The sequence below is a fragment of the Ruicaihuangia caeni genome, assembly GCF_029952955.1.
Lineage (GTDB): Bacteria > Actinomycetota > Actinomycetes > Actinomycetales > Microbacteriaceae > Ruicaihuangia > Ruicaihuangia caeni.
Genome location: NZ_JASATX010000004.1, coordinates 113,553 through 228,895, shown reverse-complemented (window position 1 = coordinate 228,895; position 115,343 = coordinate 113,553). Strand labels below are relative to the sequence as shown.

General features: G+C 67.4%; 103 protein-coding genes and 1 pseudogene (2 of these 104 cut by a window edge). 41 read left to right on the top strand and 63 right to left on the bottom strand.

The features are described 5' to 3' along the window. Positions 1-265, top strand: the 3' portion of a protein-coding gene (gene bcp / locus QF206_RS10850) for a thioredoxin-dependent thiol peroxidase (RefSeq protein ID WP_281489246.1). The gene continues 215 nt to the left of window position 1, outside the view; 265 of the gene's 480 nt are visible here — the last part of the coding sequence; its start codon lies off the left edge, out of view; the stop codon is at positions 263-265. A gap of 19 nt (positions 266-284) precedes the next feature. Here the strand turns inward: bcp and QF206_RS10845 are convergent, their stop codons facing one another. Then, positions 285-752 carry a hypothetical protein gene (locus QF206_RS10845; RefSeq protein WP_281489245.1) on the bottom strand — a complete coding sequence of 156 codons (468 nt, stop codon included), beginning with the start codon at positions 750-752 and terminating at the stop codon, positions 285-287. Positions 753-923: 171 nt separating this feature from the next. Between QF206_RS10845 and QF206_RS10840 the strand changes: the two genes are divergently transcribed. Beyond that, the gene (locus tag QF206_RS10840) at positions 924-1,172 is read left to right on the top strand and encodes a WhiB family transcriptional regulator (protein ID WP_281489244.1); all 249 of its coding nucleotides are present in this window, start codon (positions 924-926) and stop codon (positions 1,170-1,172) included. Between the two features lie 136 nt (positions 1,173-1,308). Here the strand turns inward: QF206_RS10840 and QF206_RS10835 are convergent, their stop codons facing one another. From QF206_RS10835 to QF206_RS10825, 3 genes are read right to left on the bottom strand one after another with little or no spacing between them, the layout of a single operon-like run. Continuing rightward, entirely contained in the window at positions 1,309-2,799 is a 1,491-nt protein-coding gene (locus QF206_RS10835) for a sensor histidine kinase (protein ID WP_281489243.1), read from the bottom strand. Between the two features lie 51 nt (positions 2,800-2,850). Beyond that, a complete protein-coding gene (locus QF206_RS10830) occupies positions 2,851-3,831 on the bottom strand; it encodes a CpaE/TadZ family protein (RefSeq protein WP_281489242.1) in 981 nt (326 codons plus the stop codon). A 17-nt stretch (positions 3,832-3,848) separates the two neighbouring features. After that, the gene (locus tag QF206_RS10825) at positions 3,849-4,484 is read right to left on the bottom strand and encodes a hypothetical protein (RefSeq protein ID WP_281489241.1); all 636 of its coding nucleotides are present in this window, start codon (positions 4,482-4,484) and stop codon (positions 3,849-3,851) included. A 113-nt stretch (positions 4,485-4,597) separates the two neighbouring features. On the opposite strand from QF206_RS10825, the gene QF206_RS10820 reads away from it, so the two are divergent. Continuing rightward, complete coding sequence (locus tag QF206_RS10820; RefSeq protein ID WP_281489240.1) at positions 4,598-4,879, top strand: helix-turn-helix domain-containing protein; 282 nt, start codon at positions 4,598-4,600, stop codon at positions 4,877-4,879. Here the strand turns inward: QF206_RS10820 and QF206_RS10815 are convergent. Next, positions 4,855-5,448 (bottom strand): hypothetical protein, encoded by a 594-nt coding sequence (locus QF206_RS10815; protein ID WP_281489239.1) that lies wholly within the window; start codon positions 5,446-5,448, stop codon positions 4,855-4,857. The genes QF206_RS10820 and QF206_RS10815 overlap by 25 nt on opposite strands. Before the next feature lie 143 nt (positions 5,449-5,591). Here QF206_RS10815 and QF206_RS10810 point away from each other — a divergent pair, with 143 nt between their 5' ends. Continuing rightward, positions 5,592-6,047: an Rv3235 family protein gene (locus tag QF206_RS10810; RefSeq protein ID WP_281489238.1), complete on the top strand. Its 456-nt coding sequence runs from the start codon at positions 5,592-5,594 to the stop codon at positions 6,045-6,047. Positions 6,048-6,103: 56 nt separating this feature from the next. On the opposite strand, the gene secA is transcribed toward QF206_RS10810, so the two are convergent. The 6 genes from secA to mtrA form a co-directional block, all read right to left on the bottom strand. Then, positions 6,104-8,923, bottom strand: coding sequence for a preprotein translocase subunit SecA (gene secA / locus QF206_RS10805; RefSeq protein ID WP_281489237.1), 2,820 nt, complete (start codon positions 8,921-8,923; stop codon positions 6,104-6,106). 170 nt (positions 8,924-9,093) lie between these two features. After that, complete coding sequence (hpf, locus tag QF206_RS10800) at positions 9,094-9,762, bottom strand: ribosome hibernation-promoting factor, HPF/YfiA family (RefSeq protein WP_281489236.1); 669 nt, start codon at positions 9,760-9,762, stop codon at positions 9,094-9,096. Between the two features lie 49 nt (positions 9,763-9,811). After that, the gene (locus QF206_RS10795) at positions 9,812-10,600 is read right to left on the bottom strand and encodes a ComF family protein (RefSeq protein WP_281489235.1); all 789 of its coding nucleotides are present in this window, start codon (positions 10,598-10,600) and stop codon (positions 9,812-9,814) included. Between the two features lie 126 nt (positions 10,601-10,726). Further along, positions 10,727-12,415: an LpqB family beta-propeller domain-containing protein gene (locus QF206_RS10790; protein WP_281489234.1), complete on the bottom strand. Its 1,689-nt coding sequence runs from the start codon at positions 12,413-12,415 to the stop codon at positions 10,727-10,729. Then, positions 12,412-14,145, bottom strand: coding sequence for an MtrAB system histidine kinase MtrB (gene mtrB / locus QF206_RS10785; RefSeq protein WP_281489233.1), 1,734 nt, complete (start codon positions 14,143-14,145; stop codon positions 12,412-12,414). The genes QF206_RS10790 and mtrB overlap by 4 nt, the downstream gene beginning before the upstream one ends. Positions 14,146-14,149: 4 nt before the next feature. After that, entirely contained in the window at positions 14,150-14,830 is a 681-nt protein-coding gene (mtrA, locus tag QF206_RS10780) for an MtrAB system response regulator MtrA (RefSeq protein ID WP_281489232.1), read from the bottom strand. 419 nt (positions 14,831-15,249) lie between these two features. On the opposite strand from mtrA, the gene QF206_RS10775 reads away from it, so the two are divergent. Genes QF206_RS10775 through QF206_RS10755 form a run of 5 tightly spaced genes read left to right on the top strand, consistent with a single transcriptional unit; the run spans position 15,250 to position 20,691 of the window. Continuing rightward, positions 15,250-16,398 (top strand): hypothetical protein, encoded by a 1,149-nt coding sequence (locus tag QF206_RS10775; RefSeq protein ID WP_281489231.1) that lies wholly within the window; start codon positions 15,250-15,252, stop codon positions 16,396-16,398. Next, entirely contained in the window at positions 16,398-17,033 is a 636-nt protein-coding gene (locus tag QF206_RS10770) for a DUF4129 domain-containing protein (protein ID WP_281489230.1), read from the top strand. The genes QF206_RS10775 and QF206_RS10770 overlap by 1 nt, the downstream gene beginning before the upstream one ends. Next, entirely contained in the window at positions 17,030-18,361 is a 1,332-nt protein-coding gene (locus QF206_RS10765) for a DUF4350 domain-containing protein (protein ID WP_281489229.1), read from the top strand. The genes QF206_RS10770 and QF206_RS10765 overlap by 4 nt, the downstream gene beginning before the upstream one ends. Continuing rightward, the gene (locus tag QF206_RS10760) at positions 18,354-19,325 is read left to right on the top strand and encodes an AAA family ATPase (protein ID WP_281489228.1); all 972 of its coding nucleotides are present in this window, start codon (positions 18,354-18,356) and stop codon (positions 19,323-19,325) included. Before QF206_RS10765 ends, QF206_RS10760 begins: the two co-directional genes overlap by 8 nt. 55 nt (positions 19,326-19,380) lie before the next feature. After that, entirely contained in the window at positions 19,381-20,691 is a 1,311-nt protein-coding gene (locus QF206_RS10755; RefSeq protein ID WP_281489227.1) for a DUF58 domain-containing protein, read from the top strand. Between the two features lie 27 nt (positions 20,692-20,718). Here QF206_RS10755 and QF206_RS10750 read toward each other — a convergent pair whose 3' ends face one another. Further along, the gene (locus QF206_RS10750; RefSeq protein WP_281489226.1) at positions 20,719-21,714 is read right to left on the bottom strand and encodes a stage II sporulation protein M; all 996 of its coding nucleotides are present in this window, start codon (positions 21,712-21,714) and stop codon (positions 20,719-20,721) included. A gap of 16 nt (positions 21,715-21,730) precedes the next feature. On the opposite strand from QF206_RS10750, the gene QF206_RS10745 reads away from it, so the two are divergent. Further along, a complete protein-coding gene (locus QF206_RS10745) occupies positions 21,731-22,588 on the top strand; it encodes an RDD family protein (RefSeq protein ID WP_281489225.1) in 858 nt (285 codons plus the stop codon). Positions 22,589-22,672: 84 nt separating this feature from the next. On the opposite strand, the gene QF206_RS10740 is transcribed toward QF206_RS10745, so the two are convergent. After that, a complete protein-coding gene (locus tag QF206_RS10740) occupies positions 22,673-25,258 on the bottom strand; it encodes an ATP-dependent DNA ligase (RefSeq protein WP_281489224.1) in 2,586 nt (861 codons plus the stop codon). A gap of 76 nt (positions 25,259-25,334) precedes the next feature. On the opposite strand from QF206_RS10740, the gene ku reads away from it, so the two are divergent. Continuing rightward, positions 25,335-26,597: a non-homologous end joining protein Ku gene (ku, locus tag QF206_RS10735; protein ID WP_281489223.1), complete on the top strand. Its 1,263-nt coding sequence runs from the start codon at positions 25,335-25,337 to the stop codon at positions 26,595-26,597. Positions 26,598-26,699: 102 nt separating this feature from the next. Here the strand turns inward: ku and QF206_RS10730 are convergent, their stop codons facing one another. The 3 genes from QF206_RS10730 to QF206_RS10720 form a co-directional block, all read right to left on the bottom strand. Then, the gene (locus tag QF206_RS10730; protein ID WP_281489222.1) at positions 26,700-27,230 is read right to left on the bottom strand and encodes a septum formation family protein; all 531 of its coding nucleotides are present in this window, start codon (positions 27,228-27,230) and stop codon (positions 26,700-26,702) included. Positions 27,231-27,435: 205 nt separating this feature from the next. Further along, a complete protein-coding gene (gene ahcY, locus QF206_RS10725) occupies positions 27,436-28,902 on the bottom strand; it encodes an adenosylhomocysteinase (protein WP_281489221.1) in 1,467 nt (488 codons plus the stop codon). Between the two features lie 113 nt (positions 28,903-29,015). Further along, positions 29,016-29,246 carry a DUF3499 family protein gene (locus QF206_RS10720; RefSeq protein WP_281489220.1) on the bottom strand — a complete coding sequence of 77 codons (231 nt, stop codon included), beginning with the start codon at positions 29,244-29,246 and terminating at the stop codon, positions 29,016-29,018. Between the two features lie 44 nt (positions 29,247-29,290). On the opposite strand from QF206_RS10720, the gene QF206_RS10715 reads away from it, so the two are divergent. Further along, complete coding sequence (locus QF206_RS10715; protein WP_281489219.1) at positions 29,291-29,719, top strand: metallopeptidase family protein; 429 nt, start codon at positions 29,291-29,293, stop codon at positions 29,717-29,719. A gap of 51 nt (positions 29,720-29,770) precedes the next feature. On the opposite strand, the gene QF206_RS10710 is transcribed toward QF206_RS10715, so the two are convergent. The 3 genes from QF206_RS10710 to QF206_RS10700 form a co-directional block, all read right to left on the bottom strand. Beyond that, the gene (locus tag QF206_RS10710) at positions 29,771-31,264 is read right to left on the bottom strand and encodes a DUF5719 family protein (RefSeq protein WP_281489218.1); all 1,494 of its coding nucleotides are present in this window, start codon (positions 31,262-31,264) and stop codon (positions 29,771-29,773) included. Continuing rightward, entirely contained in the window at positions 31,251-34,382 is a 3,132-nt protein-coding gene (locus QF206_RS10705) for a glycosyltransferase (RefSeq protein ID WP_281489217.1), read from the bottom strand. The genes QF206_RS10710 and QF206_RS10705 overlap by 14 nt, the downstream gene beginning before the upstream one ends. Positions 34,383-34,497: 115 nt before the next feature. Further along, complete coding sequence (locus QF206_RS10700) at positions 34,498-34,818, bottom strand: WhiB family transcriptional regulator (protein ID WP_281489216.1); 321 nt, start codon at positions 34,816-34,818, stop codon at positions 34,498-34,500. Positions 34,819-35,251: 433 nt separating this feature from the next. Here QF206_RS10700 and QF206_RS10695 point away from each other — a divergent pair, with 433 nt between their 5' ends. Continuing rightward, a complete protein-coding gene (locus QF206_RS10695; protein WP_422785385.1) occupies positions 35,252-36,460 on the top strand; it encodes an acyl-CoA dehydrogenase family protein in 1,209 nt (402 codons plus the stop codon). Between the two features lie 75 nt (positions 36,461-36,535). On the opposite strand, the gene QF206_RS10690 is transcribed toward QF206_RS10695, so the two are convergent. The 7 genes from QF206_RS10690 to QF206_RS10660 form a co-directional block, all read right to left on the bottom strand. Further along, positions 36,536-37,222: a class II aldolase/adducin family protein gene (locus QF206_RS10690; RefSeq protein ID WP_281489215.1), complete on the bottom strand. Its 687-nt coding sequence runs from the start codon at positions 37,220-37,222 to the stop codon at positions 36,536-36,538. Continuing rightward, the gene (gene otnK, locus QF206_RS10685) at positions 37,219-38,541 is read right to left on the bottom strand and encodes a 3-oxo-tetronate kinase (RefSeq protein WP_281489214.1); all 1,323 of its coding nucleotides are present in this window, start codon (positions 38,539-38,541) and stop codon (positions 37,219-37,221) included. The genes QF206_RS10690 and otnK overlap by 4 nt, the downstream gene beginning before the upstream one ends. Beyond that, on the bottom strand, positions 38,538-39,887 hold the full coding sequence (locus QF206_RS10680) for an aminotransferase family protein (protein ID WP_281489213.1): 1,350 nt from the start codon (positions 39,885-39,887) through the stop codon (positions 38,538-38,540). The genes otnK and QF206_RS10680 overlap by 4 nt, the downstream gene beginning before the upstream one ends. Positions 39,888-39,983: 96 nt before the next feature. Beyond that, positions 39,984-40,787: an amino acid ABC transporter ATP-binding protein gene (locus tag QF206_RS10675; RefSeq protein WP_281489212.1), complete on the bottom strand. Its 804-nt coding sequence runs from the start codon at positions 40,785-40,787 to the stop codon at positions 39,984-39,986. After that, positions 40,784-41,458 carry an amino acid ABC transporter permease gene (locus QF206_RS10670; protein WP_281489211.1) on the bottom strand — a complete coding sequence of 225 codons (675 nt, stop codon included), beginning with the start codon at positions 41,456-41,458 and terminating at the stop codon, positions 40,784-40,786. Before QF206_RS10670 ends, QF206_RS10675 begins: the two co-directional genes overlap by 4 nt. Then, entirely contained in the window at positions 41,455-42,114 is a 660-nt protein-coding gene (locus QF206_RS10665; protein ID WP_281489210.1) for an amino acid ABC transporter permease, read from the bottom strand. The genes QF206_RS10670 and QF206_RS10665 overlap by 4 nt, the downstream gene beginning before the upstream one ends. Before the next feature lie 34 nt (positions 42,115-42,148). Beyond that, positions 42,149-43,030, bottom strand: coding sequence for a substrate-binding periplasmic protein (locus tag QF206_RS10660; RefSeq protein WP_281489209.1), 882 nt, complete (start codon positions 43,028-43,030; stop codon positions 42,149-42,151). Between the two features lie 215 nt (positions 43,031-43,245). Between QF206_RS10660 and QF206_RS10655 the strand changes: the two genes are divergently transcribed. The 3 genes from QF206_RS10655 to QF206_RS10645 all read left to right on the top strand — a co-directional run bounded on the left by QF206_RS10655 (position 43,246) and on the right by QF206_RS10645 (position 47,245). Continuing rightward, positions 43,246-44,430 carry an ROK family protein gene (locus tag QF206_RS10655; RefSeq protein ID WP_281489208.1) on the top strand — a complete coding sequence of 395 codons (1,185 nt, stop codon included), beginning with the start codon at positions 43,246-43,248 and terminating at the stop codon, positions 44,428-44,430. A 37-nt stretch (positions 44,431-44,467) separates the two neighbouring features. After that, positions 44,468-45,850, top strand: a complete 1,383-nt coding sequence (locus tag QF206_RS10650; protein WP_281489207.1) for an O-antigen ligase family protein — start codon at positions 44,468-44,470, stop codon at positions 45,848-45,850. A 99-nt stretch (positions 45,851-45,949) separates the two neighbouring features. Continuing rightward, positions 45,950-47,245, top strand: coding sequence for an O-antigen ligase family protein (locus tag QF206_RS10645; protein ID WP_281489206.1), 1,296 nt, complete (start codon positions 45,950-45,952; stop codon positions 47,243-47,245). A gap of 8 nt (positions 47,246-47,253) precedes the next feature. Here the strand turns inward: QF206_RS10645 and QF206_RS10640 are convergent, their stop codons facing one another. From QF206_RS10640 to QF206_RS10620, 5 genes are all read right to left on the bottom strand, one after another. After that, positions 47,254-47,517, bottom strand: a complete 264-nt coding sequence (locus QF206_RS10640) for a hypothetical protein (RefSeq protein ID WP_281489205.1) — start codon at positions 47,515-47,517, stop codon at positions 47,254-47,256. A gap of 138 nt (positions 47,518-47,655) precedes the next feature. Further along, a complete protein-coding gene (locus QF206_RS10635) occupies positions 47,656-48,669 on the bottom strand; it encodes a glycosyltransferase family 2 protein (RefSeq protein WP_281489204.1) in 1,014 nt (337 codons plus the stop codon). A gap of 4 nt (positions 48,670-48,673) precedes the next feature. Continuing rightward, on the bottom strand, positions 48,674-49,639 hold the full coding sequence (gene galE / locus QF206_RS10630; RefSeq protein ID WP_281489203.1) for a UDP-glucose 4-epimerase GalE: 966 nt from the start codon (positions 49,637-49,639) through the stop codon (positions 48,674-48,676). Positions 49,640-49,643: 4 nt separating this feature from the next. After that, positions 49,644-51,710, bottom strand: coding sequence for an acyltransferase family protein (locus QF206_RS10625; protein ID WP_281489202.1), 2,067 nt, complete (start codon positions 51,708-51,710; stop codon positions 49,644-49,646). After that, positions 51,707-54,253, bottom strand: a complete 2,547-nt coding sequence (locus tag QF206_RS10620; RefSeq protein ID WP_281489201.1) for a hypothetical protein — start codon at positions 54,251-54,253, stop codon at positions 51,707-51,709. Before QF206_RS10620 ends, QF206_RS10625 begins: the two co-directional genes overlap by 4 nt. 179 nt (positions 54,254-54,432) lie before the next feature. On the opposite strand from QF206_RS10620, the gene QF206_RS10615 reads away from it, so the two are divergent. Genes QF206_RS10615 through QF206_RS10605 form a run of 3 tightly spaced genes read left to right on the top strand, consistent with a single transcriptional unit; the run spans position 54,433 to position 57,091 of the window. Continuing rightward, positions 54,433-55,035 carry an acyltransferase gene (locus tag QF206_RS10615; protein ID WP_281489200.1) on the top strand — a complete coding sequence of 201 codons (603 nt, stop codon included), beginning with the start codon at positions 54,433-54,435 and terminating at the stop codon, positions 55,033-55,035. After that, on the top strand, positions 55,035-56,111 hold the full coding sequence (locus QF206_RS10610) for a DegT/DnrJ/EryC1/StrS family aminotransferase (protein ID WP_281489199.1): 1,077 nt from the start codon (positions 55,035-55,037) through the stop codon (positions 56,109-56,111). Before QF206_RS10615 ends, QF206_RS10610 begins: the two co-directional genes overlap by 1 nt. After that, positions 56,108-57,091 (top strand): Gfo/Idh/MocA family oxidoreductase, encoded by a 984-nt coding sequence (locus tag QF206_RS10605; protein ID WP_281489198.1) that lies wholly within the window; start codon positions 56,108-56,110, stop codon positions 57,089-57,091. Before QF206_RS10610 ends, QF206_RS10605 begins: the two co-directional genes overlap by 4 nt. A gap of 71 nt (positions 57,092-57,162) precedes the next feature. Here the strand turns inward: QF206_RS10605 and QF206_RS10600 are convergent, their stop codons facing one another. The 9 genes from QF206_RS10600 to QF206_RS10560 form a co-directional block, all read right to left on the bottom strand. After that, complete coding sequence (locus QF206_RS10600; RefSeq protein ID WP_281489197.1) at positions 57,163-58,311, bottom strand: glycosyltransferase; 1,149 nt, start codon at positions 58,309-58,311, stop codon at positions 57,163-57,165. A gap of 27 nt (positions 58,312-58,338) precedes the next feature. Continuing rightward, positions 58,339-59,103 (bottom strand): AglZ/HisF2 family acetamidino modification protein, encoded by a 765-nt coding sequence (locus tag QF206_RS10595; protein WP_281489196.1) that lies wholly within the window; start codon positions 59,101-59,103, stop codon positions 58,339-58,341. Next, positions 59,100-59,705 (bottom strand): imidazole glycerol phosphate synthase subunit HisH, encoded by a 606-nt coding sequence (gene hisH / locus QF206_RS10590; protein ID WP_281489195.1) that lies wholly within the window; start codon positions 59,703-59,705, stop codon positions 59,100-59,102. Before hisH ends, QF206_RS10595 begins: the two co-directional genes overlap by 4 nt. After that, on the bottom strand, positions 59,702-60,847 hold the full coding sequence (locus QF206_RS10585) for an N-acetyl sugar amidotransferase (protein WP_281489194.1): 1,146 nt from the start codon (positions 60,845-60,847) through the stop codon (positions 59,702-59,704). The genes hisH and QF206_RS10585 overlap by 4 nt, the downstream gene beginning before the upstream one ends. Before the next feature lie 115 nt (positions 60,848-60,962). Continuing rightward, positions 60,963-62,741, bottom strand: a complete 1,779-nt coding sequence (locus tag QF206_RS10580) for an ABC transporter ATP-binding protein (RefSeq protein ID WP_281489193.1) — start codon at positions 62,739-62,741, stop codon at positions 60,963-60,965. Beyond that, positions 62,741-63,112, bottom strand: a complete 372-nt coding sequence (locus tag QF206_RS10575) for a DUF2304 domain-containing protein (protein ID WP_281489192.1) — start codon at positions 63,110-63,112, stop codon at positions 62,741-62,743. Before QF206_RS10575 ends, QF206_RS10580 begins: the two co-directional genes overlap by 1 nt. Before the next feature lie 5 nt (positions 63,113-63,117). After that, positions 63,118-63,801, bottom strand: a complete 684-nt coding sequence (locus QF206_RS10570; protein ID WP_281489191.1) for a glycosyltransferase family 2 protein — start codon at positions 63,799-63,801, stop codon at positions 63,118-63,120. Continuing rightward, the gene (locus QF206_RS10565; protein WP_281489190.1) at positions 63,791-64,909 is read right to left on the bottom strand and encodes a glycosyltransferase; all 1,119 of its coding nucleotides are present in this window, start codon (positions 64,907-64,909) and stop codon (positions 63,791-63,793) included. Before QF206_RS10565 ends, QF206_RS10570 begins: the two co-directional genes overlap by 11 nt. Positions 64,910-64,973: 64 nt before the next feature. Continuing rightward, positions 64,974-66,173 (bottom strand): glycosyltransferase family 4 protein, encoded by a 1,200-nt coding sequence (locus tag QF206_RS10560; protein WP_281489189.1) that lies wholly within the window; start codon positions 66,171-66,173, stop codon positions 64,974-64,976. A 199-nt stretch (positions 66,174-66,372) separates the two neighbouring features. Here QF206_RS10560 and QF206_RS10555 point away from each other — a divergent pair, with 199 nt between their 5' ends. Further along, positions 66,373-67,662, top strand: a complete 1,290-nt coding sequence (locus tag QF206_RS10555) for a nucleotide sugar dehydrogenase (RefSeq protein WP_281489188.1) — start codon at positions 66,373-66,375, stop codon at positions 67,660-67,662. Here QF206_RS10555 and QF206_RS10550 read toward each other — a convergent pair. The 8 genes from QF206_RS10550 to QF206_RS10515 form a co-directional block, all read right to left on the bottom strand. Next, positions 67,646-69,220: a DUF2142 domain-containing protein gene (locus QF206_RS10550; protein ID WP_281489187.1), complete on the bottom strand. Its 1,575-nt coding sequence runs from the start codon at positions 69,218-69,220 to the stop codon at positions 67,646-67,648. The genes QF206_RS10555 and QF206_RS10550 overlap by 17 nt on opposite strands. An 87-nt stretch (positions 69,221-69,307) precedes the next feature. Continuing rightward, positions 69,308-71,800: a glycosyltransferase gene (locus QF206_RS10545; RefSeq protein ID WP_281489186.1), complete on the bottom strand. Its 2,493-nt coding sequence runs from the start codon at positions 71,798-71,800 to the stop codon at positions 69,308-69,310. Next, a complete protein-coding gene (locus QF206_RS10540) occupies positions 71,793-72,908 on the bottom strand; it encodes a glycosyltransferase family 2 protein (protein ID WP_281489185.1) in 1,116 nt (371 codons plus the stop codon). Before QF206_RS10540 ends, QF206_RS10545 begins: the two co-directional genes overlap by 8 nt. 23 nt (positions 72,909-72,931) lie before the next feature. Beyond that, positions 72,932-73,855 carry a glycosyltransferase family protein gene (locus tag QF206_RS10535; RefSeq protein WP_281489184.1) on the bottom strand — a complete coding sequence of 308 codons (924 nt, stop codon included), beginning with the start codon at positions 73,853-73,855 and terminating at the stop codon, positions 72,932-72,934. A gap of 44 nt (positions 73,856-73,899) precedes the next feature. Continuing rightward, positions 73,900-75,417 carry an acyltransferase family protein gene (locus QF206_RS10530; protein WP_281489183.1) on the bottom strand — a complete coding sequence of 506 codons (1,518 nt, stop codon included), beginning with the start codon at positions 75,415-75,417 and terminating at the stop codon, positions 73,900-73,902. Next, entirely contained in the window at positions 75,414-76,283 is an 870-nt protein-coding gene (gene rfbA, locus QF206_RS10525) for a glucose-1-phosphate thymidylyltransferase RfbA (protein ID WP_281489182.1), read from the bottom strand. The genes QF206_RS10530 and rfbA overlap by 4 nt, the downstream gene beginning before the upstream one ends. A 109-nt stretch (positions 76,284-76,392) precedes the next feature. After that, on the bottom strand, positions 76,393-77,133 hold the full coding sequence (locus tag QF206_RS10520) for an ABC transporter ATP-binding protein (RefSeq protein WP_281489181.1): 741 nt from the start codon (positions 77,131-77,133) through the stop codon (positions 76,393-76,395). After that, a complete protein-coding gene (locus QF206_RS10515) occupies positions 77,130-77,966 on the bottom strand; it encodes an ABC transporter permease (RefSeq protein WP_281489180.1) in 837 nt (278 codons plus the stop codon). Before QF206_RS10515 ends, QF206_RS10520 begins: the two co-directional genes overlap by 4 nt. A 154-nt stretch (positions 77,967-78,120) precedes the next feature. Between QF206_RS10515 and QF206_RS10510 the strand changes: the two genes are divergently transcribed. Continuing rightward, positions 78,121-79,062, top strand: coding sequence for a glycosyltransferase family 2 protein (locus tag QF206_RS10510; protein ID WP_281489179.1), 942 nt, complete (start codon positions 78,121-78,123; stop codon positions 79,060-79,062). A 200-nt stretch (positions 79,063-79,262) separates the two neighbouring features. Here QF206_RS10510 and QF206_RS10505 read toward each other — a convergent pair whose 3' ends face one another. Further along, a complete protein-coding gene (locus QF206_RS10505; RefSeq protein WP_281489178.1) occupies positions 79,263-79,868 on the bottom strand; it encodes a dTDP-4-dehydrorhamnose 3,5-epimerase family protein in 606 nt (201 codons plus the stop codon). A 184-nt stretch (positions 79,869-80,052) separates the two neighbouring features. On the opposite strand from QF206_RS10505, the gene rfbB reads away from it, so the two are divergent. From rfbB to QF206_RS10485, 4 genes are all read left to right on the top strand, one after another. After that, positions 80,053-81,048 carry a dTDP-glucose 4,6-dehydratase gene (gene rfbB / locus QF206_RS10500; protein WP_281489177.1) on the top strand — a complete coding sequence of 332 codons (996 nt, stop codon included), beginning with the start codon at positions 80,053-80,055 and terminating at the stop codon, positions 81,046-81,048. 2 nt (positions 81,049-81,050) lie between these two features. Beyond that, positions 81,051-81,935, top strand: coding sequence for a dTDP-4-dehydrorhamnose reductase (gene rfbD, locus QF206_RS10495; protein ID WP_281489176.1), 885 nt, complete (start codon positions 81,051-81,053; stop codon positions 81,933-81,935). Positions 81,936-81,945: 10 nt separating this feature from the next. Next, positions 81,946-83,124 (top strand): glycosyltransferase family 4 protein, encoded by a 1,179-nt coding sequence (locus QF206_RS10490; protein WP_281489175.1) that lies wholly within the window; start codon positions 81,946-81,948, stop codon positions 83,122-83,124. Between the two features lie 124 nt (positions 83,125-83,248). Beyond that, entirely contained in the window at positions 83,249-84,010 is a 762-nt protein-coding gene (locus tag QF206_RS10485) for an HAD-IIB family hydrolase (RefSeq protein WP_281489174.1), read from the top strand. Positions 84,011-84,087: 77 nt separating this feature from the next. Here QF206_RS10485 and QF206_RS10480 read toward each other — a convergent pair whose 3' ends face one another. The 6 genes and pseudogenes from QF206_RS10480 to QF206_RS10455 form a co-directional block, all read right to left on the bottom strand. Continuing rightward, positions 84,088-85,467, bottom strand: a complete 1,380-nt coding sequence (locus QF206_RS10480; protein ID WP_281489173.1) for an LCP family protein — start codon at positions 85,465-85,467, stop codon at positions 84,088-84,090. A 109-nt stretch (positions 85,468-85,576) separates the two neighbouring features. Continuing rightward, positions 85,577-86,041 (bottom strand): annotated as a pseudogene (gene purE / locus QF206_RS10475) (5-(carboxyamino)imidazole ribonucleotide mutase); the annotation flags it as partial. Positions 86,042-86,201: 160 nt separating this feature from the next. Continuing rightward, entirely contained in the window at positions 86,202-87,434 is a 1,233-nt protein-coding gene (locus QF206_RS10470; RefSeq protein ID WP_281489172.1) for a 5-(carboxyamino)imidazole ribonucleotide synthase, read from the bottom strand. A gap of 222 nt (positions 87,435-87,656) precedes the next feature. Beyond that, the gene (locus QF206_RS10465; RefSeq protein ID WP_281489171.1) at positions 87,657-88,952 is read right to left on the bottom strand and encodes a UDP-glucose dehydrogenase family protein; all 1,296 of its coding nucleotides are present in this window, start codon (positions 88,950-88,952) and stop codon (positions 87,657-87,659) included. A 124-nt stretch (positions 88,953-89,076) separates the two neighbouring features. Continuing rightward, entirely contained in the window at positions 89,077-89,619 is a 543-nt protein-coding gene (locus tag QF206_RS10460; RefSeq protein ID WP_281489170.1) for a PH domain-containing protein, read from the bottom strand. A gap of 4 nt (positions 89,620-89,623) precedes the next feature. After that, positions 89,624-90,487 (bottom strand): biotin--[acetyl-CoA-carboxylase] ligase, encoded by an 864-nt coding sequence (locus QF206_RS10455; protein ID WP_281489169.1) that lies wholly within the window; start codon positions 90,485-90,487, stop codon positions 89,624-89,626. Positions 90,488-90,583: 96 nt separating this feature from the next. On the opposite strand from QF206_RS10455, the gene QF206_RS10450 reads away from it, so the two are divergent. From QF206_RS10450 to QF206_RS10415, 8 genes are all read left to right on the top strand, one after another. Beyond that, entirely contained in the window at positions 90,584-91,435 is an 852-nt protein-coding gene (locus tag QF206_RS10450; protein ID WP_281489168.1) for a polyprenol monophosphomannose synthase, read from the top strand. Positions 91,436-91,699: 264 nt separating this feature from the next. Then, on the top strand, positions 91,700-92,548 hold the full coding sequence (locus QF206_RS10445; RefSeq protein ID WP_281489167.1) for an ABC transporter ATP-binding protein: 849 nt from the start codon (positions 91,700-91,702) through the stop codon (positions 92,546-92,548). Then, positions 92,545-93,378, top strand: a complete 834-nt coding sequence (locus QF206_RS10440; protein WP_281489166.1) for an ABC transporter permease — start codon at positions 92,545-92,547, stop codon at positions 93,376-93,378. The genes QF206_RS10445 and QF206_RS10440 overlap by 4 nt, the downstream gene beginning before the upstream one ends. Next, the gene (locus tag QF206_RS10435) at positions 93,375-94,751 is read left to right on the top strand and encodes an amidohydrolase family protein (protein WP_281489165.1); all 1,377 of its coding nucleotides are present in this window, start codon (positions 93,375-93,377) and stop codon (positions 94,749-94,751) included. Before QF206_RS10440 ends, QF206_RS10435 begins: the two co-directional genes overlap by 4 nt. Before the next feature lie 139 nt (positions 94,752-94,890). After that, entirely contained in the window at positions 94,891-96,060 is a 1,170-nt protein-coding gene (locus tag QF206_RS10430) for a hypothetical protein (RefSeq protein WP_281489164.1), read from the top strand. Beyond that, positions 96,057-96,716: a carboxymuconolactone decarboxylase family protein gene (locus tag QF206_RS10425; protein ID WP_281489163.1), complete on the top strand. Its 660-nt coding sequence runs from the start codon at positions 96,057-96,059 to the stop codon at positions 96,714-96,716. Before QF206_RS10430 ends, QF206_RS10425 begins: the two co-directional genes overlap by 4 nt. Before the next feature lie 4 nt (positions 96,717-96,720). Next, on the top strand, positions 96,721-97,713 hold the full coding sequence (locus QF206_RS10420) for an LLM class flavin-dependent oxidoreductase (protein WP_281489162.1): 993 nt from the start codon (positions 96,721-96,723) through the stop codon (positions 97,711-97,713). A gap of 25 nt (positions 97,714-97,738) precedes the next feature. Beyond that, on the top strand, positions 97,739-98,695 hold the full coding sequence (locus QF206_RS10415) for an LLM class flavin-dependent oxidoreductase (protein ID WP_281489161.1): 957 nt from the start codon (positions 97,739-97,741) through the stop codon (positions 98,693-98,695). Between the two features lie 145 nt (positions 98,696-98,840). Here the strand turns inward: QF206_RS10415 and QF206_RS10410 are convergent, their stop codons facing one another. After that, positions 98,841-99,710, bottom strand: a complete 870-nt coding sequence (locus QF206_RS10410) for an LLM class flavin-dependent oxidoreductase (RefSeq protein ID WP_281489160.1) — start codon at positions 99,708-99,710, stop codon at positions 98,841-98,843. A 358-nt stretch (positions 99,711-100,068) separates the two neighbouring features. On the opposite strand from QF206_RS10410, the gene QF206_RS10405 reads away from it, so the two are divergent. Next, positions 100,069-101,640, top strand: coding sequence for an acyl-CoA carboxylase subunit beta (locus QF206_RS10405; protein WP_281489273.1), 1,572 nt, complete (start codon positions 100,069-100,071; stop codon positions 101,638-101,640). Further along, positions 101,637-101,921 (top strand): acyl-CoA carboxylase subunit epsilon, encoded by a 285-nt coding sequence (locus tag QF206_RS10400; RefSeq protein ID WP_281489159.1) that lies wholly within the window; start codon positions 101,637-101,639, stop codon positions 101,919-101,921. Before QF206_RS10405 ends, QF206_RS10400 begins: the two co-directional genes overlap by 4 nt. A gap of 110 nt (positions 101,922-102,031) precedes the next feature. On the opposite strand, the gene QF206_RS10395 is transcribed toward QF206_RS10400, so the two are convergent. The 4 genes from QF206_RS10395 to QF206_RS10380 form a co-directional block, all read right to left on the bottom strand. Further along, positions 102,032-103,093: an oxidoreductase gene (locus QF206_RS10395; RefSeq protein WP_340309599.1), complete on the bottom strand. Its 1,062-nt coding sequence runs from the start codon at positions 103,091-103,093 to the stop codon at positions 102,032-102,034. A gap of 107 nt (positions 103,094-103,200) precedes the next feature. Continuing rightward, on the bottom strand, positions 103,201-104,133 hold the full coding sequence (locus QF206_RS10390) for a cyclase family protein (RefSeq protein ID WP_281489158.1): 933 nt from the start codon (positions 104,131-104,133) through the stop codon (positions 103,201-103,203). Beyond that, positions 104,133-104,447 (bottom strand): Dabb family protein, encoded by a 315-nt coding sequence (locus QF206_RS10385; protein WP_281489157.1) that lies wholly within the window; start codon positions 104,445-104,447, stop codon positions 104,133-104,135. Before QF206_RS10385 ends, QF206_RS10390 begins: the two co-directional genes overlap by 1 nt. A gap of 24 nt (positions 104,448-104,471) precedes the next feature. Further along, entirely contained in the window at positions 104,472-104,960 is a 489-nt protein-coding gene (locus QF206_RS10380; protein WP_281489156.1) for a flavin reductase family protein, read from the bottom strand. A gap of 253 nt (positions 104,961-105,213) precedes the next feature. Here QF206_RS10380 and QF206_RS10375 point away from each other — a divergent pair, with 253 nt between their 5' ends. The 6 genes from QF206_RS10375 to QF206_RS10350 all read left to right on the top strand — a co-directional run bounded on the left by QF206_RS10375 (position 105,214) and on the right by QF206_RS10350 (position 111,988). After that, positions 105,214-105,738 carry a MarR family winged helix-turn-helix transcriptional regulator gene (locus QF206_RS10375; RefSeq protein WP_281489155.1) on the top strand — a complete coding sequence of 175 codons (525 nt, stop codon included), beginning with the start codon at positions 105,214-105,216 and terminating at the stop codon, positions 105,736-105,738. 50 nt (positions 105,739-105,788) lie between these two features. Further along, positions 105,789-107,243 carry a 4-hydroxyphenylacetate 3-hydroxylase family protein gene (locus QF206_RS10370; RefSeq protein WP_281489154.1) on the top strand — a complete coding sequence of 485 codons (1,455 nt, stop codon included), beginning with the start codon at positions 105,789-105,791 and terminating at the stop codon, positions 107,241-107,243. Between the two features lie 85 nt (positions 107,244-107,328). Next, positions 107,329-108,471 (top strand): TMAO reductase system periplasmic protein TorT, encoded by a 1,143-nt coding sequence (torT, locus tag QF206_RS10365; protein WP_281489153.1) that lies wholly within the window; start codon positions 107,329-107,331, stop codon positions 108,469-108,471. 24 nt (positions 108,472-108,495) lie between these two features. After that, the gene (locus QF206_RS10360) at positions 108,496-110,010 is read left to right on the top strand and encodes a sugar ABC transporter ATP-binding protein (protein WP_281489152.1); all 1,515 of its coding nucleotides are present in this window, start codon (positions 108,496-108,498) and stop codon (positions 110,008-110,010) included. Next, positions 110,007-111,092 carry an ABC transporter permease gene (locus QF206_RS10355; RefSeq protein WP_281489151.1) on the top strand — a complete coding sequence of 362 codons (1,086 nt, stop codon included), beginning with the start codon at positions 110,007-110,009 and terminating at the stop codon, positions 111,090-111,092. The genes QF206_RS10360 and QF206_RS10355 overlap by 4 nt, the downstream gene beginning before the upstream one ends. Next, positions 111,089-111,988, top strand: coding sequence for a carbon-nitrogen hydrolase family protein (locus tag QF206_RS10350; RefSeq protein ID WP_281489150.1), 900 nt, complete (start codon positions 111,089-111,091; stop codon positions 111,986-111,988). The genes QF206_RS10355 and QF206_RS10350 overlap by 4 nt, the downstream gene beginning before the upstream one ends. A 587-nt stretch (positions 111,989-112,575) precedes the next feature. Here the strand turns inward: QF206_RS10350 and QF206_RS10345 are convergent. The 3 genes from QF206_RS10345 to QF206_RS10335 form a co-directional block, all read right to left on the bottom strand. Continuing rightward, positions 112,576-113,616 carry a hypothetical protein gene (locus QF206_RS10345; protein ID WP_281489149.1) on the bottom strand — a complete coding sequence of 347 codons (1,041 nt, stop codon included), beginning with the start codon at positions 113,614-113,616 and terminating at the stop codon, positions 112,576-112,578. After that, on the bottom strand, positions 113,613-114,932 hold the full coding sequence (locus QF206_RS10340; RefSeq protein ID WP_281489148.1) for an ATP-binding protein: 1,320 nt from the start codon (positions 114,930-114,932) through the stop codon (positions 113,613-113,615). The genes QF206_RS10345 and QF206_RS10340 overlap by 4 nt, the downstream gene beginning before the upstream one ends. A gap of 216 nt (positions 114,933-115,148) precedes the next feature. Next, a protein-coding gene (locus QF206_RS10335) for a response regulator transcription factor (RefSeq protein ID WP_281489147.1) crosses the window boundary here: on the bottom strand, positions 115,149-115,343 show its 3' portion. Its footprint extends 498 nt past the window's final position; only the last 195 of its 693 coding nucleotides appear in the window; its start codon lies beyond the right edge, outside the window; the stop codon is at positions 115,149-115,151.

The following is a 115,343-nucleotide window of genomic DNA, read 5'->3' as shown; positions in this document are numbered from 1 at the left end:
ATCGAAGGATGCTGTCGACAAGCAGCGCCGATTCGCGGACCGCGATGCGCTGCAATACCCGCTCCTGAGCGATGAAGACCTCAGCGTGCATCGCGCCTACCACGTGTGGGGCCCGAAGAACCTCTACGGGAAGCTGTTCGACGGCGTGCACCGCTCGACATTCGTGATCGACGAGCACGGCCGCATCGAGCACGCCCTGTACAACGTGCGCGCGACGGGTCACGTCGCGCGTCTGCGCAAGATGCTGGGCGTCCACGAGGGCTGATCGCCCGGTAGGCCAAGACTCAGCGCAGCGGCGTTGGCCCGTCCGCATCCGAGTCGCGCTCCGGCTCCGCGCCCTCACCCAGCGCACCCGGCTCGAGCGAGGCACGCGCGGTCGCCGCGATCACGGGCTTGGTGAAGAGCAGCCCTGCCCCGAGCAGGGCTGGCACCAGCAACGCCCAGCCGATGTCGAACCGCGCGTCGGCTCCCTGAAAGCTCCCGATCGCGACAGCGAGCTGCAGCACCTGCCACACCAGAGCCGGCCCTCGCACCCACGACCGTCGCCGAAGCGCACCGAGCGCGAGGCTCGTGACCCAGGCGGCCGCAGCACCCGTGAGCACCATCAATGCGATCGCGCTCGCGTACGACTCGGGGCGATCGATCAGCAGTTCGACGACCAGGAAGACAGTCGCCCCCGCCAGCAGAGCAGCTTCCGCGAACAGAACGGTGACGAGAAGGTAGAGCAGCGGTGACGCCGGGGCAGATTTCACAGGTTAATCCCGAAGAAGACTATTGATTTTGGCGATTCTGCTATGAGAACCTATCTGAGGTTGTTCTGAGCCCACACTGTGGTGGGTGCATACCGAAGTCTCATCACTGCATCGCAGACCCATTGTTCTTGCGTGCGCTTCGAAATGCCCACTGAAGGAGTGTGTGTATTCATGGATTGGCGTGACAAAGCCGCCTGTCTGACAGTCGACCCGGAGTTGTTCTTCCCGGTCGGCAACACCGGCCCAGCTGTCGACCAGATCGAGAAGGCCAAGTCGGTCTGCGCTCGATGCACGGTCACCGAGATGTGCCTGCAGTACGCCCTGGAGACCAACCAGGATTCCGGCGTCTGGGGTGGACTGAGCGAAGACGAGCGCCGCGCGCTCAAGCGTCGCGCCGCCCGCGCGCGCCGCGCTTCCTGACTCGACACGGTGAGGCCCGGAGCTGAACGCTCCGGGCCTTTTCCGTGCGCGGATGCCGTTGCGCTCAGCGCGTCGCGGGAACACGGCGTCGCGGCATCCACCGCTCCTGCCGCCGTGCTGCACACGTTCACTCGCTTCACTTCTGCAGGTAGAGCAGCGGCACTTCGATGGTCACCTCTGTGCCCTCACCCTCGAGCGTGTGCCAGTCGATGGTGCCGCTGAGCTCGCCCTGGATGAGCGTGCGCACGATCTGAGTGCCGAGTCCGCTGCCGACCTTCCCCTCGGGAAGGCCAGCGCCGTTGTCTCGCACCTTGACCTCCAGCATGTCGTGCGTGCGAACGGCGATCGTCTCGACCTCGCCATCGCGGCCGGCGAGTCCGTGCTCGACCGCGTTCGTCACCAACTCCGTGAGCGCGAGCGCGAGCGGTGTCGCGTACTCGCTCGGCAGCGTGCCGAAGGTGCCCGTCTTCTTCGGCCGGACCGTGGTATTGTGGCTCGCCGCCACCTCGGCCACGAGCATCAGCATCCGCTCGAACACGACGTCGAAATCGACTGATTGGTTGAGCCCTTCAGACAGGGTGTCGTGCACGACGGCGATCGCCGCCACACGGCGCATCGCCTGCCCGAGCGCCTCGCGCGCGACATCGCTGTGCGTGCGCCGGGCCTGGATCCGCAGCAGTGACGCAACCGTCTGCAGGTTGTTCTTCACGCGGTGATGGATCTCGCGGATCGTGGCGTCCTTGGTGATCAGCTCGCGCTCCTGGTGACGCACCTCGGTGACATCGCGGCAGAGCACGATGGCCCCGACCCGCTCCCCCTGATCACGGATCGGGATCGCCCGCAGCGAGACCGTGACGCCGCGCGCCTCGATATCGGTGCGCCATGGCGCACGGCCCGTGACGACGAGCGGCAATGACTCGTCGACGATGAGCTTGCCTGCCAGGAGTTCCGTCGTCACCTCCGCGAGAGAACGGCCTTCAAGCTCGCCCTCGAAGCCCATGCGGTTGAATGCCGAGAGCCCATTGGGGCTGGCGAAGGTGACGATGCCGTCGACGTCGAGCCGGATCAGCCCGTCGGAGGCACGCGGCGCGCCACGGCGAGGCGCTTTGGGCGCCCCGAGATCGGGGAAGTCTCCCACCGAGATCATGCGGAACAGGTCGTTCGCGCACTCGTTGAAGGTGAGTTCCTGGCGACTCGGCGTGCGCGCCTCGCTCAAGTTGGTGTGGCGCGTGATGACGGCGATGGGCCGCTCCGTGGTCTCTTTGCCGCTGGGGTCGAGACGGCGCATGACCGGCACTGCGCGCACCCGCGTGGGCATCTCCTCGTACCAGTCGGGGCTGTCGGAGTCGACGATCTGCGCCGTCTCGAAGGCCTTCGTGACCTTGTCGACCCACTGCGACTTGATGCGCTGACCCACGAAGTCGCGGTAGAAGAGGGTGGCCGAGCTGGAGGGGCGAGCGTGCGACACCGCGATGAAGCTGCCGTCCTCGGTGGGCACCCAGAGCACGATGTCGGCGAAGGCGAGATCTGCGAGCAATTGCCAATCCCCGACGAGCAGGTGCAGCCATTCGATGTCTACGGTTGACGAGAGCCCTTGGGCCTGGACGAGATCGCTCAGGGTCGACACGATTCGAGCCTAGCTGCTCGTTCCCGCGCCTTTCCTGCGGGCGACTCGCAGTTAGTGCCCGGCGCGGGACTCCTCGCGCCTTACTCGGCGCCGCACCGTTCGCCCTCGCCGCGCTCCGGAATCGGGCGCGGCAGCGGCTGGGAACTCCGCGTCGACGAGCTCGCGAATGGCGGCTCTGATCGCAGAGCGCGGGGCGGCCTCGGCGAGCGTTCCGGCGGCGGAGAGCGCAGCATCCGTCGCATCGAGATCGAAGGGAAGGTACCAGGGATCCCGGATGCCGCCGAAGCGCTGCAGCACCTCTGAGATCTGCCGTGCCGCGCCGCTGCCGATCGCCCCGCGGCGCAAACGGTTGACCACGACGATCACGCGCGCGTCAGGGGCGACGCGGCGCAGCTCATGGTGCCCGCGCAGGAATCTCGCAATCCCCACCGGGTCGGCAGATGCGACCGCGAGCACCACATCAGCCGACGAGAGCGAGGCGAGAGTCGCGGCGTTGCGACGCGGGGCGTCGATGTCGCTGGAGATCTCTTCGTCGCGCTCGAGGTTGAAGCCGACGTCGAGCACGATCGCGTCGTTCCATTCCTTCAGCGCCTCGAGCAGGCCCGACACCCGCGCGGTGCCGACCTCGGGCCAGCGATCCGCACGGCTGAGGCCGCCGAGCACTCTGAGCCACCCCGCACCCGCGGCCACGTTCTGCGTGAGCCGCTCGAACTCGGCGAGCGAGTATTCGCCGCGCTCGATGAGCCGGCCGCTGGCTGCGAAGCCGGGCGATTCGTCGAGCAGACCGAGCATCGTGGCGATCGAGCCGCCGTAGGTGTCAGCGTCGGCCAGTGTCACGGCGGCTCCTCGCGTGGCCAACTCGGCCGCCACATTGATGGCGACGGTGCTGCGGCCGGGAGCTCCGGTCGGGCCCCAGACCGCGACGACGAGCCCCGCCCGCGAGTGGGAAGCGAGTTCGCTCGGTGCTTCATGCCGAGCGGCGGAGTCGGGCCCCTCAACGAAGTCGCGCTCGAACGGCCCGGCTCCAGCCATGTCAAGAAGCAACGAATTCACCTCCCGAGAGGGAGGCCGACGGGGACGAGAGAGATCGCGTCGCCATCGGCCATGGCCTCGAGGAGCAGTGCGAGCCGTTCGCGCGGTACGAGCAATTCGACACCGGTGGTGCGCCCTGACACCATGCCGCTCGAGTCGACCTCCACACTGACTACCGTCGCTGCGGCCACGATCACGGTCGGCGCGAAGTGGTCGCCGCCTCCGGCCTGCTGCGCCGCCCACACATCGACCGTCGCGCCGGGAAGGATGCCTCCGCTCAGTCTCCCCGTGACACCGATCACCACTGCGCCGTAGCGGGTGCTTCGCCGATCGGCGATGGCGGACACCGGGACGAGCTCGCCAGCATCGACCGCCCTCGTCACGATCACCCCGCCTTCCGGCAGCTCAGCGGGCACCAGGTATCGCGATTCCGCGTCGCCGAGGCGAACGTGCCGCTCAACCAGATCGGCTGCGGTGACGGTCTCACCGGGCGTCAGGGTTCGAGATGCCGCGAGCGCCGGCCTGACGTCATCCGAAGCGGCTCCGAGCAGCATCGCGCCACCCACCGACGCTGCGATGAGCGCGATGCCGATGAGCAATCGAGCATCGAATGCGGACCGCGAACGGGCGCCGCGCGGGGCTGGCACTGGCATGACGGACTCCCTGGATCGGACTTGGCCCTGCCATCGTCGTGACATCCGGCCCGCAGTGGCGCGAGTTATCCACACCCACCGCGGGGCGGCGCCTGGGGATCCATAATCTACGGATGACTGCCTCGAACTCCGCACGTGACCGCGAGCGCTTCCTCACGCCGACGGATGCTGCAGAAGTGCTCAACGTGCCGGTGGACGATGTCTTCGACGCGATGCAGTCAGGCGAGCTCCCGGCCATTCGCGTCGGCGGGCACTGGCGTATCGAGCACGACCGCCTCGAGCGCTTCATCGAAGGGCGCTACGAGGAGACTCGCCGCATGGCGCTCTGGCAGCAAGCCGAACTCGCCGACGTGGTCGAACTCTTCGACCACTACCCGCGCACGACGACCACCTGAGCGACCGGAACCAGGAGCCGCTGGCGAACCGCAGCCGAACGCGGTGGAACGCCTGGCTCATGCACGGCGAGCTCCAAGTAGTCGGAGCCCACTGCATCGATCGTGCCGACACGCTCCAGGGCGACAGCGCGAACCAGTACCGTTCGCCGGCGTCTCGCGAGCTCGCGGAGCGGCGAGACGATCCCGAGTCGGCGGATCACTGGCGACGCCTCGCCCCGAACCGGTCGAGCGCTCGCAGGATCGAGGAACTCGATGGCGTCGATCGCGGATGCCGACACGATCGCCATGCCGCGATGCCCGCCGAGCGCGCTCCCACCGCTCCCCTGTTCTTCGCCTGAGATCCAATCCAGGCCGACGTCGAGCACTCGGAGCGACATTGGCACCCCGCGCGCCGTCACATTGACGGCGGCTTCATCACCGGCGTCCCTCACGAACTGAGCGAGCCGCTCGAGCAGCGTCTGCTGCGCTCGAGCGGCTCGCGCACGTTCGGCATCGACCGCTGCACGCTCGAGGCCGTGTTCCGCCGCGAATTGGGCTTCGAGATCGTCGAACAGATTGGGCCATCGCATCGGGCGAGGCTAGCCGCCGCACTCCTCCACGGAAGCTGAGTTATCCACAAGTAACGAACACTCTGGACGCGAGAGATCCTCAACTGATGTGGTCGAGGCCGGGGCGCCCGAGGAGGGGCGCCGCTCTCGGACGGAGGAAGAGCATGCCAGGTGCCGCTTCTCAATCGGCTTCAGCGACGTCGGTCGCGCCCACGAGGCGGATCACGATCCGTCAGAGCGACGAAGACCGGTTCGGTTTCCAGCGCACCGTCACGGCGGCACTTCCCGATCCTGAGCCTCTGGTGATGAATCTCGCCAGGTGCGTGCTCGAGATCCTCGCCGGGGCCCGCGATCTCGAACAGGTCGCGCGCTGGGTCACCGACCAGGTGTACCGGCACCTGCTCAAGCGCGTGGTGACCGCCTCGCGAGCGCGGCAGGCCAAGGGCATCGTGCCCACGAGACCGGCGTTCTCGCTGGGCGCGCCGATTATCAGGCACCCGGCAGACGGCATCGTCGAAGCGGTTGTCATCGCGAACGGCCGAGCTCGAGCGCGGGCCATCGCGATCCGCCTCGAGGGGCTGGATCGCCGGTGGCGCGCCACCGCCATCCACGTGCTCTAGCCGCGGCCTGAACCCGAGCCGGGCCCACCCTCCGAGGGGACCCTGCCCGGCTGGAGTCAGCGGCGCTTGTCCTGGGCGCGACGCTGGGCGCGGTTCAGGGGCGCGGCAGGTGCCGCGTCGGCGTCCTGCTCGACCTGCCCGAACGCACCGCGAGTCGGCGCTGCCGCCGGCTGCTGGGCCTGCGCCGCCGCACGCCGCAACGCAGCGGCCTGCTGCTGGAGACGACGCGTCTCAGCCGCTTGCACTTGCCCGCGCTGGTTCCGAACTTCGACCTCGTTGGTGTTGTCAGAGCTGGGGGCCGAGTAGCTGAGCCGCTCGGTGGGCGTCTGCGGAACGCCGAGCCCCTTCGCTGCGACATGCGCTTCGCCGTGCTCGCTCGTGACCTGCACCTCGAGGTTGAACAGGAAGCCGACGCTCTCCTCGCGGATCTGGCCCATCATGTTCTGGAAGAGCGCGAACCCCTCGCGCTGGTACTCGACGAGCGGGTCGCGCTGTGCCATGGCCCGGAGGCCGATGCCGTCCTTGAGGTAGTCCATCTCATAGAGGTGGTCACGCCAGCGGCGGTCGACGACGCTCAGCACCACACGGCGCTCGAGTTCTCGCATGGCCTCCGAGGAGAGGCTCTCCTCACGACGCTGATACGCGATCTTCGCATCGGAGATGATCTCCTGCGCAAGGAACTGGGCACTCAGCTTGCCGCGTGTGCCCGCCTCGGTGAGCACCTCATCGATCGTGATCGAGATCGGATAGAGCTGCTTCAGCTCGGTCCACAACGTCTCGAGGTCCCAGTCGTCGCTGTGGCCCTCAGCCGTGTGCTGCTCGACGATCTCGGTGATGGCCTGCTCGATGAAGGTCTGCACACGGTCGTGGAGGTCATCGCCCTCGAGGATGTGCCGGCGATCGCTGTAGATCGCCTCGCGCTGTCGGTTGAGCACATCGTCGTACTTGAGCACGTTCTTGCGGATCTCGGCGTTCCGCGACTCGACCTGCGACTGTGCGCTCTGGATCGCCCGGCTGACGACCTTCGACTCGATGGCGAGATCGTCGGGAACGCTGCTCCGACCCATGAGTGCCTCGGCGGCACCGGCGTTGAACAGGCGCATGAGGTCGTCTTGCAGCGAGAGGTAGAAACGGCTCTCGCCGGGGTCGCCCTGTCGACCGGCGCGTCCGCGAAGCTGGTTGTCGATGCGGCGCGACTCATGGCGCTCGGTGCCGAGCACGTAAAGGCCGCCGGCGTCGATGACCTTCTCGGCCTCCTTCGCGACCTCGGCCTTGACCTGCTCGAAGACGGCGTCCCACTCCGCCTCGTATTCCTCAGGGGTCTCGCTGGGGCTGAGGCCCTTCTGCTGCATGCGCTGCACGGCCAGGAACTCCGCGTTCCCGCCGAGCATGATGTCGGTACCGCGACCGGCCATATTGGTGGCGACCGTGACGGCTCCTGCACGGCCTGCCTGCGCGATGATCGCGGCCTCACGGGCGTGGTTCTTCGCGTTCAGCACCTCGTGCTTCACGCCGCGCTTCGCCAGCATCCGCGAGAGGTACTCGCTCTTCTCGACACTCGTCGTGCCGACGAGCACCGGCTGGCCCTTCTCATGCCGCTTCGCGATGTCTTCGACGACCTGCGTGAACTTCGCCTGCTCGTTCTTGTACACGAGGTCGGGCTGGTCGATGCGCTGCATCGGCTTGTTGGTCGGGATCGGGACCACGCCGAGCTTGTAGGTCGACATGAACTCGGCCGCCTCGGTCTCGGCGGTTCCGGTCATGCCGGAGAGCTTCTGGTAGAGCCGGAAGTAGTTCTGCAGCGTGACCGTCGCGAGCGTCTGGTTCTCGGCCTTGACGGCGACGCCTTCCTTGGCCTCGATCGCCTGGTGGATGCCCTCGTTGTACCGGCGTCCGGCGAGGATGCGGCCCGTGTGCTCATCGACGATGAGGACCTCGCCGTTCATCACGACGTAGTCCTTGTCGCGCTTGAAGAGCGCGCGAGCCTTGATCGAGTTGTTGAGGAACGAGATCAGCGGGGTGTTCGCGGACTCGTACAGATTGTCGATGCCGAGGTAGTCCTCGACCTTCTCGATACCCGGTTCGAGCACGCCGACGGTGCGCTTCTTCTCATCGACCTCGAAGTCGACGCCCGGAGTCATGCGCTTGGCGATGTTCGCGAACTCGGTGAACCATCGGTTGGCCTCGCCCGACGCGGGCCCGGAGATGATGAGCGGGGTGCGAGCCTCGTCTATCAAGATCGAGTCGACCTCGTCGACGATGGCGAAGTAATGGCCGCGCTGCACCATGTCGCTCGTCTGCCAGGCCATGTTGTCGCGCAAGTAGTCGAAGCCGAACTCGTTGTTCGTGCCGTAGGTGATGTCGCACGCGTACTGCTCGCGACGCACCTCGGGCGTCTGGCCCGACAGGATGCAGCCGGTCGTCATGCCGAGCGCCCGGAACACCCGGCCCATGAGCTCGGACTGATAGCTCGCCAGGTAGTCGTTGACCGTGACGATGTGGACGCCGCGTGAAGCGATCGCATTGAGATAGGCGGCGGTCGTCGCGACGAGGGTCTTGCCCTCACCGGTCTTCATCTCGGCGATGTTGCCCAGATGCAGTGCCGCGCCACCCATGAGCTGCACATCGAAGTGACGCAGACCGAGCGTGCGCTTCGACGCTTCACGAACGGCAGCAAAGGCTTCTGGCAGCAGATCGTCGAGCGACTCGCCATTGCCGTACCGCTGACGCAACTCAGCGGTCTCATTGCGCAGCTCATCGTCGGTGAGCGCCTCGAAGTCCTCTTCGAGTTCGTTGATCGCCTGCGCGTACGCCTTGAGCCGCCGCAGCGTGCGGCCCTCGCCGACACGGAGGACTTTCTCGAGAAGGTTTGCCACCGGCTGCTCCCATTGGTCGTCGTGCGCGCAGTGCTGCACGCCTCACCGGTGCCGGCGCGAACGAGCGCACCGGCATCGGCGGGTTATCGTAGCAAGCCTACCCAGCGGCATCCTTGGCCCCATTACCACCCGGGCATCCGGATGGCGTCCCGCGACGACGCGGGACACGGTCACGAGGAGACTGCGCGCGCCACCGGTTCCTCGTCACCCAGGCTGATGACACCGTATGCCCAGCCCTTGCGCCGGTAGACGACGCTCGGCCGATCGCTCTCCGCGTCGACGAACAAGAAGAAGTCGTGCCCGACGAGCTCCATGTGGTCGACCGCCTCTTCGGCGCTCATCCGCGTTGCCGGGAACACCTTCTGGCGGATCACGACTGGCGACTCGGCGGCATCCTCATCACGCTGCTCGCCGACGACCGGGGTCGAGCCGGTCGCGACCTTCTCGATCAGCTCCGCGTCGGCGGGCTGGATGCCCACGCCACTGAAGCCGGATGCCGCCGCTTCGGCGAGCGAGACCGGTCGGTGGTTGCCGCGGTGGATCTTGCGGCGGTCCTTCACGCCGCGGAGGCGCTCGGTCAGCTTGTCGAGGGCGATGTCGAACGCTGCGTACTTGTCGGATGCCGCCGACTCCGCGCGCACAAGCGGGCCCGGGCCGACGAGCATGAGCTCCACCTTGTCGCTGCCCTGCGCGCCGCGCGGTTCGCTGTGCCTAGTGACCTTTATCTCGAAGGCGATCGGCCGGTCGGCGAGCTTCGACACCCGTTCGGCCTTCTCCGTCGCATAGTCACGGAATCGGTCCGTGATGTCGAGATTGCGTCCGGTGATGGTGATGTCCACGGCGACCTCCTTGAGCGAGTGTGCGCGAGCCGCCCGGCTGGCCAGGCGGTCATGTTCGCGCGCCTTTCACGCCACCGTAGTCCGGGGCGGGTGGGTTGTCATCGGCGCTCGGCGTTTCCGCAGCAGGCAATCCGATGCGCCGGGGCGTCCACGCGAGCACGGCCGCAGCGATCGGTTCGCCCCCCGCCTCGCGCACCGCGCGGCAGGCATCCATCAGCGTCGCGCCGGTGGTGAGCACGTCGTCCACGACCACGACGCGACGTCCGGCGAGCGAGCGGATGCTGCGCATGCTCCCCGTGCGATTCAACGCGCGTTCACCGAGCGAGAGTCCCTTCTGCACCGCGCCTCTCGTGCTCACCAGCGCCCTCAGCGGGCGCGCTCCGGCCCTCCGCAGCAGCAGGGCCGCGGGCTCGTAGCCGCGGCGGCGCCATGCGGCATGGGATGACGGCACGGGTACCGCCGCGAGCTGCGGCCTGGCGCTCGCGGCGCGCGTGTCAGTCGAGAGGCTGTTGACGAGGGAGGCCTGGGCAGCGTCAGCTGCGGCGGTGCAGACCACCGTGGTCACCGCGGCGTGCAAGGCGAGCGCGAGGGGGCCGGCGGCATCCGTGCGCCCCTGCTCCTTGAACGCCAGCAGCGCGCGCCTGACGACTCCCTCGTAGCGGAGCGCTGCCGCAACGGGAGTGCCGTCGGCGAGGGAGCGCACAACCGGTCGGGGTACCAGTGCCGCGCGACACTCCGCGCACACGCCTCGCCCCGGTCTCCTGCACCCCACGCACTCGACCGGCGCGACGATGTGCAACACGTCGAGCGCGGTCTCACGGAGGGACGCGATCGTCATTCAGCCAGCATCCGTCCGGCGATCGATGCCCCACTGGCGACCGCGAGGATCGCCCTCCATCCGCGACCGGGCCGGCCATGTTGAGGGGCCCGCCGCACTTCGCGTGTCTGGCTGGGCGAGCCCTGCTTAGCGACGGTGGGCGAGGACCAGTGCAGTGACTGAGGTGCTCTGCCATCCCGTGCCTCGGCCCTGGTACACCACACCCTCCGGCCCGAGCACCCGCAGCCCATCGGGTCCGTTGCCGCCGACAATGCTCGTGCCGCCCGGAATCCTGCCCAGGGGCTCGCTCATGCCACCGACCGTGTGCAAGGTCACCCGGTAGTCGGCTTCCGCCCGATCGAGCGTTGCGATGTGCACCTGGTCGCTCCACGTCGCCGACACGATCGAAGTCTCACTTGTCACGATCGGTCTCAGTGCGCCGATGGCGATCGGCACACCGCCATCGCGCACGATCGCGCCGGTCAGCAGCCGACTCCGTCCGTCGATCTCGAACAGGAACAGCATGCGAGTGTCATCGCGAGCCACTTCCATACCTCGCAGCACGCCCCGCGCAGGCAGCGGGGAGGCGAGTGGGTGCTGCACCCCATCCGATCCGATCGCGACCAGGCTCGAGGGGTCGCGCGCCTGCGCTGACCAGACGAACCCGAGACTGTCGAGCGCGGGTGCGACGAGCTCCGGCCGCTCGTCGATGAGGCGCGAGCCTCCCGACTGCACAGCGTAGACACCCGCCGGAGTGCGCACCGCGGCGAGCCCCAGCGCGGACGAGAAGCTGATCGCGTCGGGGCGCAACTGCGTCACCTGCTCGCTGAGCCCCGGCAGCGGCGCGAGCTCTCCCTGTTGCAGATATCCGAATCCGTCTTCCGTGAGGACCACCGAGCGGGGGTCGACCTCCGGCTCTGCGACCGCCTGCTGACCGTTCATCTCGGGCAGCACCACCTCGGTCTGGTTGACCGAGAGCGCGACGCTGGTGACCGATGTGACGTCCGCCAGGCTGGCCTGCAACTGCTGATGCATGCGCTGCAGTCGATCGGCATCCGCCTCGGTCGCCTCGGCGCTGAGATCGACGATCGCGCGATTCGACTCGATGCGCACGCCGTCTGGTCCGAGCCGGGTGCCGTTCGGGAACTCTGTCACGACCGCTGCGGCGAGCCACTCCGATGGGCCTTCCAGGAGCGCCTCGGCGATCCGACGACTCAGCGATGAGAGCGCCGTCGAGGGGAACCACCGCTCGTCGGGCACGAGGAAGCGGAACGTCGGGTCGAAGAACTGCAGCGTATAGGGCTTGAAGATCAGCGGGAACGCCGACGCTGTCAACACCGTGCCGTCGGGCGCGTCGCTGATGCGCCACTCCCCCCGCACCCGTTCGAAGGTGAACTGCATGAGCTGCGGCCCGGTTGATTCGCTCTCGGTGTAGCGCCCCCAGGCATCGACTGTCGCCTGCGGCACCACCCGGTACTCGATCACGCGCTCGCCCACGTCAATGAAGCTCTCGGCTCCCTGCTGGGCCACCGTTGTGCCGGCCCTCGGGTTCCATCGGTCACGGAACTCATCGGTGAGGAACTCACGAGCGACGGAGTAGTCGCTCTGCGGTCCGGTGCCCGCGCGCAGGAACCCCTGCAGGATGCCCAGCGGTTCGGCGCCCGCTTCGGGCCCTTGCGGCAGCAGCACCGAGGCGGGGGCGTCTTCCTCGGCGATCGAGCCTCCCTCGACCACGCCACTCGAGGTGGGGATCGCCACGCACCCTGTGAGCAGCGTCGCTGCGACGACCATGGCGGATGCCGCGATCGCGACGCGGCGCAGTGTCCTTCGCTTCACTCGGACTCCTCACCCGCAGGGCGCGACGGCGCCTGAGCGATGTGCCGTCGCTGATCCTGCTCCTCCTCGGCCCGTTGCCGCAGGGCGTGCTCGAGCACTTCGTCGAGCGCAGAATCGGTGGGCGGCGGCAGATAGAGCGGTGATTCCACCAGGGCGACCTCGACGTCGCTCCGCCTTGGCAGCGTGAGCCTGAAGCAGGTGCCCTCTTCGGGCTCCGACCACACATCGAGCGCACCGCCATGGAGTGCGGCGTCCTCCAGTGCGATGGCGAGCCCGAGGCCGGTGCCGCCCGTGGTGCGCTGTCGCGACGGATCGGCGCGCCAGAAGCGGTCAAACACGCGCGCGACCTGCTCCTCGCTCATGCCGATGCCGAAGTCCCGCACGGCGATCGCCACCGCGTGCTGATTGCTGTCGACGTAGACCATGATCGGTCTGCCCTCGCCATGGTCGATCGCATTGCCGAGCAGATTCTGCATGATGCGGCGGATGCGGCGCGGGTCGACATCCAGTTCGACATATCCGCCGAGGGGCACCACCCGAACCGCTGAGCCCTTGCTGTCCGCGAGGGGTCGTACCGCCTCCACAGCGTCTTCGACCAGGCGCACGATATTGGTGCGCTCGGTATCGAGGTTTGCCACACCCGCGTCAAAGCGGCTCATCTCGAGGAGGTCGGCCAGCAGCAGCTCGAAGCGCTGCACCTGGGCATGCATGAGCTCCGCCGCACGCGCAGTGGTCGGGCTGAAGCTCTCGCGCTCGTCGAAGAGCACATCGCCGGCGAGCCGGATGGTCGTGAGCGGCGTGCGCAGTTCGTGCGACACATCGGAGACGAAACGCTGCTGCACACGCGACAGCTCCCCCAGCCGGGTGATCTGCCACTGCATGCTGTCGGCCATCGCGTTGAACGAACGTGCCAGCGTGGCGATGTCATCCTCACCACGGTCGGGGATGCGTTCCTCCAGCTGGCCCGCGGCGAGCTTCCGACTCGTCTCGGCGACGAGCCGGATCGGGCCCGCGACGAACCTCGCCACCACGAACGCGATCGCGCCGATCATCGCGACGAGCGCGATGCCGCCCACGAGCAGCGTCTGCTGCGCGAACGTCAGGGTGCGCTGCACCCCCTCGAGGTTGTACACGAGGTACAGCTCGTAGCGTCCGGCGGTGGGCACATCGATCGGGGCGCCGACGACGAGCCCGGGCACCTCGCTCTCGGGCGTTCGAAGGGCTACGGACTGGTAGTAGAGCGCATCGTCGGATGCGGCGACGGCATCCCGAAGCGTGCTGCCGATGATGCGGATGTCGAGATCCGTGCTCGCGACGCCCTGCATGTTGTTCAGCGTGCCCGCCTGCCTGGGGCTGCGTTCGAGCGCGAACCGGGTCCCGCTTGCGCTCGACGTGGTGCGAGCGATCGCCGCCTGAGCGCCGTTCCGCAGCAGGTCGAGCTCACTCGTCGTGAGCTGATCCGAGGCCGAGGCTCCGTCGAAGATCTGCTGCACCTGCGCCGCCGCCCGGCTGGACTCCAGCAGGATCTGGTCGCGCTGCGACTCGAAGAGGTTCACGCCGATCGACAACGACATGGTTCCGAGGATCACGCTCACCGCAGCGGTCGAGAGCGCCACCGTGACGGTGACGGTGCGGAACTGCAGCGAGGTGCGCCACCACTGCACCGCACGGTCTCGCAGCGCTCGCCACTCGAGCCAAGGCCGCAGACCGCTCGGTCGTGAGCGGGCCATGAGCTCAGTCGCCGTTGCCGGCGCGGTAGCCGACGCCGCGCACGGTTGTGACGATGCGCGGGTTGTCGGGGTCTTCCTCGATCTTCGCGCGCAGGCGTTGCACGTGCACGTTCACCAGCCGGGTGTCGGCCTTGTAGTGGTATCCCCACACCTGCTCGAGCAGCATCTCGCGCGTGAACACCTGGTTGGGCTTCATCGCGAGCGCCAGCAGCAGTTCGAACTCGAGCGGGGTGAGGTTGATGCGGGTGTCGCCCCGACGCACCTCGTGGCCAGGCACGTCGAGGGTGAGGTCTCCGATGTGCAGCAGTTCGGCACTGGGCTCGGATGCCGGGCGCAGGCGCGTGCGGATTCGCGCGACCAGTTCCTTGGGGTTGAAGGGCTTCACGACGTAGTCGTCGGCGCCGCTCTCAAGACCTTTCACCACGTCGGTGGTGTCGCTCTTGGCGGTGAGCATGATGATCGGCACGCCGCTCTCGGCCCGGATGAGCCGGCATACCTCGATGCCGTCGAGCCCCGGCAGCATGAGGTCGAGCAGCACGAGGTCGGGCTTGGACCTGCGGAACGCGTCGAGGGCCGCAGCGCCATCAGAGGAGAACTGCGGGTCGAATCCCTCGGTGCGCAGCACGATGCCGATCATCTCGGCGAGCGCGACGTCGTCGTCGACCACCAGAATGCGCGCGTTCATCAGAACTTCCCTCGAGACCAGGTTTTCGCACAAGCGTAGCCGAGTGTGAAACCATGAAGGCGAAGGCCAGAGAACCGCGGATTCCCGGTGCTCGCGGCGGGTCGCAGCGGAGCAGCACGCTGTCGCGTGACACGGCCGGAACGCGGCGTCTTCACGTTCGAGATTCATGAGATGCGGGGGCACGGTTCGTGAGCGAAGACCAGCAGTGGCAGGCGCCTGAGGGCACCGGCCCGGAGAACTCAGCGGCAGCCGATTCCGCGTCGGCGAACCCGGCACCGACCAGCCCGGCGACGCCTTCCGAGCAGCTCAACCAAGACCCACCTCGATACGGCGCTCGCGCAGAGGGCTCCGGATATCCCACGCCGGGCGAGCAGCCCTACGGTTCCCCTTCCGGGAGCGCGCCTTCATTTGGCGCACAAGTGCCGCCTGCCTACGGCGCGCCGCCGTATGGAGCGCCCGCCTATGGGGCACCGGGCGGCCAGCCGTACGGGGCACCGCAGGCCACCGGCTGGACGCCCCCGCCGAAGCCAGGCTTGATCCCGTTGCGACCGCTCTCGCTCGGTGACGTTCTCGGAGCGTCGTTCCAGGTGCTGCGGCGCAACCCGAAGCCGACGTTCGGCGTCTCCCTGCTGTGGCAGGCGATCGTCATCGTGCTGACCGTTGTGCTGATGGGAGGGGTGACGGCGCTGGTGGTCTGGCGCACCAGCATGGCGAGCGGTGCGGATGCCGATGCGGTCGCCGCGGGCGGAGTCGCAGCCATCCTGGTGTCGGCGGCCGTGCCCCTGCTGCTCTCGGTCGTCGCAGCCGGGCTCATGCAGGGCATCATCGCGCTCGAGGTCGCGCGCGGTGCCGTCGGGGAGAAGCTGCGGTTCCGCGGGCTGTGGCGATCGGCGCGCGGCCGGCTTGGGGCGCTGGTGGGCTGGACGCTGCTCGTCACGCTGGCCGTGCTCATCGCGATCGGCATCGTCGTGGCCGCGGTCGTCGGCCTCGGCTTCGCGGTGGGCGGCGCGGTCGGGATCGCCATCGCTGTCGTCCTGAGCATCTTCGCGGTGCTCGGCGCGCTCGCCATCGGTGCCTGGCTCGGCACCAAGCTCGCCCTGGTGCCGAGCGCGCTGATGATCGAACGCCTCCCGCTGCGCGAGGCCGTCGCCCGCTCGTGGACGCTCGTCTCCGGGCATTTCTGGCGGAGCTTCGGCATCCTGCTGCTGGTCGCCGTCATCCTGAATGTCGCCTCGCAGATCGTGACGACACCGATGAGCCTGCTGCTCGGCATGGTGACTCCGCTCTTCTCCCTCGATGACAATGAGACGTCGGCAGTCGTTACCGGGCTCGTGGTGTACCTGCTGCTCATTGCCGTGTCGCTCGTCGTCGCCGCCGTGGCCCTGGTGGTGCAAGCGGCGACCGCGAGCCTGATCTACATCGACCTGCGCATGCGCAAGGAAGGTCTCGATCTCGAGCTGCAGCGGTTCGTCGAGGCGCGCCACCAGCCAGGGGCCGACGCGCGCGACCCTCTGCTGCCAGGTTCGACGGCGCGGGGAGCCGAGCCGGGCTGGTCAGCTCAGGCGTGATGAGGCTCACCGAGGCGCCGCTCGACCCGAGCGCAGATGAAGCGCGCGAGTGGGTGCTGCGCGAACTCGCCGACCCGGCGTACCAGGCCGCACAGCCGACTTGGTGGGACCGGCTGTCGCAAGCGTTCTGGGAGTGGCTCACGTCGCTCGAACTCGGCGGGGGTGAGGGGCCGCCCGTTCTGGCTCTCGCCGTGATCGGCGGCCTGATCGCGATCGGCCTTCTCGTCGCGTTCCTCGTGTACGGCTTGCCACGCCTCAACAAGCGCAGCGCCGCGACCATTGAGCTCTTCGGCGACGACGACACGCGGGATGCCGCAGAGCTGCGCCGCGCCGCCCAGCTCGCCGCGGGCGCAGAGCGCTGGGACGAAGCCATCGCGGAATCATTCCGCGCGATTGCGCGCGGTCTCGTGGAACGCACGCTCGTGCAGGTGCTCCCCGGCACCACAGCCACCGAATTCGCACGCCGGGCGAGCGCCGTGTTCGTCGATGAGCGGGACGAACTGGCAGCGGCCGCCTCAGCCTTCGACCGGGTGCGGTATCTCGGCGAGCCGGGCACTCGCGAGACCTATGAGCGGATGACGGCCCTCGACACGCGACTGCGTCAGCGCCGCGCGAGCGAGGTGCTGCACGCATGACGGTGCTCACTCCAGCCGCCCGCACAGTCGCGCGGCGAACGGTGTTCTGGGTCGCTGCGGCGACCTTCGTGGTCCTGATCGGGCTGCTGATGATGGCGATGGCCGGCTCGAGCGCCGAGAGCGAGCGCCTCGCTCCCTCGAGCGCCGCTCCGGCCGGCGCCCGTGCCGTGACCGAGGTGCTGAGGGACAACGGCATCGAGGTCGTCGAAGCGGAGTCGCTCGCCGAGGTGCGCGACACCCTCGACGGCAGCCGCTCCGGCGGGTCGACACTGCTCGTCCACGACGTGCGCGGCATCCTCGAGGGCGACCGTCTGCAGGAGCTCGCCCAGCTTGGTGATCGCCTGGTGCTGCTCGAGCCCGATTTCGCCGCGCTCGACGCCCTGGCGCCCGCACTTGCGCTCGCCGGTTCGGTGGAGGGCCCGCTTGACGCCGAATGCTCGCTGCGTGCGGCTCTGAATGCCGGGACCGTCACCGGCGACGGCCAGGGGTACCGCGTGATCGACGCTGACGCGAACGCCACCGCATGCTTCGGCAGCGGCGACGACATCTTCTCCCTCGTCGAGCTGGCCGAGCGTGATCGCAGCGTCACCGTCCTGGGCGCGACGGCGGCGTTGACGAACGAGCTCGTCGCGGCCGAAGGGAACGCGGCCCTCGCACTGACGCTCCTCGGCGAGCGGCCGACACTGGTCTGGTACGTGCCCGGCCCCGCTGACCTCCCGGCATCCGATGCCCCTATCACCGCCTACCTGCCGCACTGGGTGTCGGTCATCTCGATCGCCCTTCTCGCGGTCGGTATCGCTGCCGCGTTCTGGCGGGGTCGGCGGCTGGGGCCGCTTGTGGTCGAGCAACTGCCGGTCGTCGTGCCCTCCGGCGAAGTGACGGAGGGGCGCGCTCGGCTCTACGAGCGGAACGCCACCCGGCTGCACGCCATCGACTCGCTGCGCATCGCCACCATCGAGCGGCTCGCGCGCCGTTGCGGGCTCCCGCGCACCGCGACCGTCGACGAGGTCGCCGCAGCGGTCGCCGCCATCGCCGGCCGGCCGATCGCACACGTGCGCGCAGCGCTCGTCGACAGCGTGCCGGGCAACGATGCCGAGCTGGTGCGGCTCTCCGACGAACTGCTTCGCCTCGAGGATGCTGTCGAGCGCGCGCTCGGCGGGCCCCGTGCCGAACGCGGAAGCCCGGCATCCGGTCATGGCTCCCCCGTCGCGCGGTCTTCCGGCGCATCCACTTCTCCGACCGGCAAGGCCCGCCGCAACGCGCGGAATGATGGCTCGTTCGATGAGCGCCACGCTCCCGATGAAAGGAACACTCCGGACCATGGCTGAACCCACTGACCGCGACCACGAGCTCCGTTCGGCGTTCAGCCGCGTGCGCGCCGAGGTGTCGAAGGCCGTTGTGGGCCAGGACGGCGCCGTCACCGGGCTCATCATCGCGCTGCTCGCCGATGGGCACGTGCTGCTTGAGGGGGTTCCCGGCGTGGCGAAGACGCTGCTCGTGCGGACGCTGAGCCACACCATGCACCTCGACACCAAGCGCGTGCAGTTCACGCCCGACCTCATGCCGGGCGATGTGACGGGGTCGCTCGTGTACGACGCGAAATCGGGCGAGTTCGAGTTCCGTGAAGGGCCGGTGTTCACCAACATCCTGCTCGCCGACGAGATCAACCGCACACCACCGAAGACGCAGTCGGCCTTGCTGGAGGCCATGGAGGAGCGCCAGGTCTCCGTCGATGGCCGCACGCGCAGACTGCCGGTGCCGTTCATGGTCGCGGCCACCCAGAACCCGGTCGAGTACGAGGGCACGTACACCCTGCCCGAAGCCCAGCTCGACCGCTTCCTGCTGAAACTCGTGCTCGACCTGCCTGCGCGCGACGCCGAGGTCGAGGTGCTGCTGCGGCACTCGTCGGGCTTCAACCCGCGCGACCTCGCCGCAGCCGGCGTGCAGCCGGTGCTGGGCGCTGAGGAACTCATCGCCGCGCGTGCTTCGGTCGCTCGCGTGGCGGCAAGCGGCGATGTGCTGGCGTACGCGGTCGACCTCGCGCGGGCGACCCGCCAGTCGCCCTCGGTCAAGCTCGGAGTGAGCCCGCGCGGCACGACCGCGCTGCTCGCGGCTTCGAAAGCGTGGGCCTGGCTGCAGGGCTTCGATGCGATCACCCCAGACCACGTGCAGGCCATGGTGCTCCCAGTGCTGCGGCACCGGCTACAGCTGCGGCCCGAAGCAGAGCTCGAGGGCGTTTCGGCCGACAGCATCCTGCGCTCGATCATGCAGCAGGTGCAGGTGCCCATCTGATGACGACGGATGCCGCGGCGCTTCTCGCGCCAACTCCTCGCGGGGGTGAGCACCCGTGGCCGTGAGCGGCTGGCTCGTGCTGCTGGTGGCGGCGGGCATCGTGCCGGTCGTGCTGCTCGACGCACCGGTGGTGCTCTGGTGGTGGCTGCTGGGGGTGGTCGTGCTCATTGCGATCGACCTGCTGCTCGCGGCATCGCCCCGTGCCCTACGGTTCGAGCGAGAGCTGCCGGCTCGCACGAGGCTCGGCGAATCGGTGACGGCCCGCTTGCTCATCACGAACCCCGCACGGCGCACGCTGCGCGGCGTGGTGCGTGACGCTTGGCAGCCGTCGGCCGGAGCGCTGCGCACACGGCATCGCATCACTGTGCCCGCTGGAGAGCGGCGCGCAGTCGAGACGCAATTGCGTCCGTTCCGTCGAGGCGAACGCCGCGCTGAGCACGTGACCGTTCGCTCCTTCGGACCGCTCCGGCTCGCCGCCCGCCAGGCGACCGTCGCGGTGACCGGTGCGCTGCGCGTGCTCCCGCCCTTCGCGTCTCGCAAGCATCTGCCCTCGCGCCTGGCAAGGCTTCGCGAGCTCGACGGCCGCACCAGCGTGATGATCCGGGGACAGGGCACCGAGTTCGACAGTCTGCGCGAGTACGTGCGAGGCGACGATGTGCGCTCGATCGACTGGCGCGCGACCGCCCGGCGCACCGATCCGACCGGTGCGCAGAAGCTGGTCGTGCGAACCTGGCGACCCGAGCGCGACCGGCGAGTGGTGATCGTCGTCGACACGGGTCGTCTTTCGGCCGCACGGGTGGGCGACGAGCCGCGCATCGACACCGCCTTCGAGTCGTCGCTGCTGCTCGGGGCGCTGGCCTCCCACGCAGGCGATCGCGTCGATCTCGTCATGGTCGACCGGCGCGTGCGAGGGCGCGTGCAGGGCGCAACAGGCGCTGAACTGCTGGCGCGCATGGTCGAGGCGATGACACCGGTCGAGCCGGAGCTCATCGAGACCGATTGGGCGGCGGTGCCCGGCATCGTCCGCTCGGTGACCACCCAGCGCGCCTTGGTCGTGCTGCTCACCACGATCGACGGAGTCGGCTCGTCGCGGAGTCTTCTGTCAGTGCTGCCACAACTCACTGAGAAGCACCTGGTGATGGTCGCCTCGGTCAGCGACCCGGCCGAAGTGGAGGCCGCCCGGCAGCGCGGAGACGCCCGTGAGGTGTACCGTGCGGCTGCTGCCGAGCGCTCGCTGCTCGATGCAGGGCGCGTCGCGGCCGCGATCAACAGGCTGGGCGGCGAGGTCGTGCTCGGTGCACCGAGCGAGTTGCCGCCCGCCGTCGCGGACCGGTACCTAGCGCTGAAGGCCGCAGGGCGCCTCTAGGCGGGCGCTTGCTGTGCTCGCTGCGGTTCAGGCGGCGACGATGCGGCGCGCCCCGGCCTCGAACGCCTCGAGGTCTCCGGTCTGGCCGGCGCGGAAGGCGCGACGTCCGAGGCCCCACTGATACCAGAGGAACGCGGCGAGCGCGATCGCGCCGATGCCGATCTTGATCGGCCAGGGCCAGTCCTGACGCGTCACATACCCCTCGACGATGCCCGAGACGAGCAGCGAGAGGATGAGGCCAATGACGATCGTGAACAGGGCGCGGCCGTCTTCGGCGAGCGCCTGCGAGCGCGTGCGAGCGCCCGGAGCAACCCAAGACCAGAAGATCATCAGCCCTGCCGCCGCCGCGACGAAGACCGAGTACAGCTCGAGCTGCCCGTGCGGCGAGATGTACAGGAAGAAGTGGTCGAGCCTGCCGAACTCGTGCATGACCGCCGCCGCAGTGCCCAGGCCCTGCGCATTCTGGAACAGCACGACAGGCACCCAGACACCCGTGATGCCGAACGCCACGCATTGGGCTGCGATGAACGCGTTGTTCGTCCACACTTGTGCGCCGAACGAGGCCTCTGCGCGATCGGAGTAGTAGCCCACGAACTCCTGCTCGGCGTACCGGCGCAGCTGCTCGTACGGGCCGAGCCCCGCGAGCACCTCCGGATTCGAGGCGATCCACACCGCGTACAGCGCCGCGACCGCGGTCGTGGCGGCGGCGACAGCGAGCGTCGTGTACCGCACGCGGTACAGCGCAGCAGGCAACTGCACGGCGAAGAACACGGTGAGCTGGTGCAGCACGTTCGTGCCTGTCCCCGTGAAGCGCAGGCGCGCCCGCGACAGCACGAGGCTCAGCCGGTCGCCCTGCACCGACCGTCCTGCCGAGGTCTTCATCGCGGAGAGCTGGCTCGCCCCCGCGCGGTACCGCTCGATCAGCTCATCGGCCTCGGCGCCCGTGAAGCGGCGCTTCGCAGCGAGCTCGCCCAAACGGCGCCACTCGTCGCGATGCGCGGCGGAATATGCCTCGAGATCCATCTGATTAGATGATGGCATGGCTGCGCCCGACCCGAGATTCGTCGTGCAGCACGAGGCGGATGCCGATGAGCTCATCACCGGCGAAGCGGTTGGCCTCGACCTCCGTCCCACGAGCTTCGTGCTCCGCGCAGCCGGCGCGATCATCGACTTCGTCACCTACGCCGCCGGGCTGCTGGTGTTCATGCTGCTGCTGTTCCAGGCGGTCGCATGGCTCGGCGTAGATCAGGCGATGACGACAGCGCTGGCGCTTGCCGGAGTAGTGCTGTGCACTGTCGTGGTGCCACTCGTGGTCGAGTTGGCGACCCGCGGGCGCTCGCTCGGCAAGCTCGCGGTCGGTGCCAGGATCGTGCGTGACGACGGCGGCGCCATCGGATTCCGTCATGCGTTCATCCGCGCCCTTGTCGGTCTCTTCGAGATCTTCCTCACGCTCGGGGGCGGTGCAGCAGTGATCGGGCTGCTGAGCCCGCGAGCGAAGCGACTCGGCGACCTCCTCGCCGGTACCTACAGCCAGCACGAACGCCTGCCGAAGACCGACCCGCCCGTGTACGGCGTGCCTGTCGAGCTCCAGACGTGGGCGGTCACCGCCGATGTCGCGCGCCTGCCCGATCCGCTCGCGAGGCGCATCGCTGCGTTCCTTGCGCAAGCGCCGAGGTTCACTGAGACGACGCGGCAGCGGTTGAGCGCCGAGCTCGCGCACGAGGCATCCGTCTTCGTCTCGCCCTTGCCCCATGTGCCCGCAGCGCTGTTCCTCGCCGGCGTCGCGGCCCTGCGCCGCGAACGAGAGGCCGAAGCGCTCCGGCTGCAGACACGGCAGCTCGAGCAGCTCGCGCCGACGCTCGAGGCGTTGCCGCACCGCTTCCCTGAACGCGGCTGAGCGCACCGCGCTAAACCGACACTCGTCGCGCTCGCACGGTAGCTCTCGTGCCGAATACGAGCCCCAGGCCCGGACCCGCGACACCTAGATGCCCGCGCGCTCCTCGACGACCTGGTCGGGACGCTTGTCGGCCCGGAGGCCGCGCCACACGGGATGCCGGAGCCGGCGCGTCTCGGTCCACTCGGTGAAGCTGACCTCGCCGACCAGTTGCGGGCTCACCCACACGGCGTCGGCCGCGTCGGCGTCGGGAACCCCGGCGATGGCGGGCTTCTTCCGTTGCAGAGGCTCCAGCATCCGTAGGAGCGCTGCGCGGGATGCGGTATCGAATCCGGTTCCGACGCGGCCCGCATAGCGAAGGGCATCGCCCTCGGGCACTGCCACCAGCAGCGAGCCGAGGCTGCCCTTTCGCTCGCCTCGGCCCGGTCGCCAGCCGCCGATGACGACCTCCTGAGTGCTGTGGAACTTGATCTTCGTCCAGGCGCCGCTCCGTCGCCCCTGCTCGTAGTCGGAACCGACCCGCTTGGCGACCACACCCTCGAGATCGAGCGCACTCGCCGCATTGAGCGCGGCATCCACATCGCCGTCGAAGGCCGGCGGCACATCGAGCACGCCATCGACGGGCGTGATCGTCTCGCCGAGAGCCTGCCGTCGTGCCCGGTAATCGCGGCCGACCAGTGATAGCCCATCGCGCTCGAGCAGGTCGAAGGCGTAGAAGCGGACGGGCACGGCGCGTGCTGCCGCGCGGATCTCGCCCGGTTTCGTCCGGTTCATCCGCTGCTGCAACCGGCCGAAGCTCGGCCGACCGCGCGAGTCGAGCGCCACGATCTCGCCGTCGATCACGGCCGACGACGACCGAACGCCCTGCGCGATCGCGGCGAGTTCGGGGTACTGCGACGTGAGATCGCGGTCGTTTCGGCTCACCAGCGTCACCGCATCCCCGTCGACGGTCACGAGCGCCCGGATGCCGTCCCACTTCATCTCGACCGACCAGTCGCCGTCGCGAAGGTCGGCTCGCGTGCCGGCCAGCGCGAGCATCGTGCTGTAGCGGTGCGGGTCGGTGCGCAAAGCGGCCACCGGCTCGGTGGTGCTCGAGGCGTGGCGGGGTGCGACGATCGAGGCGGCGCGGGAGCGGGGCCGGCCGGCGCCTCCGGCATCCGGCTTGCGGCGATGGATGAGCCACTGGCTCTTCTCCCCCTCGCCCTTGGTGCGAATCAGGGCGAATCGCGCGGTGCCCCCGACACCCCCGCCTTCGCGACCGTGCAGAGTGACGAGCACCTCATCGTCTCGCCACTTCTCGAGCTCGTAGGTGCCGGCGTCCCAGATGGTCACAGTGCCGGCTCCGTACTCGCCTTTGGGGATGGTGCCGGCGAAGTCGCCGTACTCGAGAGGGTGATCCTCTGTCTGCACCGCGAGATGGTTCCGTGCCGGGTCTTCGGGCGTGAGCCTCGGCACGGCCCAGCTCACCAGCACGCCATCGCGCTCGAGCCGGAAGTCGTGGTGGTGACGGGTCGCGTAGTGGTCCTGGATCACGAAGCGTCCGGCGGCATCCGCGGGCGGAGGAACGAGCGAGCCGTCGTCTGCGGTGAACAACTGGCCCTCCGCCGCAGCGGCAGTGGTGCCCGAGACGGCCGCTTGCCCCGGCGGCGGCACGGGCTCTGGAGTGCGGCTGGCATCGCGCTTGGCCCGGTACGCATCGAGCGCTGAGGCGGCGGCGGGACGCGACATCCGCTCCCCTGTCTCAGTGTCGATGAGCCCGAGCAGCAGATCGCCCTGCCGGTCGAGACGCTCGAGCACCTGGCGGAAGTCGAGGTGCTCGAGGCCCGGCTGCTCGATCTCCTTCCAACTGCGAGGCGCCGCGACGGTGGGGTGCGCCCGACCTCGCAGCGAGTACGGCGCGATGGTGGTCTTCTTCGCGTTGTTCTGGCTCCAATCGATCAGCACCTTGCCGCGCCGCAGCGTCTTCTTCATATCGCTGACGATGAGATCGCGGTGGTCCGCTTCGAGCGCGCGAGCGATCTCCTTGGCGACATCGCTGAGTTGCGCCGAGGTGTACTTGCGGTCCACGTGCGCGTACAGGTGGATGCCCTTGCTGCCGCTCGTCACCGGCAGGGCGTCGAGTCCCATGCCCCGCAGGATGCCGCGCACGAGCAGCGCCACCTCGCTGCACTCCGCCAACCCCGCGCCCTCGCCCGGGTCGAGGTCGAGCACCAGCCGGTCGGGGTTCCCCTGCTTGCCGGTCTCGTCGAGCTGCCACTGCGGCACGTGCAGTTCCAGCGCGCCGAGCTGGGCGCACCAGACGAGCGTCGCGAGGTCGTTCACGAGCGGATACTGCGCCATCCGACTGGTGTGCTGCACATGGCCCCGCGGCACCCACGCCGGCGTGGAGTCGGGCAGGTTCTTCTCGAAGAAGGGCTCCAAGGGTGCGGATGCTGTGCCGACGCCGTCGACCCAGCGCTTGCGGGTGGCGGGGCGGAACGCGGTGTGCGGCAGCATGAACGGCGCCACGGCGGTGTAGTACTCGAGCACTTCGCGCTTCGTGGTGCCCGTCTCGGGATAGATGATCTTGTCGAGATGGGTCAAGCGGAGGCGGCGGTCGCCGATCGCGACGACCTGAGCGTCGCGTCCCCCGCTCGGCGCACTTCGCGCGGCGCGTGTGCTCGTTCGGGCCATGGGACATGGTGACCCGGACGCGCAAGCGCGCGCTGCGAGAGGTGGCATGAAGAGCCCGGCAGAGCACACTGTGTGCATGAGAGCCATCTGGAAAGGGGCGCTCACGTTCGGGCTCGTGAACGTTCCGGTGAAGTTGTACGCCGCTACTGAGGACCACGACGTGTCGCTGCATATGGTGCACGACCGCGATGGCGGCCGCATCCGCTTCCAGCGCCGCTGCGAAGTGTGCAACCAGGTCGTGAAGTACCAGGACATCGACAAGGCCTACGACGATGGCGAGCGCACGGTCGTGCTCACCGACAAGGACCTGGCGGCGCTGCCGGCTGAGCGGAGTCGTGAGATCGAGGTGGTCGAGTTCGTGCCGAGCGACCAGATCGACCCGATCATGCTCGACAAGAGCTATTTCCTCGAGCCCGACTCGGCATCTCCGAAGGCCTACCAGTTGCTGCTCCGCACGCTGGAGTCGACCGACCGCACCGCGATCGTGCGCTTCGCGCTCCGGCAGAAGACGCGTCTCGCTGCGCTCCGGGTGCGCGAGGGAGTGCTGGTGATCCAGACGATGCTGTGGGCCGACGAAGTGCGTGACGCGAGCTTTCCGGCGCTGGATCAGAAAGTGCGCATCTCAGACAAGGAGCTCGAGCTCTCGGCTGCGCTCGTCGAGTCATTCGCCGATGACTTCGAGCCCGACCAGTTCGTGGATGAGTACCAGCAGGAGTTGCGCACGCTGATCGAGGCGAAGCTCGAGCAGGGCGACGCCATCGACACCGAGGCGACATTCGGCGAGGCGCCAGAAGAGGAAGGCGGCGGCGAGGTCATCGACCTGATGCAGGCGCTGCGAGCCAGCGTGGCCAAGGCGCGCGGCGGGGCGGATGCCGGCGGCGCAGCAGCCGGGGAGGACGTCGGGTCCGACGAGGGTGACACTGCCGACGTCGGGGATGGCGCCGAGAAGCCGGCCGCCAAGCGGCGCGCGTCGACGACCAAGGCCAAGACGGCATCCGAATCGAAGTCGTCTCGAACGGCTTCGAAAGCGACAGAAGCCGACGAGGCAGAATCCTCGGGAAGCCCGAAGACCCCGGCGAGCGGGAAGAAGGCGACCACATCGACCAAGAGCAGCGGCGGACGCAAGACGGCCGCATCGGCTGCGAAGTCCACGACCTCCCGCAAGACCACGGCGTCATCCAAGACCACACCGTCATCCAAGAGCACGGCGTCATCCAAGAGCACGGCCAAGCCTGCAGCGAAGCGACCGGCCGCGCGGAAGGCGACCGGCGCGAAGACCACGGCGGCGAAGGCCACCGCACCGAAGACGACGGCGCCGAAGAAGCGGAAGGCGAGCTGATCAGGGCCGGACTTCCAGCATCCGAGGAGGTGTCGAAAAAGGAGCCGGAACGATTCAGGGCCGGCGCGAACGCCGACCCTGAATCGAGAGAGTGCGCTGCGGTCAGCGAGCCGCCCCGGCCAGTGTGCCGCTCACGCGGCCAGTGGTGTCCCAGATCGCGCAGACGACCTCGCGGTCATCGGCGGCCCAGGTCTCGCCCGAAGGGGTGATGGGGAAGACATCGAGCACCGACTCCTCGTACGACATGCCGACGAACTCCTCGAAGGGCGGCACGCACTGCTCGAAGGCGGCCATCATGATCGCCTCGTCGCCGGGGTACTCGCCGTCTTCCATGTCGAAGATGTGGAACACCTCGTTGTCATGCGACTCGGAGCAGGGAACGGCCGGCACATGCGCGATCGACTCGGAGGTCGTGTCGTTGAAGCAGTCGCCGACCTGCAGCGCGAACACGTCAGCATCGCCCGACTCGGTGACCTCACGGGTGTCGGCGTCGCGGGTGACGGTCTCACCACCGGGCAGCGAGCATCCGCTCACGGCGAGCGTGAGGGCGAAGACGCCGACGCCGGCCGCGATGGAGCGACGGACGGCGGTGGCTGCCGGCTGCGGAGCGGCTGCGGAGCGCAGAGCAGTCATGGTTGAGGTTCCTTCCTTGGCGCACGCGCGTCCGGCGTGCGTGCCGGCGTAGGAAGGAGCGGCGTTCGCCGGACCACGCTGTCACCCGAGCGACTCTCGGGTTTCACCCCCAGTCTAGGGGGGAGGGCGAGCGGACCGGTACGGGCCGCGGCGTCGCGGCCTTGAGGTCGCGTGCGTCAGAGCCCGGGTGCCGCGACCGTCTGCGTCAGTACCGGTAGTGCGCCACCTTGTAAGGGCCCTCGACAGCCACGCCGATGTACTCGGCCTGCTCCGGCGTGAGCTCGGTCAGTTCCACGCCGAGCGCCGCGAGGTGCAGCCGTGCGACCTTCTCGTCGAGGTGCTTCGGCAACACGTAGACGTCGAGGTCGTACCGGTCGCGGTGGGCGTGCAGCTCGATCTGGGCGAGCACCTGGTTCGCGAACGAGTTGCTCATCACGAACGACGGGTGCCCGGTGGCGTTGCCCAGGTTCATGAGGCGCCCCTCGCTGAGCACGAGCACGCTTCTGCCCGACGGCATCCGCCACTCGTGCACCTGGGGCTTGATCTCGATCTTCTCGGCCTGGCCCTCGGCGGCGAGCGCCTCGAGACCGGCGATGTCGATCTCGTTGTCGAAGTGCCCGACATTCGCGACGATCGCCTGGTGCTTCATGCCTTGCAGGTGCTCGGCGGTGATGACGTTCTTGTTGCCGGTGCCGGTCACGAAGATGTCGACCTGGTCGAGCACGCTCTCGATGCGGGCCACCTGGTAGCCGTCCATCGCCGCCTGCAGCGCGCAGATCGGGTCGATCTCGGTGACGATCACACGCGCACCCTGGCCGCGCAGCGCCTCGGCGGCTCCCTTGCCGACGTCGCCGTAGCCGGCGACGAGGGCGACCTTGCCGCCCATCAGCACGTCGGTCGCCCGGTTCAGACCGTCGGGCAGCGAGTGGCGGATGCCGTAGCGGTTGTCGAACTTCGACTTGGTCACCGAGTCGTTCACGTTGATGGCTGGGAAGAGCAGCTCACCCTGCTTCGCGAGCTCGTAGAGGCGGTGCACGCCAGTCGTCGTCTCCTCAGTGACGCCGAGGATGCCGGCGGCGACCTTCGTCCAGCGATCGGGCTGCTCGGCGAGCGAGGCGCGCAGCACGTCGAGGATCACGCGGTGCTCGTGGCTGTCGCCGGCATCCGCTTCGGGCACCGATCCCGCGGCCTCGAACTCGCGCCCCTTGTGGACGAGCAGAGTGGCGTCGCCACCGTCGTCGAGGATCATGTTCGGGCCGTCGAAGCCCTCGGCGCTCCAGTCGAAGATGCGCGACGTGGCCCACCAGTACTCTTCGAGCGTCTCGCCCTTCCAGGCGAATACCGGCACACCGGCAGGAGCGTCGGGCGTGCCGCTGCCGACGACGATCGCCGCGGCGGCCTCGTCCTGTGTCGAGAAGATGTTGCAGCTCGCCCAGCGCACGGTCGCCCCGAGGGCGACGAGCGTCTCGATGAGCACGGCGGTCTGCACGGTCATGTGCAGGCTTCCGGCGATGCGAGCACCCTTCAGCGGCTGCTCGTCGGCGAACTCCTCGCGCAGCGCCATGAGCCCCGGCATCTCGTGCTCGGCGAGGCGGATCTGGTGCCGCCCGGCCTCGGCGAGGCTGATGTCGGCGACCTTGTAGTCGAGAGCGGTGAGTGACGGCGAGACCATGGTGTCGATTCTCCCACTCCGCCGCGTGGGCGGTTGCTGCGAGGCGCGGACCCGTTGGGCGCGCCACCGCTCATCGGCGATCGTCGGAGCGCGTCGCTCGGGAGGCCGGGCGTTCAGGCGTCGACGACGCCCGGCAGGGGGTCGGTGACGAGCACATGGCGCACGACCTGCCAGCCCTGCGGTACCGACATCCGCTCGGCATGACGGGCGCACAAGTCGTAGCTGTGCGGCTCCGGGGCGAGGCTCAGCGGGCCGAGCACGGCCATCGAGTCGGCGTAGTCGTAGGTGAGCGTCGAGACCGCGTCTCGACCGCACGCGATCTTGCTGCAGGGTCGGGCACTCATGGCCCGACCAGCCTAGGCGCGGGCGCGGCGACTAGGCTTGCGCCATGCCACGAACCCGACACGCGGCGGCTCGGCGCAACGGACGGCGCGACCGGCACCGCGGGATCCGATCCTCGGTCGCAGGCCCGTTCCTGCCTCCGCTGAACGGTCGAGTCGAGTTCTTCGACCTCATCGTCGCCTCGACGGCCGACTACCTGCGCGGAGTGTTCCCCGGACAGCTCGAGGATGTGCGGTTCGAGGTGGCCGCACTGCCCGAGAAGAGCGCGGCGGATCGGCTCGAGCGGTGGCGCGTGTATCCGCGAGAGCGACGGATCGTGCTGTACCGCCTTCCTATTCAGCGCATGACGAAGCTGCACCGGAACGACGACTGGCACCGCCGTGCGGTGATCGAGAGCTGCGTGTTCCACGCGGTCGCCGAACTGCTCGGCCGCGACCCGTGGGAGATCTCGCCGGACCGCTTCCACCACTTCTAGTCCGGCTGCTTCCCTGCCGGGCCGCGCTGGCAGTCAGCGAACGCTGCGCCGCTACTGCAGCACTATGCGCACGCGCGGCTCCGCCGCCGCGGCCGCCGCCAGCGGGTACGCGGCGAGTGCGCGCTCCCCCGCGAACACCACTGCGGCGTGCAGTTGCGGCGACTTCGGGTCGTCACCAACAGCATCCGAGGCGCCGTCGATCGAGATCCTGTACGCCGAGACCGGCGCGAGCGGCATCACGGCTGCACCTCCCGCCGCGATCTCGACGATCTGAGTGTCGGCGCCCACGCGCTCGAGCGTCACGGTCGCGGGCGATGTCGACGAGTTGCTCAAGTGCAGTCGCGGGGCCGGTCCTGCTGGAACACTGAACTGCGTCGGTTCGACCAACCGGGGCGCGGCAGCAAGCCACATGAAGTCACCAGCACGGGATGCCGCGGCATCCGCCGAGCCGCTCGATCCTGGTGCGCCAGTCGCCGCCGCCGACACCGTCGACACGCGAACGCCCGCCACGAGCGGCGCGTCGCTCTCGATGCGCACGACATAGTCACCGTCTTCGAGCTCCGTGAGCGGCACCTCGGTCACCACTCCCGGCACGAGTTCGCGCTCGAGCGATCGGCCGACCCCTCCCGAGCTCACCGGGGCGATGCCGACGGTCGCCGTGACCGGCTCGTCGCCGACCGTCATGAGCCGCAGCACAGGCGCGAGATCGGCGAATCCCGCCGTCGCCAGGTGCTGTCGCACGAGTGCAGAGGCACGCACCGTCACGCCGGGAATCGTCAGCCGCTCGCCTGGCAGGGCGGAGGCGACCCAGTCGGCGCCGTCGGCGACGATGCCGCGTTCCGTGGTCTGCTGGAGGGTCGCCGTGATGCCGCCGCCTCGGCTCTGCACGCGCACGACGGGTGCTTCCTCATCAGGGGCGAACGCGGCGAGCGGCACGAGGCGCTGGGCCCGCGGCGAGATGACGATGCCTGTGGCGCCCGGCGCCGCGATGGGCCCACTTGCGCCGAAGAGCGAGATATCGACGGTGGCAGCGACCTCTGTGGGATTCGTGACGATGAGCACTCCGGTGCGCCCGACGGTGCTCGCTCCGCCGACGATCCACACGTCACTCGCCGGGGCGGCGCAGTCGGACGCCGCGAAGCCCCGCACGGCATCGCTGTCGGCGTGCTGCGATTGCGCGGCGGATACCTCGGCCGCGCCCACTCCGGGCTGGGTGACGAGACTCGGAGTCTCGCCGCCGGCTGTGCTGTCGATGCCGACGGCTTCGAGCGGTCCCGTGCTGGTCAGCTGGGCTGCGCCCACTGTGGCGAGCGCGTTCGCGTCGTGACCGGACTCATCGCCGAGGCGCAAGAGCCCGCCAGGGCACGTGCGCGACTGCGCGCTTCCCACGGGACGGACATCTGCTTCGGAGGGCTCCGCCTGCAATCGTGGAAGCGGCAGGAAGCTCGCCGCTCCAATGGTTGCTGCCGCGACTGCGAGCGCGACGATGCCGCCGGCGATCCGCAGGCCGAGAGCCGCACGGCTCACGGGCTCAGGCTCGTGCATCGGGCATCTCCTCCAGGGTCTCAGAGGAACCCTGCGTCGCGGTGCGATCACGCGTCTCGTTTGCCCCTACGAGCGCCGGCTCGGAGCGCTCGTCTCGTGGCTCGCCGACGACTGCTTCGGCGTCCGGCTCGGCGCGGCGGCGCCTGGACGCGGCGACGATCTCGGCATCCGTTGCGCGACGAATACGGCGGTGCCGCACTCCGGTCGGTAGCGCGAGCAGCAGGGTGAGCCCGATCACCGTGCCGACGACGATGTTCACTAGCAGCGGGCGGGTGCCGGCATCCGGAAGCTCGAGGGGTGCGGTGCTCGGCTCCACCACCCGCCAGAGCGTGCCGTAGCGCGTCTCTCCCACCGCCACGAAAAGGTCGTTCTGGTCAAGCGCCTGAGCGGCTTGTGCCGTCGCATCACCGTGGGCGACTGCGGTCGGCCGTGCAGAGATGGCGGCGGCTGAATCGGCCCCGGTTGCCGGCGTCGCCAGCACGACGAAGCCGATCTTCAACGCGTCGAGCGCCGGGCGGGCGTCGTATCCACTCGGCACCGAGAGGTTCGCGGCGAGCTCGCCGATGAGGGCGGCCCGCTCGGCGGCGTCGCCATCTGAAGCACGCCCGACCGGTGACGCCGCAGCGAGCGTCGAACGCTGATCGAGCGAGGCGCCGGCGCCCCGCTGCAGCTCGGCGGCGAATCCGCTGGAGTCGGGCAGCGCGCGCAGCAGCAGTGTGCCGAGCTCTGGATCGCGGGCCGCCTCAGCCGTCACGTAGGCGGGGAGCATCGAGCCGTCCGTGCCTCGGACGGCAGCCGTGCCCAGATGCGGGGCGGCGATGAGGGGTGATGCGAGCAGCATCAACGAGATCGCGCTCACGAGCCCTGCGGGCGCCACAGCGACGCGGATGGCGTCGAGCGCCGCGGCTGCTGCGATGGTGATTCCGAGCCAGTAGAGACTGAGTCCCGCACCGGGCCAAATGGTGAGCGGCTGTCCGTCGACGAACACGAGCGCGACGTGCGAGCAGGCCACCGCGGTCACGTAGCCGAGCAGCGCCAGCACGAGCGCTGGCAGTGCGATGCGCGCCGAGCGCAGGAACATCGCGAGCAGCGCCAGCACCGCGATCGGCGCTGTGAGCGCCGCGACGACGACCGCCGCAACCGGTGTGCCCTCGAAGCCGAGCACCGCGGCGATGGCCGACCATCCGTGCAGGCCGAGCTGAGGCGCACCGAGGGCGAGTTGCCACCCGGAGTCGATGGCACCGGAGGCGGGAAGCGCCGGCACTCCGGGCTCGGCGAACACGGCGAGCGGCGTCCCTTGACGCAGGTGGTCCATGAAGTACGGGGCGAAGAGCACGAGTGCAGGAATCGGCGCGATTGCGAGCCGATGGATCGAGCGAGGGCGGGTGGCCATCGAGATCACCCAGGCGATGAGCAGTGCCGGCCAGAGCATCGGAGCGCACGCCACGACGACGGCGAACAGCAGTGCCGCGGCCCCGGCTGCCGTCCAACTGCGCAGTGCGAGGAGGCCCGCGAGCAGGAGCCACGGCAACACCGCGTGGGCGATGGAGGCGCCGAGGTGTCCCTGTGTCAGACCGGTCAGAAGGGGCGGGGCGAAGGCCCACGCTAGGGCGCCGACGTTGGGGGCCCACGATCGCTTCGAGAGCCGAGCGATGACCAGCCAGGCGCCGATGGCGGCCACCGGCATGGCGAGCAGCGTGACGGCGATGATCGCGGTGGAGGGAACCCAGAATGCCATCGAACCGAAGACGGCGAGCACCCAGGCGAAGGGGTCTGCGGCACCAATGAAACCGGCGCCGGCATCCCTCCAGCCCACTCCGGTGTTCGACCAGAGTTCACCCGGGGTGACGCTCAGCGGCGCGAGTCCACCTCCGCTGAGCGCCGCGGATGCCGCGAACCCGCCGAACGCGACGACCGCTGCCACAGCGGCGAGCAGCGCCACCCAGGCGCCTCCGCCCGTGAAGAAGTCGGGATGCTCTTGAGCACCGTGCGGCCGCAGGGTGCCGATCGCTCGCTCGTACCGGTCGCGCTCATGAGCTCGCAGCTCGCGCTTCTCGGCGATGGTCATGCGGAGCGGGCTGATCGCGGGCCAGCCCGCCGAGCGGTGCCGGCGCAGGTTCCTTCGCGCCGGGAACACGCGTGCGCCGCCGAACATGACCGCGAGGGCCGCGGCGAACTCACCTGGGATGAAGTCGGGCCGTTTGGAGATGAGGTGCCCGAGCGAGCGCAGGATCGCCAGCGGCAGCAACGAGAGCCAGTGGATCGGGAGCGCGGCGGCCGGCGCGTACACCATCCGACGGTGCAGTTGCGCCGTCCTCGCGATGCGGTGCTGCGCGATGCCCGACACCGCTCGACGTCCGAAGAGTTCAGGTCCGCCGGCGCTCAGCACCCGCGCGTCCGGCACGCCCACCACCCGGAACCCGGCGAGACGCGCTCTCACACAGAAGTCGAGTGCGGCATCGGCGCTCGGCAACGCCGGGTCGAAGCCGCCGAGCGAAGCCCAGACGGAGCGGCGCACGAGCATGCCGCCCGCTGCGACACCGAGCACATCACTCTTCGTGTCGTGCTGCCCCTGGTCGAGCTCATCGCGCACCGTGATCACCGATGTGCCGTACTTCGTGAGCGTCTCACCCCATTGCGAGATGACGCCTGGGTCATCGAACCGCATCAGCTTGGGGCCGGCGACCGCAACGGAGGGAGCGACCTCGATCGCGCTCAACAGCGCGGCGAGGGCGTGCGGCTGGGGCGCGTTGTCGTGCGCGAGCAGCCACAGCCACTCGTCGTCGGCGGTTGAAGCGCCGCTCGGTCCGGCGGGCGTCGAGGCCGCACCGGGAAGGAGCGCCGACACTGCCGAAGCACCGGATGACGCCGGAACGGATGCGGGGGCCACTCGCAGCGCCGCACTGACAGCGGCCCCGAAGCTCGGCCTGCCTTCGACGCGTATGACCTGCGCGGCGCCCGATTCCGAAAGGATCGCCCCCGAGTCGTCACTCGACGCGGCGTCTACGGCGATGAACGCGTCGGGGCGGCGCGACTGGGATTCGAGCGCCTGAAGGGTGCGCCGCAAGTACTTCGCGCCATCTCGGGCGACGACGATCGCAGTGACTCGGGCGGACATCGGTACGAGCCTAAGTGGGGCGCAGGCCGGGGAGGGACTGACACACGCGGGCGGCTCGGAACGCGTCAGCGACCGGGCTCCCGCTCAGCGGCATCCGCGATACTGCGACGCGGAGTCAGACCGCTCGGCGGCGCAGCTTGCGGCGTTCCCGCTCAGAGAGCCCGCCCCAGATGCCGAAGCGCTCGTCGTTCGCAAGCGCGTATTCGAGGCATTCGGAGCGCACTTCGCACGAGGTGCAGATCTTCTTCGCGTCGCGGGTCGATCCGCCCTTTTCGGGGAAGAAGGCCTCGGGGTCGGTCTGAGCGCAGAGGGCGTCGGTCTGCCAGGCGAGCGGATTGTCTTCATCGACGATCGCCGGGCGGATGCCGGGGATACCCAGCCTCACGGGGTCGACATACCAGTCGTCGGGCACTCCGCTGCGGTATCCGCTTGCCATCTGCCTGCTCCCCTCAAGGTTTCTGGACTCGCTTAGCGATAATTACACTCTTGTAGTTCACCCGCGTCAAGTCGCGGATTCTAGAACTCTCAACTCAGGTCTGAAGGTTGCGCCGCGCCGGTGAATGTGTCACAAATCGCTGAGCGCGCCGTTTTGCCTCGAACTCGCCTTCACTACGAGCCCGAATCCCGCTGCCCTTTTCGCCCTGAACGACCGCCGACGCGCTAGAGCGCTGACACCCGACGGCCCGCCCAGAAGCGGGAACTACCCGCACGCCGCCTGAGCCGGGCGACAACCGAGCCAGACGGTGCACCTGCCGCGTTGGTGGAAATCGCCAACGGGATGTCGCGGCATCCGCACTCGGTTCTACAGTGAGCAGCATTCGGGCGCCGAGAGCACTGCGCCCGGTCGAACCTCAGCGATGGAGCAGGCAATGGCGCACACCTCGACGACGGACGCCCCGGCGAAGTACATGCCGGTCGTTGGCGACTTCTACGACTTCTCGAGCATCTTGAGCGAGCAGGAGCGCTCGCACCTCGCGGCGCTGCGCGAGTACCTCGAGCGCGAAGTGCGGCCGATCGTCACCGAGCACTGGGTGAACGCCACATTCCCCCGTGAGCTCGTGAGAGGACTCGCGGATGCCGGCGCCACCGGGTTCGCCTGGCCCGAAACGAGACGCTTCGAAAACTCGGCGGTGTTCCGGGGGTTCATCACGATCGAGCTCGGGCGGATCGACGCCAGCGTCGCCACCTACATCGGCGTGCAGAACGGACTCGTGATGGGCACCTTGGGCGTGTGCGGCAGCGAGGCGCAGCGCGCGGAGTGGCTGCCGAAGCTCAACTCCGGCGAGGTGGTCGGTGCGTTCGGCCTCACCGAGCCTCTCAGCGGCAGCGACAGCGCCCAGGGGCTCCGCACGACCGCGAAGCGCGAGGGCGACCACTGGGTGCTGAACGGCCGGAAGCGCTGGATAGGGAACGCGACGATCAGCGACGTAACGATCATCTGGGCGAAGGATGCCGATGACGGCAACGTCAAGGGGTTCATCGTGCCGAACGACACCCCGGGCTTCACCGCCACCAAGATCGAGAACAAGCAGAGCCTGCGCATCGTGCAGAACGCAGACATCACCCTCGAGAACGTGCGCGTGCCCCACGAACTCAAGCTCGAGCATGCCAACTCATTCCGAGACACCGCCAAGGTGCTGCGCCTGACGCGCGCCGAAGTCGCCTGGGGCGCCGTCGCCAACGCCATCGGCGCGTATGAGGTCGCCCTCGCGTACGCCAAGGCGCGCGAGCAGTTCGGCAAGCCGATCGCCGGGCATCAACTCGTGCAGGATCTGCTGACGAAGAGCCTCGGCAACATCACCGCTTCGCTCGCGATGTGTGTGCGCGTCTCGCAAATGCTCGACGAGGGCACCCAGCGCGATGAGCACTCCGCCCTCGCCAAGGCGTACGCGACCGCGCGCATGCGTGAGGCGGTCGCCTGGTGCCGCGAACTGTTCGGCGGCAACGGGATCGTCTCCGAGTACGACGTGGTGCGGTTCTTCGCCGACGCCGAGGCGCTGTACTCGTACGAAGGCACGCGCGAGATGAACACCCTGATCGTGGGCCGGGCGATCACCGGTCACGCAGCCTTCGTGTGACCCGCGCCATCCGTGCAGCGAGCGGCAGCGAGCGGGCGGTGACCCGTGGCCGCGCGTTGTGGCGTGCGCAGCTGCTCAGGCCTCGAGGGTCCAGGCGGTGCCGTAGCGGGCGGTGAGCTCGCTGACCTGCGCGGCATCGAGCAGGCGCGGGGCGCGGCCGCCGATGATGCCGAGCAGCTTCGACGCCTCTTCTATCTCGATCGCCCGGTCGATCGCCTGGTCGAGATCGGCGCCGCTGGTCACCGAGCCGTGGTTCGCGAGCAGCACCGATGAGAAGTCAAGCGGATGCCGCCTGATCGCTTCGGCCTGCGCGAGGTCGCCGGGTGCGGCGTACTCGATGAGCGGTACCTGCCCGACCCGCATGACGAGGTACGGCGTGAGCGGCGGCAGCGCGCTCTGCGGCGTCCACGAAGGCAGGCATGCCTGCGCGGCGGCGTGGCTCGAGTGCAAGTGCACGACCGCACGCACAGCGGCGTCTCGCGAGTAGAACGCGAGGTGGAAGGGGTACTCCTTCGACGGGGGCGGGCCGTCGAGGTGGGCTCCGCCGGCATCCATGAGCGTGATGCGTTCCGTCGTCAGATCGGCGAGCGATACGCCGGTCGGCGAGATGAGCACGCGGTCGCCGAAGCGCACACTGAGGTTGCCCGAGGTGCCGGGGCTCAACCCCAGCGCGACCACCTTGGCTCCCGCTGCGACCAATGCGCGGCGCGCGGCGTCGAGGTCGGCCTCTGTCTGCTGCACCGATGCGACCGGCCCGCTCACGGCAGCAGTCCCCACGCGCTCGTGAACATATCGGTGCGGCCGAAGTTGCCCGATTTCAGGGCGAGGTTCACGCGCGTTCCCCCCGCGCCGGAACCAGACACCCAGGCGACACCCGGGCTGATCTCGCCGCCGAACTCGAGCGCCGAGACACCGAGCGCGGCTACGACTGCGCCAGAGGTCTCGCCCCCGGCGACGAGCAAGTGGCGCACCCCGGCCTCGACGAATCGTTGCGCGAGTTCGGCGAGGGCCCGCTCGATGAGCGCCCCGTCATCGGTGTGCGAGTCGCGGCTCGCGTCGACCTGATCGGCCGGGCCTGTGGCGTAGACGACGGGCGCGGCCGACTCATCGGCGTTCCACGCCCCGCGAGCCCAGTCGACGACCCGGGCGATCTCACCGTTGAATCCCGCCTTGAGTGCAGCGATGTCGAGCTGCAGCCCCGGCGACCGCTCGAGCGCATGCGCGATCTGCCCGCGCGTCGCCGCCGAAGCGCTGCCGGCGAGCACCACGCGCCGTCCATCGGCCGCCGGCACGAGGGCCGCCGTCGCCGAGTCGCCGTGCGGCCCGCGAAGGCCGAGCGCGAGCCCCGACCCGCCCGAGATCAAGGGCATCGACGCGGATGCTGCGGCGATCGCGTGCAGGTCGGCATCCGTCACCGCATCGACGACGAAGACCGTACGCTTCTCAGCGTCGGTCTCGCGCTGCCATGCCTCGGCGAGGGCCGACGCACCGCCGTGCACCTGCTGCAGGTCGGTGCCGAGCACGCGGTGGCCGCTCTGAGGCTGCAGCAGCTCGATGACGTTCGACCGCGTCATGGGCGTGAGCGGGTGATGGCGCATGGGCGAATGCTCGAGCAGTTCGCCGTGCACGAAGAGGTGCTGCTTGTACACCGTGCGACCGTTCGCTGGGAACGACGGCACCACGATCGTCGAGCGCACGTCGAGCGCCTCCATGAGCGCGTCGAGCACCGGTCCGATGGTGCCCTCGGGCGTCGAGTCGAACGTCGAGCAGTACTTGAAGTAGACGCGCTCTGAGCCGGCGTCACGCAGCGCGGTGAGTGCATCGAGGCTGTGCGAGACGGCATCGGCGACCGGTGCGGTGCGCGACTTCAGCGCGACCACGATGGCATCGGCGCCGGATGCCGCGGCGCCGCACACGGCTCCAGCATCCGTCACGACCACTGCCCTGTACCCGCTGCGCACGAGGTTCGACGCGAGGTCGGTCGCGCCCGTGAAGTCGTCGGCGATCGCGCCGATCATGACACCGCCCTGCTCCGCGCGGTCGTCACCGCCGGCCCCGCTGCCACCGTCGCGCTTCGTCATCGCGCGGCGGCGACTTCGACGATCGCCTCTTCGAGCGTGCCGACGAGCTCGTCGATCTGCGCCTCGTCGATGACATAGGCGGGGCTGATCTGGATGAGGTCGCCGCCATTGCCGAAGTCGGCGTCGGGTGACCCGGGCAGCAGCGCCAGGCCACGCTGCTCGCACGCGTCGACCACCCGGCGAGCCACTCGCTCAGACGCGGAGAACGGCGCCCGTGTCGCACGGTCGGCCACGAGCTCGACACCGCCGAGCAAGCCGATGCCCCGCACCTCGCCCACCGCTTCGACGCGCCCCTGCATCTCGCGCAGGCGGGCGTGCAGATACTCGCCCATGCGCGCCGAGCGCTCGACCAGCCCATGCTCGGTCAGGTACGCGTGCACCTTGGTGCCGATGAAGCACGCCATGGGCATGCCGCTGAAGGTGTATCCCTGGGTGTGCGATCCCGACCCTGAGGCGAACGCGTCGGCGACGCGCTCAGACAGCACGACCGCGGCGATGGGAACGTAGCCCGAGCCGATGCCCTTGCCCGCGGTGATGATGTCGGGCATCGCGTTCCAGTGATCGATCGAGAAGTTCTTGCCGGTGCGTCCGTAGCCGGCGAGCACTTCGTCGGCGATGAACAGGATGTCGTGGCGGTCGCAGATCGCGCGGATGCGCTCGTAATACCCGGCCGGCGGCACGACGCCGACCAGCGATGAGCCGAGCACCGGTTCGGCGATGAACGCCGCGATCGTCTCGGCGCCTTCGTGGAAGACCACGCGCTCGAACTCTTCGATCCAGTAGTCGAGCAGCGCTTCATCGCTGAGCCCGACCGGGGCGCGATAGCCGTAGGGCGCGCTGACGCGCGGGTTCGGCGCGAAGTACGGGTCGAACCCGCTGCGCCAGCTCGGCCGGCCAGAGATGCCGAGCGTCGCGAACGTGTTGCCGTGGTAGGCCTGCCAGCGGCTGATCACCTTCCACTTGCGCGCGTTGCCGCGCTCGAGGTGGTACTGCCGGGCGAACTTGATCGCGATCTCGTTCGCTTCGGAACCGCCGGAGGCGAAGAACACCGAGCCCCGGTCGAACGGCGACATCTCGAGGATCGACTCGGCGAGCTGCTCTTGCCACGGGTTGCTGAACACCGCCGCGTACGAGAAGCTCAGCTGCTCTCGGCGCTGGTCGATCTCGGCGGTGATCTCGGGCACCGCATGACCGATGATGTTCACGGCGACCCCGCCGACCCCGTCGAGGTAGCGCTTGCCGTCGGCGTCGTAGAGGTACATGCCGTCGGCACGCGCGATCGCCTTGTGCGGACGAAGCAGGTCGCGGTGGAACACGGTCGGCGCGGCCACGGCGGTGTCGGTCATTTCGTCGATTCTCATTTCTCTCTTCGGCCGTGTCTCTGGCAGGCCGTGCGCGTTCTGCATCCGAGCGGATGCCGGGAGTGCCGTGGAACTGTCGACTCAACCGGTCGGCAGCACGCCGTCCTGCTCCTCGAGCTTTCCGAAGAAGGCCCTGGTGCGCTCCATGCGCGGCTGCTCGAAGATGCGCTCGGGGGTGCCCTCTTCGACGAGTCGGCCGTCTTCCATCACGACGACCCAGTCGGCGACGTTCCGGGCGAACCGCATCTCGTGCGTGACGACCACCATGGTCATGCCCTCCTCGGCCAGCTTGCGCATGACCGCCAGCACCTCGCCTACCATCTCGGGGTCGAGCGCAGAGGTCGGTTCGTCGAAGAGCATCACATCGGGCTGCATCGCGAGCGCACGAGCGATCGCGACCCGCTGCTGCTGCCCCCCGGAGAGCTGCGAAGGCAGCACATCGCCCTTGTCCGAGAGCCCGACCTTGGCGAGCAGCTCGCGCGCGAGGTCGTACGCCTCGGCCTTCGGACGCTTCAACGACACGATGGGCCCGATGGCGACGTTCTTCAGCACGCTCATGTGCGGGAAGAGCTCGAAGTTCTGGAACACCATGCCGACGCGCTTGCGCACCTCGACCTGGTTCACATCCTTCGCCGTCACGTCGATTCCCTCGAAGACGAGGCGGCCCGCAGTGACCGGCTCAAGCATGTTCACGCAACGGATCGCGGTCGACTTGCCCGAGCCGCTCGGGCCGAGCAGGCAGACGACCTCGCCGGGATGCACCGCGAAGCTCAGCTCGGTGAGCGAGACCTTGCCATTCGGGTACGCGTGGCTGATCCCGTCGAGCAGCACCAACGGCTCCGCGCCACTCATCGCCATCTTCCGGGTGTCGAGCGAATCAGTCATTCCTTGACTCCAAATCTGCGTTCCAGCCAGTCGGCGAGCTTGGCCTGGGGGTAGCCGAGAGCGAGGTACATCAGCGCCATCGCGGTCAGCACCTCCAGGGTCATGAAGGTCTCCTGACGCAATTGCAGGCCGATGTAGGAGATGTCGGCGACCGCGATCGTTGACACCAGCGCTGTGTCCTTGAACAACGACACCCAGGTATTCGCGAACGCGGGCAGAATTCGCCACCAGGCCTGGGGGCCGACGACGACGATGAATGACTGCGCCGGTGTCATACCGAGCGAGAGCGCCGCCTGCCGCTGCTGCGGTCGGATCGAGGCGATGCCGGCGCGGAACGTCTCGGAGAGGAATGCAGAGACGTGTCCGGTGAACGCGACGATCGCGACCAAGAAGGGCGAAAGCGTGATGCCGGTGAGCGCGGGCAGCACGTAGAACACCCAGAACAGCTGCAGCAGCACGGGCGTCGCGCGCCAGACCTCGACCCACCCGGTCGCGATCGCTCGCACCACCTTGTGCCGGCTGAGCCGGAGCAGGGCGAGCCCCACGCCGATCGGCACGCTGAGCAGCATGACGACCACCGTCAAGACGACGGTCATCACCGCGCCCTCGAGCAATGGGGCGAAGCTCGAGCCGAAGGCATCCCACTCGAAGCCGACTGTGCGGGCGATCATGAGGCTCCCCTCGCCGCGACGCGGGTATAGAGCATGTCGATGAGCCGCACCACGATCATGACGAGCACGAAGTAGAAGACCATGAGCGTGGTGAGCACGACGAACGGCTGCATGGAGTCACCGATCACGATCTGCGATTGACGGAACAGCTCCGGCACAGCGATCACGCTGGCGAGCGTCGAGTCTTTGATGCCGATCGCCACTTGTGAGCCGATGGGCGGCAGCATCCGGATGAGCGCCTGGGGCGCGACGACACGCGTCACGACCTGGGTGCGAGTCATGCCGAGGGCGAGACCCGCACGCGTCTGGGTCGAGCGCACCGAGGCGAGGCCGCCGCGCACGATCTCGGAGATGTAGGCGCCCTGCGTGAGGCTGAGGCCGATCACCGCGGCGACGAACGGGTCGATGTAGCGCGTGCCGAACACCATGGGTGACGCGAAGAACACCCAGATCAGCACGACCAGCAGCGGAATCGAACGCAGGATGTCGACCGGGATGCCGAGCACCACCCGCACGATCTTGCCGCCGTAGTGGCGGGCGACGCCGATGAGGGCGCCGCCCGCCACACTGAGCACGACCACGATGGCGTTCAGCTGAAGGGTGACGAGCAGCCCTTCGATGAAGAGGCCGCGGTAGTCGAAGAAGACGTCGAACATGACGTGAAGCGGTACCGGTTATTCCGACGGAGCGTCAGCTGTCGAGGGCACTCATGAACTCGGCGACCAGGTCGAGTTCGACCTGACGCACCTCGTCGGCGTGCTCCTCGGCGATCGCGGTGAGGAAATCGCGGAACACGGGGTCGTCCTTCGACACGCCGTGGCCTACGGGAGTCGGCATGAGGTTCGACTCGGCGCAGTTGCGGGGCACGCTCACGATGTCGCCGTACTCGCCTGCGAGCTTGGGCGCCTTTGCAGCATCCGCCGGCACGAGGTCGGCACGGCCCGAGAGCAGTTCCTCGATCGGAGCGTCACTGCCCGATCCCTGCACCGAACGGATCTCGGCGTTCGGGAAGTCCTCTGCGAGCCACGGGCCGAACGGCTGCCCGACGTAGTAGGCGATGTTCATCTCGCTCGCCGCCTCGAGGTCGGCGACGGTCTCGACCGCGGCGACACGGGGGTTCGTCTTGAGCCCGTAGAGGCACGCCGACGACTGCGAGTAGGTCACGAAGTCGATCACCTTGCGGCGCTCGTCGGTCTCGTTGAGCGGGCCGATCGTGATATCGACGCCGCCCTGCTGCACGAGCGGCACCTTGGTGTCGTTCGAGACGGGAACCACTTCGAGCTCGACACCGAGCGCATCCGCGTAGTGGTTCGCGAGGGTCCAGGACGGACCGCGGTAGTTGTCGGTGCCCTCCTTGTCGAGCACGAGCCAGGGAAACTCGGCGAGAACACCGACGCGGATGGTGCCGCGCTCGAGGATCTCGTCGATGTGGCGGCTCTCGCCGGCGGCCGGAACGCCGTCGGGCCGCTCGCTCGAGTCACCGCCTCCCGCGTCGGTGGCGCAACCGGTGAGAACAAGTGCCGCAGCAGCGACGACAAGCGCCGCCTTGCTCGCGTTGTGGAACGCACGCATGAGTCGTGTCCTTCTGTTTGGGCGGGCCTCCCCATCGAGGAGCCCTATTTATTCACAGCGTAGGAGAAAACTACAACACCTTGAAACCCGACTCAAAACGGACGGAATGGTCTACCGTTGAGTCATTAATCTTTGAGTGTGAACTAGTTGGCGCATCTGGATGCTCAGCGACGAGCCCGGTTGCCGGATCGCCGACGTGACGAGAACGGGGTGGGATGAGTCCGCTGCAGCCGAACGCGATCCTGGCCGATGGCACGATCAACGCCAGCTCGTTGCGACGGAACAACCTGCTGCAGCTGCTCGGCGCCCTCCGGCAGGGAACCGCGTGGTCACGAGCGGAGCTCGCGACAGAGACCGGGCTCGCTGTGCAATCGGTGCACCGCCTGGTCGATGAGCTGTCGGCGCTCGACCTCGTGGCACCCTCCGGTGAATCCGAGTCGCCCCAACGCAGAGGGCGACCCACTGTCCGGTTCCGCTTCCGCGATGAGCGTGCGCTGCTCGCGGGAGTCGATGTGGGAAGCGAGACCACGCGAGTCGCGATGACTTCGCTGACAGGTGTCACAGTCGCTACGGCGCAATTGCCGACCGTCGAGCTGCACGGAGACCTGAGCGGTGGACTGCAGAACGTGCTCCGTGACCTCCTGACGGTGCACGCCCACGGCCGACCCCTCGTCGCCGCGGGCGTTGGAGTGCCATCGGTGGTCGACGACACCGGTTCTCTCGTGCAGCCATGGCTCGCGCACCGCTGGTCGGGCACACCGCTGCGGTCCGCGCTCGAGAGCGAATTCGGCTGCCGCTTCGACGTGCGGCAAGACAACCATCTCTCGGCACTCGCAGAGAACAGCGAGCGAGGGACCTGCCCTGACGCTGAACTGCTGGTCGTGGTGGAAGTAGGTATCGGCGTCGGTGCCGGCATGACGATCGACCGAAGACTCGTGACGGGTGCTCACGGACGACTCGGGCGACTCATGCGATGGCCGGCAGCGCTTCCAGCGAAGTACAGCTCGATTGGAACGACACTCGGAGAGTCACTCGTTGCCGACGGCCTCGTGCGTCAGTACCAGTTGCGGGGAGGTGCGCGCCGCGTCTTCACGGGCGCCGAGTTGTTCACCGCCGCGCTCAGCGGCGACGAGCACGCAACCGCGGTTCTCGAATGGGCGGCGAGCACGCTGCGCACCGTGCTGCAACAGATCGCGCTCTTCGCTGACCCGGATGCGATTGTCGTCGGTGGCGGCATCGGCCGTGGACTGCTGACTGCGCCGGCGACACGCAGCATCCTGGCTGAACTCGACATGCCGACGCGCGTGCTGCCGAGTGCGCTCGGCACTGACGCAGTGGTGATCGGAGGCGTACTCGCCGCCATGCAGCACGTCGACGCGTGGTTGCTCGCGCAGCTGTAGAACCCACGTCGTCGAGGCACCCCAGTACGCTCGAATCATGAGGGAACGAGCGGATGCCGCGCACGTCGCGCCGCGGCCGGTTGAGCCCGTGCGGCTGGCCGATGGCCGCGGCATCCGGCTCCCTCCGCTGCGCGACGGGCGAGTCATGCTCGGTGCCGCCCTGCTGTTCACGGGCGTCGGCGGTCCGGCTCTTCGCAACGGCCTTGGCTGGTGGGCGTGGGGCGCGATCGTCATCGCCGGTCTGCTCACGGCGATCGTCTGGCTCGTGCGCGAGCGGCGCCGCGTCCCGTGGGGCGCCGTGCCGTATTCGCTGCGGCTCTGGTTGATCCTCGCCGCACTCAGCCTCATCTGGTCGCACTACCGACTCGAGACGCTGCTGGGGCTATCGCTGCTGGTCGCCGCCGTAGTGGCCGCCATGCCGCTGGCAACCCTTCTGACGCGCAGTCAGATGCTCGATGCGCTTGCGTTGATGTCACGGTGGCTGCTTGGGCTCTCGATCGTGTTCGAGCTCGTCGTGGCCTGGTTCATCCGGCATCCGATCGGGCCCGTCTGGATGGACAAGTCGCCCGACGATCTGCTGAAGCTCGAGATGTGGTCGAGGAACGTGCTGTTCGTCGACGGCAAGATCCAGGGCGTGCTCGGCAACTCCACCATGCTGGGCACCGCGGCGGCCATCGCTCTCATCGCGTTCGGCCTGCAGTGGTGGCGCGACCGACACGTGCGCGTCTGGCACGGAGCATGGGCGCTGCTCGCGCTCACGATCGTGGCGCTCACCCGTTCGGCAGGAGTGATCGTGGCACTGCTCGCCACGGCGGTGGCCTTGGTGCTCGCTCTCGCCACCCGGCGCACGAGCACGAGGCGTGCCCGCGGCATCCTGACTCGCGTGATGCTGGGAGCGGCAGGGATCGTGATCGCCGTGATCGCCTTCTTCGCCGAGCCGGCGCTCGAGTTGTTCGGCAAGGACTCGACCCTGACCGGCCGCACCGGCATCTGGGAGACCGTCGTGGGCCTGGCGGCCCAGCATCCGGTGGTCGGGTGGGGCTGGACCGGGTATTGGATGCCGTGGACCGAGCCGTTCGACGGTCTCGTCGTCGTGAACGGGGTCGAGCAACTGCACGCGCACAATGCGTGGCTCGACGTGTGGCTGCAACTGGGGTTCATCGGCGTGCTCGTCTTCGCGATGCTCGTCGCTCGCGTGTTCATGCGGGCCTGGCTGGCCGCGACGAGTCGGCCGCGGCGCTCGCTGACCGACCCCCGCCCGTTCAAGCCCGAGACGCTGCTGCCGCTGCTGGTGGTGGTGTTCCTGGTGGTGCAATCGGTGTCGGAGAGCCACTTGCTCGTCGAGGGGTGGTGGGTCGTGTTCGCCATGCTCGCGATCGGTCTGAGCGCGCGCGAGTTCAGGGATCCCGAGTTGCGCTGATGGCGGCCGTGATGCCGCTCGATCGCCCCAGCCTTCTGCGCGCCGGGCACACCGCTCGGCGCACGGTCGGCAGGCGCACTCACAGGTAGCGTGGTGCCGATGAGCCGCCACGCTTCGATCCGCAGCTCGCTGAAGGCGTTCTTCGGCGATGCGCGGCTGGCTGCGGCCTTGACGACGACCGCGCTGGGGCTCGGGGTGTTCGCATTCGCGCTGGAGCGGATGATCGGCGAGGCCGGGCTGATCGCGATGCTCGTGACGCTCGTGCCGCTGTGCGCCGGATCGCTGATCGCTCGGCGTGCCACAGTCGAGTGGCTCGCCGTCGTGCCGATCTCGATGCTCGTCTTCCTCGGCTGGGCGACCCTCTCCGTGTTCTGGAGTCAGTACCGGCAGGAAACGCTCGGCGGTGTGGCCTATCTGCTGGCGTTCACCGCACTCGGCCTCATGGTGGCGTTGACACGCGACACGATCCAGATCATCCGCGCGGCCGGAGATGTGCTCAGAGCGACGCTCGGCCTCTCGCTCGCCCTCGAAGTGCTCAGCGGGCTGCTGATCGATGTGCCCATCGCGTTTCTTGACATCAGGGGACACATCGCGCGCGGCGGACCGATTCAGGGCATCGTGGGCAGCCACCACGAGGTCGGTCTGCTCGCCGTGATCGCCGGCATCACCTTCACCATCGAATGGCGCACGCAGTCCATCTCGCGCGGGCTCGCGGTCGGGTCGCTCGCTGCGGCCGGCTTGACGCTGCTGCTGGCTCGCTCGCCCGTGTCGTTCGGCACTGCCGCCGTCGCAATCACGGCCACCGCAGTGCTCTATGGGGTGCGTCGGCTGAAGCCGGCGCAGCGCACCTTCTGGCAACTCGCCATCCTCGGGGCCGCCGCTCTGATCGCCCTGGCGGTGTGGATGCTGCGGTCCCCTATCGTCACAGCGTTGAACGCGACCGGCGATCTGAATCTGCGGCTGAGGCTGTGGCAACAGGTGTGGGCGCTCGTGCCGCTCCACCCTCTCGAGGGGTGGGGCTGGATCGGCCAGTGGGATGCCGGCATCTCGCCGTTCTCACTGTTCAACACGGTGAGCCGGCAGACGCTCACGTCAGCGGCCAACGCCTACCTCGACGTCTGGTTCCAGCTCGGGCTCGTGGGGATCGCCGCCTTCGTCGGGATGCTGGCGCTCGCGTTCGCGCGTTCGTGGCTGCTCGGCGCCCGCCAGCGAAGCGTGGTCTACACCTGGCCGGCGGTCGTGCTCGCCGCGCTCATGACCTCGGCATTGGCGGAGAGCAGCATCCTGTACGAGTTCGGATGGCTGGTGTTCGTCGTCTGCTGCGTGAAGGCCTCGCAACGGCTCAGTTGGCGGAACGCGTTCCAGCGGCCCCTCGAGCAAGACCCGCTGACGTAGGCGTTCGCCTACTGGTCGGGGTCGCCGAAGACGCGGCGTGTCAGCGCCTGGACGTCGCGATCCAGGTAGTCGAAGCGGCGGTTCATCGTTTCGCTCAGCCCCGTGATCTCAGAGCGGAGTTCGGAGCGGAGACTGTCGAAACCGGACTGAACGAGCTTGACGAACATCGTCGAGAGCAGCGTGAGCATGCCGAGCAGACCGGCGGCGAACACGCCGATCAGCACCCAGACTTGAGGCTCGGTCACGGTGATCACCCTTCGATTGTCAGTCATGTGATCGAGAAAGGCTAGGCCGTTCCATCGTCGCGTGGGCGATTGCCGCGCAAACTCCGGATAGCTCTCGCAAGGGTCTGCATGTGGAGGAGGCTCGCGCGGACAATGTCACGTGTCGACGCCTCGCCGGGCTCGATCTCAGGCGGGTTGCAGCACGTCGCGAGCGATGTCGAGGTCGCCCTGGCTCGAGAGCACGCGATACGAGCCACGCCGCCACTGACGCAGCACCGGCCCGAGGCGCAAAAGGCGGGCGCGAGGATAGTGGGCACGAGCCGCCTCGAACGAAGCCTTCTGGCGCGCCAGGCGCAGCACACGCTCGTCGACAGAGGACGCACCGGCACCGGCACGAGCACCGGCACCAGCCGCAGAGAGCGCTTCGAGGCGCGACCGCAGCACGGCGGAGCGCTCGGCAAGGCGCTGATAGCGATCGGCGCGGGGTTCCAGCATCCGGCCGATCTTGTAGCGCAGCGTCGGCTTCTGCACGCCGATCTGGTTGCTGCCGTGCTGGCGGTAGTCGATCAGCTGCGCTTCGAGCGCCTGCGTCGTGCCGATCGCCGCGGCCATGATCGCGAGCCACTCGTCATGCACCCACTCACGGGGAAAGGGCAAGGCCGCTTCGAGCAAGGAGCGCCGGAACACCACCGTTGCACCGGTGGCGAGGTTCCGTCGCAGGTAGGCGTCGAAAGCACGGCCGTGGCCGATGAGCTCCAGCTCGGCGGGCGAGATGCTGAGCCCTTCGAAGAGCGTGACGCCGAGGGGCCGGCCGTCGGCATCCGTCAGTCTGGCATCACTGTGCTGCAGCAGCAGCCGGGGCGACTGGTCGAATTCGCGCAGCGCGCGATCGAGGCGGTCGAAGTGCCAGACGTCGTCCTGGTCACAGAGGGCGATCAGATCGCCCGAGCAGGCACGCACGGCGCGTTCGAAGTTGGCGGTGACCCCGAGCGGCGACTCCTCGGGCTCGAGCACGACCAGGCGCACGCTCGACCCTTCAAAGGCGACACGGATGATGGCGAGGGTCTGATCGGTCGAACCGTCGTCTGCGACGACTACCTCGTCAGGGAGCCGGCTCTGCGAGAGGATGCTGCGCACCTGCTCATCGACGTATCGTTCGCCGTTGTAGGTGCACAGCGCGACGGAGACGGAGTAGGGCACGGCTTCAACGGTAGCGGTGCGCCGACCACGCCGAGGCGACGATCTCTGCGACGCCGCGCTGGGCCCGCCAGCCGATGCGCTGCTCGATGCGCGACGCGTCCGCCACCAGTGCGGGCGGATCGCCTGCGCGACGCGCCAGCACCTCGGGCTCGAGGGTCGACCCGGCTTCGCGCAACACCTGATCGACGATGACGCGCACAGATGAGCCGAGCCCCGTGCCGATGTTGAACACCTCATGCCGGGCCGGACCATCGGCAAGCGCGTCGAGCACCGCGAGGTGGGCCTCAGCGAGGTCGAGCACATGCACGTAGTCGCGCACGCACGTGCCATCGGCTGTCGGATAGTCGTCGCCGAAGATGCGCGGCGACTCGCCCGCCTCGATGCGCTCGATCACCATCGGAACGAGGTTCAGCACCGCCGTGTCGCCGAGATCAGGCCACCCTGCGCCGGCGACGTTGAAGTAGCGCAGGCTCGCGCCACGAAGGGCGCCCGCAGCGGCGACATCGCCGACCAGCCACTCCCCCGCGAGCTTCGTCTGACCGTAGGGATTGACCGGCCGGGTCGGCGAGGCTTCAGACACCAGGGCGTCGTCGGCGTGGCCGTACACCGAGGCCGACGACGAGAACACGAAGCGCTCGACTCCTACCGTCTCAACAGCTCGCAGCAGGTTGACCAGGCCGCCCACGTTCTGCTCGAAGTACCACAGTGGCCGCTCGACCGACTCGCCCACCTGCTTCTTCGCTGCGAAGTGCACGACCCCGTCGACGCGAGCATCGCGCAGGAGCGCTTCGAGTCGCTGATTCGCATCGCTCGCAGTGAGGTCGAGTTCGTGAAACTCAGCGCCTCCTACGCGGTCGCGGTCGCCTGTGCTGAGATCGTCGACGACGATCGGCGTGTCGCCGCGCTGCGCGAGAAGCCTCACGACATGCGCACCGATATAGCCGGCACCGCCGGTGACGAGGACTCTCACGGCTTCAGTCTAAGGACGGCCATCCAAGGAGCCGACGGAGGTGGGCCCAGAGCGGCTCCGCGAGTTGCGCCGCCGCGGTCGCGGTCAGGTGATGGGCGTCCCGGTAGAGCAGGGTGGTGCCCACGATCATTCCGCAGGCATTCGGGGCGCAGAGCCGGTCGTCAAGGGCCACCACCGTGGCGCCTGCCGATTCGGCCGCATCCGCTTCGGCGGTGATCCACTCCCGGTCGAGCGCAGTCTTCGGGTCGACATCGCAGGCGCGCGCGTCGTCGAGGTGAGCCGAAAGGCAGATCGCGGGAGTGGCGCCGACATTCGGGGTGTCACTGATCACGAGGACCTCGCTGAGCGCAAGACGGTCGACGACCAAGCGGACGCCGTCGGACCATCTTGTCGGCGTGAGACCACCGTCGGGCTGGTCGGGCTGGTTGGCCATGTTGGAGAGCACGACGAGTTGTGGCGGCTCGGCATTCAGGTGCTGGATCACGGCGTTCCGCCAGGTCTCGCACTCCGAGTAGGGCACGCCCCTCGTCGTGATGGGAACTTCCACCGAGGGGCAGGACGACTTCGTGTAGCTGTCGAGCCGGAACGAGTGCTCGATCGCAAGGCGCTCGAGCGCGGGGAACCACTGCGCGGCGTGCGAATCACCGAAGAGCGCGACCACGGTGTCGGAGTCGGTATCGCCGTACGAACACCGTTGCACACCGGTCTGCGAGACGTCCAGGTGGCAACCGTCGGGGTAGATCCTCGGAATGTCGTCCGAAACCTCCGCGAGCGAGGGCTCGAGGTTGCTGGGCACGAAGTCGGTGAATCGGGGCTCCCCGGAGTCCGCGACGGTGACCGAGGCGTCGCCCTGTCGCCCGGAGTCGCTGGGAACCGTGCCCGCGAGGCCGATCGCAGTGATCGCCAGCGCTGCCGAAGCACCAGAGGCCCCGAGCGCCATCGCCAGATTCCAGCGCGGACGAAGTGCGCTGAGCCACCGGTTGCGACGAACAGGGTTCTCGACGAACTCGTACAACAGCCAAGCGAGCGGCACGGCGATCAGCGCGAGCAGGATCGGCCAGACAGGGTCCAGCGGGCGGCCGGCCGCGGCCGCGGGGATGACCTGCAGCGGCCAATGCACCAGGTACAAGGAGTAGGAGATCGCACCGACCCACATCACCGGCCGCAGGCTAAGGAGACGCCCGGGAGAATACGGGGTCTCGACCTGGAGCAGGAAGATCACCGCCGCGGTGCCGAGCACCGGCACCAGCGCAGCCACACCAGGAAACGCCGTTGTGGCGTCGAAGAGAAGAGCGGCCGTGAAGATCGCGGCGAGTCCAGCCCAAGCCAGGATGGCCCGAATTACAGGATGAATCCGCTCTGCAAGCGCCGGGCCGCCGATCGCGATGACAGCGCCGGCTCCGAGTTCCCAGGCCCTGGTGGGAAGACTGAAGAACGCCCAAGGCTGCGAACGGTACGTGAGCCACCACCCGACAGCGAAAGAGATGAGCATGAGCACGGCCACGATCGCCGCAGTCGCTCGACGCGACTTTCGAGCGATCAGCCAGACGACGAATAACACCAGCGGCCAGAACAAGTAGAACTGCTCTTCGACGCCGAGCGACCAGTAGTGCTGGTAAGGCGACGGGGCGGTCTCCGCGAGATATTCCGTGCCCTCGACCGCGAACGCGAGGTTCGGAACATAGAAGGCGGTCCAGACGGCGTCGATCAGGGTCGAAGGACGCAGGGCCGGCGGCATGAAGACCGCCGAGGCGACCAGGGTGAGCACCAGGACGACGAAGGATGCCGGGAGAATGCGCCTGACCCGCCTCGCGTAGAACAGGCCGAAGTCCAGCCGTCCGTCCCTCGCCAACGAGCTGAGCAGGTGGTTGGTGATCAAGAAGCCCGAGATGACGAAGAACACGTCGACACCGACATACCCGCCCTCGAGTCCCAGCACTCCGGTGTGGAAGACCAGCACGAGCAGCACGGCCACCGCACGAAGACCTTGGATGTCTGTGCGGAACGGCGCGCGCTTGATCGGCGCGCTGGAACTCGCCGCTACCTGCGGCGCAGCGGTGCTGGAAGTCACCTGGTGATTGTTCCACCCTGGAATGACTGAGTGCAGAGACCGCCGGAGCAGGAGGGATCCGCGGTCGGCCACCCGAAGGAGCCCATGTTTCCACCGGCACTCCACCAGTACGAGCGCACTTCCCCCCACACCGCGTAGGTGCCGGCTGCGCTGGAATAGATGGTGCCGCGCTGGAACTGCTGCCCTCCCCCTGGGCCGTTCGGCGTTTCCACGCGGACGAATGCGCTGGTTGCAGCACCGAGTTCGGCTGAGTGCGCTGCATAGGTCGCGGCGTAGTCAGGATGGACGGGCGGAGCGACGACCGCCGTGGTGGCTGAGGTCTGCGTCACCACCCCGTTCTGGAACTCCTGACTGCACACACCGCCGGAGCACACCGGGTTCGCCACAGGCCAGCCCAGCCCACCCATGTTCCCACCGGTTCGCCACCACTCGGCGCGAACCACACCCCACACAGGGAACGTGCCCGCAGCACTCGAGTAGATCGTCCCGCGCTCGAACTGCTGGCCCGAACCAGGCCCGTTCGGCGTCGACGGCACCTCGACAAAGGCACTCGTCGGCATCCCGAGCTCGGCTTTGAAGGCCGAGTGCGTAGCGCTGTAGCTGCTATGAACCCTCAGCGTGACGACCGCCGTGGTGGCTGAGGTCTGCACCACCACCCCGTTCTGGAACTCCTGACTGCACACACCGCCGGAGCACACCGGGTTCGCCACAGGCCAGCCCAGCGCGCCCATGTTCCCACCGGTTCGCCACCACTCGGCGCGAACCACACCCCACACAGGGAACGTGCCCGCAGCACTCGAGTAGATCGTCCCGCGCTCGAACTGCTGGCCCGAACCAGGCCCGTTCGGCGTCGACGGCACCTCGACAAAGGCACTCGTCGGCATCCCGAGGGTCCCCGAGGCGGAACCTGTGGCGATGAACACGTCGGAGTACGCCTTGTTCAGCGTGATCCCGTCCGACACGACGATCCCGCCGGCGAACGGCTGCCAGCAACGACCGTTGACACACTGCTGAGCCGCAGTCGGCCAGCCGAATACGCCCTGGTTGCTCCCCGCACGCCAGTAGTGAGTCCGCACGGGCTCAAGCACCGGATACGTTCCGGCAGCGCTGCTGTACACCGTGCCGTTGACGAACTGCTGGCCGCCGCCGACGCCGTTTCCAGAGTCAGGCACGTCAACGTAGTCGCTGGTCGCAGGACCGAGCGAGCCGCGAGGTCCTCCGAGGGAGGAGTACAACGAGAGATATCCGCCCTTCACCACCGCTTGCGATTCGAAGGCGATCCCGGCTTGGAAGTTCTGCCAACAGTGCGCGCCAAGGCAGGCCCGCGAACTGGTCGGCCATCCCAGTTCTCCCTGATTTCCGTTGAGGCTCCACCACTTGGTCCGTATGCCGCCCCACACGGCGTAGGCGCCCGCGGCGGACGAGTAGATGGTGCCGTACTTGAACTGCTGACCCGCTCCCGGACCATTGGGCGTCGAAGCCACCGTGACTGCTGCTGCAATCGGGGGCCCCATGGGGCCAGACACTCCGCCGGCAGCCTCATAGATCGACACATAGTCGCCGACGACCGGCCAAGCCCCGGACTCGACCGTCCAATAGATGGTGCCGTTCACATGTCGTTGAAAGCAGGTTGAGTCGCCGAGGTCGCAGTTCTCCGGGACCGTGACCGCGCCGAGTACTCCGCCTGGTCCGCCGGCGTCAGCGAACGCCTTGGCTACGGCGTCTGTACCGTCCACCGCGACTGGGCTTCCGAACCAGTCCGTGTACATGCGCCAGAAGTTCCGATTGCCGTAGGACGAACAGGTGTCACCCACCCCGTAGAGGTTGGCGAGCGCCGCTGCATTCGGTTGGTACGGCGTGTAGTGGTACAGAGCTGCCGTGGCGAAGTTCTGAACTCGAACGCCAGACGTGCCGCAATTGTTGTACGGGTGATAGAGGATCTGGCTGATCTGACCCAGCGGGTACTTGCCGTAGAAACTGCTGCCGGGTGTGCTGTAGCCGATGCGATACCAGCCGAACTGCCAGGCGGCGTTGTACACCTGGTTGTAGAACCCGTAGTACCGCGAATCACACGAGGCGGTGTCTGGGCAGCCATAGCCCATCGCTTTGCGGAGCTCAAGGTCGGTCGGCGCTGTCTTTCCGATGAGTCCTTGCTCTTTGTGCAGGGTGACGAGGATCACCTTGGCACTGATATTGCATGCCTGCTGCACTTTGAAGATCACCGCTGCTGCGCTCTCGCCCGGAGCGCCGCGATACGCCTTGCAGGGGTTGTTCGCCGCGCGGTCGAAAGTGTCGACCCGGAGCACTGGCAGACAATTGCTGTTGCGGCAGGTACCCGTGTTCGCCTCGAGAAACGCCTGGATCTCAGCCTGCGTCATGGCATCGTCGTCGTAGAAGTTCGCGTCGCTGATGATGTACCCGGCGTCGAAGTCAGCAGCGTTCGCGGCTTCGGCCGAGTCATGCGCGCCCGGCGCACCGACGACCAACCCCACGCCGAGTGCGAGCGCAGCTGTGATCGCGGCGAGCGACCGCGCAATGGGCACTCGTTGTGCTTTCCGTCGTCCCCGCTTCATCAACAGCCCCCCGAACACGAAAATCAGGGTACGTGATTTCCCTTCGAATCCCTCTGCTAGATCGGGCGATTCCGGATCAAAGCCGGCCCAATCGGTCCGGTCGTAGGATTGAGGGCGCTGATCCCTCATTAACGCGACTAGGAGCCTGCTTGTCCTCGAGCAATATCCATGCGACCGCTGACGTCGCCGCTTCGGCCCGCATCGCCGCATCGTCGCGTGTCTGGCACTACGCACAGGTCCGTGAGAACGCGTCCCTCGGCGAGAACTGCATCGTGGGCCGCGGTGCCTACATCGGGCCAGGAGTCGATGTCGGCGACAACTGCAAGATTCAGAACTATGCGCTCGTGTACGAGCCCGCTCGCCTCGAGCACGGAGTCTTCATCGGGCCCGCCGTCGTACTGACTAACGACCACTTCCCGCGCGCAATCAACGCCGACGGCTCCCCGAAATCTGCCGATGACTGGCACCCGGTCGGAGTTCACATCCGCGAAGGAGCGTCGATCGGCGCGAGTGCCACGTGCGTCGCGCCGGTGACCATCGGACGGTGGGCGCTCGTCGGGTCGGGATCCGTCGTCGTGAAAGACGTTCCAGATTTCGCTCTCGTGGTCGGCAGCCCGGCCAGGCGCGTCGGCTGGGTGGGCAAGACGGGAGAGCCCCTCCGACGTGACGGCGACATCGACTGGATCTGTCCGGTCAGCGGTGATCGGTACCGCCAGACAGACGAGAACACGCTCATCGAAGTGGAGAACTGATGATTCCAGCAGCACGGCCCGAGATCGGCGAGGAGGAGCGGGCCGCGGTCGATCGCGTCATGCGCTCCGGCATGCTGGCTCAAGGCCCCGAAGTCGCCGCGTTCGAGACCGAGTTCGCCGAGATCGTCGCCGGACGCGAATCAGTGGCCGTCAACTCCGGCACGTCGGCACTTCACATGGCGTTCCTCGCTGGTGGCGTGGGCGCAGGCGATGAGGTGATCGTTCCCTCGTTCAGCTTCGCTGCGACCGCGAACGCCGTGGCGCTCGCAGGCGCGAAGCCGGTGTTCGTCGACATCGAGCCGAAACACTTCTCGATCGATCCTGCAGCTGTCGAAGCCGCCATCACGCGCCGCACCAAAGCCGTGATGCCGGTGCATCTCTACGGCCACCCTGCCGACCTGGTGACTCTGGCAGAGATCGCTGACAAGCACGGCCTGCAACTCTACGAAGACGCCGCGCAGGCGCATGCCGCTTCGGTCAACGGAATGCCGGTGGGCGCTTGGGGCCTGGCCGCCTCATTCTCGTTCTACCCGACGAAGAACATGACCTCGGGCGAAGGCGGAATGATCACGACCGGTTCCAGCGAGCTGGCGCGCGCTGCCCGAGTGCTCCGCAACCAGGGCATGGAGCGCCGCTACGCCAATGAAGTGGTCGGCTTCAATACGCGGATGACCGACATCCACGCAGCCATCGGGAGAGAGCAGTTGAAGAAGCTCGCCGGCTGGACTGCACGTCGGCAGGCGAACGCGGCGTACTTCGATCAGCATCTCGAGGGTGTGATCGTTCCGCCCACGGCCGAAGGCGCGGTGCACGTCTACCACCAGTACACGATCCGCGTAGTGGACCACGACAGAGACCGTTTCGCCGAGGAGCTGGCCAAGCGGGGCGTCGGCTCTGGCGTCTACTACCCGACGCCGATCCACCGACTGCCCTCTTTCGCCGAGAAGGCTGACCTGCCGGTGACCGAGGAGGCTGCGGCGCAGGTACTGTCGCTCCCTGTGTATCCCTCCATGACAGACGCCGAGCGCGATGCCGTCGTGGAGGCCGTGAACGCGGTGGCAGGAGCGGGCGCGTGACCGCTGCGCTCAAGGCCGGAGTGCTCGGGCTGGGCATGATGGGCCGCAACCACTGCCGAGTGCTCAACTCGCTGGAGGGCGTCGACTTCGTCGGCGTGTACGACCCGGCAGACGGTGTCGATCCGACGGTCGAGGGCAAACCCGTCACCAAAGACCTGGATGCTTTTCTCGACACGGTGGACTACTGCGTCATCGCAACGCCGACCGTGTACCACCTGGATATGGGGCGCATGCTCGCCGAACGCGGCGTGCACGCGCTCATCGAGAAGCCGGTGGCGCACACAGCAGAAGCTTCGCGAGAGCTCGTGGAACTCTTCAACGCCGCGGGGCTGATTGGCGGGGTAGGGCACATCGAGCGGTTCAACCCGGCCCTCCAGTCGATGCGAAGCCGCCTGCAGGACGGCGTGCTCGGCGAGATCTACCAGATCGCCACTCGGCGGCAGGGTCCTTTCCCTGGCCGCATCGCCGATGTCGGAGTCATCAAGGACCTCGCCACGCACGACATCGACCTCACCGCGTGGGTGAGCCAACAGTCATATGTGTCGGTCAACGCTCGCACGACGCACCGCAGCGGGCGTCCCCACGAAGACATGGTCATCGCGATCGGAACTCTGAGCGACGGCACCATCGCGTCGCACACCGTCAACTGGCTGACTCCGTTCAAGGAGCGCACCACCATCGTCACCGGTGAGAAAGGCTCTCTTGTCGCAGACACGCTCACTGCGGATCTGACCTATTACGCCAACGGCGTGGAGCAGCTCAGCTGGCCCGGAATCTCGGCCTTCCGGGGTGTCAGCGAAGGTGACGTCATACGGTATGCCCTGAACAAGAAGGAGCCTCTTCGGTCCGAGCACGAAGCCTTCCGCGACGCCGTGGCAACCGGCGACACATCTCGCATCGTCACCCTCGCGGAAGGCGCAGAGGTTGTGAACATAGCCGAGAAGCTGATTGCCGACGGTCTCACGCACCGCCTCGTCTGAACCCTACGGAAGACTCGACGTCGCGAGACGCTGAGGCGGTCACCCCGCTCGAGGGGGCGTGCTTCGTGGGCTCACCCGAGGACGCGCGCAAGTTCAGCCGCCCAGATCTCGACCTGCTTCTCGCTTGAGAGCTCGCGAGCATGATGGTGCGACGCGTTCTTCCACGTGGACACCTTCTCGGGTGTGAGGGAATCGAGCACTTCGCGCAGCGCGTCGGCCGAGAAGTCGCGGGTGACGGCGCCGATGTCGTGCTCATCGACGAAACGCATCATTTCCGGCGACGGTCCGATGATCACACCCAGGCGCGCCTGAATGAAGTCGAAGAACTTGTTCGGCAGGCACCACGCCAGGTTGAACGTTGTGGGGGCGATCACGCTCAGCCCGACGTCGTACGTATTGAGTGTCGGCAGCAGCTCGGAATACGGCACGGGCTCCACGAACCGGATGCGGTGACTGCCCGCCGCACGCTGCTTCAACTGCTCGTAGTACTCGGATCCGTCCTTGATGAGGTAGAGATCGAGGATGACGTCCGTCGATGTCTCCTTCACCGCGTCGATCATCACCTCGAGCTTCCGCGCCGGCGCCGGGATTCCGCTGTGCACGAGTCGTATGGGACTGCCGACCTCGCCAACGGAGAAATCGTGGAACGGAGTCGCGTTCGCCACCAGTTCAGTCTCGAGTCCGAACTCGCGCCGGTACTCTTCCACAATGCCCTGGCTGACTGTCGTGACCGACGCAGCATGAGACACATGCTTGCGCAGGATCCAGCGGAAGTAGGGGCCGATCAGGAGGCGCCACGCGACTGAGTGCTCATTCTGTCGCGGCGCATACTCGTGCAGATCCACGATGACACCCCGGTTGGGCGCGAGACGAGTTGCGAGCGGCACGGTCTGCACATCGTGCGCGACGATCACATCCCAGTCGATTCCGCGGAGCCTCTCGAATGCACTGGTGTTCCGAGGGTTCGTCCAGTACAGCAGCCGGTAGAGCCGCAGCAGCAGCATCAGCAGATACGCGCCTCGCACGGACTGCAATCCTCGGACCTTGGGCGACGACTCCAACTCGATGTGAGGAAGGTCGGGGTCGGGAGCCTCGCCGAATCCCGCTGTCGTGACGTCGTAGTCCTTCGCGAAGCGGCGGATCTGCTTGAGGGCTCGGGGCTCTCGCGCGATCGGCGTGAACGTCAGTACAAGGACTCTCGGCCGGGAGGGGTCAGTCATGCGTCTTCCTTATCGGAGATGTGCGATTCAGCTCGGCCGGAGCGACCGGATCTCGGCCTGGCCCGGATACGTGATGAGCACCGCTCGGTGCTTCCCGTTCAACACGAACAGGCTTCCAGCAGCGACGGCGGACGCGCCCGCCTGCAGCGCCGCCGCGAAGTCATTGAGGCCCGAGGCGCCGCCCAGGGCGATGACCGGAACCTCCACAGCCTCGGCGACGCTCGCCACGAGCTTGAGGTCATAACCGCTGAACGTGCTCTCGCGATCGATCGAAGACACGATCAGTTCGCCGGCCCCGAGCTCGACAGCCCGCTTCGCGGCGTCGACTGGGCTCAGCCCCGTCTTTCTCGATGCGCGCCGGCTGTAGGTCTCGTACCCGCCGGTGATACGGCGTTTGGCGTCGATGCTGACTACAGTGCTCGACGACCCGAGCAGCTCAGCGATCTCGGTGACGAGCGCGGGCGTCTCGAACGCAGCGGTGTTCAGCACGATCTTCTCGATCCCGATGCCAGTGATGCGCCTTGCTTGCTCCGATGTGCGCACACCTCCCCCGTACGCCACAGGCATGAACGCCTCGCTGGCGATCTCCTCGATCAGCCTGTGATCGGGATCCGTGCCCTTCACTGCGGCGTCGATGTCGAGCACGACGAGCTCGTCGACCTGCTTCTCGTTGAAGATGCGGACGGCGTTGATCGGGTCGCCGATGTAACGCTCGCCGGAGAACTTGACCGGCTTGACCAGGTAGCCCTCGCTGACGAGGAGCACAGGGATCACTCGTGGGAACACGCTCATTGCTGGGCGAAATTTCTGAGGACCGTCATGCCGAATGCATGGCTCTTCTCCGGGTGGAACTGCGCTCCCGCGACGTTATCGTGGCGGACCATTGCGACGAAGCGACCACCGTAGTCGCTCTCTGCCAGCACGTGGGCCGGGTCGTCCGGCACCACGTGGTAGCTGTGAACGAAGTAGAAACGGTTGTCGTCCTCGACTCCCTTGAGCAGCGGATCTTCTCTGACTGGAATGATCGAGTTCCAGCCCATGTGAGGGATCCGCAGCGACGGACCAGCGGCGAACCGGCGGCTGCCGCCGGCCATGAGCCCGAGCCCGCGGGCGCCACCCTCCTCACTCCGTTCGAAGAGCAGTTGCATCCCGAGGCAGATGCCCAGCAAGGGTTTGCCGGACGCTGCGAACTCGCGTACTCCATCTGCGAACCCGGTGCGTTCCAGTCGATCGACGCCCACATCGAAAGCGCCCACGCCCGGGAGCAGTAGTCGCTCGCTCGCGGCTAGTTCCGAAGGCTCGGAGACGATGCGTGCGTCCTCGCCGATGCGCCTCAGCATGTTGAACACGGAGCCGAGATTCCCCAGCCCGTAGTCGACTATGGAGACCGTCAACGACGGAACCTCTTGACGAGTCTCGCCGCGAGGCGCGCGAGCTTCAGGGTCTGATCCCACGCCCACTTGGAGTTCGGATAGGACATGTGATCAGCGATCGGGCGGGCGTATATCTCCTCGAGCTCTGAGGTGGAGACACCGAGCTTCTTGGCGATGAACTCGTGATCCTGCTTCCGAAGCGCCTCCGGATAGTTGGGCTGCTTGAGCAGCTCGAGCGCCTCTTCGCGGGTCATCTGACCCGACAGTATGAGCGAGGAGTAGTGGGCGAGCCGCTTGTCGAATCCGAACTTCATCGGAAGGTAGTAGCCCTGGAAGTAACGGGTGAAGACCGACTCGTAGTGCTTGCCGCCGTAGTCGCGCCACCCGAGCTCCTCAGTGATCTGCGCCTTGGCCTCGACATAATTGTACGGAAGGTAGTTCAGCATCTTGACGGTCTTGATGCCGCGAATCGCTTCATACCAGATGTGTCGCTTGAACAGCCCGAGCGTCGGATACGTCTTGAGCTTCACGCTGCCAAACTTTCGCTGGATGGCTTTCAGGTGCCTGGCATCGGATGCGTTGTAACCCCACGCCTGCGGCAGTACCGACTCGCTCGCGAGGTTGCTGCCTCCGAGGATGTACTTGATCCCGTACTTCTCAGCCTGCTGGAATGCCACGCGCGAGAACGCGTGGTCGGTCGGGATATCGCAATTCGGCACCGACGCCTTGAAGAAGGAGAGCTGAAGGTCGCGCATTTCGCGCCAATCGACCACATCGGTGTACAGGTCGAGGCCGAGGCGATCGACGATGTTCTTGATGTTGCCGACGGCGAGCTCGGAGTTCCAGCCGCTGTCGAAGTGCACGGCGAGGGGTCTGAGGCCGAGCTTGACGGCCTGAAGGATGAGGTATGTGCTGTCGACGCCGCCGCTCACCCCGACAATGCAGTCGTAGGGCTTGCCCTCACCGGCCTTCTTGATCTCCGCGACGATCTTCTGCAGTTCACCGAGGCGTTCGCCCTTGGTAGCAGCGTCGACGATGGCTGCGAACTCGCGATCGTATCGGAGCGCGTGCGACGAGACCCCTTCGGAGTCGAAGGTGATGTCGGGGTCGGTCGTGTCCATGACCGTCCGCGTGCACATGCGGTACTCTCGGGCAGCAGTCATTCAGGATCCTCCAGCGGTGAGTCCGGGCCGCAGCCCGCATTTCGACGCGCATGCCTCACAGCCGCAGCGCTCCAAGATATCACTCCTGAATCCGGGAGAATGCCGGGCAGTCGTCTCAGACAAGGCCCGCGAGCGCTGCCTGTTGCGCAAACTCCGGCACCGTCGCGACGACCTCTGAGAACCGACCCGAACCAGCAACCCGACCATCTTTCAGGTAGAACACCTGATCAGCGTCCTTCACCGTTGCGAGTCGGTGCGCCACGATCACCAGGGTGACGTCGCCGCGCAGGTCGCGGATCGATTCCATGACCGCTGCCTCTGTTTTGGTGTCCAACGCACTCGTCGCCTCATCGAGTACGAGCACAAGCGGTTCGGCGTAGAGTGCGCGAGCGATTCCGAGACGCTGGCGCTGGCCGCCCGAAAGCGCGAGCCCGCGCTCTCCGACCCGCGCATCGATTCCACCTTCCCGGCTCTCCACGGTGTCGAGCAGTTGCGCACGTCGTAGCGCGGCGCGAACACGGTCGCGATCGAACTCCCCCGACCAACTGAGCGCGACGTTCTCTGCAACGGTGCCATCGAACAGCGCTACCTCTTGCGGCACATAGGCCACCCGCTCGCGCCACGATTGAGTCAGCGACGCCGTCGACGCGCCGTCCACAGTGATTGTTCCACCGGTCGGGTCGATCAATCCAAGAATGAGGTCTACCAGCGTGGACTTGCCCGAGCCCGATTGACCGACGACCGCCGCAGTGGTTCCGAACGGTATCGTCAGGCTCACGGAATCGACTGCTGGGCGCGCATCGGAGGAGTACTTGAATACGACCTCCGACAATTCAAGTTTCCTCGGGTTCGTCGGGAACGGCGCTCCTTCCGCTGCCTCGCGCCCCGCTGATGCCTCCTCGGCGGTGCGGATCTCATCGGTCACGGCGACCGGATGAGGCACGGCGGAGATCATCTGAGACAGCACGGACTGCAGCCTGATGATCGAGGGTGCCATCCTGAATCCCGCGAGACCGAACAGGGCTACCGCAGTGATCGCGTCGCCGGCACCGCCAAGCGTGAATCCAACCGCGCCCACCAGCACGAAGCCCCCCACAATGGCCGACTCGAGCACGAAACGAGGCACCTGCCCCAAGAAGTACACGTTGGCGCGGGCCCTCGTACTGTGCTCGCGGCTTCGACGCACGACGTCGACGACCTCGCCATTCTTGTTCCTGAGGGTGATCTCCTTCATTGCACCGACCATTTCGGTGATGAACCGCCCGGACTGCAGGGTGAATTGAAGATTCACACGGCCCGCGGTTCGCGCATGCCGGGCGATCCAGAAGTACAGGACAGCTCCGATCGCCCCGAGGTACAACAGCGTCACCAGGGCGATGGCAGGCTGCGCGATGACCAGCACCAAGAGGATTGCGACAAGGCTCGCGATCTCACCGAGGATGGTCGACCCAGGGAGCAGAAAACTCATCACGGCCGCGTTGACGCTCGAGTCCGCCAAGCGGACGATATCGGATGAGTTCTTCCGCAGGCGCACGAGCCAAGGCGCAGCCATGAATGCGCGGAACAAGCGGGTGCCGATCTCGAGCTCATACCGGGCGAATCTCTGAGTCGCCCAGCGGAGCAGCAGCACCGACAGCAGGCCCTTCGCGATGATCAGCGCGCACACCGCGGCGACCGCGACGAGCGCGCCGGCATCGTCGAGCTCACCGATGAGCGGGAGAACCACCGGCTGACCCGTGCTGAGCGGCGCGATCGTGAGCGCAAGCAGTCCGAGTGCGAGCGCGTCGAGGAGAGCGAGCGCCGCTTGCAGCACCGAGAAGAGTGCGACGAAACGCCGCGCGTTCGACGGCAGTACGCCAAGGAAATCACTGTAGACGCCGAAGACCTGCCGCATCAGGACGGCTCCGTATCGCCGGCGGGCTTGTCGCGGGCCTGTCCCGCGCCGGCCTCCGCAAGGGCGAGATGGCGCGCAAGTTCGGTCACATCCCGCTCCAACGACCGAAAGCGCCGGTACGTGGTCGCAACGAAGCCGAGGAAGGTCAGCACCAGCATGTACAGCAGCAGGTCGGCACCCCGACCGACGCCCACGAGCTTCGCCATCCAGGTCCAGATGCCAGGGAACGCGACGGAAGATGCCGCGGCGGCGATGAAGAACACCATGAAGATGCGACGGAGCGCCTGATGCCGGGCGCCGCCGCCTCGGAGCGTGAAGATCGCGGCGGCGACGATGACGATGATGGCGACGATCTGAAAGACGATCTGCATGAACATCACCGGAAAAACAGGTCGACGAGGATATTGACTGAGTTCAGCAACGATTGACCCTTCGATCGTGAGTACTCGGTGTACACGATATGCGTGGGATGCTCCGCCCACTTCACACCGAGCGACCCGACCGTGTCGATGAGTTCCGAGGCGTGCGCCATCCTGTTCTGACGCAGCTTGACACGCCCCGCAAGATCGCGGCCCAGGACACGGAGGCCGTTGTGGGCATCGGTCAGAGCCATACCGCTGGTGAATCGTGAATACGCTGCTGCGGTCTTGAGTACCGCGCGCTTGGCCGCGCCAACGTTCGTCCTGTCGTCGATGAACCGCGAACCGATCACGATGTCGAGGCCGTCGCGGTGAAGCCGCTCGACCATCTCCACGGCATCCGCCACCTGGTGCTGCCCGTCGGCGTCGAACGTCACCAGCGCGCTCATGGCCGGGTCTGAAAGAGCATACTCGATGCCGGTCTGCAGACTCGCGCCCTGACCCAGGTTGATCGGATGCCGCACGACCACCGCGCCTGCCGCCAAGGCTTCTTCGGGCGAGGTGTCGGACGAGCCGTCGTCGACACACACGACGTTCGGGAAATGACGACGCACATCCTCGACGACCGTTCGGATCATGGTCGCCTCGTTGTACATGGGGATGACCACCCACGTCGACGAGGCGAAGGGCTCACTCGGCATCCGTCACCCCTGCCGCCTCTCGCGATGCGGCCAGCAGCGCGGTGATCACTTCGCTCATGTGCCGCGCATCGGTCGCTGAGCTCAGTTGCGACGCGGCGGCGTGGGCAGCGCGCTTCGCGGACTCGATGCCCGGACCGTCGAGTTCGAGCAGCGACTCACGATACGACCGCACATCCCAACTCGAACTCACGACCCCGAGCGAGTACTCGCGGACGAGCGCAGCCATCTCGGGGCTCGGCCCCACTGCGATCGCCAGCCGGGCCTGCACATAGTCGAAGAACTTATTCGGAAGGGTGAGCTTCGCGTTGGTATTGGTAGGCGGGATCCAGAAGATGCCCACGTCGTACTTGTTCAGCTCCCGAGGCAGTTCCGCAGGTGTGACGGGCTCGTGGAACACGATGCGCGCGGAACCTTCCGCCCGTCTGCGGAGTTCGTCGAGATATGCGCCACCATCGCCGCCAGGCATGAGGTAGAGATCGAGCGTGTATCGGGCATCGAGGGTCTCGACGACCTCGATCATCGCCTCGAGCCCGCGACCCCTGATAGCGGCACCGCTGTGCACCAGCCTCACTCGATCAGGATTCGACTCGCTCGGCGTGAGGTCCAGGTAGGGGCCAGCATTTCGGACAACCGAGGTCTCGACGCCGAAGTAGGAGCGGTAGAGGTCGGCGATCGACCCGCACACGGCCGTCACGGCTTTCGATCGAGGGAGGTACCGGTCGCACAAGTGGGAGATGAACGGCGCCACCAGAAGTTTCCAGGAGAGGATCTGCGTCCTCTCCTCCGGCGCCCACTCGTGCATATCGGCCCAAACCGGTGCTCCCCGAGACACGGCGTGCGCAAGACCCAGCACGCGCGCCTCATTGGCGACGACCAGGTCGAACCGACGACCTTCGAGGGCAGCCAGTGCGAACCGGACGGCCGGCGCTGCGAGTTCCGAGGCTCTCATCCGCCGCAGTGCCAGGTTGAGAACTCCCGAGAACGTCTGTGGCAATGTCTTCAAGTCGGCAGGCACTTCGATGTGCTGTGCAACTCCGTCAGGGGCTGCGCCGAACCCGACAGTGGTCACGCTGCCGTGCTGCTTGAGCGCCTCGAGCTGGCGAAGCACCCGAGCGTCACTCCGGATGGGGGATAGAGAGATGCAAAGAATCTCGGCACGGTGTTGCGATGGGTCAGCGTTGCGCGGCACGCGATCCTGGTTCCTCTCCCGCCGCCTGCTTGCGCAAGGCTCGCGCGCTGCGCGCGGTTCCGTCGGCGATCCGGGCGGCGACAGCGTCGACAGCGCGTCTGCCTACTGCGTCAAGCGAGACATGGCGGCGCGCCCACTCGGCGATGCGGGTGCGCTCCTGCGCGTCAACGGTGCGTTCGAGCGCCGCTCGCATTGCTTCTGCGACCCGGCTTGAATCATAGTCGACTCCCCATCCCAGGCGATTCTGGGTGGCGAACTGTCGCCCCGGTCCGATTCCCGAGTAGATGACGGGGGTGCCGCAGGCGACTGAAGCATACATTTTCGTGGGGAACGCCCGGTGGTAATGGTCGGGGTGAACGCTCGCCAGCGTCGCGACGGCACCCCTGATCCACGGCCCGAGCTCTTCGGGAGAGAGACGCTCATAGAATCGGACGGCGCCGTCAGGCAGCTTCTCCGCCGCCGCGCGAAGCTCGTCATAGTCGGCACCGTGACCGATGAACACCAACCTTGCTTCGGGCCGGTGCGCCAGCACCTGCTGGAACGCTTTGATGAAGACGGCAGCTCCATGCACTTCCGAGGCCGTGCCGGCATAGAGGAAGTACGGGCCGTCGCCGTCGCTGCGCACTTCTCCCTCTGGCACGAAGACGCCGGTGTCGATCCCATTCCCTACGGTCACGACGCGCACACTCGGAAACAGTTCCTTCAGGCGCTCCGTGCTTTCGTCCGATGTCGAAAGCACGATGTCGGCGCCTTCAACAGCCCAGCGTTCGAGAGCGCGAACCATACGCGCCACAGCGCGCGGCGCGGTCGTCGCCAGCACGGCATCCGACCAGATGTCGGCTGCGAAGTACGCGTATCGAGTGCGCTTGATCCGCGCTGCGACGCGCACGATGCACCCGGTGGTCGGGGGTGGCTCGACCACGATGAAGTCTGGCCGCGTCGCGAGCAGGATGCGCAGCAGCGCGGGCAGGTCGAAACTCATGTATTGGAGATAGCCCCGCACGTAACCGGTGCGATCACGCAACACGGGCGCTCTGTCGATCTGAACGCCCTGCAGGGCGAACCGATCATCAGCGAACCCGCGCGGCGCCCGCGTCGTGACGACGCGAACGCGAGCTCCCGAGTCGCTTAGAGCCACCGCGAGCGCTGCGAGCCGATATGACGCCGCAGCCGGCTCAGGCATGAAGATGCGGCTGACCAACGCAAGTCGCTTTCCATGCAACTTCCGCGTCACGGCTCCCTCTCGTTGTTGTGAACTCCCGCCTCAATTGTGCCGCACGCGGGGGACGCAACCTGAGCGGCCTCTCGCCGCCCCGCGCGCAGGCGCAACGTAGAATCGCGGGGGTGCCGTTCGGTACGTCGCTGATGAGAAGGAACGCTTCGTGAAGATCGCTGTCATCGCCCTCGGCAAGATCGGCCTCCCCTTGGCCGTGCAGTTCGCATCGAAGGGACACGACGTCGTTGGCGTCGATGTGAATCCCGTCACTGTCGAATCCATCAACGCGGGGCGCGAACCCTTCCCGGGGGAGGGCCGCTTGCAGGAACTGCTGAGCGAGCTCGTGCCGGCGGGCAAGCTGCGTGCCACCACCGACTACGCCGACGCCGTGCCCGGCGCGGACGCGATCGTGCTCGTCGTGCCGCTGTTCGTCGACCAGGACGCGAAACCCGACTTCGGCTGGATGGATGCCGCGACTCGCTCGCTCGCTGAGCACCTCACTCCAGGCACCCTCGTCAGCTACGAGACGACTCTCCCGGTCGGCACCACGCGCACCCGGTGGAAGCCCATGCTCGAAGACATCAGCGGCCTCAAGGAGGGCGAGGACTTCCACCTCGTGTTCTCACCCGAGCGGGTGCTCACCGGGCGCGTGTTCGCCGACCTGCGCAAGTACCCGAAACTCGTGGGCGGCCTGAGCGACGAAGGCGCGCGCCGCGCGATCGAGTTCTACGAGGCAGTGCTCGACTTCGACGAGCGCGACGACCTGCCGCGCCCCAACGGCGTGTGGGATCTCGGCAGCGCTGAGGCATCAGAGCTCGCGAAACTCGCCGAGACGACGTACCGCGACGTGAACATCGGGCTGGCGAACCAGTTCGCGCTCTACGCCGCGAAGAACGGCATCGACATCTACAAGGTCATCGAAGCCTCGAACTCGCAGCCCTACAGCCACATCCACCAGCCGGGCATCGCTGTCGGCGGGCACTGCATCCCCGTCTACCCGCGCCTGTACCTCTGGAACGACCCCGAGGCGACCGTCGTACGAGCAGCACGTCAGGCGAATGCCGATATGCCCGATTACACGATCGGGATGCTTGAGGGCGCTCACGGCGACCTCGCTGGCCAGCGCATCGTGGTGCTCGGCGCCGCCTACCGGGGCGGCGTCAAGGAGACGGCCTTCTCCGGCGTCTTCGGCGCCGTTGAGGCTCTCAAGCGGCGCGGCGCCACCGCCCTCGTGCACGACCCGCTGTACTCGGACGCGGAGCTGGAGGCGCTGGGATTCGAGCCGTACCGCCTCGGCGAGCCGGTGGACGCTGCCGTGGTGCAGGCCGACCACGCCGAGTACCGGCAGCTTTCCGCAGGGCAGTTGCCCGGCATCCGTACGTTCATCGACGGACGCCGCGTGAGCAGCGCCGAGGATTGGCCGGGTGTCGCCTACCGGGTCATCGGCCGGGGCTGATGAGCACCGGCTGCGGCCCCGCAGCGAAGTCGCGGAGTTGCCGGCCGACACTCAGTTCGCGCAGCAGTACCCACACTGCGCCCGCCCAGGCGAGCACGCCGATCGCGAACCAGGCCATCGGTGACGGACCGAAGCTCCACCACCACTCGATGTCGGCGTTGAGGTTCGCTCCGCCGACATCCGATCCGGTCACATAGCGGCGGATGTTCGTGTGCAGGGCGATCGCGACCGCGTAGACGAGCGCGAGTCCGAGCACGATGCGCTGCACGCGAGTGAAGCCGATCGGTCTTGGCGATGTCGGCAGCAGCATGATCCCGGCGAGGAGCACGATGAGAGGCAGCACATAGCGTGGCTGCACCTGCTGCCCCACCATATGGCCGCCTTGCGCGAGCACGTAGATCGGCACGAGCACGAGCGTGAACAGCACGCCCGCTGCTGCGATCGCCTTGCGCCAGTCGAGCTGCCGAGCACCGGTGAAGATCACCGCGACGAAGACGCCGACCGCGGCGAACAGCACGCCTGCAGGCATGAAGGTGTCGAGCCAGCCGAGACCCCAGTAGCCGAAGACTCCCGCCCAGAGACCAGGGAGGTGCGTCAGGTTCGTGACGATCTGGCTCACTACATCGCCGATGCCCGGCGGCGCTTCTGTGAGATCGCGCGCTGGCGAGTTGGCCACGGCGCCCGAGAAGCCGTTGAACCCGGCTGACGACTGACGTGCAGCGAAGAAAAAGGCCACGCACACCGCTATCGCGGCCAGCGGCAGTAGCGACTTCAGCAGGTAGGAGACTCTCGGTCTGAAAGTCAGCACTGTGACCGCTGCGATGCCGACACCGACGTAGACCGCGGCATCCGCTCGTGCGCCGGCCGCCATGAACGTGGTGATGCCGAACAGCACCCCGAGCAGCACGCGCCGTACGCCTGCGGTCTCATACCAGCCGAGCAACGCCAGCCATGAGGTGCCGACGCCCATGATGGCCCACGCGCTGGGATTGTTCGACGACAGCAGGAAGAGTCCCAGCGGCACCGTGGTGATCAGCCAAGTCCACAGCAGAGTGGGCCGACGCACGGCAGGCAGCAGAGCGAAGAGCGCGGTGCTGAGCCCGACGAAGAGCAGCACGTTGACGAAGCGCATGAGAAGCACTGAGGCGACGAGGTCGTCGCCGGCGAACAGGCTCATGAAGCCGTAGTAGACCGGAGGGTACGCCCCGGCGAAATCGCCGCGCTTGGTCTCAGTCATGGCGCCGCTGTCGAACGGCTCCTGACACGCGGCGCTCTCGGCGGGCTCCGCCATGTAGCAGGCCGAGTCGACGAGCGGCTCGGGTACGACGCGCGTGTTCTCCTGCTGCCCCGGTGCGCAGTCCTCTCCCCCGTCGGCGCACCAGATGCTGACCAGATGGAAGTCGTCGTCGGGGCTCGAGCCCACCGGAGAGGCGAACACCCACGCTGTCATTGCGATGACCGCGAGCAGTGGGGCGAGCCACAGCACTCGGAATCGCGGTCGCCGAGCGGCGGGCTTCTCGGTCACGGCAGGGATCGGCGGCTCGACGTCGCTAGGCATGGCCTCGTCATCCTATCGGCAGCGCTCGCTGGGGCCGCTGTGCACCGAGGCTCGCGAGCCCTTGCAGCCGAGCCCTCGAGCGGTCGATCATCGCGACCTGAGCCGAGCCAGCACCTTGCGCACGACGACCCTCGGCCCCCCGTGCCGCAAGTGGTGCATCGCCAGCGAGACATTGTGAGCGAGCCCGTAAGCCTTCTTGGTGCGGCGGCGCTCGGTCGGTGCCTCGCCGGCGGCCATCCGCTGCTCGACGAGATCGGGCGCGCGCCGCGGATCGGCGACGAACCGCACGAGCGGCTCGAGGGTGTTGCTCCAGAAGAAGCGCTCACGCACTCGACGGATGTTCTCGCGGCTGCGGGCGATCAGTTCGTCATCGAAGAGGATGCGTTCCAAGGCCTCGGTGAGCGCGCCGACATCGTCAGCAGGCACCACGACGCCGAGTTCCTCACTGCGCACGAGGTCTGCGAACGAATCGCCGTCGGTGACCACCATGGGGAGTTCCGCCCACAGGTAGTCGAGGATGCGGGTGCGGAATGAGAACGTCGTCTCGACGTGCGCGAAGTGGGTGCTGACACCGGCATCCGCTTCGGTCAGGTAGTTCTGCCGGTCGGCGAAGTCGACCCACGAGTCGTTGAAGAACACGGCGCGATCGAGCACCCCGAGTTCTGCGGCGAGCGCGCGGGACTCGCGCACGATCGCCATCTCGGGAACCCCCGGATGCGGATGCTTGGTGCCCTGGAAGAAGAGGCGAACCCCGTCGCGGCGTTCAGCGAGGGCGGCCACCGCGCGAATCAGCGACTTGGGATCGAACCAGTTGTACAGCCCGCCGCCCCACAGCAGCACCTTGTCCTGCTCGCCGATGCCGGGCAGCACACCCTTGAGCACCTGTCGCTCGTGCCGAGGCGCTGTGCTGTCGAGCCCGAACGGGGCGAGGGCGATCAGCCGCTCGAGATCGGGATCGTCATGGTAGTTCGCTGGGTTGATCCGGCCGAGCGCCGAGAGCTGCCCCAGGTAGAAGAGACGTTGACGGTCGGAGGCGCAGAGGAAGAAGTCTGCCTTCGCCAACTGCTGATTCAGCACCCGGGTGGCGTCGGCGACCTGCTTGTCCCAGGTGGCCGCCGGCAGTTCCCTCCCCTGCTCCAGCTGTTCCAGGTGCATGGGATCGTAGATGTCGGCCACGACGATCTTCGACGTGTGCTGCAGTGCGTCGAACGCGGCCATCGCGTGACCCTGGAAGACCACGATGTCGGCCCACTGCTCGAGCGGCTCGAACGCCCTGTTGTCGCCCGCGCGAACATGCTTGAGCTCGAAGGGGGCGGAGACACCCGTTTCGAGTCGGGCGAGCGTGATCAAGGTCACCGCGTGCCCGCGCTCAGCGAGGGCGGCGGCCATGTTCCAGGCGCGGATCGCCGGGCCTGCCATCTTCACGCCGATCGGGTCGCCGGTGATGATCAGCACCGTGCGCTGCGGGGCCGGCTCGAGCACCGGGAACGCCTCGACGAGGCTGCGATATCCCGCCAGATACGACTTGTCATCGGCGGCGACGGCGTCGACGCGACCGAAGAGCGACCAGACGGCTCGGTCCGAGATGCGCCGTGACGCTTGAATCGCATCGCGGTCGCGCGTCAGGCCAGGCAATTGCTCGACGAACTGGTCGATCGCGTAGACGGTCGCGACGACCTCTCGGGATACCGGTTCCTGCCGCTCCCGCTCGTCATGCGCGGCACTTCGGTAGTCGTACGACGTCGAGTCGAGTCCCGCTTCGGCGACAGAGCGGCGGATCGCCAGCGACAGCGCTGCTGGCAGGATCGCGTCGAGCGTCTGCTGCTCGAGGTTCTTGTAGAGCGCGAACAACGCGTTGCGCTCCAGGAAGTAGCGCTCCCTGTGACTGCCGAACTTGTCGGCCGCGGCGTGGTGCCGGTGGTACGCGATCGACGACGGTTCGTAGCGGAAGCGGCGGCCACTCAGGTTCAGACGCCAGCCGAAGTCGACGTCTTCATAGAACATGAAGAAGCGTTCGTCGAACCCGCCGAGCTCGAGATAGGCGTCACGTCGCACGAACATCGCCGAACCAGTGCCGAACAGCACGTCTTTGGCATCGAGCCCGACACCGGATGCCGCGTCGCCCACGAACGGCTTGTATCCCTTGCCGAACCAGGTCAGCGCCGAACCGACGTAGTCGACGGTCTCGCCGTTCCAATCGAGGACGCGGCTCGCGACGGCGGCGATGCCGGCATCCGCTCTGAAGGCCTCGACCGCAGCCGACACCCACTTCGGGTCGGGCTTGGCATCGCTGTTGAGGAACGCCACGAACTCGCCCCGGCTGGCCTTCACCCCGAGGTTGCAGCCGCCCGCGAAGCCGAGGTTGTCGGGCGACTCGACCAGCGTCACACCGGGCAATTCGGTGCGAAGGCGTGCTGCGCTGTCATCGCCCGAACCGTTCTCGACCACGACGATCTCGAGGCTGCTCGCGGGCCAGTCGACCTCGGCGAGGTGACGCACAGCCTCGATGGTGTCGTCGGCGCCGCGGAAATTGACCAGTACTACGGATACGAGCGGTGCCTCGACCCCGGCGTCAGCCACGCCGTCTTGTCCTTCCCAGCATCCGGCGCAGTCTATTCCGTGCCGTGGCCGCGTAGTGCACAGCCGGGCCGACGATGCGCCACATCCAGCGCACCGACCGGCGCAACTGGTTCCCCGCGAAGAGGAAGCGGAAGCCTTCCAACGCCTCGTTGTAGAGCACCATCTCGCGAATCGCGTTCATGGAGCCAGGAGGCAGCATGAACACCGCGTGCTCGATCTTGTCGATGACGCGCTGTTCAGACGCCAACCAGCGCTCGCGCGTGTGCGCGGTGTACGACGACTCGCCGCCGCTCCAGCGCCGGTAGGTAGCGGTGAGGGACGCGATCTCGGTGACACCGGCGGTCAACGACCCGCGCAGCACCATGTCCCAGTCCTCGGCGACTTCGAGATCCTCATCGAACCGCATGCCGTACCGCGTGAACAACGTGGCCGGGAACGCGAAGGTCATGAACGGCGAGTGGTTCACGAGCATGTGCTTCAGCTGGTCGAAGTGCTGGGCATGCTCGGCCCTCGGCCACGACGTGGACCTGAAGCCCGCCTGACCGCCGGACCACACCTCCGGCTCGACCGACTGGTTCGCGACCGTCGATCGCAGCAGACGGCCCTCGTGCTTGCGAGCCGCGGTGTGGAACTCCTCGACCCAGTGCGCGAAGAGCAGATCGTCATCGTCGTAGAACGCGATGTACCGGCCGTTCGCGGCTTCGACACCCACATTGAGCGGGCGCGAGCGAGTGCCCCCGGACACTTCGATGAGGCGCACCCGTTCGCGGAATCCATCCGGCTGACGCTCCAGGATGCTCCCGACTCCCTCGAGGCCCTCCGGCAGCGCGTTGTGCGCGACGAGCACGACCTCGAAGTCCTGATCGGTCTGCGCTGAGAGGCAGAGAAGCGCATCCTTCAGGGATTCCAGGCGCTTTCCCTGCGTTCGAACGACGACTGTGAGGAACGGCGACGATTCGTCCGGCGCTCCGATGTACTCGCGAACGGCGCTGAGACGTCGCGCGAACTCAGGATCGACGTGCTCGCGCGCGATCATCAGGTCGAGCATCGCGACGAAATTGGATTCGGGCGGGTCGACGGGGGTGTCGATGACGGTGGAGTCTGTCATTTCGGCTGCTTCCCTCGAGATCGTCAGAATCGGTTCGGCGAGTAATTGCCGTCGACGAAGGTGGCGATGCGGTGTTCGGCATCGAGCGGCGCAGGCATCGTGCCTTCGCGTTCCCGCCGCGCGACCTCGGCGACGACGCGACGCGCGACGTCGGAGCCCTCGGCCTCGAACTGCTTGAGTATCGATCGCGCGATGTCGGGACGCGAGTACTTGAACGGCAGGAGCACGGCTGCCTCTGCCGAGTAGTAGCGCTCGGTGTCGCTCGCTTGCATATCGCCCGCCGTGGAGAGTCTCTTGTCATGGAAGACCCGAGCGGCGGGCTCGTGAACCACGCGATGCCCGGCGAGCCGCAGGCGCCACGAGAGGTCGACGTCATCGCAGTACATGAAGAACGTCTCGTGATCGAAGCCGCCCACCTGGTCGAACGCCTGGCGCTGCAGCATCGAGCACGCCCCGGAGGCCCATGAGGTGTCGAAGCTTCTCGGGTCGTACTCCTTGGGGTGCTCGAACGGGATCTGCCGACCGTCGGCGAGGGCGATATCGCCTGCCACAGTGCGCGCGAGCGCGCCGACGCTGTCGGCGCCGAGCATCGAGTCGGGGTTGAGCACGAGCAGCAGGTCTCCTGTCGTCGACTTCGCCAGTCGGTTGTGACCACCGCCGTGGCCGAGGTTCTCATCGAAGAACTCGACCGTGAGCGTGCCGCCCGCTTGCTCGACATGAGATCGGATGCCGTCGACCTCGGAACCGGTCAGTGCAGGCTGCGGCGAGCAATCGCCGAGGGCCAACGTCCAGTCGCCGATGACGCCGTCTTCGCGCGCCCACTTCACGCTGTTCGCCAGGGCCTCGGCGGCTCGAATGAGCCCGTCGGCATCGTTTCGGTAGAGGACTTGCTGGATCACCAGGCTCCGCGGCTGAACAGCCGGGCCGGTCGAGTCGGTCACCGTCACTCCCACATTGTGACAGGGTGGGCGATTCTGTTCCTGAGTGCCGGTCAGGGCTTGGTGAGCTGCCTGGTCTCGTCCGATTCCTCAGGCAGGCTGACCACGGTGTCATCGGTCGCGCCTGCGAGCACCGGAGCCGCGGCCAAACTGGTCGGAGGCGCAGAGGGTCGTGCGGAGACCGCCGGAGCATCGACGGGCGACTGCGGCGGTTCTTCGGTCAGCACCGGAGGTGTGAGCGCCGCTTCCACGGGGTCGGCCAGGTCGGAGTCGATGCGAGCAGCGTCGATGAGGGCGTCATCGATGATGGCGCTGTCGATGGTGGCGTCGCGGAGAGTGCCGGTGTCGATGGCAGCGCCGTGCGGAGCGACGGCTCCCGCCCCCCGGTCGTCGGACTGGCGATGCCGGCTGCGGCGCGGCATCCTGTCGAGCCAGTACCGCGCTCCTCGGCCCGGTCCCCAAGACTTCGCACGCATGGCGCGCTTCTCCACGAGGTGCCAGCTCACCCAGGCGCAGCCGAGTGAGAGCACGAGTGCGAGACCGATATAGGGAACAAGACCGAGCCGTTGCGCGCCGAAGTGCGCGAGGAGTTGCTGCACGACGAACCCGTAGATGTACACGCCGTACGAGTAGTCGTTCACCTTGCCGACGCGCTGGAGCGCCCGCGGCAGCCGCGCGGCGAGGTAGAGCACGAAGTATGCACCGGCGATCGTGCCGATCGTCGAGAAGCCGCCGAGTCGCAACGATCCGATGAGCACGATGCCGGCCAGGATGCCGAGCCTGTCGTCGAAGGGCACCTCTCGGGAGTAGGCGGCCAGCACGGCCCCGACAAGGAACGTGAAGCCGAGGGTGCGCGAGTACGGGTCGGCGAGCAGCGGTAGCAGCGTCGCGATCGCCTGCGCGTCGACCGCCGCCGCGACGATCAAGATGAGGAAGCCGACGGCGAGCGCGGGCGCGGCGACCCGCACCCATCGCATCAATCCGAACGCGACAAGCACGGCGACGAGCAGGTAGCAGTTCCACTCGTAGATCAGGGTCCAGATCGAGCCGTTGAAGACGCTTCCGCCGGTGAGCTCCCCGTAGGGCGTTGTGCCCGCCAGCAGGTCGCCGATGCCGAATGAACCGATGTTCAGGGTCCAGTTGGCGGCGAGATAGGCCAGCAACGCGGCCACCGACAGATCGGCGAGGTTGTCACCGTTCGAGACCCACACGATCGGCGCAGCGATGAAGGCGGTCACCAGCAGCACGAGCCAGTAGGCGGGGAAGATCCGGAGCGAGCGGCGCCACATGAACTGCACGACGTCGCCCGACATGCCGCTCTTCGTGATCAAGTAGCCGCTGATCGCGAAGAACCCCGCGACGGCGAGGCCTCCGAGTGACACCTGCCCCTGGGTGAATCGTCGGAAGAGGTCTCCCTCGAATCCTCCGAGTGGGAACGCGTGGTCGACGATGACCAGTGCGGCCATGACGAGACGGAGCAGTCCCAGCGAGTTGTTCGAGCCGTTGAGCGCCTGGCCGATGCTGACGGTCTTGCGAGTCGCCTCCGACGACGTGGCGGAGGCGACCGTCACCGCTCGCGCCTCAGCAGCGTGGTGATGTACTGCCCGTAGCCGCTCTTGAGCAGCGGTTCGGCCAGCTTCTCGAGCTGCGCGTCGTCGATCCACCCTGCACGCCAGGCGATCTCCTCGATGCAGCCGACTTTGAAGCCCTGCCGGTCCTCGATGACCCTCACGTACTCGCCGGCCTGCATCATCGACTCGAACGTGCCGGTGTCGAGCCAGGCCACGCCTCGGTCGAGCACCTGCACCTTGAGCTTGCCCGCCTCGAGGTAGCGCTGGTTGACATCGGAGATCTCGAGTTCGCCGCGGGCGCTCGGCGTGATCGACTTCGCGATCTCGATCACCTGGTTGTCGTAGAAGTACAGGCCGGGCACCGCGTAGTTGCTCTTGGGGCGCTGCGGCTTCTCCTCGATCGAGAGCGCACGCATCTCATCGTCGAACTCGACCACGCCATACGCCGTGGGGTTCGACACGTGATAGGCGAAGATGAGCGCACCATCGATGTCGGTGTGCTTGCGCAGGTTCGAGCCCAGTCCGACCCCGTGGAAGATGTTGTCGCCGAGCACGAGCGCCACGCTGTCGTCGCCGATGAACTCCTGACCGATGATGAACGCCTGGGCGAGACCGTCGGGAGACGGCTGCTCCGCGTACTCGATGCGGATGCCGAGATGAGAACCGTCGCCGAAGAGGGCGCGGAACTGCTCGTTGTACTCCGGGGTGGTGATGATCAGGATCTCGTTGATCCCCGCCATCATCAGGGTCGACAAGGGGTAGTACACCATCGGCTTGTCATAAATCGGCATGAGCTGCTTCGAAATGCCCTTGGTGATGGGCCACAGCCGGGTGCCGGAGCCGCCGGCCAGAATGATCCCGCGCATCTTCCCCCGTTCAGTGATCGAGTCTGCGTGGCCGCCGGCGGAGCTCTTCCCCTGCGGGAAGCGTGTCGGCTACTGACGCAACGCTCGGCACAGTCTAGTCAGGGGATTTTCAAGCGGCGCCGTGCGCGCCCTTGCCGCCGAGATACGCCTCGATCGTCGAATCGACGTCGCCCACCGTCATCAAGTGGCCCTTGTTGAGCCAGGCGGCGTGGTCGCACATGTCGCGCACGGCTTCCATGGAGTGGCTCACCAGGATGACGGTGCGCCCCTCATCGCGGAAGTCGCGGAACTTCTGCAGGCACTTCTCCTGGAACTCGGCATCGCCGACGGCCAACACCTCGTCGACCACCAGGATGTCGGGTTCGACGCTGATCGCGATCGAGAAGCCCAGACGCACGTACATGCCCGACGAGTAGTTCTTCACCGGCTGGTCGATGAACTGCTCGACGCCTGAGAAGTCGACGATCTGGTCGTACTTGCGGTCGATCTCCTTCTTCGACATCCCGAGGATCGAGCCGTTGAGGTAGATGTTCTCGCGACCGGAGAGTTCGTGGTGGAAGCCTGAGCCGACCTCGAGCATCGCGGCCATGCGCCCGTTGTAGCGGATGCTGCCAGAGGTGGGCCAGTAGATCTTCGCGAGGCACTTCAGCAGCGTGGACTTGCCGGAGCCGTTGCTGCCGATCAACGCGAACGTCGAGCCCTCCGGCACGTCGAAGCTCACGTCCTTCAACGCCCAGAAGTCTTCGTGCACCGAACGGCGGCGGCGCATGATCGCTGACTTCAGCGTCTGATTGCGCTCGTGGTACAGCCGGAAGCTCTTGCTGACCTGATCGATCTCGACGGCGTTCATAGCGCTTCGGCGAATCCCTTCTCCTTGCGTGCGAACACCCAGAAACCCAGCGCGAGCGCGAGCAGAGCGCTCACGATGCAGAAGGTGAGGTCACCGAGATCGGGCCAGCGGTTGTCGTAGAGCAGTTGCCGGAACACGGCCACGAACCGCTCCATGGGGTTCAGCCGGAAGATGTCGAGCAGGGTGATCGGAGTCCCGAGCAGGCCGCCGACATCGTTGGAGAGGTTCCGGACGAGCGAGAGCGGGTAGATGATCGGCGTCAGGTACATCCAAAGCTGCAGCACGATGCTCAGCAGGTGCTCGGTGTCGCGGAAGTACACATTCGCCACGGCGACGAGCAGTGAGACGCCGGCCGCGAAGACGGCGAGCAGCAGCATCATCAGCAGCACGAGAGGCAACCACGGCAGCACCCAGGCGCCGACGATCATCAGGGCGATGACGAGCACGGCCATCTCGAAGAGCCAGTTGTACCCGGATGCCGTCACCAGCGACAGCGGCAGCACGACGCGCGGGAAGTACACCTTCTGAATGAGCCCAGCGTTGCTCACCAGCGAGTCGACGCCGCCGCTCACCACCTTGGCGAAGAACAGCCAGGGCAACAGCCCGCAGAGCAACCAGAGGGCGAAGACATTGAGCCCGCTCGGATCGCCCGGGTCGGGCTGAACTCGGAAGATGAAAGCGAAGATGAAGGTGTAGACGACCATCATCGCGAGCGGATTCGCGAGCGACCAGAGCTGGCCGAGCAGGGTGCGCTTGTACTTGCCCTTCACCTCACGGAGGGTGAGGTACATCAGCAGCTCGCGTGAATCGAGCACTGTTCTCAGGTAAGACATCGGGCCTCGTTCGGTGGTCGGCCGGGTTCTGGCCGCAGACCCTCAATAGCGTACCGAGCGCCGGCTGGACCCCTGCCACAGTCGGAGCGGTCAGCAGCATCCGGCGCGGCCCCAGTCCGGGGCGCAGACGCCGACAGTAGGATGAGAGCCGCCCATGACCGCTTCCTCCTCGACCCCGCCTCCGCGCCTCGGCGTGATCACCGTCGGATACCGGTCGGAAGAGGAACTGGCCCGTTTTCTCCCCACTGTTCGGGCGGCCACCGCGAAGCCGGTGGAAGTCGTCATCGCCGACAACCGGCCGACCTGGAGCGACGGACGGGGTGCTGTCGTCGCCGCGACGGCACCGAGCCCCGCGCACGTGAACGCCACCGAGCAACTGGCCGCGGCATCCGGTGCTCGGTATCTGTCGATCCCCGCGAATCCCGGGTACGGCGGTGCGATCAATCGTGCCGTGACCGAGCTGCCCGGGAGCGTCGAGTGGATGCTCATCAGCAACCCCGATGTGCTGTTGGAGCCGGGAGCGATTGATGCGCTAGTCGAAGTGGGCGACACCGATCCCTCGATCGGTGCGGTGGGCCCGGCGATCCTGAACGAGGACGGCACGATCTATCCGTCTGCGAGGCGCATCCCGTCACTGCGGAACGGGGTCGGCCATGCACTCTTCGTGAACGTGTGGCCCGGCAACAGATGGAGCCGTGCCTATCTCGACGCGCCCGACGCCGATAGCGCGCAGCGGGATGCCGGATGGCTCTCGGGCGCCTGCGTGCTCGTGCGACGGTCGGTGTTCGACTCGATCGGCGGCTTCGACGACGGCTACTTCATGTACTTCGAAGACGTGGATCTGGGGTACCGGATCGGCAAGGCGGGGTATCGGAACGTGTATGCGCCCCAGGCGCGCGTGCTGCACACCGGCGCTCATTCGACGAGCGGCGAGTCGGCCGCGATGATCGACGCGCATCACCGCAGCGCAGCGCGATTCCTCGCGCGGCGCTACCCCGGCGCGTTGCTGTGGCCGGTGCGCGCCGCGTTGCGCGTGGGGTTGTGGGTGCGCTCGCAAATCGCGAAGCGGCGGGCCCGGGCGGCCGCTGCTGACTGAGGCGCCCCTCGCTCGGCCGGTCACCTGCCTCTCGGCATCTGCTGGCGCGTCACCTGCCGCTCGACCGCGGTCGCGCGCGTTGGTGCGAGGGTTCGCTGCAGACCGCTGGGTTGCAACGCGCGCGGATGCAGCAAACCCTCGCGAGAGCTGGGGGTCTGGCGCGGTGGCGCCAGAGTCGACGCACGAATACGCGGCGAACGTCAGCGCGCGTTGAGCTCCGCGTAGAAGGCGCGCGCGGCGTCCCAGGTGGGGAGCAGGCCGGATGCCGCGGCCTCCGCCAGCGACGGGGCCTCGGTGTCTTTGGGTGACAGCAGCGGCTCGCCCGCGGCATCCGGGAACACCAGCGCCACCTCGGGGTCGAGCGGGTTGATGCCGTGCTCGCGGGGCGCGTTGTACACGTCGGTGACGAGGTAGCTCACGGTGGCATCGTCGGTGAGCGCGACGAAGCAGTGCCCGAGACCCTCGGCGATGTAGATCGCACGGCGGTCCTGGTCATCGAGCAGCACGGAGTCCCACTGGCCGAACGTCGGCGATCCGACGCGGATGTCGATCACGAAGTCGAGCACCGCACCGTGGGTGGCCGTCACGTACTTCGCCTGGCTGGGCGGGATATCGGCGAAGTGGATGCCGCGCACCACCCCGCGCTTCGACACGCTCGTATTCGCCTGGCGCAGGTCGAGCGAGCGCCCCACCGCCTCTTCGAGCCGGTCGAAGCGGTACCACTCGAGGAAGACGCCGCGGTCATCGGCGAACTGCTTCGGCGTGATCTCGTAGGAATCGGGGATGCTCAGCTCGCGAATCTGCACGAGGCCGAGTGTAGTCAGCGGCGCAATGAGACGCTCTCGCTCAGGCGATCACGGAGGCGGCCTCGGTAGACTCGGGCGGTCGCCGGTGGGATGCCTGCGGCATCCGTTCATCGCATCGACCGCGACCGCGCGAACCGGCCTCCTCGGCTCGCGCGCGACGGCCGAACGAGCAGGAGCAGCATTCGTGAAGATCCTTGTCACCGGCGGTGCCGGGTTCATCGGCTCGAACTTCGTCCACTACCTCATCGAGCACTCCGACCACACGGTGACCGTGCTCGACAAGCTCACCTACGCCGGCAACCTCGCCTCGCTCGAGGGTCTGCCCGACAACCGATTCCAGTTCGTGAAGGGCGACATCTGCGACGCCGCGCTCGTCGACGAACTGTTCGCGAGGCACGACGCGGTCGTGCACTACGCGGCGGAGAGCCACAACGACAACTCGCTCGACGACCCGAGGCCGTTCCTCGACACGAACATCGTCGGCACCTATACGCTCCTCGAAGCCGCGCGTCGTCACGACATCCGGCTGCATCACATCTCGACCGACGAGGTCTACGGCGACCTCGAGCTCGACGACCCGCAGCGCTTCACCGAGACGACGCCATACAACCCGTCGAGCCCGTACTCGTCGACCAAGGCGGGCAGCGACCTGCTCGTGCGCGCCTGGGTGCGATCGTTCGGCGTGAAGGCCACGCTCTCGAACTGCTCGAACAACTACGGGCCGTACCAGCACGTGGAGAAGTTCATTCCGCGACAGATCACCAATGTGCTGCTGGGCGAGCGTCCGAAGCTCTACGGCACGGGCGAGAACGTGCGCGACTGGATCCACGCGAACGACCACAGCTCGGCGGTGCTCACGGTGCTCGAGCGAGGGCGCCTCGGCGAGACGTACCTGATCGGCGCCGACGGCGAGCGCAACAACAAGCAGGTCGTCGAGCTGATCCTGCGCGAGATGGGGCAGCCGGCCGACGCCTACGACCATGTGAACGACCGACCGGGGCACGACCTGCGCTACGCGATCGACCCGAGCAAGCTGCGCGATGAGCTGGGATGGCGACCGGCGTTCGCCGACTTCGAGGCGGGCCTTGCCGACACCATCGCGTGGTACCGCGCCAACGAGGCGTGGTGGATGCCGCAGAAGTCGGCCACCGAGGCGCGCTACCAGGCGCAGGGCCAGTAGCCATGACGCGGATTCTGGTCGCGGGCGCGGGCGGCATGCTCGGGCACGACCTCATGACGGTGCTCGAGGGCCGGGATGCCGTGGGCCTCGGCCGCGCAGAGCTCGACGTCACCGATCTCGCCTCCGTGCGGGCCGCGGTGCGCGAGACCGGTATCGGCTCGGGTGACGCCATCATCAACGCTGCGGCGTACACGAGGGTCGACGACGCCGAGGCCGACGAGGATCGCGCATACGCGGTCAACGCGACCGGCGCCCGGCACCTGGCGATCGTCGCGGCAGAGGCTGGGGCTCGCCTCCTGCAGGTGTCGACCGACTACGTGTTCGACGGCACCGCGTCCACTCCCTATGCCGAAGACACCCTGCGCAATCCCGTGAGCGCGTACGGCCGTACCAAGGCCGAGGGCGAGCGTCTCGCGCTCGAGGCGCACCCGGCGGGCGCCTTCATCGTGCGCACCGCGTGGCTGTACGGCGAGCACGGCGGCAACTTCCCCGCAACGATGCTGAAGCTGGCGGCATCCCGCCCCACCGTCTCGGTCGTGACCGACCAGGTCGGCCAGCCCACCTGGACCATGGATCTCGCGAAGCAGCTCGTGGCCCTCATCGACGCCGACGCGCCCGCCGCGGTCTACCACGGCACCAACAGCGGGCAGGCGAGCTGGTACGAGTTCGCTCGCGCCGTCTTCGGGGAGGCCGGGCTCGACCCGGCGCGAGTCGAGCCGACGGATTCGGCGAGCTTCGTGCGTCCGGCCCCGAGACCCGCGTACTCGGTGCTCGGGCATGACGGCTGGGCGCGGGCGGGCGTGCCCCCGATGCGAGACTGGCGCGAAGCCCTCTTCGAAGCCGTCTCGACCGGAGCCATCTCATCGGGAGACAGCACCGCGCAATGAGGGTCGCATCATGATCACGCTGCGCGTCGTGCTCGACGACATGCGCCTGCCCGGAAGCATCGGCAGGTACTCGGAAGAGCTCGCACGGGCCCTGATCGAGACCGCCCCGGCCGGATGCGGTGTGGTGGGCATCGTGTCGGCCGCCCACGACTCCGAGATCAAGGCGATCGAGAAGGTGCTGCCCGGTCTCGAATCGCTCGTGCGGTTGCGCATGAGCCGACGCGCGCTCCAGACACTGTGGGTCGCGGGCGGCAAGTTCGAGCAGCTGGTGCCGAACGGCGCTCGCCGCCTGCTTGCAGACACCGGCGGGCTCAGCGGCATGCTGCACTCGACGAGCCTGCTCGCCCCGCTGCAGGCCAGCGACCGGCTCGAGGCGCGCGGCCGGCAATCTGCGGTGACGATCCACAGCGCCGCCGCCTTCACCAACCCGGCCACGATGTCGACCGCCGAGGTCGCGTGGCAGCGGGCCATGATCAAGCGCGCGGCCAAGCACGCCGACGCGATCGTGGTGCCCACGCACAGCACTGCCGAGCAGCTGTCGCACTTCGTCGACGTGGGTGAACGGGTGCGGGTGATCAGCGCGGCCGTCAGCTCGAAGCTGCGAGTGCCCATCGACGCCGACGCGCGCGCGGCGGCGCTCGACCTGCCCGAGCGATACCTGCTGACGACGGGCAGCCTCAATCTGGCGCGCGGACTCGGCGATCTCATCACGTCGATGGCGACCGGTGCGGCTCCTGACGTTCCGCTGGTCATCACCGGCGCCTCGGATGCCGCGCGTGAGGCGATCGAGCAGCACACCGCATCGCTTGGCCTCGACTCGTCGCGCGTGCGCGTCTACGGCAGGCTGACCGACCAGGAACTCGCCGTCGCGCTCGACCGGGCGACGGTCTACGTAGCGCCGACGGTCGACGACGGCATCGGCCTGCCACTCATGGAGGCGCTCTCGTTCGGCGCTGTGACGGTGTACTCGGATGCCCCCGCACACCTGGAGGTGGCGGCGGGCGCCGGCCTCGCGGTTGCTCGCGACGACCGCCGCAACTACCCCGAGCGCCTCGCCATCGCCATCGGCGAAGCGCTCAGCGATGGAGAGCTCGCGGCACGCCTCTCGGTGCTCGCATCCGACCGCGCCAGGGCATTCAGCTGGCGCGACTCGGCCGAGAAGGTGTGGCAGCTTCACGCCGACCTCTAGCACGTCGCTGCTGGGCCGGTCGCTTCCGGGCTAGTCGCTTCTGGGCCGCGGCATCCGCCGTTCACTCCGCCGCCAGACCCGACTCATCGCCGGTTCCGAGGGTGCCCCGGTACCATTGAGGGCCATGCCATTCGAACTGATCGCCTTCGATCTCGACGACACGCTCGCGCCATCGAAGTCGCCGCTGCCCGACGAGATCGCCCACCGCCTGGGTGAACTGCTGCAGACCACCGAGGTCTGCGTGATCTCCGGCGGGCAGTTCGAGCAGTTCCGCAAGCAGGTGGTCGATCGGCTGCCGCAGCTCGACGACGAGGCGCTCGCACGACTGCACCTGATGCCCACCTGCGGCACCCAGTACTTCAGGCACGGCGAGTACGGCTGGTCGGCGGTCTACGCCGAGCACCTCACCGACGACGAGAAGCAGCGAGCACTCGACGCGGTCGAGGAAGAGGCTCGCCGGCTCGGCTACTGGGAGACCGAGACGTGGGGTCCGATTCTCGAGGACCGCGGCTCGCAGATCACGTTCTCCGCGCTCGGCCAGTCCGCTCCCGTCGACGCGAAGGCCGCATGGGACCCGACGGGCGAGAAGAAGAACGCCCTGCGCGCCGCAGTCGCTGAACTGCTCCCCGACCTAGAAGTGCGCTCGGGCGGATCGACCTCGGTCGACATCACGCGCAAGGGCATCGACAAGGCCTACGGGATGCAGCGGCTCTCAGACGTGACCGGCATCCCGCTCGACGAGATGCTCTTCGTGGGTGACCGGCTCGACCCCGACGGCAACGACTACCCCGTCAAGGCGATGGGGGTGCGCTGCCACGAGGTGAGCGGCTGGGAAGACACCGCGGAGTTCCTCGGCGAGCTCATTCCGCAGCTCATCGCGCGCTGACGCGCGGCCGCGAGGCGAAGCGCAGCGAGTCGGGACGAAGCGCAGCTCGCGCAGCGCCGGTCGACCTGCTGCGACGGCTACTGCTCCTGCTCGCGGGGCGCCACGGCATCCGCCACGAGCGAATGCGCGACGTCGAAGTCGGGCATCACATTGTCGATCGTCGGCGGCACGAGGTCGAGCTCGGTCACCGGTTGCTCACGCGACTTCTGCGCCAGTTCGACGAAGCGACCCAGCATGGGCTGGGGGATGTCGGTCTTCACCACCTGCACACCCGCTGACGCGACCGCCTGGAACTTGCTCAGCACGTTGGCGGGGTCGGCCTGCGCGAGGATCGCCTCCTGCACCTGCCGCTGCCGCTCCATGCGGTCGAAGTCGGTGGTGTTGTAGCGGCTGCGCGCGTACCAGAGCGCGGTGGCACCGTCCATGTGCTGCCGCCCGGCCTCGATGACGCCGATGGCGGGCTGCCCGTTCACGCCCAACTGCAGCGGAGTGGCGACGTCGATGGTGACCCCGCCGAGCGCGTCGACCAATTGCGCGAAGCCCTGCATGTCGATGAGCACCGCGTACTGCACTGTGAGCCCGGTGACCCCTTCGACTGCGTCGCGCATGGCTTCGACCCCCGGGGTGCTCCCGCGGTCAGCAGCGTCTGGGTACAGGTCGGGGTGCTCCTCGCCGTACATGTACAGGTAGCTGATGAGGCAGTCGTCGCCGCAGTCGTACCCCGTCGGGAACGGGCCCCACAGGGGTGAATCGTCGGAGAACGGTGCGTTGTAGAGGTTGCGCGGGATGCCGATCAGGGTGCTCGCACCGGTCTCGGCGTCGACGCTCACGAGTGAGATGCTGTCGGGCCGCAGCCCAAGCCGGTCGGGTCCAGCGTCACCGCCGAGCAGCATGATGTTGTAGCGGCCGTCGACGGGCTCGGCGATGTGACCGTCACCGAAGAGGCTGGCGATCGCGTCACGGCCGACGCCGGTGAGGTACCCGAGGTACGCCGCACCGCCCACAGTGACCAGCAGTGAGAGCACAGTGAAGCCGGCGATCAACGGTCGGGCACCCGGTGCGGCGCGCACGATGCGCGCGAGCCTGAGCGCGTCGACCGTCAGCACCAGCCAGAGCACTGCGTAGGCGAGCGCGAGCAACTGCACGGCCCAGAGCACGATGATGTTCGTCGCCATCGTGAGCAGGAATGCGCGAGCGGCGAACCACAGCACCAGCGCAATGACGAGGAGGGTCCACAGCAGGAGCGTGGCGCCCAGGCCGAAGCGCCCGAGCCGACGGTTGCCGGCGAGCACCTGCGCCGAGCCGGGGATCACCAGGTTGAGGACGACCAGCCACCACGCGCGTCCGGTCATGATGCGGGGCGAACCGGTATCGGGCTGACGAAGCGGCGTGCCGAAGGTCGCGGCACCGTCGAACGGCGTCGCTGCCGGTGGGGCGTGCGTGGTGTGCGGGGTCACTGTCCGCGGGTCACTGGTCCTGTGCGCGCTCGGTGGCGGTGGTGGGCTGAGCGGTGGTGACAGGCTGAGCAGTGGTGACAGCCTGAGCAGAGGCGGCCGGCGAGCCGGTCAGCGTCTGCTGCAGCGCCGCGTTCTTCTCGGCCACCAGGTGCTCGAGTTCGGCGGCGTGGTCGGCGAGGCGCTGCTGGAGTGCGGCATCCGTCGTTCCCAGCATGCGAGCCGCCAGCAGTCCGGCGTTGCGCGCGCCGCCGATCGAGACGGTCGCGACCGGGATGCCGGCCGGCATCTGCACGATCGAGAGCAGCGAGTCGAGGCCGTCGAGCTTCGCGAGCGGCACCGGTACTCCGATCACCGGCAGCGTCGTGACGGAGGCGACCATTCCGGGGAGATGAGCCGCTCCCCCGGCGCCCGCGATGATGACACGGATGCCGCGGTCGGCTGCTCGAGCGCCGAACTCGATCATCTTGCGGGGCGTGCGGTGCGCCGAGACGACCTCGACCTCGTGGGCGATGCCGAACTCAGCGAGCACTGCCGAGGCCTGCTGCATCACCGGCCAGTCGGAGTCGGAGCCCATGATGATCGCGACCAGCGGGCCGCCGACGTTTGGCTCGCCCGCGGGAGTGTGGTGCGGTCCAGGCTGCACGGGAAGGTGCTCCGGCTCGTGCGAGAGGTGGTGCTGGGCCTGCTGCGATTGCGGCTGCGACGGTTGCGACACGTGGTCCATGGTAGGCACCTCAGGCGAAGTGAGCGGCGGCGGCGCGCGCCCGCTGGAGCACGTCGTCGAGGCGATCGCCCGTGACCGTGACGTGCCCGACTTTGCGCCCGGGTCGCGGGTCTTTGCCGTAGTTATGGATCTTCGCGGTCGGCTCGGCTGCGAGCGCCGCGCCGTACCGGCTGTCGAGGGGGCCGTCTTGCGGGCCGCCGAGGATGTTCACCATGACGCTCCATGGAGCGAACGGCGAGGTGTCTCCGAGCGGCAGGTCGAGCACCGCGCGCAGGTGCTGCTCGAACTGGCTCGTGGTCGAGCCGTCGATGGAGAAGTGCCCCGAGTTGTGCGGGCGCATCGCCAGCTCGTTCACCAGCAGGCGCCCGTCGCGCGCCTCGAAGATCTCGACCGCGAGCACCCCGGTGACACCGAGCCCCTCGGCGATCGCACGGCCGAGCTGCTCGGCGCGCTCGACGAGGTCGGCCGATGCGGGGGACGCGAGGTGGCGGCCGTGCCGGGCCGCGGCGGTCCCACTCGCCTCGACCGTGGAGACGCCGGCATCCGTGTGCTCATCGGCGGCGGGTGCGAATGCCGGGGCCGGCGCGATGACCTCGACGCACACACCGTCTCGCTGCAGGGTCTCGACCACCGGCCACGCGGCGATGTCGCCGCTCGGGCGGCGGGCCACGAGCTGCGCGAGCTCGCGGCTGAAATCGACGAGCTCCTCGGCGAGCAGTGCCCCGCCTCGAGCATCTTCGGCGAGGGCGGTGAACCAGTCGGTCGCCTCGTGAGCCGCGCGCACGACGCGCACGCCCTTGCCGTCGTACCCGCCACGCGCGGTCTTCACGACGGCTGCGCCGCCGTGCGCGTCGATGAACTGCTGCAACTCGTCTTCAGTCTCGACCGCGGCCCACGCGGGAACCGGCAGCCCCAGTTCGGTGAGCCGCGCGCGCATGTCGATCTTGTCCTGCGCGCACTGCAGGGCGTCGGGACCCGGGTGCACCTCGACGCCGCGCTCCACGAGGGCGCGCAGCACCGGCTGCGGCACGTGCTCGTGATCGAAGGTGACCACGTCGACCGTCTCGGCGAAGGCGAGCACGGTGTCGAGGTCGCGGTAGTCGCCGACCTCCGATGCTGCGAGCGCCGCCGACATGCCCTCAGTCTCGGCGAGCACGCGGATGTCGAGGCCGAGGTTGATGGCCGCGGGGATCATCATGCGCGCGAGCTGCCCGCCACCGATCACGCCGACTTTCAAGGTCATGTCGCTCCCGCTGGATTGTGGGTTGTGGTCTCGGGCGGCGTTCGCTCGAATCGCGGCCCGATCCATTCTGCCCTAGGCACGCTTCACTTCATGCCCACTGGCGACGCTGCCAACGGCATCCGCGCCAATTGCTCGTGAGCGCGCCACCTCCTCGTGGCGCGCAATCGAGGGACTGGCGCGGACACCCGGAGAGAAGTGGAAGTCGGAGGATGCGCGCACTGCCTAGGGGCGCCCGAGGGCGCGATAGTGCCATCCGGCGGCCCGCCAGACCGCGGGGTCGAGGCAATTGCGGCCGTCGATGATCACTCTCGCCGCGACCAGCGGTGCAAGGCCGTGCGGGTCGAGCGTCTTGTACTGCGCCCACTCGGTGACCACGACGATCGCGTCTGCGTCACGGGCGGCGGTCGCGGCATCCGGCGCATAGTCGAGCCCGGGGCACTTCGATCGGGCAGTCTCGATCGCCTTCGGGTCCGTGGCGACGACGTGCGCGCCCTCGTCGAGCAGATGCATGGCGACATCGAGCGCGGGAGAGTCGCGCACGTCATCGGAGTCGGGCTTGAAGGCGAGGCCGAAGACCGCGATGTTCTTGCCCTCGAGCGACCCTCCGACCGACTCGCGCGTCAGGTCGACCATCCGGCTGCGGCGTCTGAGGTTGATGGCGTCGACCTCGCTCAAGAAGCTGAGCGCCTGGTCGACGCCGAGCTCTTCGGCGCGGGCCATGAAGCCGCGGATGTCTTTGGGCAGGCATCCCCCTCCGAACCCGAGCCCCGCGTTCAGGAAGCGGCGGCCGATGCGGGGGTCGTGACCGATCGCATCCGCGAGTTGAGTCACGTCGGCGCCAGTCGCCTCGGCGATCTCTGCCATGGCGTTGATGAATGAGATCTTGGTGGCGAGAAATGCGTTCGCGGCGACCTTGACGAGTTCAGCGGTGGCGTAGTCGGTGACGATGCGGGGGGTGCCGGCCTTGATCGCGCCCGCATAGACCTCGTCGAGCACTGTGACCGCCGCTACATCACCGGGGGCGATGCCGTACACGAGGCGATCGGGGCTCAGCGTGTCGTTGATGGCGAACCCTTCGCGCAGGAACTCGGGGTTCCACGCGAGCCTTGCGCCAGTCGTTGCGACGCGTTCGGCGAGACGCGCGGCGGTGCCGACGGGAACGGTCGATTTGCCCACGACCAGGTCACCGGCGCTGAGGTGCGGAAGCAGGCCGTCGATCGCGGCTTCGACATAGCGGAGGTCTGCCGCGTTGCTATCGGGTTGCTGGGGCGTCCCGACCGCGATGAAGTGCAGGTCGGCATCCCGCACCGCGCCCATATCGACGCTGAAGCGCAAGCGGTCCCGGGCTTCGACGAGCAGCTCGCTCAGCCCTGGTTCGAAGAAGGGCGCGATTCCTCGGGCGAGGGTCTCGACCCGCGCCGGATCGACGTCGATGCCGACGACGTCGTGGCCCAGTTTCGCCATGCTGGCGGCGTGGACGGCCCCCAGGTATCCACAGCCGATGACCGAGATCCGCACGTCTGCACACTAGCGGCGGCGAAGCGCCCGCGTCACCCCTTTTCGCCGAAGCGACACGCAGGCGACGCAGAGCGTTCACGATAGGGCGTCGCGGTTGCCGGCTTGCGCAGCGCGGCCCGACGACCTATCGACTGCCCCAGACGGTCGTCTCGTCATGGGGCCGAGCCTGCTCGCGCTGACGGATCCCGGCCATCATCGTCTGCCCTTGCTCCACCAGATCGTGCAGTGCGGCCTGCACGAGATCGGCGTCGGGCACATCGCGCAACACGGTCGGATGCTCGAGCCCTGTGTTGATCAGCACGTCTCCGGTGCGGAACAGCGTCTGCAGGCCGTTCTTCCTCACGGTCACGTCATAGCCGCGGCCGTGAAGAAGTTCTTGGCGCACTCGCACCAGGAACCCGCTGCGCAGCACGATCCTGCGCGTGGTGATGGTGTAGTACCTGGCGAGCCAGGCGAAGTACGGCAGCACCCAGAGCAGGACGGCCAGCAGGGCCGCGCCGGCCAGCACGATCCACGGCGACCACGGCTCCGGGAACTTCCCGATGAAGTATCCGGTTGCGGCGCAGATCGCGATCAGTGCGATGGTCGGCCAGAACATCGCCCGCGCGTGCGGCCTGAGCCGGGCGATGACGACCTCCGGCTCTCGGGTCACGGGCTGCTGCGACATGCCCTCATTCATACCGCAGGTGCGTGATGTCACCGGCGGCGACAGCGTGCTCGACACCGTCCTCGGCGCGCACCAGCAGCCGACCCGAGTGGTCGATGCCCTCGGCCGTGCCCCGCAGGCGCTGGTCACCGGGAAGGTGCACGAGCACTGGCTCGCCGACCGTCGTGCAGGCTTCAGTGACCTCGGCGCGCAGGCCGGCGGCATCCGCGTCGCCACCGTGGGCGCAGTACCGCCGGTACAGCTCCTCGAATCGCTCGAGGAAGGCGAGGAGCGCGATGTCGCAGAGTTCCGCAGTGCTGGGTCCGAACGCACTGGGGCCTGCGTCGCTGGATGCCGCAGAGCTGACGCGGCCCGCACCGCTGCCCGTTGCGCGGCCCAGGTGAAGCGCGAGCGATGTCGAGACAGGCGTGGGCAACGATTCCGCGGGAATGGCGACATTCAGGCCGGCACCGACGACGACGGCATCGCGGTCGAGCTCCGAAAGGATGCCGCTCGCCTTCAGCCCGGCGATCTGCACGTCGTTCGGCCACTTCAGCCCGACGCGAGCTGCCGATCCGTGCGCTTGCAGCGTCGCCTCGACCGCTTCGGCCATCGCGAGACCGGCCAGCAGCGGCAGCCAGCCGATGTGATCGAGGGCGACCGGCCGGCCTGCACCGTCGCGCGGGCGGAGCAGCACTGAGACCGCGAGCGTCTGTCCCGCGGGCGAGATCCAGCTGCGGCCGAGGCGGCCGCGGCCCGCGGTCTGGTGATCGGTGACCACGATGCTGAAGTCGGGCACTTTCGAACCGCGCAGTTCGTCGTTCGTCGAGGGTGACGAGTCGACGACGCGCAGCTGCGGGAATCGCTGCCTCGACCTGGAGAACTGCATGCGCCCAGGCTAACGCGGTGCGAGTCCATCGCGGCGGCGCCTTGCGACGGACCTCCTGCACGGGCGGAATAGCGCGAGGGCTGGCACAATGTGCCGGTGGCTTCAGTCGGCGCGCGCCTGCTCGTGATCACGCCGACGTACAACGAGGCGGACAGCCTCGAGCGCGTGATCGCACTCCTGCTGCAGCAGCAGCCGGACGCCGATGTGCTGGTCGTCGACGACTCCAGTCCGGATGGAACCGGCGCGCTCGCCGATGCGCTGGCCGAGCGCGATCCGCGAGTGAACGTGCTGCACCGATCGAGCAAGACAGGACTCGGCGGCGCCTACCTCGACGGCTTCGCGTGGGCCCTCGATCGCGACTACGACGTGATCGTGCAGATGGATGCCGACGGCTCGCATCCGGCATCCGCTCTGCCTGCGATGCTCGAGCGGTTGGGTCCTGTCGCCTCGTCCGATCAGGCGAGCGAGACCGGCTCGACCGGAGGAGCGGGCCTCGACGATGCGCTGCCCGCAGCCGGGCGCCACACCGCAGCCCCCGCCCAGGCGGTCGACACGCCGGGGCTCGTCATCGGATCGCGTTGGGTGGCCGGCGGCACGATCGCTCATTGGCCGAGGCACCGCGAGTGGCTGAGCCGTGCCGGCAACAGCTATGCGCGGGCGATGCTCGGCCTGCCGGTGCGCGACACCACGGCGGGTTACCGTGTCTGGCGCGCTGGTGCCCTGCGCCGCCTGCCCCTCGATCGTGTCGTGTCGCGCGGCTACTGCTTCCAGGTCGACCTGGCACGCAGGGCGCAGGAAGCCGGCATCGGCATCGACGAGGTGCCCATCACGTTCGTCGAGCGAACACAGGGCCGGTCGAAGATGAGCTCGGCGATCGTCGTCGAAGCGATGCTCCGTGTCACGTGGTGGGGGCTTCTGAAGCGCTTCCGCCGAACCACACGAGCGTAGGGACTCCGGCGCGATCGCGCCACGACATCGTGTCATCCAGCGAAGCAGAACGTCATACGACGGCACACGCGGTCACATGGCGAAACCTGGCGCCGCAGCGCCGCCCGTCGCGTCTACCGTTGCCGCCACGACACCGTTTCGAAGTCGGCCAGAGCGCGCCGCGCAACACTCGCCGCCGCGATGCCTCGTCCTGACGGGGCCATGCGGCAGGCGTGAGCGCAGCGGCATTTCGGGGCCGACGAACGACGCAGAGGGGGAAGCAGCATGCCGGTCATCGACACGCAGCGCGAGGAGCGCATCGCGCCGACGTCGGCCGCGCACGCCTCGGCCGACCACAGCGCGCAGCCGGGCCGTCCGCCACACGTGCAGCCGTTCGAAGAGCCCACCGCAGAGGGCATTCGCTTCCGAAAGGCAGCGAAGACGTATCGAGGCGGCACGGAAGCGCTGTCGTCCACGAGCTTCGCCGTCGCACCGGGCGAGTTCGTCTCCCTCGTGGGGCCCTCGGGCTGCGGAAAGTCAACGTTGCTCCGGCTCGCCTCAGGGCTCGACACCGTGTCGAGCGGGAGCGTCGAGGTCAACGGCGAAGTCGGCTACATCTTCCAAGACGCGAGCCTGCTGCCCTGGCGCACGGTGCAGCGCAATGTCGAACTGCTGGCCGAACTCGAAGGCATCGACCGCGCGACCCGGCGGGCGCTCGCCGCCGACGCGATCGCGTTGACCGGGCTCGCCGGGTTCGAACAGCACCGGCCCCTCGCTCTCTCGGGCGGCATGCGGATGCGGGTATCGATCGCGCGGGCCCTCACGCTCCGCCCGGGGGTGTTCCTGTTCGACGAACCGTTCGGCGCGCTCGATGAGATCAGCCGTGAACGGCTCAACGACGAGCTCCTCGCCATCTTCGCGCGTGAACGCTTCGCCGGGCTCTTCGTCACGCACTCGATCGCGGAGGCCGTGTACTTGAGCACGCGTGTGCTCGTCATGTCGGCCAGACCCGGCAGGATCGTCGCCGAGCTCGAGGTTCCGTTCGACCACGACCGTTCGCCCGCCCTGCGCTTCGACGCCGCCTTCTCCCGGGTCGCCTCCGAGGTCTCCGAAGCCTTGCGAGCGCACTCATGAGCGCGCCGCTGAGCCGCGTGAGGCGAACCGCCGACGCTCCCGCGAAGCGCGTTCGGCGCATCGCGGCGCCGTTCATCGTCTTCGCAGCGGTCGTGACGCTCTGGTGGCTGTTCAGCACGTATGGGCTCGAACAGCACAAGCGCTTCCTGCTGCCACCGCCGGGGCAGGTGGTCGCGGTCGGGCTGCTCGACCCCCGGAACCGCGGTGAGATCATCGACGGGCTGCTCGCGACCGCGCAGGTCGCGCTCGTCGGCCTCGTGCTGTCGATAGTGATCGGCACCGTGCTCGCGCTGGTGATGAGTCAGGCGGTCTGGGTGGAGCAGTCGATCTACCCCTGGGCGGTCGTGCTCCAGACCATTCCCGTGCTCGCGCTCGTGCCCCTCATCGGGTTCTGGTTCGGTTACGGGTTCGGCAGCCGAGTGCTCGTCTGCGTGCTCATCGCGCTGTTCCCGATCATCACCAGCACGCTCTTCGGCCTGCAATCGGCCGAACGCGATCACCGCGACCTGTTCAGGCTTCGCCGCGCCGGGCGCTGGCACACCGTCACGAAGCTGCTGCTCCCCGGGGCGCTCCCCGCGATGACGACGGGCTGGCGCACCTCGGCCGGCATGTCGGTCACTGGCGCGATCGTCGGCGACTTCTTCTTCAGGCAGGGGCAGGCCGGCATCGGCCGTCTGCTCGACGGCTACACGCAGCGGCTCATGCCTGAACAGCTCTTCGCCGGCGTCTTCATCACCTCTGCCTTCGGGCTGCTGGTGTTCTGGGGCTTCGGTCTCATCACCCGGCTGCTGATCGGCTCATGGCACGAGTCGGCGAGGACGTCGCAATGAGCGCACCCGGCCGCGCGCTCCTGCTGGGGGCGCGCACGATCGATGGCGAAGCGATCGACATCGGCGTCGTCGACGGGGTCATCGACGAGGTGGGCGCGCCGGGCTCGTTGTCGCACTCGCGCACGGCGATCGACGATGCTGCCGAGCGGCTCGACGGCACCGAACTGCACGATCTGAGCGGCTTCATCGTGCTGCCCTCCTTCGTCGAACCGCACACTCACCTCGATAAGACGCTCACCATCGATCGGGCTCCGAACCCCACCGGAGATCTCGATGGTGCGATCGCAGCCTGGCTGCGAGAGCGTCCGCTGCTCACCGAAGACGACGTCTACCGTCGAGCGGAGTCGACGCTGCGGCGAGCGCTCGCGAGCGGGGTCACAGTGCTGCGCACTCACGTCGATACGGCAGCCGACACCGGCCTCGCGGCAGTGCGTGCGTTGCTCGCCCTGCGCGAGCAGTTCAGCGGGCTCGTCGAACTGCAGGTCATCGCGGGCCATGCGCTTCCGACGAGCGGGTCGGATGCCGTCGCCCACACGCGCGCGCTGCATGGCGCGATCGAACTCGGCGTCGACGGCGTCGGCGGCGCTCCCAGTCTCGACGTCGACCCGCCCGCCGCGCTGGCGCGCCTTGCGGCCCTTGCCCGTGACGCAGGGCTCCCGCTCGATCTGCACATCGACGAGACGACCGACCCGGGTGTGTTCCTCCTGCCGCTCGTGACCGAGCTCGCCGAGCGCTTCGACCACCCGATCACCGTCGGCCACATCGTGAGCCTCGCATCACAAACGCCTGCGGTGCAGCGAGACGTCGCACGCCGACTGGCCGCAAGCGGCGTCGGGGTGGTGACCCTTCCGCAGTCGAACCTCTACCTTCAGGGCCGCGCGGCCGTGTCGGGCACCGCGAGGCACCCGCGCGGGATCACGGCGCTCGACTCGCTCGGCGACGCCGCAGTGACCGTCGCGGCGGGCGCCGACAACATCGCAGATCCGTTCAACCCGGTTGGAAGAGCCGACCCGCTCGAGACCGCGTCACTGCTCGTCACCGCGGGCCACCGCCCATTGCACACGGCGCTGAGCGCGATCACCGACGCTGCCCGCGCGGTGGTCGGGGCGCCGCCCGTCGATCTCGTCCCGGGGTCCGACGCCGATCTCGTCGCGGTGCGTGCCACCTCGCTCGCCGACCTCATCGGCCGGGCTCCGGCCGAGCGCATCGTGTTCCGGCGGGGCCGCGTCGTGTCGCGCACGGCCGTCACCGAATGGCAGGCGCCCCTCGACCCGTCCGGCGGCACGCGCCGCCTGGCAGGCGAGCACGGTGGGCACCGCCGGAACCGGCGACCGGTGACGGCCACCGACCGAATGCCGACAGCCGGCCGCTGACCGCGGCACCCCGCCAACGACAGACCGAGCACAGCAGCCTGCTGCGGTCGAACGAGCGGCGCGGCGGTCGCCGGCATCCCGCGCAGCCGTGCTCCACGACCGACGACCTGAACGACCTCTCTGATTGACAAGGATTCCCATGAAGAAACGAACCACCGCGGCGGCTGTGCTGACCGCAGCCGCGCTCACCGCCTCACTCGCCGCGTGCGCCACCGAGACCGACAGCGGAGCCTCGGCGCCCGAGCAGAACGCGGTCATCGAGGGCAGCGCCGCCGCGCGCTACACCACACCGCTCGCCGACGTCTGCCCATCGACCGTCAGCATCCAGTGGAACTGGTGGCCACAAGCGGACCACGGCTGGACCTACCAGCTCATCGGCGACGCCGGCGAAGTGGATGCTGAGAAGTACACCTACACCGGACCGCTCGGAAGCACGGGCATCGATCTCGAAATCCGCGCCGGCGGGCCGGCGACCGGCGGTCAACTGCCGCTCGCGCAGCTCTACTCCGACGACTCCATCACGTTCGGCATCACCACCACCGACGACTCAATCGGCGCCTCGCAGGATTTCCCGACGGTGTCGGTGTTCACCTACGCGGTGAAAACGCCGCTCGTCTTCTTCTGGGGCGACGACGAGTGGGACTTCAAGAACCTCACCGAGGTGAAGGAGTCGGGCGAGACCGTGCTCGCGTGGGAGGGTGCGCCCTACCTCGACGTGCTGACCAGCCTCGACCTGCTCGACCCTGCGCAGATCGACGCCTCCTACAAGGGAGACCCCGCCCGATTCGTGCTCGAAGAGGGCAAGGTGCTGCAGCAGGGCCTGCTCACCAGCGAGGTCTACAAGTACGAGCACGACGTTCCCGCGTGGGGAAAGCCCGTGAAGTACGTGAGCGTCGGCGATGAGTACGACGCCTACACGAGCCAGGTCAGCATCCGTGCCGACCAGCTCGAGGCCCAACGACCCTGCCTCGAGAAGCTCGTACCGCTGTTCCAACAGGCTGCGGTCGACTACGCCCACGACCCGGCGCCCACCAACCAGGTGCTGCTGGATGTAGTCGACCAGCTCGACGGCTCCGGCTGGGAGCTGACCCCGGGCATCGTCGATTGGTCGTCGACCATCGCTGTCGAAGAGGGCATCGTGGCGAACAGCCCAGACGGCGTGTTCGGCAGCTTCGACCTCGACCGCTTGAACGAGTACATCAAGGTCGTCGCACCGCTCCTCAGCGAACGCGGACAGAAGGTCGCGCCAGGACTCACCGCGGAGGACTTCGTCACCAATGAGTTCCTCGACCCGGAGATCGCCCTGTGAGCGCCCCGGCAGGAACCGTGCACGCGGGCACGCCGCGCGCCGAGGCGAACGAGCCGGCCACGACCGCTCGCAGTGGCCGCTATATCGACGCCTGGGTCGACGTGGTGCCCCCGGCATCCGCCTCCGGCACGCTGAAGCAGGCGTACGACTGGCAGGCGGCGAAGCTCGGCGAGCCCACGGAGTACACGCAGCTCGGCAGCCTCATCCCCGAGCTCGTGCTCGAGCGGCTGCGGCTGTACAAGGTGGTCGACGCCGTTCGCGGCGAGCTCGATGAGCTCGAGTGGCGTGTGATCGCGTTCGTCACGTCACGGCTGAACGAGACGCCGCACTGCTCATCGGGGCTGGAGGTCAAGCTCGGCGAGCTCGGGCTCGGCCACGAGGCTCGTGAGCGTCTCGTCGCCCAGCACGCCGACCCCGACACGGGCGACGCGCGCCTCGACGCGCTCATCGCATACACGTCGAAGCTGACGCTCGCACCGGGGAGCATCCGCGAGCGCGACATCGAGCGCCTGCGCAGTGCCGGCCTGAGCGATCGCGACATCGTGGCGGCGAACAACCTCTCGGCGTACTTCTCGTACACCAACCGCGTCGCGACCGGTCTCGGGCTGCGCACCGTGATTCCCACGGCTCACGCGCATGATGCGGTTCCCGAGTGACGTGATGGCGCCCAGCACAGCGGATGCTGCTTCATCCGGTCGCACCTCACCCCGCCGGGGCGTCTGGGTCTTCCCCAGCGCCCCGGCGCCCGCGCTCGTCGACGCCATCGTTGCGGCCGAAGCGCTCGGCATCGACGAGTTCTGGATCGGCGACGAGGGACCCGCTCGCGACCCGTTCGCGGTGCTCGCCGCCGCAGCGCGGCTGACGTCGCGCATCCGTCTCGGCATCGCGGTCACGAACCCGTACCTGCGGCATCCCATGACCACCGCGATCGAGGCGATGACCATCGATGAACTCTCGAACGGGCGGATGCTGCTGGGCCTCGGCCCTGGCGGACATGTCGCGCTCGGTCCGGCCGGCGTCGAACGGTCGCGTCCGCTCGCCGCCGTGCGAGAGGCGCTCCGCCTCATCCGGGCGGTGTCGCGGGGCGAGTCGACTGAGGGGTACGACCCTCCGCCAGGAGCCTTCACACGGCCTGGACTGCAGGTGCACATCGGCTCGCGCAGTCGACGGTTTCAGGAGCTGGCCTCACGCGAGGCCGATGGGGTGTTTCTCGGCGGCATACCCCGCTCAGCGCTCGGTCAGACGATCGCGTGGGCGCACTCGGTGCGGACGATACCGCTCGGTGTCTACAGCACCGGCGTCTTCGGTGAAGCGGATGCCGAGGCGCTCCGCCCGCGAATGATCATGCCGCTCGCGGACTCCCCCGACCACACCCTCGACGCGCTCGGGCTTGAGCGCGTCGCTGTGCGCGCAGCCGCCGAAGCCCTCCTCGAGGGCGACGCGACCGCGGCGCAGCGACTCATGACCGACGAGATCTTCGATGACCTCGTCATCTCGGGCACCCCTGACCGCATCGGCGGCGAACTGGCCGCTCGCGTCGAGCGCTTCGCGCCCTCGACCATCGGTCTCACCTTCACCACCGCCGACCCGCTCAGGGTCGTGGAGCACAGCGCCTCAGCATTCGAGGTCATGAACCGTCGGCTGCACCGCTGAAGCGGCGAACCGGAAAGGAAACCGCATGACGATCGGCGTCATCCTCCACGTCGACAACCCCGCGCTCGACGACGCGGTGCAGATCGCACTCGCGGCCGAAGACGCGGGCGCGACCTGGATCGGCCTGCCCGACGCATTCTGGTGGCGAGACACCTGGATGATGGCCCTCGAAGTCGCCCGGGCCACCCGGCGCATCGCGGTCGGGCCGCTAGTGACGAACCCCTTCATGCGCCACCGGTTCCACACGATCTCAGCGCTGGCGACGCTTCACGAAGCAAGCGATGGCCGGGCCATGCTCGGGCTCGGGGCCGGCGGGAGCGAGATCACGGATGCCGCAGGCATCAGTCGCGGCGGCGCGGGCCCCGCGATCGCCGACCTCGTGCGCGGCATGCGTGCGGCGGCATCCGGCGCGCCCCTTCACGAGCCGAGCAAGCGGCATCTCTCAGTGCCGTTCACCTCTGCGCCACGGGTGATCGTCGCCGGGCGTGGACGGGGCGTGCTGCGCGCCGCCGGAGCGGTGGCCGATGCCGCTCTGCTCTGGGCGTTGCCGGCGCGTGAACTATCAGCGGCCGTCGGCACGGTTCGGGATGCCGCTCGTGCACGTGATGCCGAGCCAGCTGTCATATGGGCCCCGCTCGTCGACCACACGGGTGATGCGCGCGAACAGACCGCGTATGCCGTGGTGAACAGCAGCCAGGAGTCGCACCGCGCGTGGGGGCTCGACGCCGACGCGGTGGCGGAATTGCGCAGCATTGCGGTCGCGGAGGGCAATCGTGTCGCGAGCCGGCTCGTGCCCGGATCGATCGCCAAGGAAATCGTCGTACCGGGCGACGATCCCAATCGCGCTGCACAGCTCGCGGCAGGAATCGGTGCCAACGAGATCGCGGTGCGCGCGGATTCCGCCGACGGGGTCGGGGCGCGGGTCGATTGGGCTCGCCGTGCGCTGCTCGCCGCCGCTGCTGACGTCACGTCTGCGCGCTGAGTCCGCCGAGACGGCACTCGGCCTCCCCGAACGCCGCCGCCGAGGAAGTCGGCGCGCTCAACGGCGCTCCGCTGCAACGCCTCGACTGACAAGAACGCCCCGTCACCGTCGCACCATTCGGTGCACGGTGACGGGGCTTCGTGGTTCACGCCGCGTCGCGTGCGAGCAGCTCGCCGAGCGCGGGCAGCACCTCATTCACGAGAGCGCGCGTGGTGCGCAGCGACGACTCGTCGTCGTTGCCGGGAATGAGGGAGACGTCGTCGACGCCGATCCGCGCGTAGGCGCGGAGCTGATCGGCGATGTACTGCGCCGGTCCAACGATCTTGCTGCCGGAGAGATGCGCGGCGTGCTGCGGGAGCTCGGCGAGCTCGACTGCGATGCGAAGCCCGAACACCCCGCCGCCCCGCGCCTTCCAGCCCTCGACCGTCGGGGCCAGCTCGGCAGGCGTCGCCGCGCGCGCTTGGAACGGGAGGCCTCGGGCGAGCGCCTTGCGCTGGGTGCCTGCAGCACCGGCGAGCCAGAGTTGCGGGCGCACGCCGTCGAGCGGGCGAGGCGAGAGCCTGTGCCCCGGCGCGAGCCGAAGATGCTCCGAGGAGTACTCGTCACCGGCGAACGCGGCGATGAGCCCGTCGAGCAGCTCACCGAAGATCGCCCCGCGCCGGTCGAAGTCGACGCCTCGGTACTCGAACTCGTGCCTCCAGAATCCCGGTGCCACCGCGAGCACGTGGTTGCCACCGGTGAGGTTGTCGAGCGTCGACGACTGCTTCGCCAGCCATTGCACATCACGCAGCGGCAGCACGCTGGCGCCCAGGCCGACACGAACGCCGGGGTATCGCCCGGCGAGGAACGCGAGCCAGGTGAGAGGCTCCATGCCCCCGGACCAGCGTGGGAACTGCTCCATCTCGAGCAGACCCTCTCCGAGCCAGAACGTGTCGATGCCGCCTTCGACGGCGGCGTCCGCGACCGCGAAGGAACCGTCGCGGGTGTGACCGAAGGGCGAGATCCCGATGCGCATGGGTGAGTCTCCTGATCGACGTGCTGAGAGGCGCCGGACGTGAGCCGGTCCCCGTGCGGCGAGGTGCTGATCGACGCGCGGCAAGCCTAGACAGCGGGTGGCGCGCGGCATCCGTTCGTGTCGGAAAGCGACGTCCTGTTGCGGCATGTGACGCGGCCACCGCTTCGGCGCCGACGAATCGGCGACGCCGATCTTGTGCCCTCTCGACAACAGGGTCGGCGTATTCCTCGTAGGTAGAGTGAACTGCGTGACCGCCGACACCGCCACACCAGCAGCCGACTCAGCATCGACCGACTCAGCAGCGACCGCCTCAGCAGCCCAGCCTGCGGAGCCCGCTGGAGGCCCCGCCGCCCCCGATTTGACGACGACCGCGGGCAAGATCGCCGACCTCAAGCGGCGCTACCACGAGGCTGTCACCGCGAGCGGCGAGGCGGCCACCGCCAAGCAGCACGCGAAGGGCAAGAAGACCGCCCGGGAGCGCATCGAGCAACTGCTCGACCACGGTTCGTTCGTCGAGCTCGATGAGTTCGTGCGGCACCGCACCCACGCCTTCGGCATGGAGAGCAAGCGCCCCTACGGCGACGCGGTGGTCACCGGGCTCGGCACCATCCACGGACGTCAGGTCGCCGTGTACTCGCAGGACTTCACGATCTTCGGCGGTTCGCTCGGTGAGGTCGCTGGCGAGAAGATCATCAAGGTCATGGACCTCGCCCTGAAGACGGGCGTGCCGATCATCGGCATCCTCGACTCGGGTGGCGCCCGCATTCAGGAGGGCGTGGTCGCCCTGGGCAAGTACGGCGAGATCTTCCGGCGCAACACCCAGGCATCCGGTGTGATCCCCCAGATCTCGATCGTCTGCGGACCTGCAGCAGGCGGCGCGGTGTACTCGCCCGCGCTCACCGACTTCGTGATCATGGTCGACAAGACCAGCCAGATGTTCGTCACCGGTCCCGACGTGATCAAGACCGTCACCGGCGAGGACGTCGGCATGGAGGAGCTCGGCGGGGCGCTCACCCACAACAAGACCTCCGGCGTCTCGCACTACCTTGCCAGCGACGAGGACGACGCCCTCGACTACGCGCGCACCCTCATCAGCTACCTGCCCGACAACAACATGGCGGACGCGCCCGTGTATCACTCCGAGGCCGAACTCGAGATCACGGATGCCGACCGCAAGCTCAACGCGGTCATCCCCGACTCGCCGAACCAGCCCTACGACGTCATCTCGATCATCGAGCACGTGATCGACGAGGGTTCGTTCCTCGAGGTGCAGCCGCTCTTCGCCCCGAACATCGTGATCGGCTTCGGCCGCGTCGAGGGCCGCACCGTCGGCATCATCGCGAACCAGCCGAGCTCGATGGCCGGCACGCTGAACATCGACGCCGGCGAGAAGGCATCCCGCTTCGTGCGCTTCTGCGACGCGTTCTCGATCCCGATCCTCACGCTCGTCGACGTGCCGGGCTACCTGCCGGGCACCGACCAGGAGTGGACGGGCGTCATCCGCCGCGGAGCGAAGCTGCTCTATGCCTACGCGGAAGCGACCGTGCCTCTGGTGACCGTGATCACCCGCAAGGCCTACGGCGGCGCGTACATCGTCATGGGATCGAAGCAGCTGGGCGCCGACATCAACCTGGCCTGGCCGACCGCCGAGATCGCGGTGATGGGCGGACAGGGCGCGGTGAACATCCTGTACCGCAATGAGATCCGCGAGGCGGAGGCGAACGGCGACGACGTCGCTGCAGTGCGCACACGGCTGGCGAACGAATACACCTACAACGTCGCGAGCCCGTTCCTCGCTGCCGAGCGAGGCGAGCTTGACGGAGTGATCGAACCCGCTGCCACGCGCGTCGCGGTCATCAAGGCGCTTCGCGCGCTGAAGACCAAGCGCGCGGCGCTGCCCGCGAAGAAGCACGGAAACATCCCGCTGTGACGACTGCGGAGCGTGCTGAGGCCGGGGCCGGCAACGGGGCGAGCGCGGCGGATGCCGGCATCGCCCCGTCTGCGCCCGAGCTCGACCTGCGCCTCGTCGGCGGATCGCCCACGCCCGAGGAACTCGCCGCCGCGCACGCTGTGCTCGAGCAGGCCGTTCGCGAGTTGCACGCGCACCACGAGCAGCCGGATGCCGAGAGCAGCCGCTGGCAGCGCGCCCAACGCGCCATGCGCACCCCTATCGTGCCGGGGCCCGGCCGCTGGCAGAGCTTCGGCCACTGACAGCGAACGAGGCCAGAACACGTCACGCACAGCAGGCGCTGCGGGGCACCCATCGTTCCTGGCACCGCTCGCTAGGAGACCTACCGGCGCTGAGACATCGAATGCTCGCTCTATCCGGGCAGCACACCATAGTCGGTGTAACCGCGCGGCCCACCGACGTAGAAGGTCGCTTGATCGGGATGGTTCTCGACCCTCCCCTCCGCCCATCGACGCGCGAGGTCGGGGTTCGCGATGAATGCCCGTCCCACCGCGACGGCGTCTGCCGCGCCGCTGTCGAGAACCGCGCGGGCCTCCTCCCGAGTTGTAGCGGTCGCGGGCCCCGTGTTGACAACGATGGAAGTCTGCGCGGCCGATCCGATGTCGCGGGAGAGCGAGTCACCGGGCCGCGCCCAGACGAGGCTGATGTAGGCGAGCCCGAGGGGGCGTAAGTCGAGTGCGAGGCTTCGGCATCCGTCCGCGGCCGTCTGGTAGTCCTCGTCGATGCCCTGCACGTTGTTCCCGGGAGACAGACGGATGCCGACACGATCAGCGCCGACCTCATCGACGACCGCCTGCGCGACTTCCGTGACCACGCGACGGCCACCGCCTGCCTCCAAGCCGTACTCGTCGCCACGGAGATTGGTGTTCGCCGCAAGGAACTGGTGCAAGAGATAGCCGTTCGCCGCGTGGAGCTCCACGCCATCGAACCCGGCCGAGATCGCTCGTCTGGCTGACTTCGCGTACATCAACGGCAACTCCGCGATCGCTGCGCGGGTCATGGCTTCAGGCACGGGGAAGCGCTGTTTGCCAGACGCCGTTCTCACGTGACCCGGGGGCCTCACCGCACTTGGCGCGACCACCTCCCGTCTGGTGATCGCGGGGTGAGCGACGCGACCACCGTGCATGAGCTGCAACACGATCGAGCCGCCCGCGCTATGCACCGCCCCGGTGACTTGTCGCCACGCGTCGACGTGGGCGGTATCGGCAATTCCGGGTTGCCCCAGGTATGACTTACCCTGCAGGGTCGGCCACGTGCCCTCAGAGACAATCAGCCCCGCGGTCGCACGCTGCCGGTAGTACTCCGCGATCAGTTCGGTCACGGCACCGTCGTCGTTGGCACGGGTTCTGGTCAGGGGCGCCATGACGAGACGATTGCGTAACCGGATCGAACCAAACTGTGCGGGCTGCCACATCAGCGATTCGACTTCTACCGCTGGTGAGGTCACAGGGCTCTCGCTCTCCATCGAGCGCTGCCGCCCAGAGGAGAGCGAGAGCGAGGCCTTGTCAACCACGTGCGACGTCACTCCGCCAGCGGAAACGCCAACGGCCGGATGGGCGAGCCGGTCGCCCCACGCAGTCTTATGGGCGCACCGATGAAGGCGAACTCGTACACCTTGTCTCTCGAAAGGTCTTCGAGGAACACGCACTCCATCTGCGGAACGCCATGGTCGATCAAGAAGTGACAATGGCCTGGCAGCCAGTTCTCGTCATCGAACGAAGGGGTGCGTTCTACCGCTTCGTTGTCGGCCCCGACGGCCACCACCTTATGATCGGTGATCCATGCGGCCGCCTCAACCGTGAGGCCCGGGCTGTCACCGAAGACGCGTGACCCGTCTGGCCAGTACTGCATGCGTCCAGTCCGAACGAGAACGATGTCGCCGGGGCGGATGACTGTGCCCTGCGCCGCGAGACACTCTTCAAGGTCTTCCGCGGTGATTCCGTAAGAGGGCGCGAGAACCTCGACGCCTTTGTGAGCCGCGATGTCGATGAGGATGCCTCGGGCGATCAGCGGAAGGATCTGCTCACTGCCGGCGCGCTCCCATGAGCGGCTACCGAGGTGTGCATCAGCGTCGAAGCCGTTGTACGTCTCGCGACCGTACGCGAAGTGGTTCAACGCGTCGATGTGCGTCCCGGTGTGCGTGTACATGAGGATGACATCACCTGAATACCCGCATGCGCGGTTGATCTGATCGCCGACGCCGTTAAGGTTGTCGACGACGGTGCCTCTCGGAGTGTGTGACATCCATATCTGGTAAGCCGGGTCACCTGCAGCCTGGAAACTCGGCATGCCGACGAAGTAGTCGACACTGAGGTCGTACACGCGGTGCCCGTCGATCCGGGCCATGATCGAGGCACGGCTCTCAGGCGTGATGCGGTTTGTCGCGCCGTGCTCGTCGTCCGGGCCCCATTCCGACTTCGGAGCCTTTCCGGTGCGGATTCCTGTGTCGCCCATCAGTTGCTCGCCTCCGCTTCGCCGAGCGCGAAGTCGCAGACGGCCCGATCGGCAAAGAACGGCAGCAGCTCTTCGACCACCTGCTGGTGGAAGGGGTGGTCTGAGTACGCCTCGAGCGCCTCCATCGAGGGGTAGTCGGCGACCAGCGCGTATTGCCACAGCGCCCCAGAGTTCCCCTCCTCGCCCTGATGCGCACCACTCGTCCACGACAGTGCGCCGGGAATCGTGTCGGGGAGTTCATTGAGCCGGTTCAGGACGAACACCGGATCGGCGTCGGGAGTGACGTTCCAGAGAAAGACGTGACGAATCGCCATGAGTAAGGGTCCTTTCGGTCGGGTTCAGGCAGCCCGCACGGGCGCCGGGGTGAATTGGCCGTCGAGGAACACGAGCGGCTTGCGCATCGAGTCGGCGCTGAACGCAGTGAGGCGACCGATATGAAGGTCATGGTCGCCCGCTTCGACGACTTGCCACGGCATGCACCGGAACGACGCTGCGGTGCCGACGAGCGCGGGAGCGCAGCCCGCAGTGCGCTCCCAGTCGAGCATGAGGTCGAGTTGCGGCTTGCCGCTGAATTGGAACGCGTGGGCGATCTGGTCGTCGCTCAACACGTTGATCGTGAACGGCTTGCCAGCAAGCCTGTCTGCGGCGCGGGCGTGCTTTCCGACAGACACGAGTACGAGGGGCGGGTCAAGTGACACCGAAGTGAACGAGTTAGCGGTGAATCCGCGGATCTCTCCCTCGTCTTCGTAGGTGACGACGGTCACCCCGGTTGCAAAACGCCCGAATGCCGAGCGCAACTCACGTAGATCGAACTCTTTGAGCTCCATTGCTCTGCCCTTCTCAGTTTTAGCGAACTAGCTTCGCGAAGTAACTGCATTATTGTCACGAGCGCCAGGCATCGTCAAGGGGCGGAGCGAAAACGCGCAGAATGCCGTGGTCCGACTTCGTCGCGATCGAAGCAGCCGCCCGACGCGGCCAAGTCGAACGGAAGAGCGTGAGAAACTCTGTCTTTAGAATGCTTGACATAGCAAAGTAAGTTGCATAAGTTTCTGCACTACCGAAGGATGTGAATCTCGGAAGATGGGCACGACCACCTCGAACCCGGACCTTCTCGACGACGGCGACGACCAAAAGTTTCGCCACTTGGTATACGACACGATGGCGTTCGGAGCCAGGCTCGCATCCGTGCGCGACGGACTCGGATCCCTCATCGGCCTCCCCGGCCCGCAGTACTCGATCCTGATCACGATCCGCATGTTGACCGCTCAAGACGAGAAGCCGTCAGTCGGTGCGGTCGCCGCATACATGCACGTTTCAGGCACATTCGTCACCGCCGAATCGAAACGTCTCGAGCAGAAGGGACTGCTCGAGAAGCACAACGATCCATCAGACGGTCGGCGAGTGCTCCTCGCGCTCACCGCCGAAGCTCACCGCCGGCTCAACGAGCTGACGGTGTATCAAGTCCCCGTGAACGACACTCTGTTCGCGGGCATCAACCGAAGAGAATTCGAGACGCTCTGCTCAGTGATGCAGCGCCTCGTAGTGCAAAGCGACGAGGCTCTGCAGGAGTTGGACTACATCCTCCGACGGAGGACCGCCAACTAGCGCGGCAGCCTCGTTCTCGGGCTCTCTTCATTACCAGAAAGAGAGTCCGCATGACCAAGAACGGCTCGGACCACGTCGCGTCGCTACGAGACGGCCGCGAGGTCTACATCGACGGCGAACGAGCGGACGACGTCACGACGCACCCGGCGTTCCGCAATGCGGTCGCTTCGGCGGGCGCGCTGTATGACATGCAGGCGAGCCCCGAGTTCGAAGAACTCCTCACCTATGAGAGCCCCGGCACCGGTGATCGAGTCAATCGAGCGTGGCAGCTTCCGAAGACGTATGAAGACCTCGCCAACCGCCGCCGTGCGCTCATCAAGTGGCAGGAGCCACACCTCGGCTTTCTCGGCCGCTCCCCCGACCATGTCGCGTCTGCGGTGGCAGCGATGTACATGTCTGCACATGTATACGACGAGATCGACCCAGCAAGAGGCGCGGCGGTGCGCGACTACTACCGCCACGCTCGCGACTCCGATTCCTTCCTGACCTACACGATCGTCAATCCACAGACGAACAAGAAGCAAGCCACTCATGAGCAAGACGCCGACCTGACTCTCGCAGTGGTCGATGAGGATGCCGAGGGCCTCACCGTTCGCGGCGCAAAGATGCTCGCAACATCAGGGGTCCTCGCCAACGAGCTCTTCGTCAGCGGAGTGCAGCCGCTGCAACAAGGAGACGAACGACACGCTGTGTCGTTCGCCGTGCCGATGAATGCGAAGGGCCTGCAGAACTTGGCCCGCCGTTCCTACGAAGCGTCGGCCACATCCACGTTCGATCACCCCGTGTCGAGTCGCTTCGATGAGACGGACGGCGTGATCTTCTTCGACGACGTCAAGGTGCCCTGGGACCGAGTGTTCGTGAACCAGGACGTCGACCTCTTGCGCAAGCAGTTTCATGGCACGCCAGTGCACGTCTATCAGAACTACCAGTGCAACTTGCGCCTGATCGTGAAGCTGAAGTTCCTTGCGGCGATCGCGCATCGCATCACCGAGATCAACAGCACCACCGACTTTCCTCAGGTGCGCGAGGCTCTCGGACAGCTCGCGGCTGAGGTCGGCATGGTCGAGGCGTTGATCCACGGCATGGAGGTGAAGGGGCATCAGTACGGCGAATACTTCGTCCCTGACCCCGCACTGCTCTACTCCTCGCAGGTGCTCACGCAGCAGCTCTACCCGAAGGTGATCCATACACTTCGAGAGCTCTCAGGCGGCGGAGTGATCATGCTGCCGTCGAGCGAAGCCGACTTCTCCAATCCGACGGTCGCCGACAAGATCCGGCGGGTGCAAAAGTCTGCGGTCGCGAGCCCGGACGAGCGCGTGAAGCTCTTCAAGCTGGCCTGGGACGTGATCGGCAGCGAGTTCGCCTCGAGGCACGTGCAGTACGAGATGTTCTACAACGGAGCGGCATTCGTCGTGCGGGGCAATGCCTACCGCACCTTCGACTGGGACGACAGTCGCGCACTCCTCGATGACTTCCTCGGCTCGTACGACGGCCCCCTCGAGTGATCGTTGTTCCTTCGCACTCCCAACCCCCTTCAGGCGAAGCAGTGCTGCTTCGTCGACTCCCAAAACGAGAGAACAGAGGAAATCCATGCAAGTGAACGTCAAGACAATCGCACTCTCATTGACTCTGGCGGTGGCCACGGTCGCTGCGCTCGCGAGCTGCGGCGCTGCGGGTGCGGACACTGATGCAGCACCGCCGCCCCCAGGTGCGGAGACGACTGAATGGACGATCGACGCGGAGTTCGTCGCAGCGGACGGCAGCATCTCGGCTGCGTCGTACGCGCCGATTGATCCTGGGTCGGTCAGCGAACCGTGGAAGGTGTGCGCGTTGTTCCCGCATGTGAAGGACGTGCTGTGGGTGTCGGCGAACTACGGCAACGCGGTCGAAGCCGAACGGCTCGGTATCGAATACAACCTGTTCGAGGCCGGTGGTTATGGCAACCTGTCGACGCAGGTAAGCCAGACCGATGACTGCATCGTGCAAGGCTTCGACGCTCTCATCCTCGGCGCGATCAGCGCCGAGGGCAACTGCAGCACGATCGAGAAGGCGCTTGAGGCGAACATCGTCGTCGTCGACTTCATCAACGGCACGAACTGCGGCGAGAGCGTGACCGACAACCCGTTGTACACCCGAGTGTCTGTGAGCTATCACGAGACCTCAGAGCTGATCGGCCGATACCTGGCCGAAAGCAGCGACGGCGCACCTCTAGTCGCATCGTTTCCTGGTCCGGACGGCGCCGCATTCGCGAATGACGCGGTCGACGGCTTCGCAACGGGAATCGATGGCTCCGCTGCCGAGATCGAGGTCGAGCGCCGGGGCGACACGGGACTCGACGTACAGCTGGCCCTCATCGAAGACGTGCTGCGCGCCTACCCCGATGTCACCGACATCTTCGGCGTCGACATCGCAGCGGAAGCAGGCGTAGTCGCGCTGCGCAACGCGGGTCGGTCGGGCGAGGTCGGCGTGTATGGCTACACCATCATCCCGAACCTCTACCAGGCCATCGTCGACGGTGATGCCACAGCAGCGGTCACCGACTGGACTCCGTTCCAAGGCCGCATGGCGATCTCGCAGGCCATCAAGGCGCTGGAGGGTCAGGAACTCGGAGGACGATCGGTCGGACCGACGCCCTTGGTCGTTTCGTCTGAGAATGCGGCCTCCATCGAGTACGAGCGCATGTTCGGACCGAAGGACTTCGCGCCCGTGTACTCCGTGCGGGCAAGCCGCTAGACAGGGAGAAGGTCGAGTCTTCTCATGGACGCCATGCCCCTTGTCGAACTCGTCGGAGTCTCGAAGCGATTCGGCGCCAACCTCGCGCTATCGGATGTCTCTCTGAATCTGATGCCAGGAGAGGTGCACGTGCTGCTTGGCGAGAACGGTGCGGGCAAATCGACCATCGTGAAGACGATCCTCGGCACGTATCAGGCGGATGGTGGGCGGCTGCTCATCGGCGGCAAGGAAGTCGCCCACCATTCTCCTGCCAATGCCCGGGCCAGCGGAATCAACGTCGTGATGCAGGATTTCAGCCTCGCTCCCACGCTCTCCGTCATGGACAACCTGTTTCTAGGCAGGCAACTCAGGCGTGGCGGGCTCCTCGACGCCAGCGCCATGAAGCGCAAGACGGAAGAGCTTCTCTCCAGTGTCGGGGCTGAATTCGATGCCAACTCGGAAGTGGGGGCTCTCCCCCGTTCCGAGCAGCAGCTGGTCGAGATCATGAAGGCGATCATGGGTCGAAAGGGATTGGTGGTCTTCGATGAACCGACCGCAGCCCTGAGCGATCACGAAGCCGAACGCCTCTTTCAGATCGTGGATCGACTCGCTCGAGAAGGATGGGCGATCCTCTACATCACACATCGTCTCGCTGAGATCCAGCGCCTTGGACATCGCGTCACGGTGATCCGTGACGGCAGACGAATCTCTGAGCACCTCGTGCGCGAAGTGAGCAACCAGACACTGATCAACCAAATGGTCGGCCGTGAGGTCGCTCAGGCGTATCCGCCCAAGGCCTCAGACGGGTCCCTTGGAGAGGTCGTGCTGAAGCTGGACAACGTGACGAGCGCCAACCGGAAGGTGCGCGGAGTCTCGCTGACTGTGCGCCGCGGAGAGGTCGTTGCTGTAGCCGGTCTCGTAGGCGCAGGGAAAGGCGATGTGTTGCGGGTGCTCGCCGGCACTGAACGAATGGTCGAGGGCACCGTCAAGGTCAACGGGCACACGACCTCGCAGCCCTCGGCACGCAAGATGACGAGCGTCGGCGTCGGCTTCATGGCCGAAGACCGCAAGACCGAGTCGCTCGCTCAACTCTTGACTGTCCACGACAATCTCACGCTGGAGGTCATGAACGTTCGCACGAACGCACGTTTCGGCCTGCTGCTGACGCGCAGGCTTCGACGCATCACCAAGGATTTGATCGAACGGCTCGAAGTGCGGCCGCAGAACCCTGACAGTGAGGTCGGGCTGCTGTCCGGCGGGAATCAGCAGAAGGTGGTGCTTGCACGCGCGCTCGCTCGGCAACGCGACCTGCTCGTCGTCGCCGAGCCGACCGCCGGTGTCGACGTAGGCGCGCGGCAATTGATTTACGAACAACTGCGCGGCGCGTGCGCTGCCGGAGCAGGAATTCTGCTCATCTCCAGTGACCTGGAGGAAGTGATCGGCCTCGCCGATCGCGTATATGTCATGAACGCCGGCGAACTAGTGGCAGAACTGCCCGCGGCCGAGATCTCAGATGAGGCGATCGTGGCTGCCGCATTCGGAGGAGGAGAAATCGCATGAGCACCAACACCATCACGGACCCGCCGATCGCCCAGCTTTCAAAGGCGCCCGACCCGACGCAACGAACGGGGAACGGTACGAAGTATTGGATCATCAAAGGCTTCGCGGTACTCGGTCCCCTACCAGTGCTGCTCGTGCTCTTGGCAGTGGTGTTCGGCCTCGTCAGCCCTGTGTTCTTCTCCGCGCAGAACCTGCAGTCGATAGCAACGATGAGCGTGTTCCTGCTGCTCACCGCGCTCGCTCAGATGCTGATTCTGATCAGCGGCGGTTTCGACCTGTCGGTCGGTTCGAATATCGCACTGACCAGCGTCTGCACAGCGCTCGTCATGAACGCCGTCTTCGGTGGCCTCGACGAGTATGTGGGGCTCGCAATGCTGTGGGGGCTACTCGTCGCGACGCTGGTCGGCGCTTGCATTGGGCTCGTCAACGGCATTGGAGTGGCAATACTGAAGGTGAACCCGTTCATCGTCACCCTCGCGACGATGTCGATCTTCGCCGGTGTGACCATGGTCGTCAGCAGCGGTCGCGAAGTGAGCGGGCTGCCTCGCTTCTTCACTCATGTACTCGGATCAGGCAGACTCGGGGTCGTTCCTGTGCCGTTGCTGATTGCCATTCCTGTTGTCTTGGCGATCGTGGTGGTGCTGCGGCGGACCGCGTTCGGAAAGTCCGTCTACGCGATCGGAGGAAACGAGACCGCGGCCACGGTCGCCGGCATCCGGGTCCGCCGCAACCTGATCATCGTCTACGTGCTCGGCGGGCTGCTCACGGCCTATGCCGGCTGGTTGCTCACAGCACGTGTGTCTTCAGGTCAGCCACAACTCGGAACCGAGTACATGATGCAGTCGATCACGGCAGCCATCATCGGCGGCGCCTCGCTCCGCGGTGGCCGAGGCGGAGTCGGCGGCACGATTCTCGGCGTGCTGTTCCTGGTCGGGCTTACGAACGGCATGAACCTGATGCGCATGGATTCAAACCAGCAGAGCATCGCAATCGGTATCGCTCTGGTGCTTTCGGTGTTGATCAGTCGGCTTCGCGAACAAGCCCGGCGAACAGTCGCTGTCATGGAGCTCACGCGCCGATGATCATCGCTCTCGCGCAGTTCTCACCGGCGCCTGATAGACATGCCAATCTCGAAAGCATCCGCCGCTACGCCTTGCAAGCGGTATCGGACGGCGCGGAGATGGTGGTCTTCCCTGAGTACAGTTCGTTCTTCACTGGAGAACTCGACCAGCACATGCGGGATGCTGCAGAACCGCTCGACGGCCCGTTCTGCTCTGGCGTAGCCGCGCTGGCTGAAGAGCTCGGTGTTGCGATCATAGCGGGCATGCTGCGCGGCTCCGGTCACTCCGACCGCAGTCCCACGAACACTCTGATCGCCGTTGGCGCGGATGGTGAGCTGCTTTGCACCTACGACAAGATCCACCTCTACGACTCGTTCAATGCCCGTGAATCCGACGTGATCGCTGCGGGCTCGAGCGACCAGCATCCCGTCTTCTCGTTCGGGGCGTTCACAATCGGGCTTCAGACGTGCTTCGATCTGCGCTTTCCAGAAGCGTCTCGTCGTCTCGTTGACTGTGGCGCGGACGTGCTCGTTGTGCCTGCGCAGTGGGTTCCAGGACCGCGCAAGATCGAGCATTGGAAGACACTGCTGGAGGCGCGAGCGATCGAGAACACATGCTTCGTGCTCGGAGCGGATCAGTCTTCGCCGTGGGGCGTCGGGCACAGCTTGGCCCTCGCACCGGACGGCACCGTGATCGCCGAGGCCGACTCCGAACCAACCTTGATCAAGGCGCGGCTCAGCATGGAGCGCCTGGAACGCGTGCGGCGAACCAATCCGTCGGTTCTTCTCCGCCGATATCGAGAGCAACCGGCTCTCGCGAGCGGGGACACAGGTGAAGCATCGATCCCCGACCACTCAAGGGGTCGTCAGGACCGGATTACCGCTGCGCCACCTGACCCGCACGGACGATCTGACTGAACAGAAACGTCGTGGTCTGCGCGGTTGCGCCGCCGCGCCCGTATGCCGCGGCGGAGGATTCCGTTGCTAGAGGATTACCACAGCGAGCCACAGCAGCGTCGTCGCGAGCCTTATCGGCAGCCGGGCGGACAGGACGTGGATGACACACCCGAGCCATCCACTCTTTTTGGCCTATAAGCCCCGTGCTCGACAGCACGCGGAGCGGAAATGAAAGGAGGGGCCGTGTGATCAGCACGGCCCCTCACTAAACCCCGAGCCAGAGTCATAACCCGAATATCACCCTGACTCGCCCCCAAGCCATTAGCACGCTTACCCTAGTCAGCTAATGGCCTGTCGGCGCCCTGAGGCGCCTGGCACTATCTATTGTGGTGCACCTCGAGCATAGGCCGCAGTCGTCATTTCGGGGGACGACCGGGGGACAATTGCGGCCAATTCGCAACAAACTCCCGCGAAATCCCGCGGTTCTTCGCGGATCGCTGACCCAATAACGGGGTACAGCAGACGACCAAATGGAGGACATCGAAGCCCTGAAATCGGCCCAACCAGCGGCACATGGGGCACGAACTCGGCGTTCGGATGCCCCGAACTCACGTGGTGAGAACCGGCCGAGGAATCTCGAGCCAGAGCGCCACTTCGTCCTCGTGGTCGAGACCCAGCGCGAGCGCTGAACCGTCATCGGAGACCTTGAGCCCCACGACGGTGACGGCGACATCAGCGGCATCCGGCACGGACCGCACGATGATCCGGTCGGCATCCGTCTTGCTCAGCGCGTCGGCGAGAGTCGACAGCACCCCGTCGAGTTCAGCGGCCGGCATGCCATCGAGCCCGCCCTCGTCGAGCAGCGTGACGGTCGCGCCGCGCTGGCGGGCCGCCATCACCTCGCGCCTCACAGCGTCGTTGAGCAGCAGCCGACCGCGGATCTCATCCCGGATCGCGGCCTCGAGGTGGCGGCACTCGGCGCGCTCGCTCTCGCTGAGCTCCCCACCCGTCTCGGCGATGCGCTGCAGCATCGGCAACGCAGTGCGGCTCGTCTGCGCGAGACGGAATTGCCGCTCGTACAGGTGCGCCTCCTGCGCCGCCTGCCACTCGGCCGCCTCCCGCTCGGCGAGCGCGAACTTCGACGCGTCCTGAGCCGCACGGCTGAGGCCGCTGCTGAGGATGTGCGACACCGCGACCCAGACGACACTGCCGACCACTCCGATCGCCCCGAGCGCGCCTGGCCCGGCCCAGAGCACCGTCTGGACGACGAGCGTGGAGATCCCCACCCACGCATAGCTGTGCCGACGGCGCGTCGACGTGATCGTCATCAGCGTGCCCACTGCAGCGACGTACCAGGTCGCGTATCCGTTTCCGCCAGGTCGCTGCGGGTCGAGCTGTGAGGTGACGAGCAAGGGGAGAGCGATCACCACGGCGACATTGAGGGCGGCGAGCCAGTGCGGCATGCGCATGCGGCCCGTCCGCACGAGGCTCAGCGCCGTGGCGACCGCGTACACCGCCATCGCGATGAAGATCGGAAGCGCGCTGGCGGCGTAACCGCGAGTGAGTGAGTGGAACGCGAGCACCAGGTGATACGCCGAGAACAGCGCGCCGGTGCCGACGATCAGGACGCGGGGCACTCCGAGCTTCATTGGCGCTCCTCGCCCCCGACGGTCACATCGAGCTGCGGCACTTCCGGCTGGCTGGCGGCGTCGCCGCACCACACGAGCCTGATGACGGTGCCGCGTCCGGGTGCGCTCAGCACCTCCGCTGCGCCCCCGACCTTCGCGAGGCGCTCGATGATCGAGACGCGCACGCCCAGGCGCTCGCGGGGCAGCGCTTCGAAACGGAACCCGGTGCCGTCGTCACCCACCTCGACCACGACGCCGCCCGGCTCCACCGCGCTGATCGACATCCAGCGGTGCACGGCCTTGCCGGGCCGAAGCCCTTTCCCAGCGTGCTGGATCGAGTTGACCAGGGCCTGCAGCGCGGCCGACCTCACGGCCTCCACGACCACGGCGGGAACAGCGCTGTCGCCGAGCCGGGTTGCGACCACTCGTACCGGCTCGGCGAGCGCGGCCGCCGCTTCAGAGAGCTCGCACGCGAGCGTGGTGAGCTGCACCGGCGCTTCGACGCCCGGAGCATTCTCGGCGGCATCCGCGAGGTGTCCAATGGCCGCGCGCGCCATGCCGGCGGCGAGCGCCTTCGCCGAGGGCGTCTCCGCACTCGCGGCCGAGAGCAGTGTCGTGAGCACACTGTCGTGCACGATGGCGTCGACCTCGACGCGTTCGAGCTCGGTGGCGTGCTGACGCACCGCTGCGCCGTACTGCTGCAGCGCGGTGCCCTGCGCGACGTCGACAGAGTCCGCCGCCTGCCGCAGCATCGTGACGATGATCATGACCGCGCCCCCGAGGATGATGGCGTAGATCACGTCGAGCACGGCGAGCAGCGGGTCACGCGCACCGCCGACTGGCAGCATCCGGAAGACTCCGTAGAGCACCGGAACCGCCACGAGGTAGACCCCGGCGACGCGACGCGAGAATCCGATGGCGGCGGTCGCGGTCGCGACCGTGAGCAGGAAGTACAGCCAGTGGTTGTCCTCCCCGTCGGGGAAGGGCTGATCGACCATGGTCATGCGCGCCAGCATGGTCAGCACGTAGGCGATGGCTACTGCGGCGTGACCGATGCGCACGAAACGGCGCACCATCGACGCGACGAACGCGACGACGAGCATCGCGAAGAGCGCGATCGCGAGCGCACCGAAGGGCGAGCTCCACTGCCCGTCCATCTGCGCGAGCATCGCCGGGACCGTCTGAGCGCCGAAGACCAGACCGAACACCGCGACGCTGCGTGAGATGACCGACTCGACTGCGCGCCGGCTGATCGGCGATCGCACCTGCCGCGGGTCGCTCCCCTTGGGTGCGGCTTGGCGCGCGCCGTTCATGCCGCCCGCGCCGGGATCGCTCATGCCGTCGACAGGCGAAGCAGGAGTTTGAAGCGCGGCGCGCCCCTGCTTCCCCGCGCGCCGGCCCGAGTCGGCTCGGGCCACGGTCGGGTTGCCGGTGCTCGCGTCATGCCCGGTCACGGGACCGCGCCCGGCGGCATCCCGGTCGCTCACGGCCCGGTGCTTGCGCGCACCACGGCGACGGGGCGGCCACGCCAACGCGCCTCCCACGTCGGTCGACTACCTCGCGCCGTCGGCGTCGAGGTCGAGCCCGGGCAGGATGCCGTCTTCCACTGCGCGGCGCAGGAGATCGACCTTGGTGGGTGCCGGTCGGCCGACCTGCACGTACTTCTCACGGATGCGGTCGAGGTACTCACGGGCGGTCGAGTACCCGATGCCCAGCCTTTCGGCCGCCAGCTTCAACGGCAGTCCGGA

Coding starts and splice junctions, on each gene's coding strand:
- QF206_RS10840 (WP_281489244.1), top strand. CDS start 924: ATGGATTGGCGTGACAAAGCCGCCTGTCTGACAGTCGACCCGGAGTTG.
- QF206_RS10830 (WP_281489242.1), bottom strand. CDS start 3,831: ATGGCTGGAGCCGGGCCGTTCGAGCGCGACTTCGTTGAGGGGCCCGAC.
- QF206_RS10825 (WP_281489241.1), bottom strand. CDS start 4,484: ATGCCAGTGCCAGCCCCGCGCGGCGCCCGTTCGCGGTCCGCATTCGAT.
- QF206_RS10820 (WP_281489240.1), top strand. CDS start 4,598: ATGACTGCCTCGAACTCCGCACGTGACCGCGAGCGCTTCCTCACGCCG.
- QF206_RS10815 (WP_281489239.1), bottom strand. CDS start 5,448: ATGCGATGGCCCAATCTGTTCGACGATCTCGAAGCCCAATTCGCGGCG.
- QF206_RS10810 (WP_281489238.1), top strand. CDS start 5,592: ATGCCAGGTGCCGCTTCTCAATCGGCTTCAGCGACGTCGGTCGCGCCC.
- QF206_RS10795 (WP_281489235.1), bottom strand. CDS start 10,600: ATGACGATCGCGTCCCTCCGTGAGACCGCGCTCGACGTGTTGCACATC.
- mtrB (WP_281489233.1), bottom strand. CDS start 14,145: ATGGCCCGCTCACGACCGAGCGGTCTGCGGCCTTGGCTCGAGTGGCGA.
- mtrA (WP_281489232.1), bottom strand. CDS start 14,830: ATGAACGCGCGCATTCTGGTGGTCGACGACGACGTCGCGCTCGCCGAG.
- QF206_RS10770 (WP_281489230.1), top strand. CDS start 16,398: ATGAGGCTCACCGAGGCGCCGCTCGACCCGAGCGCAGATGAAGCGCGC.
- QF206_RS10765 (WP_281489229.1), top strand. CDS start 17,030: ATGACGGTGCTCACTCCAGCCGCCCGCACAGTCGCGCGGCGAACGGTG.
- QF206_RS10760 (WP_281489228.1), top strand. CDS start 18,354: ATGGCTGAACCCACTGACCGCGACCACGAGCTCCGTTCGGCGTTCAGC.
- QF206_RS10750 (WP_281489226.1), bottom strand. CDS start 21,714: ATGGATCTCGAGGCATATTCCGCCGCGCATCGCGACGAGTGGCGCCGT.
- QF206_RS10745 (WP_281489225.1), top strand. CDS start 21,731: ATGGCTGCGCCCGACCCGAGATTCGTCGTGCAGCACGAGGCGGATGCC.
- QF206_RS10740 (WP_281489224.1), bottom strand. CDS start 25,258: ATGGCCCGAACGAGCACACGCGCCGCGCGAAGTGCGCCGAGCGGGGGA.
- ku (WP_281489223.1), top strand. CDS start 25,335: ATGAGAGCCATCTGGAAAGGGGCGCTCACGTTCGGGCTCGTGAACGTT.
- QF206_RS10730 (WP_281489222.1), bottom strand. CDS start 27,230: ATGACTGCTCTGCGCTCCGCAGCCGCTCCGCAGCCGGCAGCCACCGCC.
- ahcY (WP_281489221.1), bottom strand. CDS start 28,902: ATGGTCTCGCCGTCACTCACCGCTCTCGACTACAAGGTCGCCGACATC.
- QF206_RS10720 (WP_281489220.1), bottom strand. CDS start 29,246: ATGAGTGCCCGACCCTGCAGCAAGATCGCGTGCGGTCGAGACGCGGTC.
- QF206_RS10715 (WP_281489219.1), top strand. CDS start 29,291: ATGCCACGAACCCGACACGCGGCGGCTCGGCGCAACGGACGGCGCGAC.
- QF206_RS10710 (WP_281489218.1), bottom strand. CDS start 31,264: ATGCACGAGCCTGAGCCCGTGAGCCGTGCGGCTCTCGGCCTGCGGATC.
- QF206_RS10705 (WP_281489217.1), bottom strand. CDS start 34,382: ATGTCCGCCCGAGTCACTGCGATCGTCGTCGCCCGAGATGGCGCGAAG.
- QF206_RS10700 (WP_281489216.1), bottom strand. CDS start 34,818: ATGGCAAGCGGATACCGCAGCGGAGTGCCCGACGACTGGTATGTCGAC.
- QF206_RS10695 (WP_422785385.1), top strand. CDS start 35,252: ATGGCGCACACCTCGACGACGGACGCCCCGGCGAAGTACATGCCGGTC.
- otnK (WP_281489214.1), bottom strand. CDS start 38,541: ATGACGAAGCGCGACGGTGGCAGCGGGGCCGGCGGTGACGACCGCGCG.
- QF206_RS10680 (WP_281489213.1), bottom strand. CDS start 39,887: ATGACCGACACCGCCGTGGCCGCGCCGACCGTGTTCCACCGCGACCTG.
- QF206_RS10675 (WP_281489212.1), bottom strand. CDS start 40,787: ATGACTGATTCGCTCGACACCCGGAAGATGGCGATGAGTGGCGCGGAG.
- QF206_RS10670 (WP_281489211.1), bottom strand. CDS start 41,458: ATGATCGCCCGCACAGTCGGCTTCGAGTGGGATGCCTTCGGCTCGAGC.
- QF206_RS10665 (WP_281489210.1), bottom strand. CDS start 42,114: ATGTTCGACGTCTTCTTCGACTACCGCGGCCTCTTCATCGAAGGGCTG.
- QF206_RS10660 (WP_281489209.1), bottom strand. CDS start 43,030: ATGCGTGCGTTCCACAACGCGAGCAAGGCGGCGCTTGTCGTCGCTGCT.
- QF206_RS10655 (WP_281489208.1), top strand. CDS start 43,246: ATGAGTCCGCTGCAGCCGAACGCGATCCTGGCCGATGGCACGATCAAC.
- QF206_RS10650 (WP_281489207.1), top strand. CDS start 44,468: ATGAGGGAACGAGCGGATGCCGCGCACGTCGCGCCGCGGCCGGTTGAG.
- QF206_RS10645 (WP_281489206.1), top strand. CDS start 45,950: ATGAGCCGCCACGCTTCGATCCGCAGCTCGCTGAAGGCGTTCTTCGGC.
- QF206_RS10640 (WP_281489205.1), bottom strand. CDS start 47,517: ATGACTGACAATCGAAGGGTGATCACCGTGACCGAGCCTCAAGTCTGG.
- QF206_RS10610 (WP_281489199.1), top strand. CDS start 55,035: ATGATTCCAGCAGCACGGCCCGAGATCGGCGAGGAGGAGCGGGCCGCG.
- QF206_RS10600 (WP_281489197.1), bottom strand. CDS start 58,311: ATGACTGACCCCTCCCGGCCGAGAGTCCTTGTACTGACGTTCACGCCG.
- QF206_RS10595 (WP_281489196.1), bottom strand. CDS start 59,103: ATGAGCGTGTTCCCACGAGTGATCCCTGTGCTCCTCGTCAGCGAGGGC.
- QF206_RS10585 (WP_281489194.1), bottom strand. CDS start 60,847: ATGACTGCTGCCCGAGAGTACCGCATGTGCACGCGGACGGTCATGGAC.
- QF206_RS10580 (WP_281489193.1), bottom strand. CDS start 62,741: ATGCGGCAGGTCTTCGGCGTCTACAGTGATTTCCTTGGCGTACTGCCG.
- QF206_RS10575 (WP_281489192.1), bottom strand. CDS start 63,112: ATGCAGATCGTCTTTCAGATCGTCGCCATCATCGTCATCGTCGCCGCC.
- QF206_RS10570 (WP_281489191.1), bottom strand. CDS start 63,801: ATGCCGAGTGAGCCCTTCGCCTCGTCGACGTGGGTGGTCATCCCCATG.
- QF206_RS10560 (WP_281489189.1), bottom strand. CDS start 66,173: ATGCCTGAGCCGGCTGCGGCGTCATATCGGCTCGCAGCGCTCGCGGTG.
- QF206_RS10550 (WP_281489187.1), bottom strand. CDS start 69,220: ATGCCTAGCGACGTCGAGCCGCCGATCCCTGCCGTGACCGAGAAGCCC.
- QF206_RS10540 (WP_281489185.1), bottom strand. CDS start 72,908: ATGACAGACTCCACCGTCATCGACACCCCCGTCGACCCGCCCGAATCC.
- rfbA (WP_281489182.1), bottom strand. CDS start 76,283: ATGCGCGGGATCATTCTGGCCGGCGGCTCCGGCACCCGGCTGTGGCCC.
- QF206_RS10520 (WP_281489181.1), bottom strand. CDS start 77,133: ATGAACGCCGTCGAGATCGATCAGGTCAGCAAGAGCTTCCGGCTGTAC.
- QF206_RS10515 (WP_281489180.1), bottom strand. CDS start 77,966: ATGTCTTACCTGAGAACAGTGCTCGATTCACGCGAGCTGCTGATGTAC.
- QF206_RS10510 (WP_281489179.1), top strand. CDS start 78,121: ATGACCGCTTCCTCCTCGACCCCGCCTCCGCGCCTCGGCGTGATCACC.
- rfbD (WP_281489176.1), top strand. CDS start 81,051: ATGACGCGGATTCTGGTCGCGGGCGCGGGCGGCATGCTCGGGCACGAC.
- QF206_RS10490 (WP_281489175.1), top strand. CDS start 81,946: ATGATCACGCTGCGCGTCGTGCTCGACGACATGCGCCTGCCCGGAAGC.
- QF206_RS10485 (WP_281489174.1), top strand. CDS start 83,249: ATGCCATTCGAACTGATCGCCTTCGATCTCGACGACACGCTCGCGCCA.
- QF206_RS10470 (WP_281489172.1), bottom strand. CDS start 87,434: ATGACCTTGAAAGTCGGCGTGATCGGTGGCGGGCAGCTCGCGCGCATG.
- QF206_RS10460 (WP_281489170.1), bottom strand. CDS start 89,619: ATGTCGCAGCAGCCCGTGACCCGAGAGCCGGAGGTCGTCATCGCCCGG.
- QF206_RS10455 (WP_281489169.1), bottom strand. CDS start 90,487: ATGCAGTTCTCCAGGTCGAGGCAGCGATTCCCGCAGCTGCGCGTCGTC.
- QF206_RS10445 (WP_281489167.1), top strand. CDS start 91,700: ATGCCGGTCATCGACACGCAGCGCGAGGAGCGCATCGCGCCGACGTCG.
- QF206_RS10440 (WP_281489166.1), top strand. CDS start 92,545: ATGAGCGCGCCGCTGAGCCGCGTGAGGCGAACCGCCGACGCTCCCGCG.
- QF206_RS10435 (WP_281489165.1), top strand. CDS start 93,375: ATGAGCGCACCCGGCCGCGCGCTCCTGCTGGGGGCGCGCACGATCGAT.
- QF206_RS10430 (WP_281489164.1), top strand. CDS start 94,891: ATGAAGAAACGAACCACCGCGGCGGCTGTGCTGACCGCAGCCGCGCTC.
- QF206_RS10420 (WP_281489162.1), top strand. CDS start 96,721: ATGGCGCCCAGCACAGCGGATGCTGCTTCATCCGGTCGCACCTCACCC.
- QF206_RS10415 (WP_281489161.1), top strand. CDS start 97,739: ATGACGATCGGCGTCATCCTCCACGTCGACAACCCCGCGCTCGACGAC.
- QF206_RS10410 (WP_281489160.1), bottom strand. CDS start 99,710: ATGCGCATCGGGATCTCGCCCTTCGGTCACACCCGCGACGGTTCCTTC.
- QF206_RS10395 (WP_340309599.1), bottom strand. CDS start 103,093: ATGTGGCAGCCCGCACAGTTTGGTTCGATCCGGTTACGCAATCGTCTC.
- QF206_RS10390 (WP_281489158.1), bottom strand. CDS start 104,133: ATGGGCGACACAGGAATCCGCACCGGAAAGGCTCCGAAGTCGGAATGG.
- QF206_RS10385 (WP_281489157.1), bottom strand. CDS start 104,447: ATGGCGATTCGTCACGTCTTTCTCTGGAACGTCACTCCCGACGCCGAT.
- QF206_RS10380 (WP_281489156.1), bottom strand. CDS start 104,960: ATGGAGCTCAAAGAGTTCGATCTACGTGAGTTGCGCTCGGCATTCGGG.
- QF206_RS10375 (WP_281489155.1), top strand. CDS start 105,214: ATGGGCACGACCACCTCGAACCCGGACCTTCTCGACGACGGCGACGAC.
- QF206_RS10370 (WP_281489154.1), top strand. CDS start 105,789: ATGACCAAGAACGGCTCGGACCACGTCGCGTCGCTACGAGACGGCCGC.
- torT (WP_281489153.1), top strand. CDS start 107,329: ATGCAAGTGAACGTCAAGACAATCGCACTCTCATTGACTCTGGCGGTG.
- QF206_RS10360 (WP_281489152.1), top strand. CDS start 108,496: ATGGACGCCATGCCCCTTGTCGAACTCGTCGGAGTCTCGAAGCGATTC.
- QF206_RS10355 (WP_281489151.1), top strand. CDS start 110,007: ATGAGCACCAACACCATCACGGACCCGCCGATCGCCCAGCTTTCAAAG.
- QF206_RS10350 (WP_281489150.1), top strand. CDS start 111,089: ATGATCATCGCTCTCGCGCAGTTCTCACCGGCGCCTGATAGACATGCC.
- QF206_RS10345 (WP_281489149.1), bottom strand. CDS start 113,616: ATGAAGCTCGGAGTGCCCCGCGTCCTGATCGTCGGCACCGGCGCGCTG.
- QF206_RS10340 (WP_281489148.1), bottom strand. CDS start 114,932: ATGAGCGATCCCGGCGCGGGCGGCATGAACGGCGCGCGCCAAGCCGCA.